The sequence below is a fragment of the Epilithonimonas sp. genome, from assembly GCF_032055105.1.
Lineage (GTDB): Bacteria > Bacteroidota > Bacteroidia > Flavobacteriales > Weeksellaceae > Epilithonimonas.
In genome coordinates, this window is sequence record NZ_DAMBRK010000004.1 from 57,672 (window position 1) to 173,014 (window position 115,343).

The 115,343-nt window shown below is 33.9% G+C and carries 114 protein-coding genes, 3 tRNA genes and 1 pseudogene (2 of these 118 cut by a window edge); 50 read left to right on the forward strand and 68 right to left on the reverse strand.

The window, feature by feature from the left end:
- The 3 genes from RTY06_RS04415 to ctlX form a co-directional block, all read left to right on the forward strand.
- Positions 1-629, forward strand: partial view of a citrate synthase gene (locus RTY06_RS04415; protein WP_312823108.1) — the final stretch only. 658 nt of this gene lie to the left of the window's left edge; 629 of the gene's 1,287 nt are visible here — the last part of the coding sequence; its start codon lies beyond the left edge, outside the window; it ends in the stop codon at positions 627-629.
- 262 nt (positions 630-891) lie between these two features.
- Positions 892-1,806, forward strand: coding sequence for an arginine deiminase family protein (locus RTY06_RS04420; RefSeq protein WP_312823110.1), 915 nt, complete (start codon positions 892-894; stop codon positions 1,804-1,806).
- Between the two features lie 21 nt (positions 1,807-1,827).
- Complete coding sequence (gene ctlX, locus RTY06_RS04425; protein ID WP_312823112.1) at positions 1,828-2,745, forward strand: citrulline utilization hydrolase CtlX; 918 nt, start codon at positions 1,828-1,830, stop codon at positions 2,743-2,745.
- Positions 2,746-2,833: 88 nt separating this feature from the next.
- Here ctlX and RTY06_RS04430 read toward each other — a convergent pair whose 3' ends face one another.
- From RTY06_RS04430 to RTY06_RS04460, 7 genes are all read right to left on the reverse strand, one after another.
- On the reverse strand, positions 2,834-5,092 hold the full coding sequence (locus RTY06_RS04430) for a TonB-dependent receptor domain-containing protein (RefSeq protein ID WP_312823114.1): 2,259 nt from the start codon (positions 5,090-5,092) through the stop codon (positions 2,834-2,836).
- Positions 5,093-5,430: 338 nt separating this feature from the next.
- Positions 5,431-6,429, reverse strand: coding sequence for a 2-hydroxyacid dehydrogenase (locus RTY06_RS04435; RefSeq protein ID WP_312823115.1), 999 nt, complete (start codon positions 6,427-6,429; stop codon positions 5,431-5,433).
- 78 nt (positions 6,430-6,507) lie between these two features.
- Positions 6,508-6,849 carry a DUF3817 domain-containing protein gene (locus tag RTY06_RS04440; RefSeq protein ID WP_312823116.1) on the reverse strand — a complete coding sequence of 114 codons (342 nt, stop codon included), beginning with the start codon at positions 6,847-6,849 and terminating at the stop codon, positions 6,508-6,510.
- A 58-nt stretch (positions 6,850-6,907) separates the two neighbouring features.
- Positions 6,908-7,489 (reverse strand): nicotinate (nicotinamide) nucleotide adenylyltransferase, encoded by a 582-nt coding sequence (gene nadD / locus RTY06_RS04445; protein ID WP_312823117.1) that lies wholly within the window; start codon positions 7,487-7,489, stop codon positions 6,908-6,910.
- Positions 7,490-7,498: 9 nt separating this feature from the next.
- Positions 7,499-9,211 (reverse strand): single-stranded-DNA-specific exonuclease RecJ, encoded by a 1,713-nt coding sequence (gene recJ, locus RTY06_RS04450; RefSeq protein ID WP_312823119.1) that lies wholly within the window; start codon positions 9,209-9,211, stop codon positions 7,499-7,501.
- Positions 9,212-9,303: 92 nt separating this feature from the next.
- Positions 9,304-10,203, reverse strand: coding sequence for a T9SS type A sorting domain-containing protein (locus RTY06_RS04455; RefSeq protein WP_312823121.1), 900 nt, complete (start codon positions 10,201-10,203; stop codon positions 9,304-9,306).
- Positions 10,204-10,339: 136 nt separating this feature from the next.
- Entirely contained in the window at positions 10,340-11,830 is a 1,491-nt protein-coding gene (locus RTY06_RS04460) for a catalase (protein WP_312823394.1), read from the reverse strand.
- Between the two features lie 114 nt (positions 11,831-11,944).
- Here RTY06_RS04460 and RTY06_RS04465 point away from each other — a divergent pair, with 114 nt between their 5' ends.
- The 6 genes from RTY06_RS04465 (at position 11,945) to RTY06_RS04490 (ending at position 16,765) form a co-directional block, all read left to right on the forward strand.
- Entirely contained in the window at positions 11,945-12,898 is a 954-nt protein-coding gene (locus RTY06_RS04465; protein WP_312823123.1) for a hydrogen peroxide-inducible genes activator, read from the forward strand.
- A gap of 204 nt (positions 12,899-13,102) precedes the next feature.
- Entirely contained in the window at positions 13,103-14,383 is a 1,281-nt protein-coding gene (gene metK / locus RTY06_RS04470) for a methionine adenosyltransferase (RefSeq protein WP_312823125.1), read from the forward strand.
- 141 nt (positions 14,384-14,524) lie between these two features.
- The gene (locus RTY06_RS04475) at positions 14,525-14,998 is read left to right on the forward strand and encodes a hypothetical protein (protein WP_312823126.1); all 474 of its coding nucleotides are present in this window, start codon (positions 14,525-14,527) and stop codon (positions 14,996-14,998) included.
- A gap of 217 nt (positions 14,999-15,215) precedes the next feature.
- Complete coding sequence (locus tag RTY06_RS04480; protein ID WP_116034217.1) at positions 15,216-15,806, forward strand: RNA polymerase sigma factor; 591 nt, start codon at positions 15,216-15,218, stop codon at positions 15,804-15,806.
- 44 nt (positions 15,807-15,850) lie between these two features.
- A complete protein-coding gene (locus RTY06_RS04485) occupies positions 15,851-15,988 on the forward strand; it encodes a hypothetical protein (protein ID WP_312823127.1) in 138 nt (45 codons plus the stop codon).
- A 78-nt stretch (positions 15,989-16,066) separates the two neighbouring features.
- Complete coding sequence (locus tag RTY06_RS04490) at positions 16,067-16,765, forward strand: YjjG family noncanonical pyrimidine nucleotidase (protein ID WP_312823128.1); 699 nt, start codon at positions 16,067-16,069, stop codon at positions 16,763-16,765.
- A gap of 51 nt (positions 16,766-16,816) precedes the next feature.
- On the opposite strand, the gene trpS is transcribed toward RTY06_RS04490, so the two are convergent.
- The 7 genes and pseudogenes from trpS to ileS all read right to left on the reverse strand — a co-directional run bounded on the left by trpS (position 16,817) and on the right by ileS (position 24,174).
- Complete coding sequence (trpS, locus tag RTY06_RS04495; protein WP_312823129.1) at positions 16,817-17,785, reverse strand: tryptophan--tRNA ligase; 969 nt, start codon at positions 17,783-17,785, stop codon at positions 16,817-16,819.
- Between the two features lie 495 nt (positions 17,786-18,280).
- A pseudogene (locus tag RTY06_RS04500) lies at positions 18,281-18,923 on the reverse strand (vancomycin high temperature exclusion protein).
- Positions 18,924-18,942: 19 nt separating this feature from the next.
- Positions 18,943-19,596: a lipoprotein signal peptidase gene (locus RTY06_RS04505; RefSeq protein WP_312823131.1), complete on the reverse strand. Its 654-nt coding sequence runs from the start codon at positions 19,594-19,596 to the stop codon at positions 18,943-18,945.
- A complete protein-coding gene (locus RTY06_RS04510) occupies positions 19,596-19,787 on the reverse strand; it encodes a DUF2683 family protein (RefSeq protein ID WP_312823132.1) in 192 nt (63 codons plus the stop codon). The genes RTY06_RS04505 and RTY06_RS04510 overlap by 1 nt, the downstream gene beginning before the upstream one ends.
- A 67-nt stretch (positions 19,788-19,854) precedes the next feature.
- Positions 19,855-20,097 carry a DUF6576 domain-containing protein gene (locus RTY06_RS04515; RefSeq protein ID WP_312823133.1) on the reverse strand — a complete coding sequence of 81 codons (243 nt, stop codon included), beginning with the start codon at positions 20,095-20,097 and terminating at the stop codon, positions 19,855-19,857.
- Between the two features lie 77 nt (positions 20,098-20,174).
- Complete coding sequence (locus RTY06_RS04520) at positions 20,175-20,555, reverse strand: TraR/DksA C4-type zinc finger protein (protein WP_116034322.1); 381 nt, start codon at positions 20,553-20,555, stop codon at positions 20,175-20,177.
- A gap of 163 nt (positions 20,556-20,718) precedes the next feature.
- Positions 20,719-24,174 carry an isoleucine--tRNA ligase gene (gene ileS / locus RTY06_RS04525; RefSeq protein ID WP_312823135.1) on the reverse strand — a complete coding sequence of 1,152 codons (3,456 nt, stop codon included), beginning with the start codon at positions 24,172-24,174 and terminating at the stop codon, positions 20,719-20,721.
- Between the two features lie 164 nt (positions 24,175-24,338).
- Between ileS and RTY06_RS04530 the strand changes: the two genes are divergently transcribed.
- From RTY06_RS04530 to RTY06_RS04540, 3 genes are read left to right on the forward strand one after another with little or no spacing between them, the layout of a single operon-like run.
- Entirely contained in the window at positions 24,339-25,634 is a 1,296-nt protein-coding gene (locus RTY06_RS04530; protein ID WP_312823137.1) for an AMP-binding protein, read from the forward strand.
- Positions 25,635-25,652: 18 nt separating this feature from the next.
- Positions 25,653-26,261: a hypothetical protein gene (locus RTY06_RS04535; RefSeq protein WP_312823139.1), complete on the forward strand. Its 609-nt coding sequence runs from the start codon at positions 25,653-25,655 to the stop codon at positions 26,259-26,261.
- A 36-nt stretch (positions 26,262-26,297) separates the two neighbouring features.
- Positions 26,298-26,900, forward strand: a complete 603-nt coding sequence (locus RTY06_RS04540; RefSeq protein ID WP_312823140.1) for a hypothetical protein — start codon at positions 26,298-26,300, stop codon at positions 26,898-26,900.
- 43 nt (positions 26,901-26,943) lie between these two features.
- Here the strand turns inward: RTY06_RS04540 and RTY06_RS04545 are convergent, their stop codons facing one another.
- Complete coding sequence (locus tag RTY06_RS04545) at positions 26,944-28,194, reverse strand: NAD(P)/FAD-dependent oxidoreductase (protein WP_312823141.1); 1,251 nt, start codon at positions 28,192-28,194, stop codon at positions 26,944-26,946.
- Between the two features lie 85 nt (positions 28,195-28,279).
- Here RTY06_RS04545 and RTY06_RS04550 point away from each other — a divergent pair, with 85 nt between their 5' ends.
- From RTY06_RS04550 to RTY06_RS04580, 7 genes are all read left to right on the forward strand, one after another.
- Complete coding sequence (locus tag RTY06_RS04550) at positions 28,280-29,800, forward strand: aromatic amino acid ammonia-lyase (RefSeq protein WP_312823142.1); 1,521 nt, start codon at positions 28,280-28,282, stop codon at positions 29,798-29,800.
- A gap of 10 nt (positions 29,801-29,810) precedes the next feature.
- Entirely contained in the window at positions 29,811-30,542 is a 732-nt protein-coding gene (fabG, locus tag RTY06_RS04555; RefSeq protein WP_312823143.1) for a 3-oxoacyl-ACP reductase FabG, read from the forward strand.
- An 86-nt stretch (positions 30,543-30,628) separates the two neighbouring features.
- A complete protein-coding gene (locus RTY06_RS04560; RefSeq protein WP_312823144.1) occupies positions 30,629-31,849 on the forward strand; it encodes a beta-ketoacyl-[acyl-carrier-protein] synthase family protein in 1,221 nt (406 codons plus the stop codon).
- Positions 31,850-31,858: 9 nt separating this feature from the next.
- Entirely contained in the window at positions 31,859-32,116 is a 258-nt protein-coding gene (locus RTY06_RS04565) for an acyl carrier protein (RefSeq protein WP_312823145.1), read from the forward strand.
- A gap of 86 nt (positions 32,117-32,202) precedes the next feature.
- On the forward strand, positions 32,203-33,087 hold the full coding sequence (locus tag RTY06_RS04570) for a lipid A biosynthesis acyltransferase (RefSeq protein ID WP_312823147.1): 885 nt from the start codon (positions 32,203-32,205) through the stop codon (positions 33,085-33,087).
- Between the two features lie 191 nt (positions 33,088-33,278).
- A complete protein-coding gene (locus RTY06_RS04575) occupies positions 33,279-34,805 on the forward strand; it encodes an NAD(P)/FAD-dependent oxidoreductase (RefSeq protein ID WP_312823149.1) in 1,527 nt (508 codons plus the stop codon).
- Positions 34,805-36,463 (forward strand): C45 family autoproteolytic acyltransferase/hydolase, encoded by a 1,659-nt coding sequence (locus RTY06_RS04580; protein WP_312823150.1) that lies wholly within the window; start codon positions 34,805-34,807, stop codon positions 36,461-36,463. Before RTY06_RS04575 ends, RTY06_RS04580 begins: the two co-directional genes overlap by 1 nt.
- A 1-nt stretch (position 36,464) precedes the next feature.
- On the opposite strand, the gene RTY06_RS04585 is transcribed toward RTY06_RS04580, so the two are convergent.
- The 23 genes from RTY06_RS04585 to RTY06_RS04695 all read right to left on the reverse strand — a co-directional run bounded on the left by RTY06_RS04585 (position 36,465) and on the right by RTY06_RS04695 (position 55,844).
- On the reverse strand, positions 36,465-37,637 hold the full coding sequence (locus tag RTY06_RS04585) for a DUF2062 domain-containing protein (RefSeq protein WP_312823151.1): 1,173 nt from the start codon (positions 37,635-37,637) through the stop codon (positions 36,465-36,467).
- Complete coding sequence (locus tag RTY06_RS04590; protein ID WP_312823154.1) at positions 37,637-38,107, reverse strand: hypothetical protein; 471 nt, start codon at positions 38,105-38,107, stop codon at positions 37,637-37,639. The genes RTY06_RS04585 and RTY06_RS04590 overlap by 1 nt, the downstream gene beginning before the upstream one ends.
- Positions 38,108-38,206: 99 nt before the next feature.
- Positions 38,207-38,578, reverse strand: a complete 372-nt coding sequence (locus RTY06_RS04595) for a 3-hydroxyacyl-ACP dehydratase (RefSeq protein ID WP_312823156.1) — start codon at positions 38,576-38,578, stop codon at positions 38,207-38,209.
- A 2-nt stretch (positions 38,579-38,580) separates the two neighbouring features.
- On the reverse strand, positions 38,581-39,141 hold the full coding sequence (locus RTY06_RS04600; RefSeq protein ID WP_312823158.1) for a hypothetical protein: 561 nt from the start codon (positions 39,139-39,141) through the stop codon (positions 38,581-38,583).
- A 40-nt stretch (positions 39,142-39,181) separates the two neighbouring features.
- Positions 39,182-39,808, reverse strand: a complete 627-nt coding sequence (locus tag RTY06_RS04605; RefSeq protein WP_312823160.1) for an outer membrane lipoprotein carrier protein LolA — start codon at positions 39,806-39,808, stop codon at positions 39,182-39,184.
- Entirely contained in the window at positions 39,801-40,556 is a 756-nt protein-coding gene (locus RTY06_RS04610; RefSeq protein WP_312823161.1) for a polysaccharide deacetylase family protein, read from the reverse strand. The genes RTY06_RS04605 and RTY06_RS04610 overlap by 8 nt, the downstream gene beginning before the upstream one ends.
- A 52-nt stretch (positions 40,557-40,608) precedes the next feature.
- Positions 40,609-41,670, reverse strand: a complete 1,062-nt coding sequence (locus RTY06_RS04615; RefSeq protein WP_312823162.1) for a beta-ketoacyl synthase N-terminal-like domain-containing protein — start codon at positions 41,668-41,670, stop codon at positions 40,609-40,611.
- Complete coding sequence (locus RTY06_RS04620; protein WP_312823163.1) at positions 41,667-42,866, reverse strand: beta-ketoacyl-[acyl-carrier-protein] synthase family protein; 1,200 nt, start codon at positions 42,864-42,866, stop codon at positions 41,667-41,669. Before RTY06_RS04620 ends, RTY06_RS04615 begins: the two co-directional genes overlap by 4 nt.
- A gap of 3 nt (positions 42,867-42,869) precedes the next feature.
- The gene (locus tag RTY06_RS04625) at positions 42,870-43,127 is read right to left on the reverse strand and encodes a phosphopantetheine-binding protein (RefSeq protein ID WP_312823165.1); all 258 of its coding nucleotides are present in this window, start codon (positions 43,125-43,127) and stop codon (positions 42,870-42,872) included.
- A 59-nt stretch (positions 43,128-43,186) separates the two neighbouring features.
- Complete coding sequence (locus RTY06_RS04630; protein ID WP_312823167.1) at positions 43,187-43,726, reverse strand: 3-oxoacyl-ACP synthase; 540 nt, start codon at positions 43,724-43,726, stop codon at positions 43,187-43,189.
- 9 nt (positions 43,727-43,735) lie between these two features.
- The gene (locus RTY06_RS04635) at positions 43,736-44,023 is read right to left on the reverse strand and encodes a type II toxin-antitoxin system RelE/ParE family toxin (RefSeq protein ID WP_312823169.1); all 288 of its coding nucleotides are present in this window, start codon (positions 44,021-44,023) and stop codon (positions 43,736-43,738) included.
- A complete protein-coding gene (locus RTY06_RS04640) occupies positions 44,013-44,255 on the reverse strand; it encodes an addiction module family protein (protein ID WP_312823170.1) in 243 nt (80 codons plus the stop codon). Before RTY06_RS04640 ends, RTY06_RS04635 begins: the two co-directional genes overlap by 11 nt.
- Positions 44,256-44,295: 40 nt before the next feature.
- On the reverse strand, positions 44,296-45,429 hold the full coding sequence (locus RTY06_RS04645) for a beta-ketoacyl synthase N-terminal-like domain-containing protein (RefSeq protein WP_312823171.1): 1,134 nt from the start codon (positions 45,427-45,429) through the stop codon (positions 44,296-44,298).
- On the reverse strand, positions 45,429-45,848 hold the full coding sequence (locus RTY06_RS04650) for an acyl-CoA thioesterase (protein ID WP_312823173.1): 420 nt from the start codon (positions 45,846-45,848) through the stop codon (positions 45,429-45,431). The genes RTY06_RS04645 and RTY06_RS04650 overlap by 1 nt, the downstream gene beginning before the upstream one ends.
- A complete protein-coding gene (locus tag RTY06_RS04655; RefSeq protein WP_312823174.1) occupies positions 45,838-47,103 on the reverse strand; it encodes an ABC transporter permease in 1,266 nt (421 codons plus the stop codon). Before RTY06_RS04655 ends, RTY06_RS04650 begins: the two co-directional genes overlap by 11 nt.
- A complete protein-coding gene (locus RTY06_RS04660) occupies positions 47,093-47,845 on the reverse strand; it encodes an ABC transporter ATP-binding protein (RefSeq protein ID WP_312823175.1) in 753 nt (250 codons plus the stop codon). The genes RTY06_RS04655 and RTY06_RS04660 overlap by 11 nt, the downstream gene beginning before the upstream one ends.
- 1 nt (position 47,846) lies before the next feature.
- Entirely contained in the window at positions 47,847-48,842 is a 996-nt protein-coding gene (locus RTY06_RS04665; protein ID WP_312823176.1) for a BtrH N-terminal domain-containing protein, read from the reverse strand.
- A 2-nt stretch (positions 48,843-48,844) separates the two neighbouring features.
- Positions 48,845-49,249, reverse strand: coding sequence for a hypothetical protein (locus tag RTY06_RS04670; RefSeq protein ID WP_312823177.1), 405 nt, complete (start codon positions 49,247-49,249; stop codon positions 48,845-48,847).
- 7 nt (positions 49,250-49,256) lie between these two features.
- Positions 49,257-49,700 carry an ABC transporter permease gene (locus RTY06_RS04675; protein ID WP_312823178.1) on the reverse strand — a complete coding sequence of 148 codons (444 nt, stop codon included), beginning with the start codon at positions 49,698-49,700 and terminating at the stop codon, positions 49,257-49,259.
- 6 nt (positions 49,701-49,706) lie between these two features.
- Positions 49,707-50,138 carry a hypothetical protein gene (locus tag RTY06_RS04680; RefSeq protein ID WP_312823179.1) on the reverse strand — a complete coding sequence of 144 codons (432 nt, stop codon included), beginning with the start codon at positions 50,136-50,138 and terminating at the stop codon, positions 49,707-49,709.
- Positions 50,138-51,277: a beta-ketoacyl-ACP synthase III gene (locus RTY06_RS04685; RefSeq protein ID WP_312823181.1), complete on the reverse strand. Its 1,140-nt coding sequence runs from the start codon at positions 51,275-51,277 to the stop codon at positions 50,138-50,140. The genes RTY06_RS04680 and RTY06_RS04685 overlap by 1 nt, the downstream gene beginning before the upstream one ends.
- Before the next feature lie 2 nt (positions 51,278-51,279).
- Complete coding sequence (locus RTY06_RS04690) at positions 51,280-52,194, reverse strand: dialkylrecorsinol condensing enzyme DarA (RefSeq protein WP_312823183.1); 915 nt, start codon at positions 52,192-52,194, stop codon at positions 51,280-51,282.
- Positions 52,195-52,238: 44 nt separating this feature from the next.
- Entirely contained in the window at positions 52,239-55,844 is a 3,606-nt protein-coding gene (locus RTY06_RS04695; protein ID WP_312823184.1) for an MMPL family transporter, read from the reverse strand.
- Positions 55,845-56,145: 301 nt separating this feature from the next.
- Between RTY06_RS04695 and topA the strand changes: the two genes are divergently transcribed.
- A complete protein-coding gene (gene topA / locus RTY06_RS04700; RefSeq protein ID WP_312823185.1) occupies positions 56,146-58,704 on the forward strand; it encodes a type I DNA topoisomerase in 2,559 nt (852 codons plus the stop codon).
- A gap of 131 nt (positions 58,705-58,835) precedes the next feature.
- Here topA and RTY06_RS04705 read toward each other — a convergent pair whose 3' ends face one another.
- The 5 genes from RTY06_RS04705 to RTY06_RS04725 form a co-directional block, all read right to left on the reverse strand.
- Positions 58,836-59,213: a hypothetical protein gene (locus RTY06_RS04705; RefSeq protein ID WP_312823186.1), complete on the reverse strand. Its 378-nt coding sequence runs from the start codon at positions 59,211-59,213 to the stop codon at positions 58,836-58,838.
- Entirely contained in the window at positions 59,214-59,528 is a 315-nt protein-coding gene (locus RTY06_RS04710) for a hypothetical protein (protein ID WP_312823187.1), read from the reverse strand.
- Positions 59,515-60,411, reverse strand: a complete 897-nt coding sequence (locus tag RTY06_RS04715; RefSeq protein ID WP_312823189.1) for an SMEK domain-containing protein — start codon at positions 60,409-60,411, stop codon at positions 59,515-59,517. The genes RTY06_RS04710 and RTY06_RS04715 overlap by 14 nt, the downstream gene beginning before the upstream one ends.
- A gap of 305 nt (positions 60,412-60,716) precedes the next feature.
- Positions 60,717-60,944 carry a hypothetical protein gene (locus RTY06_RS04720; protein WP_312823190.1) on the reverse strand — a complete coding sequence of 76 codons (228 nt, stop codon included), beginning with the start codon at positions 60,942-60,944 and terminating at the stop codon, positions 60,717-60,719.
- 62 nt (positions 60,945-61,006) lie between these two features.
- Complete coding sequence (locus RTY06_RS04725; RefSeq protein ID WP_312823192.1) at positions 61,007-61,195, reverse strand: hypothetical protein; 189 nt, start codon at positions 61,193-61,195, stop codon at positions 61,007-61,009.
- A 328-nt stretch (positions 61,196-61,523) separates the two neighbouring features.
- Between RTY06_RS04725 and RTY06_RS04730 the strand changes: the two genes are divergently transcribed.
- The 17 genes from RTY06_RS04730 to RTY06_RS04810 all read left to right on the forward strand — a co-directional run bounded on the left by RTY06_RS04730 (position 61,524) and on the right by RTY06_RS04810 (position 81,806).
- Positions 61,524-62,873 (forward strand): hypothetical protein, encoded by a 1,350-nt coding sequence (locus tag RTY06_RS04730; RefSeq protein WP_312823194.1) that lies wholly within the window; start codon positions 61,524-61,526, stop codon positions 62,871-62,873.
- A 53-nt stretch (positions 62,874-62,926) separates the two neighbouring features.
- Positions 62,927-64,054 carry an EpsG family protein gene (locus RTY06_RS04735; protein WP_312823195.1) on the forward strand — a complete coding sequence of 376 codons (1,128 nt, stop codon included), beginning with the start codon at positions 62,927-62,929 and terminating at the stop codon, positions 64,052-64,054.
- An 8-nt stretch (positions 64,055-64,062) separates the two neighbouring features.
- Positions 64,063-65,628, forward strand: a complete 1,566-nt coding sequence (locus RTY06_RS04740) for a hypothetical protein (protein WP_312823197.1) — start codon at positions 64,063-64,065, stop codon at positions 65,626-65,628.
- 296 nt (positions 65,629-65,924) lie between these two features.
- On the forward strand, positions 65,925-66,995 hold the full coding sequence (locus RTY06_RS04745) for a formimidoylglutamase (protein WP_312823198.1): 1,071 nt from the start codon (positions 65,925-65,927) through the stop codon (positions 66,993-66,995).
- Positions 66,996-67,119: 124 nt separating this feature from the next.
- Complete coding sequence (locus RTY06_RS04750; RefSeq protein WP_312823199.1) at positions 67,120-68,124, forward strand: glycosyltransferase family 2 protein; 1,005 nt, start codon at positions 67,120-67,122, stop codon at positions 68,122-68,124.
- A 30-nt stretch (positions 68,125-68,154) separates the two neighbouring features.
- Positions 68,155-69,261 (forward strand): MraY family glycosyltransferase, encoded by a 1,107-nt coding sequence (locus RTY06_RS04755; RefSeq protein WP_312823201.1) that lies wholly within the window; start codon positions 68,155-68,157, stop codon positions 69,259-69,261.
- A 28-nt stretch (positions 69,262-69,289) separates the two neighbouring features.
- Positions 69,290-70,168, forward strand: a complete 879-nt coding sequence (locus RTY06_RS04760; RefSeq protein WP_312823203.1) for a polysaccharide biosynthesis/export family protein — start codon at positions 69,290-69,292, stop codon at positions 70,166-70,168.
- Positions 70,168-72,684, forward strand: coding sequence for a polysaccharide biosynthesis tyrosine autokinase (locus tag RTY06_RS04765; RefSeq protein WP_312823205.1), 2,517 nt, complete (start codon positions 70,168-70,170; stop codon positions 72,682-72,684). The genes RTY06_RS04760 and RTY06_RS04765 overlap by 1 nt, the downstream gene beginning before the upstream one ends.
- A 181-nt stretch (positions 72,685-72,865) precedes the next feature.
- The gene (locus RTY06_RS04770) at positions 72,866-73,663 is read left to right on the forward strand and encodes a DUF6089 family protein (protein WP_312823206.1); all 798 of its coding nucleotides are present in this window, start codon (positions 72,866-72,868) and stop codon (positions 73,661-73,663) included.
- Positions 73,664-73,668: 5 nt separating this feature from the next.
- Positions 73,669-74,415 (forward strand): isoprenyl transferase, encoded by a 747-nt coding sequence (locus RTY06_RS04775; RefSeq protein WP_312823207.1) that lies wholly within the window; start codon positions 73,669-73,671, stop codon positions 74,413-74,415.
- A gap of 32 nt (positions 74,416-74,447) precedes the next feature.
- Positions 74,448-76,982: an outer membrane protein assembly factor BamA gene (gene bamA / locus RTY06_RS04780; protein WP_312823208.1), complete on the forward strand. Its 2,535-nt coding sequence runs from the start codon at positions 74,448-74,450 to the stop codon at positions 76,980-76,982.
- Between the two features lie 22 nt (positions 76,983-77,004).
- Positions 77,005-77,649, forward strand: a complete 645-nt coding sequence (locus RTY06_RS04785; RefSeq protein ID WP_312823210.1) for an OmpH family outer membrane protein — start codon at positions 77,005-77,007, stop codon at positions 77,647-77,649.
- Positions 77,650-77,683: 34 nt separating this feature from the next.
- Positions 77,684-78,184, forward strand: a complete 501-nt coding sequence (locus RTY06_RS04790; protein WP_312823212.1) for an OmpH family outer membrane protein — start codon at positions 77,684-77,686, stop codon at positions 78,182-78,184.
- Positions 78,185-78,247: 63 nt separating this feature from the next.
- Complete coding sequence (locus RTY06_RS04795) at positions 78,248-78,727, forward strand: acyl-CoA thioesterase (RefSeq protein WP_312823213.1); 480 nt, start codon at positions 78,248-78,250, stop codon at positions 78,725-78,727.
- Between the two features lie 3 nt (positions 78,728-78,730).
- Complete coding sequence (gene rfbD, locus RTY06_RS04800) at positions 78,731-79,600, forward strand: dTDP-4-dehydrorhamnose reductase (RefSeq protein WP_312823215.1); 870 nt, start codon at positions 78,731-78,733, stop codon at positions 79,598-79,600.
- On the forward strand, positions 79,593-80,273 hold the full coding sequence (locus RTY06_RS04805) for a hypothetical protein (protein ID WP_312823217.1): 681 nt from the start codon (positions 79,593-79,595) through the stop codon (positions 80,271-80,273). Before rfbD ends, RTY06_RS04805 begins: the two co-directional genes overlap by 8 nt.
- 162 nt (positions 80,274-80,435) lie before the next feature.
- A complete protein-coding gene (locus tag RTY06_RS04810; RefSeq protein WP_116034299.1) occupies positions 80,436-81,806 on the forward strand; it encodes a tetratricopeptide repeat protein in 1,371 nt (456 codons plus the stop codon).
- A 202-nt stretch (positions 81,807-82,008) separates the two neighbouring features.
- Here RTY06_RS04810 and RTY06_RS04815 read toward each other — a convergent pair whose 3' ends face one another.
- The 5 genes from RTY06_RS04815 to RTY06_RS04835 form a co-directional block, all read right to left on the reverse strand.
- The gene (locus tag RTY06_RS04815; RefSeq protein ID WP_312823220.1) at positions 82,009-82,881 is read right to left on the reverse strand and encodes a DMT family transporter; all 873 of its coding nucleotides are present in this window, start codon (positions 82,879-82,881) and stop codon (positions 82,009-82,011) included.
- On the reverse strand, positions 82,878-83,525 hold the full coding sequence (gene aat / locus RTY06_RS04820; RefSeq protein ID WP_312823222.1) for a leucyl/phenylalanyl-tRNA--protein transferase: 648 nt from the start codon (positions 83,523-83,525) through the stop codon (positions 82,878-82,880). The genes RTY06_RS04815 and aat overlap by 4 nt, the downstream gene beginning before the upstream one ends.
- Positions 83,526-83,588: 63 nt before the next feature.
- A complete protein-coding gene (gene hutF, locus RTY06_RS04825) occupies positions 83,589-84,953 on the reverse strand; it encodes a formimidoylglutamate deiminase (RefSeq protein ID WP_312823224.1) in 1,365 nt (454 codons plus the stop codon).
- Between the two features lie 191 nt (positions 84,954-85,144).
- Positions 85,145-85,948 (reverse strand): N-formylglutamate amidohydrolase, encoded by an 804-nt coding sequence (locus tag RTY06_RS04830; protein WP_312823226.1) that lies wholly within the window; start codon positions 85,946-85,948, stop codon positions 85,145-85,147.
- Positions 85,949-86,035: 87 nt separating this feature from the next.
- Positions 86,036-86,419 (reverse strand): DUF3127 domain-containing protein, encoded by a 384-nt coding sequence (locus RTY06_RS04835; RefSeq protein ID WP_312823228.1) that lies wholly within the window; start codon positions 86,417-86,419, stop codon positions 86,036-86,038.
- 169 nt (positions 86,420-86,588) lie between these two features.
- Here RTY06_RS04835 and RTY06_RS04840 point away from each other — a divergent pair.
- From RTY06_RS04840 to RTY06_RS04850, 3 genes are all read left to right on the forward strand, one after another.
- Positions 86,589-86,670 (forward strand) — tRNA-Leu (locus tag RTY06_RS04840).
- Positions 86,671-86,709: 39 nt separating this feature from the next.
- Positions 86,710-86,782: transfer RNA gene (locus RTY06_RS04845), tRNA-Gly, on the forward strand.
- Between the two features lie 7 nt (positions 86,783-86,789).
- Positions 86,790-86,873 (forward strand) — tRNA-Leu (locus RTY06_RS04850).
- 182 nt (positions 86,874-87,055) lie between these two features.
- Here the strand turns inward: RTY06_RS04850 and RTY06_RS04855 are convergent.
- The 12 genes from RTY06_RS04855 to RTY06_RS04910 form a co-directional block, all read right to left on the reverse strand.
- Positions 87,056-88,297: a hypothetical protein gene (locus RTY06_RS04855; RefSeq protein WP_312823231.1), complete on the reverse strand. Its 1,242-nt coding sequence runs from the start codon at positions 88,295-88,297 to the stop codon at positions 87,056-87,058.
- 3 nt (positions 88,298-88,300) lie between these two features.
- Positions 88,301-88,474, reverse strand: coding sequence for a hypothetical protein (locus tag RTY06_RS04860; protein ID WP_312823233.1), 174 nt, complete (start codon positions 88,472-88,474; stop codon positions 88,301-88,303).
- Between the two features lie 207 nt (positions 88,475-88,681).
- Positions 88,682-89,095, reverse strand: coding sequence for a hypothetical protein (locus RTY06_RS04865; RefSeq protein ID WP_312823234.1), 414 nt, complete (start codon positions 89,093-89,095; stop codon positions 88,682-88,684).
- Positions 89,095-90,153, reverse strand: coding sequence for an XRE family transcriptional regulator (locus tag RTY06_RS04870; RefSeq protein ID WP_312823235.1), 1,059 nt, complete (start codon positions 90,151-90,153; stop codon positions 89,095-89,097). Before RTY06_RS04870 ends, RTY06_RS04865 begins: the two co-directional genes overlap by 1 nt.
- Positions 90,154-90,296: 143 nt before the next feature.
- Positions 90,297-90,578, reverse strand: a complete 282-nt coding sequence (locus tag RTY06_RS04875; RefSeq protein ID WP_312823236.1) for a hypothetical protein — start codon at positions 90,576-90,578, stop codon at positions 90,297-90,299.
- Positions 90,579-90,615: 37 nt separating this feature from the next.
- Entirely contained in the window at positions 90,616-91,209 is a 594-nt protein-coding gene (locus RTY06_RS04880) for a DUF4468 domain-containing protein (RefSeq protein WP_312823237.1), read from the reverse strand.
- An 820-nt stretch (positions 91,210-92,029) separates the two neighbouring features.
- Complete coding sequence (locus RTY06_RS04885; protein WP_312823239.1) at positions 92,030-93,226, reverse strand: hypothetical protein; 1,197 nt, start codon at positions 93,224-93,226, stop codon at positions 92,030-92,032.
- A gap of 38 nt (positions 93,227-93,264) precedes the next feature.
- Complete coding sequence (locus RTY06_RS04890; protein ID WP_312823240.1) at positions 93,265-93,552, reverse strand: helix-turn-helix domain-containing protein; 288 nt, start codon at positions 93,550-93,552, stop codon at positions 93,265-93,267.
- Positions 93,553-93,651: 99 nt separating this feature from the next.
- Positions 93,652-94,308: a hypothetical protein gene (locus RTY06_RS04895; RefSeq protein WP_312823241.1), complete on the reverse strand. Its 657-nt coding sequence runs from the start codon at positions 94,306-94,308 to the stop codon at positions 93,652-93,654.
- Positions 94,309-94,311: 3 nt separating this feature from the next.
- The gene (locus RTY06_RS04900) at positions 94,312-95,637 is read right to left on the reverse strand and encodes a tyrosine-type recombinase/integrase (RefSeq protein ID WP_312823243.1); all 1,326 of its coding nucleotides are present in this window, start codon (positions 95,635-95,637) and stop codon (positions 94,312-94,314) included.
- Positions 95,638-96,392: 755 nt separating this feature from the next.
- The gene (locus tag RTY06_RS04905; protein WP_312823245.1) at positions 96,393-96,851 is read right to left on the reverse strand and encodes a hypothetical protein; all 459 of its coding nucleotides are present in this window, start codon (positions 96,849-96,851) and stop codon (positions 96,393-96,395) included.
- Positions 96,852-96,864: 13 nt separating this feature from the next.
- Positions 96,865-97,416: an RNA polymerase sigma factor gene (locus tag RTY06_RS04910; RefSeq protein ID WP_245955372.1), complete on the reverse strand. Its 552-nt coding sequence runs from the start codon at positions 97,414-97,416 to the stop codon at positions 96,865-96,867.
- Between the two features lie 139 nt (positions 97,417-97,555).
- Here RTY06_RS04910 and RTY06_RS04915 point away from each other — a divergent pair, with 139 nt between their 5' ends.
- Positions 97,556-99,721, forward strand: a complete 2,166-nt coding sequence (locus RTY06_RS04915) for an outer membrane beta-barrel protein (RefSeq protein WP_312823248.1) — start codon at positions 97,556-97,558, stop codon at positions 99,719-99,721.
- A gap of 54 nt (positions 99,722-99,775) precedes the next feature.
- Here RTY06_RS04915 and RTY06_RS04920 read toward each other — a convergent pair whose 3' ends face one another.
- The 4 genes from RTY06_RS04920 to RTY06_RS04935 form a co-directional block, all read right to left on the reverse strand.
- Complete coding sequence (locus RTY06_RS04920) at positions 99,776-100,492, reverse strand: RNA pseudouridine synthase (RefSeq protein WP_312823249.1); 717 nt, start codon at positions 100,490-100,492, stop codon at positions 99,776-99,778.
- Positions 100,468-101,313, reverse strand: coding sequence for an alpha/beta fold hydrolase (locus tag RTY06_RS04925; protein WP_312823250.1), 846 nt, complete (start codon positions 101,311-101,313; stop codon positions 100,468-100,470). The genes RTY06_RS04920 and RTY06_RS04925 overlap by 25 nt, the downstream gene beginning before the upstream one ends.
- Before the next feature lie 71 nt (positions 101,314-101,384).
- On the reverse strand, positions 101,385-102,200 hold the full coding sequence (gene panB, locus RTY06_RS04930) for a 3-methyl-2-oxobutanoate hydroxymethyltransferase (protein WP_312823251.1): 816 nt from the start codon (positions 102,198-102,200) through the stop codon (positions 101,385-101,387).
- An 86-nt stretch (positions 102,201-102,286) separates the two neighbouring features.
- Positions 102,287-103,000, reverse strand: a complete 714-nt coding sequence (locus RTY06_RS04935) for a Crp/Fnr family transcriptional regulator (protein WP_312823252.1) — start codon at positions 102,998-103,000, stop codon at positions 102,287-102,289.
- 95 nt (positions 103,001-103,095) lie between these two features.
- Here RTY06_RS04935 and RTY06_RS04940 point away from each other — a divergent pair, with 95 nt between their 5' ends.
- From RTY06_RS04940 to RTY06_RS04980, 9 genes are all read left to right on the forward strand, one after another.
- Positions 103,096-105,474 (forward strand): heavy metal translocating P-type ATPase metal-binding domain-containing protein, encoded by a 2,379-nt coding sequence (locus RTY06_RS04940; RefSeq protein WP_312823253.1) that lies wholly within the window; start codon positions 103,096-103,098, stop codon positions 105,472-105,474.
- A 110-nt stretch (positions 105,475-105,584) separates the two neighbouring features.
- Positions 105,585-105,770: a cbb3-type cytochrome oxidase assembly protein CcoS gene (gene ccoS, locus RTY06_RS04945; protein ID WP_312823254.1), complete on the forward strand. Its 186-nt coding sequence runs from the start codon at positions 105,585-105,587 to the stop codon at positions 105,768-105,770.
- Between the two features lie 15 nt (positions 105,771-105,785).
- Complete coding sequence (gene ccoN, locus RTY06_RS04950; protein WP_312823255.1) at positions 105,786-108,071, forward strand: cytochrome-c oxidase, cbb3-type subunit I; 2,286 nt, start codon at positions 105,786-105,788, stop codon at positions 108,069-108,071.
- A gap of 13 nt (positions 108,072-108,084) precedes the next feature.
- Positions 108,085-108,282 (forward strand): CcoQ/FixQ family Cbb3-type cytochrome c oxidase assembly chaperone, encoded by a 198-nt coding sequence (locus RTY06_RS04955; protein WP_116034049.1) that lies wholly within the window; start codon positions 108,085-108,087, stop codon positions 108,280-108,282.
- A 19-nt stretch (positions 108,283-108,301) separates the two neighbouring features.
- Positions 108,302-109,186 carry a cbb3-type cytochrome c oxidase N-terminal domain-containing protein gene (locus RTY06_RS04960; RefSeq protein ID WP_312823258.1) on the forward strand — a complete coding sequence of 295 codons (885 nt, stop codon included), beginning with the start codon at positions 108,302-108,304 and terminating at the stop codon, positions 109,184-109,186.
- A gap of 107 nt (positions 109,187-109,293) precedes the next feature.
- Positions 109,294-110,748, forward strand: a complete 1,455-nt coding sequence (ccoG, locus tag RTY06_RS04965; RefSeq protein ID WP_312823259.1) for a cytochrome c oxidase accessory protein CcoG — start codon at positions 109,294-109,296, stop codon at positions 110,746-110,748.
- A 10-nt stretch (positions 110,749-110,758) separates the two neighbouring features.
- Positions 110,759-111,208, forward strand: a complete 450-nt coding sequence (locus tag RTY06_RS04970; protein WP_312823261.1) for a FixH family protein — start codon at positions 110,759-110,761, stop codon at positions 111,206-111,208.
- Positions 111,199-111,936, forward strand: a complete 738-nt coding sequence (locus RTY06_RS04975) for a sulfite exporter TauE/SafE family protein (protein WP_312823263.1) — start codon at positions 111,199-111,201, stop codon at positions 111,934-111,936. The genes RTY06_RS04970 and RTY06_RS04975 overlap by 10 nt, the downstream gene beginning before the upstream one ends.
- 49 nt (positions 111,937-111,985) lie before the next feature.
- The gene (locus RTY06_RS04980) at positions 111,986-112,993 is read left to right on the forward strand and encodes a DUF6438 domain-containing protein (RefSeq protein ID WP_312823265.1); all 1,008 of its coding nucleotides are present in this window, start codon (positions 111,986-111,988) and stop codon (positions 112,991-112,993) included.
- Positions 112,994-113,030: 37 nt separating this feature from the next.
- Here RTY06_RS04980 and RTY06_RS04985 read toward each other — a convergent pair whose 3' ends face one another.
- From RTY06_RS04985 to RTY06_RS05000, 4 genes are all read right to left on the reverse strand, one after another.
- Positions 113,031-113,504: a DUF6702 family protein gene (locus tag RTY06_RS04985; RefSeq protein ID WP_312823266.1), complete on the reverse strand. Its 474-nt coding sequence runs from the start codon at positions 113,502-113,504 to the stop codon at positions 113,031-113,033.
- A gap of 57 nt (positions 113,505-113,561) precedes the next feature.
- Positions 113,562-114,272: a TIGR00730 family Rossman fold protein gene (locus tag RTY06_RS04990; RefSeq protein ID WP_312823268.1), complete on the reverse strand. Its 711-nt coding sequence runs from the start codon at positions 114,270-114,272 to the stop codon at positions 113,562-113,564.
- On the reverse strand, positions 114,269-114,982 hold the full coding sequence (locus RTY06_RS04995; protein ID WP_312823271.1) for a sugar phosphate nucleotidyltransferase: 714 nt from the start codon (positions 114,980-114,982) through the stop codon (positions 114,269-114,271). Before RTY06_RS04995 ends, RTY06_RS04990 begins: the two co-directional genes overlap by 4 nt.
- Before the next feature lie 80 nt (positions 114,983-115,062).
- On the reverse strand, positions 115,063-115,343 hold the 3' portion of the coding sequence (locus RTY06_RS05000) for an RNase adapter RapZ (protein WP_312823273.1). It continues 151 nt past the right edge of the window; only the last 281 of its 432 coding nucleotides appear in the window; its start codon lies off the right edge, out of view — the gene reads right to left on this strand; the stop codon is at positions 115,063-115,065.

A 115,343-nucleotide genomic window follows, 5' to 3' on the forward strand; every position in this document is an offset into this window, starting at 1 on the left:
TGGATAAATTGTTGATTCTTCACGCAGACCACGAGCAAAACTGTTCTACTTCTACTGTAAGGATGGTTGGTTCTGCTCATACAGGTTTGTTTGCCTCTATTTCTGCAGGTGTTTCTGCACTTTGGGGCCCACTTCACGGAGGTGCAAACCAAGCCGTTATCGAAATGTTAGAATTGATTGAAAAAGACGGCGGCGACGTTAACAAATGGGTGGCAAAAGCAAAAGATAAAAACGACAGCTTCAGATTGATGGGCTTCGGACACAGAGTTTACAAAAACTTTGACCCAAGAGCAAAAATTATCAAAAAAGCAGCAGACGATATCTTAGGAAAATTAGGAATCCAAGATAAAGCGCTTGACATTGCAATGCAGTTGGAAAAAGTAGCTTTGGAAGACGAATACTTCATCGAAAGAAAATTATATCCAAACGTAGATTTCTATTCTGGAATCATCTACAGAGCGTTAGGAATTCCTACAGAAATGTTCACAGTAATGTTTGCATTAGGAAGATTGCCAGGGTGGATTTCTCAATGGAAAGAAATGAGACTGAAAGGCGATCCAATCGGAAGACCAAGACAAATCTATCAAGGTTCTCCAATGCGTGATTATGTAGATATTTCCAAAAGATAAAAAATATTGAAAATCAATATAAAAATCCTCGAAATTAGTTTTTCGGGGATTTTTTTTGCATCAGATTAAAAATCCAGATGAAATTTTCGCCAGCAAAAGCTCTCTCACAGGTATTATTAACTAAAATAAAATATGAGCGATTACAATCCTTTAATTATATTTGCGTGATTCTGAAATTATGAAATCGCTCTAATTTTTTAAGTTCAATTACCTATGGATACAGCGATTGCATATGAACTTGATAAATGACTGGAAGTAACATATGAAACTAAATATTAAAAACGAGACTGGAAGACTGAAATCTGTAGTTCTTGGACAGCCTAAATCTAATGGCCCTGTCCCAACTTTGGAAGAAAGTTACGACGCAAAATCTTATCATACAATCCAAAATAATATCTATCCGAAAGAACAAGATATTATCTCTGAAATGACAGAATTCGAAAAGGTTCTGAAAAAATATGATGTTGAGGTTTTTCGTCCGAAAATCTTAAAAGACTATAACCAGGTTTTTGCAAGAGATGTCGCCTTTGTGATAGAGGACAAAATGATAATTTCGAATATCATTCCGGATAGAGCTGATGAACAGGAAGCTTACAGACATATCATCGATAAAGTGTCTTGGCGAAACATTATCAACCTTCCCGAAACGGCTCATATCGAAGGTGGAGACGTGATTGTCTGGAACGGATTTCTTTTCATCGGAACAAGTTATAGTCCTGATTACAGAAATCTGAAAACAGCCAGAACCAACGAATACGCCATCGAAATTCTAAAAGAATACTTCCCAAAGAAAAGAATTATTGACCTTGATTTGAAAAAGAATGATACAAAACCTTACGAAGGGATTTTGCATTTGGATTGTACTTTTAATATTGTTGGGAATGACAAATGTATTATTTATAAAAATGGATTTGTAGATGAATCGGATTATCAATTATTAGTTGACATTTTCGGAGAAGAAAATTGTTTCGAGGTTAATGATAAAGAGATGTTTGAAATGAATCCAAATATCTTCTCAATTGCTCCAGATGTTGTGGTTTCTGATAAAGCTTTCACAAGATTAAATCATCATCTGAGAGATGAATGGGGATTTACAGTAGAAGAAATTCCTTATCGTGAAATTTCCAAAATGGGTGGATTGTTGAGATGTTCGACTTTGCCGTTGGTAAGAGAATAATTAATTCAAAATTTGATTAAAATGCAAACTACAGATACAGTTTTGATGATAGAACCGGTTGCTTTTGGATTCAACGAACAAACGGCGGTTAATAATTATTTTCAGGTTCAACAAGAAGGAAATGTCCAAGGGGATGCTCTGAAGGAATTCAATGCTTTTGTTGAAAAACTGAGAGCGAAAGGAATCAATGTAATCACGATAAAAGATACGCTTGACCCAAAAACTCCGGATTCCATTTTTCCGAATAACTGGGTGAGTTTTCACAGAGACGGAAAAGTGGTTTTATATCCAATGTTTGCTGAAAACAGACGTTTGGAAAGACGAAGTGAAATTCTTGACCAAATCAAAGAACAATTCAGCATCAACGAAATCATAGATTATTCTGAAACTGAAAAAGACAATAAATTCTTGGAAGGAACAGGAAGTATGATTTTCGACCACGATAACAAGATTGCTTATGGTTCGGTTTCTTTGAGATTGGATGAAGATTTATTTAGAAAATTCTGCAGTGATTTTGGTTTCAAACCCATAGTTTTTCATTCTTATCAAACTGCCGGAGCAGAAAGATTACCGATTTATCATACCAATGTGATGATGTGTGTGGCCGACCAATTTGTTGTGATTTGTTTGGATTGCATCGATGACGAACTGGAAAGAGGAAAAGTTATTGAAACGATTAAAAACTCTGGAAAAGAATTAATAGAAATCTCGGAAGAACAAATGCAGAATTTCGCAGGAAATATGCTTCAAGTTCAAAATAATTCTGGACAAAAATTCTTGGTAATGAGTCAAAGTGCATACAAATCTTTGAAGCCGGAACAAGTTTCAGCGATTGAGAAATATTGCGAAATTATTTACTCGGATTTAGAAGTGATAGAAACCAATGGTGGAGGAAGTGCAAGGTGTATGTTGGCTGAGGTTTTTCTTCCGAAGAAATAAATTCATTTAAATAAAAATAAAAAATCCCGAAGAACTTCTTCGGGATTTCTTTTGAAAATAATGATTTGATAAGAAAATATAATGTATGTTATCTGGTGCGGTTTTTAATGGCGTCGGCAGCGGTTTCTATATCTCGGATTTTTTTTACTTTTTTGTTTCCGAAGTTATAAACGATACTCACTTTAACCTGTTGGTTGAACTCGTTGTTTTTGACGTAGTTGTAGGTTCCATCTGCTTGTTTGGTCTCTATTTCTACAATGTTGGTTTTCAAAAGGTCATCAATTCCTGCACTGAAAGTCCAATCATTCCAAACTTTTTTGATATTCAAATCTAAGCTCATTAGATCTTTTAGAAGACCAAGTTCAATCTGCTGTTTGTTAACAAAGAAATAATTAACCCCTAAAAACCAAGTTTTCTTTTTATCAAGTCTAATGGTATTATTAGCTTGTACGATTAAACTATTTGATTTTGATTTATTGATAAACTCGTTAAACATATCGCCAGAAGTTGGGTCTTTTGCCAAATAGCCATCATTCACATTTCTCTGAATTCCAACATTGAAGTTCGTTGTCAAATAGCTATTGAAAAACGATTTTTGAATCCCCAACATCGCAGACATTTCTTGTTTATCTCCAAAATTGGTACGGATATATCTTAATTCTTGATATTTTATACCATCTTTTACAACTTCTCTTTGTAAAGGAACCTGAGTAATTACATCTTTGAAATAAGAGTGATTCAAGATCAGGAAGTAAGAGTTTTTGAACATATAAGTCAACTCATTCGTATAAACCGAAGACGCTTTTACAAAAGGATTATTCTGGATGTAATTGTTATCCGTGATTATATGTTTTACAGGATTCAGTTCCCAAAAACTTGGTCTTCTCATTCTGCTGGAGAAAGCATAGGAGATATTATTTTTATCATTAATAGCATAATTGAAGCTCAAGTACGGTAAAAGGTTGTTGTATTTTCTTTCGATTCTTGTGTATTCTGGATTTTGAGCATTGTCAGAAGTTCCTAAACTGTTGGTGATCTCATAACGAGTTCCAACTTTTCCAGAGAATTTTTCCGTGAATTTCTTTTCCAAGGTCAGGTAAGCACCGTAGATGTTTTCATCATAAACAAAATGATTAGGGCTTGGAGTAATATTGATATCTTTTATGCTTCCATCAACATTGTAAGTATAATCGAAAGTGTCATTCTTGGTATCGTTATCTGTTTTTGTTTTGTTATAATTTCCTCCAACAGCAACTGTAAAATCATTCTTGAATTTTTTTACATAATCCACCATTCCAGAAAAATTGTTGATAATCTGAGGCTGATTTTGTAAAATCTCTCTGGTTAAATTAATCTCTTTCTGAAAAATATCAGATGCAATAGTTTGATTGACACTATTTTGTTTTCTAGTATAATTAAGGTAAGACGCATTCAGATTAAGTTTGCTACCCAAATCATCAGTCTTCCATTCGTAGTTTAAGTTCAAAGAATTATTCAGTGATTTAGCATCCTCATTCCCTTTAGTTAAAGAATAGTCAGTTTTAATATTATTTTGACTGTCTGTTGACTTCGTGATATTAAATAGATCGATTGTAGAATTGTAACTTTTATTGGACCAAACATTCCAAGTCAAAGCAATGTTTTGATTGTCTGTTAATTGATAATCGGCATTGATATAACCTCCAAGGTTTTTATTAGGATCGTTGATATCTCCCACAGAGCTGGTAGATGCTTTATCATTTCCATTTCTCAAATCATATGTCTGAGGCCTGATATTATCACTTACATTTAGATTGGCAGAGATTCCCAGTTTATCTTTTCTATAATTGATGGAAGCACTTGCAGAGTTACTGAAGAATTTGTTGGCAGAGCTGGACATTCTCATATTACCATTCGTTCCATCGGTCATTTTTTTCTTTAGAATGATATTGATGATTCCGTCAGAGGATTCTACTTGATACTCACTTCCTGGAACTGTGATGACTTCAATTTTTTGGATGTTCTCTGCAGGTGTATTTTTCAAAAATTGATTCAAAGAGTCAGCATCCATATTGGTTTTCCTACCATTAATGAAAATTAAAGCATTGTTTTTACCTGCTATTTTCAAAGTTTTATCATCTGTCGTAGAAAGAAGAGGTGTTTGTTTTAAGATATCAAAAGTGGTACTTCCTTTTGCAACCGGAGAATTGGATACATCATAAACGAAACGGTCGCTTTCTTTTTTGAAAACTTGTTTTGTAAGTACAACAGCTTCAATGTTTTTTGTTTTGGTAGAATCTGTTTTGGTTTCTTGAGCAAATATTAATCCTGAGAAAAATAAAGATGCAATAAGTATTTGAACTTTCATAATTTATTTGGATTTGAGAGTAATTTGTTTTTACTAATATTTAACATTACAAAGATATATATTAAAATTAGTATTATGCAATACAAAGTAGTAAATTAAATTAATTCATTAATTTAATTCATTGATTATCAATTATAAAAATTTCAACCGTATAAATGTAAGACAATCAATAATTAACTTTTGTTACATCGAAAATGAAATAAAAATGAAAAAAGCCACTGTAAAAATTACAATGGCTTCATTATCTGAAAGTTCAGATATTGGAATTTTAAGGTTTTTTATTTTAAATCATAATTTATTTTTGAAGAAAAACTTTTGTGCCTTTTGTGGTTTTAATATTAAATCAAAACAGCATTCGGATTTTCAAATTCTTCATTCTTTTCGAAGTGAGAAAGACTTGTTAGAGTAGAAGTGGCAATTTGCTCAAGCGCTTCTTGAGTGAAAAAAGCCTGATGAGCTGTTACCAAAACATTCGGGAAACTCATCAATCTTTGGATGGTATCATCTTCGATAATCGTATGAGAAAGGTCTCGGAAAAATAATTTTTCTTCCTGCTCATAAACATCAATCCCAAGGTAACCGATATGTTTGGATTTCAGACCGTGGATTACGGCTTTTGTATCAATCAATCCGCCTCGGCTTGTATTAATAATCATTACATTTTGCTTCATTTTTTGGATAGAATCTTCATTAATCAAATGATGTGTAGATTCCATCAGCGGACAATGTAATGAAACAATATCGGATTCGGAAAGTAATTGTTCCTGAGAAACATACTCGATTCCAAGTTGTTTAAGTTCTTGATTTTCTGTAATATCAAAAGCTAAAACTTTTGCTCCAAAACCTTTCGCAATTTTCGCAAATGCAGCACCAATATTTCCAGTTCCAATCACTCCTATTGTTTTCTGATAAAGATTGAATCCCATTAATCCATTCAAAGCAAAATTCTGTTCACGAACTCGGTTATAAGCTTTGTGTGTTTTTCGGTTAAGCGTGAGGATCATTGCCATTGCGTGTTCCGCAACTGCTTCCGGAGAATAAGCTGGAACTCGGGAAACTCTTATTCCAAGACGTTTTGCGGTTTCCAAATCCACATTGTTGAAACCTGCACAACGCATTGCAAGATATTTTACACCTTTGCTTGCGAGCGATTCCAGAACTTCTGCATTCAGTTTGTCGTTCACGAAGGCGCAAACAGCATCAGAATGGTCTATGAGATTGAGAACGTGTGGACCAAGATGCGTTTCAAAATAATCCAATTCAAAATTGAAATCTTGATTGGCTTTGTCAAAAAATTGTTTGTCGTAAGGCTTTGTAGAGAAGAAAGTAATTTTCATATATGGAAATCTATTTTTTTTATACTCTAAAGTTACAAAGTTTGATCTCAAATAGAACATTTTCCTCATTGATAATCATCATTCATTCCGATTTTCTCGGGCTAACTTTTTATCAACCCAAATCGTAGCAAAAGGGAAAAATGCCGCACACAAAGCAAAAATTGAATCCTCATCATCCCAATTAAAAATCTTTTTCACCGGAAGCAAAAGCAAAAGATAAAGCGTGAAAAATAACCCGTGAATGCTTCCCATAGTACTAATGTAAATAATGGCGAAAAGACCTTTTGGCTCAACACGAATCCAAACCATTGCCGTGAAAAGTAAAAACCAAGAAATCGCTTCTGCAAGGCAAACTTGTTTAAACCATTTGATGATTTTTTCTTCAGGATATTTTGAGGAATATTTTTCTATGATGTTCATTATTGCAAAGATAGAGGATTAGATAACAAAGAAAAAAAGACTTGTTGATGATATTTGTCTATTTATAAAATGAAGAACCATCCAAATATTCAAAAACCTCAGGTGGAAGCATCGGTCTTGTGTTTTTGCCTTCTTTAATCATATTTCGGATTTCTGTTGCAGAAAGTTCTATGATCGGTGCATCAATCTGATGGATGTTTTCGTGTTGTAAATAATCTGATTTCTTCTCTTCACCTAAAATTCTAGGATAAACAATAATCTGATGATTTTTAAGAAGAAGCTCATAGTTTTTCCATTTGTGAAGACTTTTCAAATTGTCTTCTCCCATTATTAATGAAAAAGAATAATCAGGATGTTTTTCCTGAAGATAAGTCAATGTGTCAATCGTGTAACTTGGTGTTGGTAAAGAAAACTCAACATTGGAAGCTCGCATTTTTGGATAATTTTTGATAGCCAACTGAACCATATCCAAACGGTTGTGGTCTTTCAGAAGAGATTTTTTGTCTTTGAAAGGGTTTTGAGGACTTACCACAAACCATAATTCATGCATATCAGAATGCTCCAAAATATAATTGGCCAAAATCAAATGACCAATATGAATGGGATTAAATGAACCGAAAAACAATCCGATTTTTTTCATAACAGTTTATTAATTATGAAATTTTACATCTCTAATATTCAAAAAATGAGAAACGTTGCCTTTCCAATGGTTTTCCTCTATTGTAAATGCCAGATCAAAGGTTTTAGTTTTAAAATCTTCTGTAAACTGACCAAAACGGAAACCTACACATTCGATATTTCGGCCTGTATTCGGTTGAGAAATATTGAATTTGAGGTGAGAACTTTCTTTTCCCATCAATCTAACATAGCCGTTTACTTTCACATTTTTGAGAACCAAAATAGGTTTCATATTCTGAGGTCCAAAAGGCGCTAATTTTCTATGAAAATTGATAAACTCTCTGTTCAAATCATCTGGTCTTACCACACTATCAACATAAATAGTTGGTTCTTTCTGATGTTCCTGGATGTTACTTTTTACATAATCCTCAAATCGAATTTTGAATTCTTCAAATTTCTCTTTTTCCATAGAAAGTCCCGCAGCAGCCTGATGTCCTCCAAATTTCATAAACAAATCTGAACAATGTTCCAAAGCTTTATGGATATCAAAATCGGATACAGACCTTGCAGAGGCTACCAATTCACCGTTATTTCCTTCTGTGAAAACAAGAGTTGGTTTGAAATAATTTTCAATCAATCGTGAGGCAACAATTCCAATAACACCTTTGTTCCAACTTGGGTCGTAAACAATTGTGGAGTAGCACTCTGTTTTCTGAAGTTCAAGAGCTTGACTCATTGCAGATTGTGTAATGTTAATGTCCATTTCCCTGCGTTCATCATTTAGATTGATGATTTCATCTACGATTTGCTGAGCTTGTTTCAGGTTGTCCGAAATCATTAGTTCAACCGCTGCTTTTGCGTGGGAAATTCTTCCCGCTGCATTGATTTTCGGAGCGATATCAAAAACGATATTCGAGATTTCAAAATGAGCTAATTTCTCTTCTGGAATCAAAAGCCTTAACCCGAATTTTCGAGTTTTTCTAAGGAATTTCAATCCTTGCTTTGCCAACACTCGGTTTTCTCCTGTCATTGCAACAATGTCAGAAGCAATACTGATTGCCAAAAGGTCGGTTAATTCAAATAGCTCACTTTCAGGAATTTTATAAATGGTATTAAGTCCTTGGCAAAGTTTAAAACCAACGCCACAACCACTCAATTCTTTATATGGATATCGGCAATCTTTTCTTTTCGGGTCCAGAACCGCAACGGCTTTTGGAAGTTCATCTCCGGGTAAATGGTGGTCACAAATAATAAAATCTACACCAACCGAATTGGCAAGGTCGATTTTGTCAATCGATTTGATTCCACAATCGAGTGCAATAATCAAAGAAAATCCATTGTCTTTTGCGAAATAGATTCCTTCGTCTGAGATTCCGTAACCTTCAACATTTCTGTCAGGGATGTAAAAATCAAGATATTTTTTATCGACAATTTTACTCAGATACAGATACATCAACGCAACGGCTGTTGTTCCGTCAACATCATAATCTCCGTAAACTAAGATTTTTTCTCCGTTTTCAATTGCTGTTGCAATGCGCTCTACCGCTTTTTGCATATCAGCCATCAGGAAAGGATTGTGAATGTCTGCGCCGTTTGGCTTGAAGAATTCGCGTGCTTTTTGATAATTGTCAATCTCACGCATCACTAGGATTTTGGATTCTAAAGTTCCAAATCCTATCGAAGAAATCAGTCCGTCAACAATCTCTTCATCAGGCTCGGTTTTATAAATCCATTTTTGACTCATAGTTACAAAAGTAATGAAAAAAAATGGCTTAGAAAATTAAAACGGTTGCCAAATCATCAGCAACCGTTATTAAAATTTAAAGAAAATTGAGTTTATTCTTTAATGATTTTTTTAGTCTCAATTCCGGAATCAGTTTCTATGGAAATCAGATAATTTCCTTTTGGAAGATTTGAAACATTGATTCTTGAAAACTCATTATTTTCTGTTTTTACTAATGAACCGGAAACTTTATATAATTTGACTGACTTGATTTTTTCATCAGATTTGATGTTAATGAAATCAGTAGTTGGATTCGGGAAAATATTGACTTGAGTTTTATTAATATCAGAAACCGAAAGTTGGTCCATATCTTTAACTATGATATTGTCAACGATAAAACCACTGCCGTCATTATCAAATTCGAAATTCAAATCATTGGCTCTTACAACTTTTGGTCCGAGAGCAGAAGTGTGGACTAATTGATTATCAAGATAATATTTTACATTTTTTTCTGTGACGTGGTCTATTTCAATTTTTAAATTGTACCATTTGTCGGCAACCCAGCTTCCGAGGTCTAAGAAATTGACATCACTATCCGCATACAATTTACCGCTGTACATAAAGTTAAATCCACCAGCCCAAGAATAATTTCCATTATTGTTATAATATAATGACAACATATAATAATCTGAGCTATTCAATTTTTCCAATTTAACATCTGCTGAAACCGAAAGTCTATTATATTCGGGGATTTTTTTGAAAAGAAAAGACATATTTTCTGTGTAAGCGTTTGTGCTGGTTACTTCAACAGAATTATTACCGTCAGTTGCTTTTCCTGTAACGACTTTAAAGTTGTTGTTTGGAATATTATCAGTTTTCACAGTCCATTCTTTTTGACCGACAACAGTTCCAAGATTGTAACCTTCCGAAGTTTCAAAAGAAATTTTTTGTTGACCAAAACTCGAAACCGAAAGTAAAGCAGTTGCTAAAAAAGATAATAAAGTTTTCTTCATAGAGTAAATTAAAAAGGAAACGAATTTAGAAAAATATTCTTATTAATTGTCTTAAAATCAATAAAAAAAACCTTCCGAAAAAAATCAAAAGGTTATATAAGAAAGTCTATATTCTAATTGTCTATTATCTTTTAGTCTACTTAGAATGATTCATTGCATTCGCATCTATATTGACTCCAAGTCCTTGCGCAACTCTCATTCCCAGTTCGATATTAGCTCGGAAGAAATGACAAAGCTGACGATTGATAATTTCATCTCGTTTTGGACCATCGATTCCGCTCATATGCCCAACAATGTTATTGACCAAAGCTGTTCTTGCTTCTTGATTTAGAGCTTTTGTGTAGAATAATCCCGGTTGCGTGTAATGATCATCATCGTTTTGATTTCTGTCGAAATGAGCAACGTGAGAATTGTCCAAATCATAGTCCAAAGCTTTGTGAGATTCGCTTGGTTCTACATCACTGAAGCTGTTTGGATAATAATTAGGTTTGTCCCCATAATCTGAGTCATCTGCCATTGCACCGCCTCTTTGGAAATTATTCACGGCAAAAGGACATTTGTTGACTTCTAGTTGATGAGAATTGACGCCAACTCTGTATCTATGTGCGTCAGCATAAGAGAATAGCCTGCCTTGTAACATTTTATCCGGAGAAAAACTGATTCCGTCAATCAAATGGCTTGGCGCAAAAGCCGATTGCTCTACATGAACAAAATAATTTCTCGGAACTTCATTCAGTTCCATAACGCCCACTTCCTGCAAAGGAAACTCATCTTGGAACCAAACTTTCGTTACATCAAACGGATTCCAACGCCATTCTTTGGCTTGTTGTTCCGTCATTGTCTGGATGTAAAGCGTCCATTTTGGAAAATCACCTTTTTCAATAGAATTAACTAAATCTTCTTGTGAAAAATCCGGATTTTCGCCTTTCATTTTTGTAGCTTCATCATCAGAAAAATTCTTGATGCCTTGTTGTGTTTTGAAATGGAATTTTACCCAAGTTCTCTCATTTTTGTCATTAATCATAGAAAAAGTATGAGAACCAAATCCGTGCATATGTCTGTATCCATAAGGTGTTCCTCTGTCAGACATTAAAATTAAAACCTGATGAAGAGATTCCGGATTAAGCGACCAGAAATCCCACATCATTGTTTTACTTTTTAGATTTGTTTTTGGAACTCTTTTTTGGGTATGGATAAAGTCCGGGAATTTTTTTGCATCCTTAATAAAGAAAACGGGTGTGTTGTTGCCTACCAAATCCCAGTTTCCGTCTTCTGTGTAGAATTTCAAAGCAAAACCTCTTGGGTCTCTTTCTGTATCGGCACTTCCCATTTCTCCGCCTACAGTAGAAAATCTGGCAAACATTTTACAAGCATTACCAACTTTGGAAAACAATTTTGCTCTTGTGTATTGACTAATGTCGTGAGTTACGGTAAAAGTTCCATAAGCGCCGGAACCTTTTGCGTGAACAATTCTTTCAGGAATTCTTTCTCTTACAAAATGCGCAAGATTCTCCTGAAGGACAAAATCCTGTAACAAAACCGGACCTCTGGGTCCAACAGTTTGTGAGTCTTGATGTTCGTAATACGGTGAGCCAACGGAGTTTGTGAGTTTTTTCTTGTTTTCCATATTTTCAGATTTTATGATTTTATTCATTTGTTGTGAGACAAAATTCGGTAAAAAAAATTATTTATGAAACAAATTAATAATTATATTTGTAATAGATAAAATTAATTACAAGTCGTGAATATCCAACAACTAGAATATCTAATTGCAGTAGATAAATATAAGCATTTTGGTAAAGCTGCACAAGCCTGTTTTATTACTCAACCTACACTAAGTGCGATGATTCAAAAATTTGAAGACGAACTTGATGTGAAGGTTTTTGATAGAACTACACACCCAATCAGAACTACGGATGCAGGAGCAGAAGTTATAAAGGAAGCTCAAAAAGTCATAGATTCTGTAAATGAGCTGAAGAACAAAGCTAATTTCCTAAACAACATTCTTGCGGGTAAACTGAACCTCGGAATTATTCCCACGGTTTCAAGTTATATTCTTCCAAACGAGATTTTCAAATTTCTTCAGAATAATCCTCAGATTGAATTGAATATCAAAGAAATGACGACTGAAAGTATCATCAAGTCTTTGAAATCCGGTGAATTGGACGCGGGAATTATTTCAACACCTTATTCTGCAGCGGACGAGTTTTATCAGGATTTCCTTTTCAATGAGGAATTGATGTTGTATTCTGCTAATCAAGAAGCTGGTGTAAAGAAAGATTGTTTTGTAGTTCCAGAAGATATTGATATAGACAAAGTTTGGCTTTTGGAAGAAGGAAATTGTCTTAGAACTCAGTTCGAAAATATTTGTCATTTGAAAGAGAATTCTTTGAAACCTAATAACTTAGAGTTCTTAGCTTCCAATATCAATACATTGATTCAAATGGTTGATAAAGTCGGAGGGGTTACCATTCTTCCGGAAATGGGCGTTGAACAATTGTCTTCTGAACAGAAACAAAAAGTTTCCAGATTTATCAAGCCGTTTCCTTTCAGAGAGATTAGTTTAATTTATTATAAACCAACTTATAAGCAAAAAATTATTGATGAATTGATTTCTGAAATCAGAACGTCAATGGAACAGAGACTGAATTATTATAAGGATCAGGAAAATTACGTTAGCATCAAACCTGAATAAATTCATACTGAGTTAATATGAATTGATTTTGATGTTTGAAATTTAGTTTGTAAATTTGCCCTCGATTTTTAAATAAACGGAGGAGAAATTTGAACTGATTGCAACCTCAATAAAAAATGCTAAAACAGATTTTTCTTTTTTAGTTCCTTTTTTTTACAATCAGTAGTTTATCCTTAAACAAATTAATATAAAAGGAATTTATTTATGTCTTATTTATTTACGTCCGAGTCAGTTTCTGAAGGACATCCTGATAAAGTAGCCGATCAGATTTCTGATGCGCTTATCGATCACTTTTTAGCTTATGACAAAAACTCAAAAGTAGCTTGTGAAACTTTGGTTACGACTGGTCAAGTAGTTTTGGCAGGTGAGGTGAAGTCTGATGCTTATCTTGATGTTCAGCATATTGCTAGAGATGTAATCAACAAAATTGGTTATACAAAAAGCGAATATATGTTCAATGGAGATTCTTGTGGTGTGATTTCTGCAATCCACGAGCAATCACCGGATATCAACCAAGGTGTTGACAGAACTTTGGACGAGACAGATTTTGAAGCTAGAGCTAATGCTCAAGGTGCTGGAGATCAAGGAATGATGTTTGGTTATGCAACCAACGAAACTGAAAATTACATGCCTTTGGCTCTAGATCTTGCTCATCAGATTTTGAAAGAATTGGCTGAGCTTAGAAGAGAAGGGAAAGCGATTCCTTATCTTCGTCCGGATGCAAAATCTCAGGTTACAATCGAGTATTCTGATGATCACAAACCAGTGAGAATCGATAGTATTGTGGTTTCTACACAGCACGACGATTTTGGAAGTGAGGAAGCAATGTTAGCGAAAATCAAGAAAGATATCGTTGAAATTTTGATTCCTAAAATTAAAGCTAAACAAAAGCCAGAGATTCAGGATCTTTTCAATGGCGATATCAAATATCATATCAATCCAACTGGAAAGTTTGTAATCGGTGGACCTCACGGAGATACAGGTTTGACAGGAAGAAAGATTATTGTGGATACTTACGGTGGAAAAGGTGCTCACGGAGGTGGTGCTTTCTCTGGAAAAGATCCAAGTAAAGTGGATAGAAGTGCAGCTTACGCAACAAGACATATTGCTAAAAACTTAGTTGCAGCAGGTGTTGCAGATGAGGTTTTGGTACAGGTTTCTTATGCAATTGGTGTTGCAGAGCCTTGTGGACTTTATATCAATACTTATGGAACTTCAAAAGTTGGAATTAATGATGGGGAATTAGCGAAAAAAGTTCAGCAATTGTTTGATCTTAGACCTTATGCTGTTGAGAAAAACCTTAAGTTGAGAAATCCGATTTATATTGAAACTGCAGCTTACGGACATATGGGGAAAGATTATTATGTAGCTGATAAAACCTTCAATAAAGGTCAGAAAAACGAATTAACTTTGAAAGATCTGGAATTCTTCACTTGGGAGAAACTAGATCGAGTAGATGATATCAAGAAGGAATTCGGTTTATAATCTGAATTTTATAAAAAATAAAAAACTGCTTTGTCTTTGGATGAAGCAGTTTTTTTTGTTCCGATTCTACACATTCTTTAGATTAAATCATATTCCATAAATCTCTTTTGTTATTTTTGTCGTAAATAAGATTAAGAAAAAATGAAATCAAAAATATATACAATCATTCTTCTGTTGGCATTTTGTGGTTTAGCAAAATCACAATTGACAATGCACAAGTTCATAAACGTGGGTTATGTCTATCAAAACCAAAGTTTTGGCATAGTAGGTGGTAAATTGCTTTTTCTAAGTAATGACGATGTTCTTTTCCGTGTAGGAGCATCAGCTTTGATGGGTTCTGCAAATAATGAATTTGCTATAATGCCAAAAGTGAATGCTGATTTTTTGTTAAATTTTCAAAAAAATGTTGATTTCTACCACGCTCATTATTTCATCTTAGGAGCAGAAGCAACTAACAAATATGTTGCGCCAAAGGCTGGTTTCAGTCTTTTTGGGATTTTGGATTTGACTGGAGGATATGGATTCTCGGTAGATAAAAAAGGAATCAATGGTAAAGAGTTGAAAGGACTTAATGTCAATTTCACAATAAATATCCCTTTAGTGGTGGTAAAATGATTTGACTTTTTTAAATTATTTGAATCAAATTAAAGAAAAGTAAAGATTTAACAATTCATTAACATTTTGTTTTTGCATTTTTATTATTTTTACACCTCTTAAAATTTAGCATATAGAAAAAATTTACTTCATTAAAAATTAAAACGACCGAGACAGTACAATTAATTATTTGATATAATTGATGATTTGTTTGGTTCTATACTAAAGAAGTAAAATTATGCAAACGCAAACTGATAGCCGATTAATCCTGCAATATCAAAATGGTGACGAAAAAGCACTAGCAATATTGATTAGCAGGTACAAAAAAGATCTTTTCAGCTTTATCTATTACAAGCTGATGGACGAAGATCTAGCTAATGATATTTTCCAAGATACTTTTATTAAAATTATTGTTACTCTTAAAGAAGGACGTTATAAAGAAGAAAACAAATTCATTCTTTGGGCAAAACGCATAGCTCATAATTTAATAATAGATCACTATAGGTTGCAATCCAAGAATATTAAAATATCAGAAACTTCCTATGAAAATGAAGAATTTTCTATTTTTGATATTATCAAAGAACCAGAAAATAATATTGAGGATAAATTAATTGACAATCAAATTAATGAGGATTTGCTAAAAATGTTGGTGATGTTACCAGATAATCAACAGGAGGTTATTAAGCTGAGGTTTTTTGATGGATTGAGCTTCAAAGAGATTGCAGATCATACAGATACGAGTATCAATACAACGCTTGGAAGAGTGAGGTATGCACTTATTAATTTGAGGAAAATAATGGAAGAAAATAAAATTATTTTGACAAAATAATAATAAAGATTTTTTTTTGGCGTTATTGTTGTAAAAGTCAGCCTATGAAAAAAAACGACACTTTAACAACAAAAGCTCTGATGCCTAAAAAAGAAGTAATTGATTTTTTACTGAATTATTCTAAGAATATTCAGACATTGAAAACAAAAAATAGAAAAACTATTTTGGTTTCTAAAAACTAGAATTTTTTTTGATTTTAATAATTGATTTTATGATTTGAACTTTCCTACGTGGATCAAAAATGATTAGATTTGTGCCTTATGAAAAACGTAAGGCACATTTTTTTTGATTTGGACAATACACTTTGGGATCATCGCAAGAACGCGTATTTGACCATCAAAGAATTATTTTCACAGCAGAAAATTTCAGAAAAGTATAATATTGATTTTGAAGAATTCCATACAGCATATCATATCATTAATGAAAGACTTTGGGAACAAATCCGTGATGGCGAAATTGATAAAGAATATCTAAGGAAACATCGTTTTTATGATACATTTCTGAAATTTGGAATTGATGATCAGATTCTTGCAGATTATTTTGAACATCATTTTTTAGACGAAATTCTTAATTATAACGAACTAGTTGATGGTGCATTAGATTTGCTTAATTATTTAAAAGGTAAGAATTACAAAATGCATATTATTTCCAATGGTTTTCAGGAAGTGACAGAAAGAAAATGTATTTTGTCTGGAATTTCAGTTTTTTTTGAAACTATTACAAGCGCAGATTCGGTCAATATCAGAAAACCAAGACCAGAAATATTTCAATATTCTTTAAATCTTGCAAAAGCTGAAAAATCAAAAAGCATAATGATTGGTGACGATTGGATTGCTGATGTGAAAGGCGCTCAGAATTTTGGGATTGATATTATTTTCTTTGATATTTTGGATGAAAATCCTCTAGAAGAAGGTTTGAAATTTGTAAAACATTTATCAGAAATTAAACAATATTTATAAAAGAAAAGCCTCTCAAATTTGAAAGGCTTTGTTATATTTTCAAGTTCAGAATTAAATTCCCAAACTTTCTCTAACTCTTTTGATGGTTTCGGTTGCAATAACTCTGGTTTTCCCAGCGCCTTCTTGTAATTTAGATTCCAATTCAGGTAGATTGTTCATATAATAAGCGAAGGTTTCTCTTTCTTTCGCAAACCTTACCAGAATTACCTCCAAAAGTTCTTTTTTAGCGTGTCCGTAACCGAAATTTCCAGCAAGATATTTTGCTCTCAATTCCTCAGTTTGTTCAGGCGTTGCAATCAGCTCGTAGATGGCGAAAGTTTTATCAGTGGAAGGATCTTTTGGTTCTTCCAAAGATTTAGAATCACTTTCGATGCTCATAACTTGCTTCTTCAGCTCCTTTTCTGGTAAGAAGATATTGATGATGTTGCCTCTGGATTTAGACATTTTATGCCCATCAATTCCAGGAACATATTTTGTGTCTTCTTGCAATTCTGCTTGAGGCAAAACCAAAACTTCTCCCATCTGATTATTAAATCTGGAAGCTACATCACGCGCAATTTCCAAATGTTGTAATTGATCTTTTCCAACAGGAACTACTTCGGCATCATACAACAAGATATCTGCAGCCATCAAAATTGGATAAGTGAAAAGTCCTGCGTTCACATCCTGAAGTCTATCTGCCTTATCTTTGAAAGAATGTGCTAATGTCAACCTTTGATAAGGGAAAAAGCATGACAGATGCCAAGATAACTCGCAAGTTTCTGGGATGTCGCTTTGTCTGTAAAAAAAAGTTTTTTCTGTGTCTAGTCCGCAGGCAAGCCAAGCCGCAGCAATCTCATAAGTATTTTGTTTAAGCTCTTTTGCATCTTTGATCTGAGTCAAAGAGTGTAGATTAGCAATGAAAAGAAAAGATTCGTTTCCTGCTTGTTTTGATAATTCGATTGCGGGGATGATTGCTCCCAAAAGATTTCCCAAATGTGGGGTTCCGGTGGCTTGTATTCCGGTTAAAATTCTAGACATTTTTTAATTTTAATTTGTACAAAAATAGACAAAATTTAGCTTTTATCTCATTTTTAGACGCATTAAGAATATTTAAAATTTCTAATTATATTCCATAGATTTAATATATTAAATATCTTTTTTCAAAGAACAAATAAATATATATCGCTAATCCAAAATTAGTAGAAGTTGTATTTGCCAAATGATATCCGTTTTTCGCATATTCATCCCGTTTTTCTTGGATATCTTCCTTGGATTTTTTTGCAATGTGTTAGGAATCCAAAGTTAATTTTGAATAATAGATCAGAGATTCTACTTTGTAGTCTTTTATAGTTTTAAAATTTAGTGATTTATAAATTAAAATAATCGAGTGAAAAAGTCGATCATTCTAAAAATGATTTGGAGTACAAGTGTTATCATAATTATAGTGTTTGATGTTTTTTACAAAAATAAAAGACAAAAAACAACAAGCCCGTCAAAATATGACGGGCTGTAAATTGTAAACAAAGGTTTTTTCTAAGGGATTATGATTTTCTCTCCACCAAATTTAGGTTCTACACCAAAAAGTAAATCCACATAAACCTTTGCCTTCGCAAGATATTCTCGAAGATTTGTCTTCAGTCCGGCATATTTGTTAACATATTTTTGCGTTATAGCCATAAGCTTCGATTCCATATTTTCTGGCAAGGAATACAGCTCTTTCATTATGGAATTTTTGAGAAATAATAATGTAAGAATTTTGTCCAAAGATCTCTTTTGCTCTTACTACAGAGTCCAAAGTTCTGAATCCAGCAAAGTCTTCAAAGATTTTTCCCGCAGGGATTCCCTCTGCAACAAGGTCGTTTTTCATTTCTTCGGGCTCGTTGTAACCTTCAACAGAATTGTCGCCGCTTACTATGATATATTGGATTTTTCCAGCTTTGTACAATTCTGCAGTCGCTTTTATACGATAAGAAAAATATAAATTAGGATTACCATTGCTCAAAGATTTGCTTGTTCCTAAAACCAAAGCTGTTTTTTCTGTGGGAACTTCTTCTAAATAATTAGAAATATAATCATTGCTGTATTTTTTAATACTGAAATTTGCAAAGGCAATAAAAAGAAATCCTGCCACAAGAAGCAACAGGAATATTTTGATTAAGTTTTTAATAATTTTCATTTGTGTGTTTTGGTTTTAATTAAAAATCCAAACCATTTGGGAAAGCTTTCTTTCTGAAAATATATAGGAATAACGCACCAATCGTAATTGAACTATCAGCAACATTGAAAATATATTTGAAAAACTCAATTCTGTTTCCTCCAAGAACAGGAACCCAATCTGGCCATGTGGTGTCGACCAATGGAAAATGTAACATGTCTACCACGCAGCCTTTCATTAGATTAGAATAACCGTGTCCGAATTGTGTCAATTTAGAAATTCCTTCATAATCAATCCATCTATCAGATTCTGCATCATAAAAAGTTCCACTGTCAAAAATAACGCCGTAGAAAATGCCGTCAAAAACGTTTCCAATTGCACCAGCAAAAATCATAGCCATTGGAATGATAAGGTAGTTAGAAGCGCCTTCTTTGAGCCATTTTTTGAATAAAAATACCATTCCGATGGCTAGAACAATTCTTAAAAGAATCAAAGTGTATTTTCCCCACAATCCTCCAAAATGTAAACCGTAAGCCATACCTGGATTTTCTACAAAAGTCATTCTGAACCAATCTTGCCCAAAAACCTTCTCGCTTTGACCAAGGAAAAAATGAGTTTTAATATAGATTTTTGAAGCCTGATCTATGAGAAGAACCAATAGCGTCACTAGAATTATAATTGTTTTTTTATTCATTACAATCCTTTTGGTTTAGGCGTTCTAGTTATTTTTTTATCCTTTCTGTCATTGATTTTTTGGACAGTTTTCCTGTTGTGAAAATTATTTTTTGTGTGAAATTTTTCAAACTCGATGTTCATATCTTTCAGGACGCTTTTCAGCGCAGTCAACTCCATCGAGTTTTTGGTATGTACAATAATTGATTCCATTTTCTAAATTTAAAATAATAATTAATTTTTTTTAACCGGAAATTTCTGCAAATGTAATTCAAATTGCTTACTTCTTAGACAATTCGTCCAGTCTTTTGCGCTCTTTTTTTGTGAGATCATCCAACCCATTTTTTCCAATTTTGCTTAGTAGTTGGTCAATTTCATTTTCTCTATCTTTCCTTTTGGCGTTGAACTCATCATCGATGGTGTAATATTTTTGTTCTGGAGTGAAGATGCTTTTCACAGATTTGTTTTTCATTAATACAAATCCAATTGCTACAACCAAAAGTAAAATAATAATTAAAGTCATTTTATTATAAGAAAAAAGTCCCAATTTCCAATTTTTGCAATCAGAAACTCGGACTTAATATTTTGATAATTAATTGTCTATCGTTGCATGTTCTTCGCTTCGATGCTCAAAGTTGCGTGTGGAACAGCTTTTAATCTTTCTTTTGGTATCAATTTTCCTGTTACTCTGCAGATGCCGTAAGTTTTGTTTTGGATTCTAATCAATGCGTGTTTTAAGTCACGTACAAATTTTTCCTGTCTTCCTGCCAAAATTGAGTTTTGTTCCTTGCTCAAAGTTTCTGCGCCTTCTTCAAAAGCTTTGAAAGTTGGTGAGGTGTCATCTGTTCCATTGTTTTGATCGTTGATGAAACTTTCTTTAATCAAAAGAAGATCTTTTTCTGCTTTATCTATTTTATCTTGAATTAATTGTCTGAATTCTTGCAAATCTGCATCACTATATCTTAATTTCTCGTCGGCCATTTCCATCGTTTTTTTAATGTTCAAAATTTCTATTTTCGGCTTTTCTAACTTTTTAGCAGCCACGCTTTCTAAATTTATTTTTCAACAAGAATAGAAATAAAAATTTAATTTTTTTAAAGTTAAAGTGTCAATTCACAATTTCTTAACAATTGTAAGAAATTGTTTATTTTTTGTCAACTTTTACTTTGAATTTTTCTTCATCTATCTCTATTTCATCGGAATCTGAAAGTGAATTTACAAATTCTATTTTATCCGACAATACTTCCGCAGAAATATATGCTTCATTGTTAATAAGTTCTCCTTTAAAAGGGCAAGCTTCTTCCAATTGGATTGAGATTCTATCTGTTAATTCAAAATCTTTTTCTTTTCTAAGATTCTGAACTCTATTGATGAATTCTCTTGCGATTCCCTCCGATTTCAATTCGTCCGTAAGTATCAAATCTAATGCCACAGTAACTTTTCCTTCGTTTGCAACCGTCCATCCTGGGATGTCTTTCGTAGAAATTTCTACATCTTCGGTCGTGATTTCGTATCCGGAAACTGTTGTTTTTCCTTCTTTTTCTAATGAAGCAATTTGTTCAGAACTGAAATTCGAAATCTCTCCAGCAACGGCTTTCATATCTTTCCCTAATCTTGCACCCAAAGTTTTGAAATTCGGTTTGATCTGTTTAACAATGAGATGCGATGCTTCCTCAGCATTAATCAATTGTAATTCCTTAACGTTCACTTCTTGTTTGATTAATTCCGAAACGGCTAAGATTAGCTCTTCCGTTTTCTTATCCAAAACAGGAATCATCACTTTCTGAAGTGGCTGACGAACTTTTACATTTTCTTTTTTTCTTAATGAGAAAACCATCGATGTAATTTGTTGCGCCAAATGTGTTTTCTCAACCAAGTCTTGGTCAATCAAGCTTTCATTTGCAATTGGGAAATCAGTCAAGTGAACAGAGTTTACCACTTCTTTGCCTGTCACTTTGTTCAAATCCTGGAACAATTGGTCCATAAAGAATGGCGCAATCGGTGCGGAAAGTTTGGTAATTGTATCAAGACAAGTGTAAAGAGTCTGGTAAGCAGAAATTTTGTCTTCGCTGTAATCGCCTTTCCAGAAACGTCTTCTGCATAATCTTACGTACCAGTTGGACAAGTTATCATTTACAAAAGTATTGATGGCTCTTGATGCTTTTGTCGGTTCGTAATCTTCATAGAAAGACTTAACTTCTTTGATTAGAAGATTTAATTCAGATAAAATCCATCGGTCGATTTCTGGTCGATTTTCAACGTTGCTTTCAAGGTATTTGAAACCGTCAACATTCGCATATAAAGAGAAGAAAGAATAAGTATTGTAAAGTGTTCCGAAGAATTTTCTTCTCACTTCATCAATTCCTTCAATGTCGAATTTCAAATTTTCCCAAGGATTCGCATTGGAAATCATATACCAACGCGTTGCATCTGGACCATAAACCGCCAAAGTTTCAAATGGATCAACTGCATTTCCTAGTCGTTTGGACATTTTTTGTCCGTTTTTATCCAAAACCAGACCGTTAGAAACCACATTTTTATAAGCTACAGAATCGAAAACTGCCGTTCCAATAGCATGTAAAGTATAGAACCACCCACGAGTCTGGTCAACACCTTCCGCAATAAAATCTGCTGGGAAAGCATTGTTGTTATCAACCAATTCTTTGTTCTCGAATGGATAATGCAATTGCGCATAAGGCATTGAACCTGAATCGAACCAAACGTCGATAAGGTCGCTCTCACGTTTCATTTCTCTTCCTGAATCGGAAACCAAAATGATTTTGTCAACCACATTTTTGTGAAGGTCAATCAAATCATAATTTTCCTCAGACATATTTCCGATTTCGAATCCTTTGAACGGATTTTCTTTTAGGAAACCTGCTTTTATAGATTTCTCGATTTCGTTGTATAATTCCTCAACAGAACCGATTATTTTTTCTTCTTTTTTGTCATCCGTTCTCCAGATTGGCAACGGAATTCCCCAATATCTCGAACGTGAAAGGTTCCAGTCATTCGCATTTTTCAACCAGTTTCCGAAACGTCCTTCACCAGTAGATTTTGGTTTCCAGTTGATGGTTTCGTTAAGGTCAAACATTCTGTCCTTTAAATCTGTCATTTTGATGAACCAAGAATCCAATGGATAATACAACAAAGGTTCATCGGTTCTCCAGCTGTGTGGATAACTGTGGACATATTTCTCAACTTTGAAAGCTTTGTTTTCTTTTCTAAGTTTAAGGGCAATTCTCTCATCAACAGATAAATAAACTTTTAAATCTGAGATGATTGATTTTAATTTATCTTTTTGAATATTGAATTCTGTGTTCTTTTCGTCATCATTCAGATATTCAGATTTTACATATTCGTTAGCAAAGCCGTAGATTTCATCACTGACAATTGATAAAAATTTACCTTGCAAATCTACCAACGGAACTGGATTTTCGTTTTCATCCAAGACTAGCATTGGTGGAACTTCTGGCGAAGCTTCTTTAGCAACTTTCGCATCATCAGCACCAAAAGTCGGAGCGGTGTGCACGATTCCGGTTCCGTCTTCTGTTGTTACAAAATCTCCAGAAATCACTCGGAAAGCATTTTCCGGATTTTGGTAAGGTTTCGCGTAGTCTAAAAGTTGCTCATATTTAATTCCCACCAAATCAGCACCTTTGAATTCGGCTAAAATCTGATAAGGAATGGTTTTGCTTTCAGATGTGTAATTAGTGAAATCTTCGTCAGTTCCTTCAACATATTTCTTTCCGAATTGTTTTCCTGTTAAAGCTTTCGCCAAAACAATGTTAATCGGTTCAAAAGTATATTGGTTGAAAGTCTTAACCAAAACATAATCGATTTTTGGACCAACAGTCAAAGCCGTGTTTGAAGGTAAAGTCCAAGGTGTCGTCGTCCAAGCCAAGAAATGTACATCACCAAATCCTTGTAAAAACGAAGGCAAAGTTTCCGGCAACGATTTGAACTGAGCAACAACAGTTGTATCAGAAACATCACGATAAGCACCCGGCTGATTAACCTCGTGAGAAGATAATCCTGTTCCTGCTTTTGGTGAATAAGGCTGGATGGTGTAACCTTTATAAATCAAACCTTTATCATAGATTTGTTTCAAAAGCCACCAAACCGTTTCCATATATTTTGGTTTGTAAGTGATGTAAGGATTGTCAAGGTCCACCCAATATCCGATTTTCTCGGTCATATCATTCCAAACATCGGTGTAACGCATTACGGCGTTTTTACAAGCTTCGTTGTATTCTTCAATCGTGATTTTTTTGCCGATATCTTCTTTGGTGATTCCGAGTTCTTTTTCAACGCCCAATTCTACAGGAAGTCCGTGCGTGTCCCAACCTGCTTTACGGAAAACTTGTTTCCCATTCTGAGTCTGGAAACGACAAAAAATATCCTTAATTGCTCTTGCCATCACGTGGTGGATTCCCGGCATTCCATTTGCGGAAGGCGGTCCTTCATAAAAAACATATTCCGGTTGTCCTTCGCGGAGTTCTACGGATTTTCTGAAAGTGTCATTGTTTTTCCAGAATTCTGCAACGTTTTTGGCAGTTTCGGTAAGATTAAGGTTTTTATATTCGGTAAACTTGCTCATTGTAAATGTGTCAAATCTGTTTCTGATGGATTAAGTTTGCGAATTTAGTGATTTTTGTCGATTTTTAAAGCATATTTTAAAGCGTTTCTGAATGATAAAAACTTCAAATTCAGAATTATAAAATTGTATTATGTTTTATAAATTTGTGACTAAAATTAGAATCCTTGGAACTATACCCAAAAATCGAAACATCCAGCCGAGATACAATCCAACAATTTCAAGAATCAAAACTGAAAGAGCTTTTGGTTTACTTGGAAAAATATTCTCCTTTTTATCAGAAATTATTCAAAGAAAATCTTATTGATATTAATGATATCAAGACTCTAGAAGATTTGCGGAAAATCCCGACAACGTCCAAAAATGATTTGCAACAACATAATCACGATTTTTTCTGTGTTCCATTGGATAAGATTGTAGATTACAGCACAACTTCCGGAACTTTGGGTGACCCGGTAACTTTTGGATTGTCTGATAACGACCTCGAAAGATTGGCTTATAACGAGGCGATTTCTTTCGCTTGTACAGGCGTTCAAAAAGGTGATGTTGTGCAGATGATTACAACGATTGACAAAAGATTTATGGCGGGTTTGGCCTATTTTCTTGGACTCAGAAAAATGGGAGCAAGTGTTGTGAGAATGGGACCTGGGATTCCTGAATTGCAATGGGATTCAATTTTCAGATATAAGCCTAAATATTTAATTACAGTTCCTTCGTTTCTTTTGAAAATGATAGATTATGCTGAGAAACACGGATTAGATTACAAAAATTCTAGTGTTTATGGAGCGATTTGTATTGGAGAAGGACTGAAAAATCAAGATTTCACAGATAATATTCTTTCAAAAAAAATCAAAGAGAAATGGGATATTAAACTTTTCTCGACTTACGCTTCTACGGAAATGAGCACGGCTTTTACAGAATGTGAATTTCAAGTTGGAGGACATCATCATCCTGAATTGATTATTACAGAAATCCTTGATGATAATGAAAATCCTGTACAAGAAGGCGAAAGTGGAGAATTGACCATCACAACTTTGGGCGTTGAAGCGATTCCTTTGTTAAGATTTAAAACGGGTGATTTGGTAAAAGCACATTACGAACCTTGCCAATGTGGCAGAAACACAATGCGATTAGGACCTGTTGTCGGAAGAAAACAACAAATGATAAAGTATAAAGGGACAACGCTTTATCCACCGGCAATGAATGATATTTTGAATGATTTTAATAATATTCTGTGTTATCAAATCGTTATTCAGTCGGATGAAATTGGTCTGGATGAAATTATCATTAAACTAAGTACGGATAATGAAGATGAGAATTTTGTAAATGAAGTTCGAGATCATTTCCGCGCAAAACTGAGAGTCGGACCAAAAATTGAAGTTTTAGATTTCGATGTTTTATCAAAAATTGTCTTTAATCCAATCAGTCGAAAACCGATTAACTTTATAGATTTACGAGCTTAAAATTTTATTTAATAACCTATGAAAAAACTATTATTCTCATTATTCATTTCTTTATCAGTAATGAGTTTTGCTCAGAAAATGAAATTCATTACAGGAGATTTGAATTTCTTAAAAGGGCAATCACAAGTATCGGTTGTTTTTGATTACTCTGAATTGAAACTGACAAAAGATAATTTACCAGAAAAAACATTTATAGAAAACAAAGTCAAAGCGTTGAATGCTAAAGTAGAAGGCAACGGAGAAGCTTGGGAAAAAGAATGGAATGTGGCAAAAGAAGGGATTTGGAATCCAAGTTTTATCACAAAAGCAAATCTTCTGTTGGAGAAATTGGACACGCCATTGAAATTCAAGGAAAATGTTGAGACAGATTATACGCTTATTGTAAAAGTTGTTTGGATATATTCTGGTTGGGATGCTGCTGTGATGAAACAACCTTCAAAGGTTTCTACAAAACTGATATTCATTGATTCTAAAACCAAAGCTGTATTAACGGAAATCGATAGTAAAGAAGCGCTTGGCGGCAATGGGAATTGGAGTAATCTTTTCAATGACGAAGCGCGTATTGGAGAAGGTTTTGGAAGTACAGGTAAAACTTTGGCAAAAATTATTTATAACAAACTTAGATAACAGAATTAGAAAATAAAATATAACAAACCAAGAACTATGAAAAAATTATTGTTAGCAGGATTAATAACGATTTCATCTTTTGCAATAGCTCAGAAAATGAAAACTGAAAAAGGAGACTTATCTTTCCTAAAAGGTCAAAATGTAGTGAATGTCGTTTTTGACTACTCTGATGTAAAATTGATGAAGGAAAATATGACAGAGTCTCAATATGTTGAAAAACATTCTGCTGAGCTCAATGCTAAAGTGGACGGAAATGGAGAATCTTGGAAAAAACAATGGGCGACAAGCAAAGAAAATATTTGGAATCCTAAGTTTTTGTCTATTGCCAATACAGTCCTTACCAAAGAAAAAAATCCATTGAGATTCAAAGAAGGAGTTGACTCACCTTATACGTTAGAAGTGAAGGTTAAATGGATATATCCAGGTTGGGATGCTGGTATTATGAAGCAGCCTGCAAAAGTAAGTACACAACTTATTTTTATAGATTCTCAAACTAAAAATGTGGTTTGCGAAATCAACAGTCAAGAAGCTCCTGGAGACCAATGGGGAAATAATTTCAGTAACGAATATAGAGTAGGAGAAGGTTTTGCTAAAACTGGAAAATCCCTAGCTCAGAAAATTGATAAAGAAGTTAAGTAATGACTTTCATTAAATAAAAAAGACCGCTTTTGTGCGGTCTTTTTTATTGTTGCTGTTCCAATTTTTCTACTTTGATGTAATTCGCAAGATTCACAACGGCTGAGTCGTGCAGTCTCACAAACGGATTTTTCTTATTCCAAACATAACCAGCTAAAACTGCACAAATTTTTCTTTTAACATCAGGATTTTCCGGTTGATGGAAGAATAATTCCTGAAGATTTCCCGTGTACCATTCTTTCACATAAGTTGTGAAAACGTTGACGCCATATGAAATATAATCCGAATATTCTTTTTGCCAATCGATGGTTTCTCCGTTGAGTTGTCTTAAAGCTAATTTTGCAGCCAACATTCCAGATTCTGTGGCAAAAGCCATTCCTGATGAGAAAACAGGGTCTAGGAATTCCGAAGCGTTTCCTGTCAAAGCAAATCCGTCACCGAATAAACTTTTTACAGAGCAAGAATAATCTTTCAAATGTCTCGGTTCAAAAAGAAAATCAACGTCGCCAAAACGTTTTACATAATAATCAGAAAGAGAAATGGCTTTTCTCAAAGCTTCTGCAGTGTCGCCATTTTCAGCAAGTTTGTCAATATATTCAGTTGGTCCAACGATTCCTAAACTTGTATTGCCGTCAGAAAAAGGAATTACCCAAAGCCAAACTTCGGTTTCTATAATATCAAATGAGATTAAAGTTCCTTCCACGCCTTCTTCACGATTAATATCTTCAACGTGTGAAAAAATCGCTGAATGAGGTGATAATTTTGAAGGTTTTTCTAAGTCTAAAAGTCTTGGTAAAACTCTTCCGTAACCACTGGAATCAATGACGAATTTTGCGTGAATTTCTTTTGTCTCGCCATCTTTAGTTTTAACAGTTGTGATAGAATCAGTTCCATTGAATTCAACCCCGACAACTTCGGTTTCAAATTCCAAATCGATGCCTTTATTAATCACTTCTTGAGCTAAGGTGTTGTCAAAATCTGCTCTCGGAACTTGCCAAGTCCAGTCCCAACCTTCTCCAAATTTGTTACTGAAATCGAAAATACAAACTTCATCGCCTCGCATAAAACGTGCGCCCAATTTCTTTTCAAATCCCATTTTATCGAGTGCAGGAAAAAGTCCAGCCTCATTAAAATGATCCATTACTCTTGGAATTAAGCTCTCGCCAACAACAATTCTTGGGAATTTTGTTTTTTCGACAACTTTGACATTGATGTTGTTATTTTTTAGGAAAGCAGAGGACACACAACCCGAAGGTCCAGCGCCAATGACTAGAACATCAACAAATTCTTTACTCATTTGTTTAATAAAACTTTTATCTTTGCGCAAAATTAATGACAAATATTCAAATAGATAAGAAATTTGTATTTTATTACTTCAATTAATGAAAATTAGCAAGCACTTAAATATTCAAGATTTCCAAAAGATAATAATCGAAAACCAAACAATAGAATTGGATGAGGAACTCCTACAGAGAGTTGATAGAAGTTTCCATTTCTTGAAAGAGTTTTCAAAAAATAAAGTGATCTATGGTGTGAACACAGGTTTTGGTCCAATGGCACAATTCAAAATCAATGATCAGGATACACATCAGCTTCAATATAATTTAATCAGAAGTCATTCTTCCGGCATCGGAAATCCATTGCCAGCAGATGAGGTTAAAGCTTGTATGCTTGCAAGATTGAATACTTTGTCGTTAGGAAGATCTGGCGTTCACGATTCTGTAATTAATTTGCTTAAAGAATTAATTAACAGAGATATTACGCCACTGATTTTCGAACACGGCGGCGTTGGTGCGAGCGGAGATTTGGTTCAGTTGGCACATTTGGCGTTGGTTTTAATTGGCGAAGGCGAAGTCTTCTATAAAGGCGAAAGAAAATCAACTAAAGAAGTTTTTGAGATTGAAGGTTTGCAACCAATCAATGTTGAAATTCGTGAAGGATTAGCATTGATGAACGGAACTTCTGTGATGTCAGGAATTGGGATTGTAAATGCATACAAAGCCAATCAATTAACCGAAATCTCACTTAAGCTTTCTTGCGCCATTAATGAGATTGTTCAGGCGTATGATGACCATTTGTCAGAAGCTCTTAATGGGACAAAACTTCACGCAGGTCAGCAGAAAATTGCTGAAAAAATGCGAGCACATTTGGCTGACAGCAAATTGGTAAGAAAAAGGGCTGACCATTTGTACACCCATTTTGAAGAGCAGGATAAAGTCTTCAAAGAAAAAGTTCAGGAATATTATTCTATAAGATGTGTTCCGCAGATTTTAGGGCCTGTTTTGGATACGTTGGAATACACAGAAAAAGTGTTGGAAAATGAGATTAATTCAGCGAATGATAATCCAATCATCAATGTTGAAGACCAGCACGTTTATCACGGCGGAAACTTCCACGGAGATTATATTTCTCTCGAAATGGACAAGCTGAAAATTGTTGTGACAAAACTAACAATGCTAGCAGAAAGACAATTAAATTACCTTCTGAATTCTAAAATTAATGAAATGCTGCCTCCATTTGTGAATTTGGGGAAATTAGGTTTCAATTTTGGAATGCAAGGCGTTCAGTTCACAGCTACTTCTACGACTGCAGAAAGTCAAATGTTGTCCAATCCGATGTATGTTCACAGTATTCCTAATAATAATGACAATCAGGATATTGTGAGTATGGGAACCAACGCTGCAGTAATTTGTAGGAAGGTCATAGAAAATGCTTTTGAGGTTTTAGCGATTGAATTGATTACAATTGTTCAAGCGATTGAATATCTTGGTTTTCAGGATAAGATTTCATCTTCAACTAAAGAATTGTATAATGAAGTGAGAAAAATAATTCCTGCTTTTTCCGATGATATGGTAATGTATCCGTATTTGGAGAAAGTGAAAACATATTTAAAGACAACCTAAAGATTACCAGATGAAGTGTGCAATTATAACCGGCGGTTCCAGAGGAATTGGTAGAGCTATTTGTCTAAAATTGGCAGAAGAAAAAAACTATCATATTTTGATTAATTATACATCTAATCAATCTGCTGCAGAAGAAACCTTGGCTAGAGTTCAAGAATTGGGTTCTAATGGTGAAATTCTTAAATTTGATGTAGGAAACGCCGAGGAAACTCAGAAAGTTCTTGGCGATTGGCAGGAAAAAAATCCCGATTCTGTAGTGGAAGTTATCGTGAATAACGCTGGAATCACAAGAGACGGATTGTTTATGTGGATGAAACACGAGGATTGGAACAATGTTGTCAATACAAGTCTGAACGGATTTTTCAATGTGACTAATTTCTTTATTCAGAAGTTGTTGCGTAACAAATATGGTAGAATCATCAATATGGTTTCGGTTTCTGGAGTAAAAGGAACAGCTGGGCAAACTAATTATTCTGCGGCAAAAGCAGCGGTGATTGGAGCGACTAAAGCTTTGGCTCAGGAAATTGCTAAAAGAAATATTACAGTGAATGCTGTTGCACCAGGATTTATCAAAACCGATATGACTCAGGATTTTAATGAAGATGAATTGAAAGCAATGATTCCAGCCAACCGCTTTGGCGAAGCGGAGGAAGTAGCAGATTTGGTAGCATTTTTAGCATCAAAAAAATCATCTTACATTACAGGTGAAGTGATTAATATTAATGGAGGAATTTATTCTTAAATAATGGAACAATGTAGCAATTTACCAGTTTACCAATGTTTTTAAATTGTTATATTGTTAGACTGATACATTGTTAAATTTCAAAAATGGAAAATAGAGTTGTAATTACCGGAATGGGAATTTATTCCTGCATTGGGATTTCTTTGGATGAGGTCAAAGAATCTCTTTACGAGGGAAAATCAGGAATCGTTCTGGACCAAGATAGAAAGGAATTTGGTTACAGGTCTGGTTTAACAGGTCAAGTTCCAAAGCCTGAACTCAAAAGTCTTCTCAACAGGAGACAGCGCATCAGTATGGGCGAAGAAAGCGAATATGCATACTTGGCTACAATCGATGCTTTAAAACAAGCTGGAATAGAGCAAGATTTCTTGGATCAAAATGAAGTCGGAATTTTATATGGCAATGATAGTGTTTCTCAGGCGGTTATCGAGGCTACGGATATTGTAAGAGAAAAGAAAGATACCCAATTAATGGGTTCCGGTGCGATTTTCAAATCAATGAACTCCACTGTCACAATGAATCTTTCTACGATTTTTAAATTGAGAGGAATTAATTTGACAATCAGCGCGGCTTGTGCAAGTGGTTCACATTCTTTTGGGTTAGCTTATTTGTTGATTAAGAATGGATTGCAAGATATGGTTGTGTGTGGAGGAGCTCAGGAAACCAACAAGTTTTCAATGGCAAGTTTTGACGGATTAGGTGTTTTTTCTGCAAGAGAAGATGACCCTACAAAAGCTTCAAGACCATTTGATTCCGAAAGAGATGGACTCATTCCAAGTGGAGGCGCCGCAACTTTGATTGTTGAAAGTCTGGAATCTGCGCAAAGAAGAGGAGCCAATATCATTGCAGAAATCGCTGGTTATGGATTTTCTTCCAACGGCGGACATATTTCTACACCTAATGTTGACGGACCGGCTTTGGCAATGGAAAGGTCTCTGAATCAAGCTGGATTGACAGCAAAAGACATCGATTATATAAATGCTCACGCCACTTCTACACCTTTAGGGGATGCCAACGAAGCAAAAGCGATTTACGAAATTTTCGGAAACGAAGTCCCTGTAAGTTCCACCAAGTCTATGACAGGTCACGAGTGTTGGATGGCTGGTGCAAGCGAAATCATCTATTCTATATTGATGATGCAGAATGATTTTGTCGCACCCAATATCAATTTGGAAAATCCAGATGACGATGCAAAAAAGATAAATCTCATAACAAAAACAAAAAATCAAAAAATTGACGTATTTTTGTCGAATTCTTTTGGTTTCGGAGGAACCAATTCAGCACTAATTGTTAAAAAATTTGTTTAGATAAAAGTTATGGAAAAAGATAAAATTATTACGATTGTTAATGATTTTCTTGTCAACGAATTTGAGGTAGACAGAGATGATATTGCAGACGATGCAAACCTCAAAGAAACTCTAGGTCTTGATAGCTTAGATTATATCGATATGGTTGTGATTATCGAGTCCAATTTTGGTGTGAAGTTAGGAGAAGCTGACTTCAAGCAGATTGTGACTTTCACTGATTTTTACGATACAATAGAACAAAAAATTTCCGAAAAAACAGCTCTTTAATGTAACAATATAGCAATCTAAAAAATGTAACAATATATTCCTAAAGTTGCTACAATGCTAGATTGATAAATTGTTAAATTGACAAAATGAACAAATGGAAAGGCAAATCCAAAGGAACGATATTAGGTTACCAGATTTTCGTTTGGTGTATTAAGAATCTGGGCGTTCGCAGTTCCTATTTTGTTCTTTATTTTGTTGCGACTTATTACTTCATTTTCGAGAAGAAGAGCAATCAATACATTTCATATTATTTCAAAAAAAGATTAGGTTACAGTTCTTGGAAATCGAAGTTATCGGTTTTTAAAAGTTATTTTGTCTTTGGTAAGGTTTTGATTGATAAAACGGCTATTTCAGTTGGTTTGCGCAATCGATTCACTTACGAATTTGACGGAATAGAAAATCTCCAAAATCTTTTAGCTCAAAAAAAAGGAGGTGTTTTAATTAGCGCACACATCGGAAATTTCGAAATTGCAGAACATTTTTTTGCTGACATCGATTTTGATGCCCAGATTAATTTAGTAACTACAGACCAGGAAGTTACGGTTATTCGGGAGTATATGGAAAGTATTGCCGTTAAGAAAAGCAATATCAAGTTCATCTACGTCAAAGATGATATGTCGCATATTTTTGAGATTAATGAAGCGCTGTCCAAAAACGAACTCATTTGTTTCACTGGCGACCGATACTTCGAAGGTTCCAAATTCCTTGAAACAGAATTGCTTGGCAAGTCGGCAAAATTCCCCGCTGGACCTTTTTTGATTGCCTCAAGATTGGGCGTTCCGGTGGTTTATGTTTATGTGATGAAGGAAAAAAATCTCCATTATCATCTCTACGCAAGAGTCGCTCAGAACATCAAAAACCGTGATTCACAAGGCTTGCTCAATTCTTATGTTCACAATCTGGAATCGATGATAAAAAGATATCCGCTCCAATGGTTCAATTACTTCGACTTTTGGGACGATATTGATTAATTTTCAATATTTTTATGGCAACTTAATCCGTCTTCCGCTCCCAATCTTTTTTGCAGACGATTTCAGTTTAAATAGAACTTGAGGTTCACGCAAAAAAGGATTTCCGCTCAAGCCGGGTTGCGAGTGATTCAACGTTTAAAGCATACTTTTTAATCTAACATCTAAAGTCTAAAATCTCACTTCTGAAAAAATTGGAAAAAGAATACGACATATTGGTTATCGGAAGCGGTTTGGGAGGACTTGTTTCGGCGCTTATTTTGGCGAAAGAAGGTCTCAAAGTCTGCGTTCTGGAAAAGAATAATCAATATGGCGGAAATCTTCAGACCTTTTCCAGAGACAAACTGATTTTCGATACAGGTGTTCATTATTTAGGCGGACTTTCCGAAGGTCAAAATCTCAATCAATATTTCACCTATCTCGGAATAATGCACGATTTGAATCTGAAAAAACTGGATGAAAACGGTTTCGACAGAATCACATTCGATAATGATGAAATCGAATATCCACATTCTCAAGGTTATGAAAATTTCGTGGAGCAACTTTTCAAATTTTTCCCTGAAGAAAAAGAAAATATTATCAAGTATTGTGATGGAATTCAGGAGGTTTGCGCTCAGTTTCCACGTTACAGCCTTTACAGAAAAGAAAAGTATAGTGACGAGATTCTCTATACCAATGCCAAAGATTTTATAGATTCTGTCACTTCAAACGAAAAGTTGAGAGCTGTTTTGGCAGGTTCTAATTTTCTATATGCAGGAGTTGGCGAGAAAACGCCTTTGTATGTTCACGCTCTTACTGTCAATTCTTATATCGAAAGTGCTTTCAAATGCATTAATGGCGGAAGTCAGATCACAAAATTATTAATCAGAGAACTCAGAAAACATGGTGCTGAAGTTTATAAACATTCTGAAGTTTGCCAATTTATTTATAACGAAGAAAATCATCTGAAAGCTGTTGAAACCAAATGTGGGAAACAATTCTTCGCAAAACGGTTTATTTCTAATATCGATATCCGAAGAACAGTTGAACTAATAGGAGAAGATAAGCTGAAAAAATCTTACCTCAATCGTGTCAATGATTTAGAACCGGTTGTTTCTTGTTTTTCGGTTTATATCAAATTGAAAGAAAACTCATTACCTTATTTCAATTGCAACTTTTATAATTATTCTTCCATAGAAAAAGTCTGGAATGCCAGTTCTCCATCAGCTGAAAATTGGCCGGAATGGTATATGCTTTCCGCCACACAATCCAAGCATAATCCAGATTTTGCCGAAAGTCTTACTGCTCTTGCTTATATGAATTTTGATGAGGTTAAAGAATGGGAAAAAACACAAAATACCGTTGCTGAAAGCGAAGATAGAGGTAAAGCATACGAAGAATTTAAAAGTGAAAAAGCTAAAATTCTGATTCAGAAAATGGCTGAAAAGTATCCTTATATTTTAGATTCGATAGAAGAGATTTATACTTCAAGTCCATTATCATATCGTGATTATATCGGCTGTTACGAAGGCGGAATCTACGGTTATGTAAAAGATTCTCACAATCCGTTGAAAACCGTTTTCTCTGCCAAAACAAAAATTCCGAATCTTCTATTGACAGGTCAAACCGTTAATATGCACGGTATTTTGGGAGTAACGATTGGCGCATTTGTCACTTGTTCGGAGATTTTGGGAAAAGAATTGATTGACGAAAGATTAATGACAGTTATAAATAAGGATTAATGAAAAGAGTTTTACTTTATCTTTTATTAATTCTATGTCTTGCTTCTTGTGGGATTTCCAAATCGATTCATCACGTTCCTGAAGTCGGTCAATATTCGCTTGAAATTCCGAAGGTTAACAAAATCAATGATTCAACTTTTAGCTTCAGTCAAAATTATTTAACAAAAAATAAACAACAGCTTTGGGAACTTTACATCAAAGGAAATCCTTTGCAGTTGGGTTATAATAACGGCGCTTTGACCCACAATCTGATGCAGAAACAAGAAGAGATTTTCTTTTCTAAGGTTGAAGGTTTTGTTCCATCAAAATTCAAACAAAAACTGATGCGCAACTTTCTGAAATGGTACAACCGGAAAATGTATCTGAATGTTCGAGAAGATTTTCAAGCTGAATTGTACGGATTATCTCAATATTCATCGGATAAATATGATTTTATTGCTCCAAAATATCTTCGAAGTTTGTACTTGCACGGTGCTCACGACATTGGTCACGCAATGCAGGATTTGATGATGGTTGGCTGTTCGTCTTTGGCGGTTTGGAATGAAAATACGGAAGATGGCGATTTGTTGATTGGGCGAAATTTTGATTTTTATGTCGGCGATGATTTTGCTAAAAATAAACTCATCGAATTTGTAGAACCGGAAAACGGAATTCCATATATGTCAGTAAGCTGGCCGGGAATGATTGGCGTAGTTTCCGGAATGAATAAAGAAGGCATTACAGTGACAATCAACGCAGGAAAATCTAAAATTCCTTTGACCGCAAAAACACCAATTTCTTTTGTAACCAGAGAAATTCTTCAGTTTGCAAAAAATATTGACGAAGCCATTGCAATTGCAAAAAAGAGAAAAGTCTTTATCTCAGAATCGATTTTGGTTGGAAGTGCGAATGATAAAAATGCGGTAATTATAGAAGTTTCTCCGGATAATTTTGGCGTTTATAAAGTTGAAAATTCGAGTAAATTGATTTGTACCAATCATTTTCAATCCGAAGCTTACAAAGATGATAAACGGAATCAAAAACACATTGTAGAAAGCCATTCGGAATATCGATATGAGAAACTGAATGAACTTTTGCAGGAAAATCCAAAACTCAATCCAGAAAAAATGGCTTCGATTCTTCGAGATAAATCTGGCTTGAAAGGGGAGAAGATTGGTTATGGAAATGAGAAAGCGCTCAATCAACTTTTGGCGCATCACGCTGTGATTTTTTCGCCAGAGAAAAGATTGGTTTGGGTATCTTCCAATCCTTATCAGCTTGGCGAATTTGTTTGTTATGATTTGAATGAAATTTTCTCCGATAAACGATTGCAAAATGGGAAATTTGCCAAGTCAGAATTGAATATTGCAAAAGACCCTTTTGTAGATTCTCAGGAATTTGAAAATTATGAAGTCTATAAGATGATTAATGCAGAAGTCAATGATGCAATTGAAAATGAAAATGTTTTGCTAAGCGAAGATTCGATTGCTTATTATCAATCTCTGAATCCAGATTTTTGGTGGGCTTATTATCAAGCCGGAAAATATTATTTTAAACAAAAAGAATATTCTAAAGCCAAATCTGAATTCGAAAAAGCTTTAACTAAAGAAATTACAACCGTTCCAGATAAAGAAAATGTTGAAAAATATCTGAAGAAAACATTAAAGAAATTAAAATGATTTAACCGTTTTTCGGGTGTATCTTTTTCAGTAGAATATAAGAACAAATTCCGACAATTAAAGAAGCTGTTGTCGCTAAAATAAAACTTCCAATGATGTATTGAAGAAAATTGTTTTTGACCAATTCGAAATTCAAATCTTGATTTAAGAAATTACTTTCGCCACTTACAAACGGCGCTCCAATAAACAATGAACCAGCGATAATAAACGGAATAAACGGCGGTAAACTAATGTTAGAAGCGACAAATGCCAAAACCTTATTCAGTTTAAAAAGAACAGACAAAGAAATCACCAGTGCAGTCTGAAATCCCCAAAACGGAGAAAGCCCGAAAAAAATTCCTAATGCAATGGAAAATGCTTTGTTACGATTGCTTCCATCGCTTTCCAAAACATCTTCTTTTATGAATTTTCTAAGACTTTTTTTTTTGAAATTCCTGATGAAGTTTCTAGGAATGATGTAAACCAAAGTGATGAAAACCAGTATAGTATTCAGAATACTGATTCTCGTAAAATCCCGAAATGGTCGGAAATGAGAAACGCGTTCAGCAGGGTCATACAAAACTTTCACAGGAACATTCTTCACAGGAATATGTCTCCAGGCTGTTCTTACGATGATTTCAATTTCGAATTCAAACTTAGGCGTGAAATATTTTTTCGGAATCTTGTTTAATGGATAAAGTCTGTAACCGGATTGTGTATCTTCCAATTTGATTCCGGTCTCGAACCAAAACCAGAAGTTAGAAAAATTGTTCCCGAAACTACTTTTTCTTGGGATTCCATCTTGTAACATATTTCGATTTCCAATCAGAAGAACATCTTCTTTTTCCTCAAGTAAAGCTTTTACAAAAACCGGAATGTCATCTGGATAATGTTGCCCATCAGAATCAATGGTGATGGCAAAATCAAAACCTAATTCTTTTGCTTTCCTGAAACCTATTTTAAGTGCATTTCCTTTTCCTTTGTTCTCAGATAAACTAAAGATTGAAATTTGAGAATAACTGCTAAGAATCTGATTGGTAGAATCAGTTGAACCATCGTTGACCACAATAATACTTTCGGTATAATCTAATACGCCGTCAATCACTCTTTTTAGAGTTTTTTCGTTGTTGTAAGTAGGAATTAAAACGCAGATTTTCTTTTCAGAAATGGCATTTTGAACTTCTTGGATGGTCATTATTTTAAAGTCGCTTTTTCTGCAGTGGTCATTGTTTTGGATTGTGCAACAAATTTCTTGATGTAACTTTTCAATGCAGAATTTTGCTTACGGTAATTGCTGAGGATGAATTCTTTATCTTCTTTAAGATTCTTATTGTAACCTACAATTTTTGGAATATTTTCCTGAACACTTAATCTTATTAATCTAAGTTCTGTATTGTTGGGATTACTTTTTATAAGACTTTCAAGACTGGCTGCGCCAGATTTTACGAGCGCTTTTCTTTTACCGTCTGTTGTTACTTTTGCTTCCAAAACTTTTGCTGCTGCTTTGTAGCCGGAGATTACAGGGTCAGAAGATGTTTTTTTATCAGCAATTTCGATGAAGTTTTTAGCATTTTCTTTGGATTGATTTGCTATTGCATAACTGTCTCTCAAAGCTTCCAAATCTGATTGAAAGAACGAAAATATGGATAAGAGAAAAACGAACATCAGTTTCATATGTAGATATTTATTGTTTTTTTAAGGTCATATGTTATCGCTGTATATTTATTGGTGTTTTTGTTTACAAATCACGGCGATTTCATAACGTTATAATTTTTTATAAGTAACTGAAAGTTTCAATGCAATTGTTTCGCCAAAAGAAGTGGTATTCTTTACTTTTATCTCTTCATCAGTTTCATTGATGTCTAAATCCATAACCAAATCCGGCGTTTCAAAAGGATTAATAATTGCCATAAACTTAACGTTTGAAGCTGTTTTCAAAAACAGTTTAGAATTAGTAAATTCTTCTGCCAAATCTTTCACAATCTGCATCATACAAACGCCAGGCGTTACAGGATTTCCGGGAAAGTGACCTTTGAAAATTTGGTGGTCTTTGTTCAAAGTTATATTTGCTTTAAAACCTTTTTCTGTTTTTTCGTGAGAGGCAACAGCGTAGAAATCATTAAGAATGCTCTGCATAATTATTCGTTATCCGTGATTTGAAATAGTTTGATGTTGATATTGAAATCTTTGTGTTGTAAATCAATACTATCTGCGAAGATATGTTTTTTCGCATCAAAAGTAAAATCGATTTTTTCTCTGTTGCTCTTCGTGTAAACCACTTTTTTCAGTAGAGAATTGTCTTTGTTGTAAAACAAATAATAAGATTGATTATTGATTTTGGAAAGATAAATTTTAGAATTGTCGTCTTCAAAACTTTCTGTGACAGGATATTCTCTTTTCAGAAGTCTTTGAAAATCATTCTTTAAGAAATTAATGACTATTTTTTTATCCAAATCAGGAAGAACATAATTGAGTTTGAAATCATTATCAGAAAGCTCAAAATCAATCAGTTTGTTTCCAAAATCGGAAGTCATTGCGACACGATGAGTGGTTTGATTAATTTTTTTTATGATTAAAATCCCGCTAACGTGATTGTTATAAATATCCAATTGACATTTATAAATATAATCTTCGTTCGACGAAAAATAGAGATTTTCAACCGTTGTTTTAGAATTAGAAATCGATTTTACGCCTGTCAATTCGTATGTTTTGCACGAAACAAATAGCAAAAAAATCAGACTATAAGGAAAACTCTGAAACAGAAATCGGCGCATTGATTTTTGTGTTTTTGAAAACAATATTGGTTGTATCTCCTGAAGCTTCCGTCATATTAACTTGAGAAACTGTTGATTCGTTTTTTGGGAATTGCAATTCGATTTGCTTAATGTATTTCAACAATTGAGCAGATTTCGGAGTGAATTTAGCGATGTTGAAATTCGCATTTTTGAAATAACTAACAGAAAATTCTGGGTCATTGAACATTTGTCCGTTGGAACTTCCCACAATCAGTTTATTGATTTTTTCAAAGGTTTTGCTTTTTGCATCAACAGAGGATTTTTTTCCTTGGTCGTTGATGTAGATTTTGTTGTCCTTGAAAACAATGCTGTATTGATAAGGCTTTGTATATTTCCAACTCAGTGAATTTGGAGATTTTAAAGACATTTTTCCGTAAGTCACAATGCTTTTGTCCAGAAAATCCAATTTTTTGGTTTGAGTAAAATCTGCCTGCAAAGTTTTGATTTCTTTGGTTTCAGAAGAAACTTTCGTCACAAATGCTTTGGCTTCTGCAGAAGACATTGCAGTATTTTGTGAAAAAACGAAACTTGAAATTAATAAAAATGTGCCTAAAGCAATATTCTTAATCATTATTTGTAGAATTAATCATTGAATCCATCGTGAAAGTCGAATACTTTTCACGCTCCAAAAATAACAATAATTCGACCAAAACGTTGTACGTTTTCTCCGAAGTGTCGTGGAGTAGAATAATACTTCCTTTATTAAGATTTTTCGTGATTCTGTTATAGATTTTCTTTTCGTTATCAATTACTGTATCAAGCGAACGTACATTCCAGCCGATACTTTTTTTCTGAGTTTTTTTGATGGCTTTTGCAATATTCGGATTGGTGACTCCGAAAGGCGGGCGATAAAAATTAGTTTTAATATTTCCGATTTTCGAAATTACTTCATCACATTTTTCAATTTCCTCAATCATTTTTGAACTTGATAAAAATCCAGTGTTATTAGAATGAGAATAAGTATGATTTCCAATCGAATGACCTTCAGCAATGATTCTTTGAAAAATTTTTGGATATTTTTCAATCCGTTTTCCGATACAGAAAAATGTGGCTTTGATGTTTTTTTCTTTCAATAAATCTAAAAATTTCGGAGTAAATTCAGTTGGACCATCGTCAAAGGTCAAAGCAATTTCTTTGATTTTTGTTCTTTTCTGAGTGATGGAATTAATGAAATATTTTAATTGAATATCAAAAGAACCCCAAATTACCGTTGCTGAAAATAGACCGAAACAGAAGATATACATCCAAATACTTCCATTGAAAACATAAATGAAGCTGTTCCAAAAAAGATAAAGTAGGATGAATAAATAGTATTTCATTTATAATTTATATAAACCTTCAAGGTTTCAAAAACCTTGAAGGTTTGAATTATTAAGCTTTCTCCAGCAAAACCAAACTATGGTCTTTTCCTCCAAGATGATTATACAAAAGAATGTTTTTAATTTCTGATTTCTTTACAGAATTAATTTTCATCACCTCAGGGATCACTTGTTTTTTCAAAATATGACAAGCCATAAATGCTGAAAAACCACTTGCCGTATTGAATTCTCCACTCAAATGTTTGTAGTATAACAATGCAGAATTGGGAAATAATTCCGAAACGTTTTTATAATAAACATCAGATTCTGAATCTCCACTGAAACCCACAATCACAGTATCAATATCTTCACTTTTTAAATTATTTTTAGCTAAAAAGTCTTCAACAAATTGTTGGGTTTCTACTAATTCTAATTTGTTAATGATTTGAATATCTTTCAGTTGGGCATAAGAAGTTTCAGTTTTTTCTTTTCCGATAACAAAAAAGCTAGAACCTTCACCCCAAATCACACCTTCCGAATTGGAATTTAAAAAATCAGCAGGAAGATTTTCTTCTTTTTTAATGGTATTGTTGAGTTTGTACAATTCCATTGTTCTGTCAGTTTTCTCGTCTGTAGAACCAACCAAAACATTTTCCGCTTCATCATCATTGATTTGAAGTTTCGCATCCAACAGCGAAAATTCCAAAGATGAAGACGTATTCACATAAGTGAAGTTGTAAGCGTGGCATTGCAAACCTAAAGCAATCTGTCCAGAAACCGTATTGTGAGTGGATTGAATAAAAAACGTTGGAGTCAAAAACTCTTCATTATTTTCAATCACGTTTTTCAAAAATTTTTCAGAGTCTTGAGAACAACCCATTCCTGTTCCGACAATAATCGCATCTGGATTTTCGATTCCGGCTTCTTTCAAAGCATATTGTGAAGCTACGGAACTCATTTTCACTGTTTTAGACATTCTTCTGCTTGCTGCAGGTGGAATGAATTCTTTGTAATTGGGTTCAATAGCTTTTAAAACCTGAGATGAATTTTCAGGCTTTAAATTTTGGATGAAATTTTCATTTAAAGTGTCCTGAACCGAGATGCAGGCTGCACTGTTGATATAAACTGCACTCACGATTTTGAGAAAATTAAGGTTGAACAATTGCCTCCAAAACCAAACGAATTAGAAAGAACGTGATTGATGTTTTTTTCTTTGAGTTCAGTCACAGGTGTCAAATCAAATTCTTCCATTTTTGTTTTAAAGTTCAGATTCGGAAAAATCAAATTATTTTGAATAGCTAATAATGAATATACAGCTTCAATTCCTGCCGCCGCCGCCAAAGTATGACCTGTAAAAGCTTTAGTAGAACTGAATTCCGGAACTTGATTTTCACCAAAAATCCGAATCATTGCAATTCCTTCCGATAAATCATTATTCGGAGTAGCCGTTCCGTGAACGTTGATATAATCGATATTTTCTTTTTCTAAACCAGAAACTTTCAGTGCTTTTTCCATGGCTAAATAAGCACCCTGTCCGTTTTCCGAAGAAGCAGTTTGGTGATGAGCGTCGTTCGCATTTCCGTATCCAGAAAGATAACCCAGAACTTTTTTGTTTTCCTTTTTCACGATTTCGTCAGATTCAAGAACCAGAAAAGCAGCAGCTTCTCCTAAGTTCAAACCTTTTCTGTCGTTGTCGAAAGGCGTGTTGTAAGAATCAGTTAAAATCATCAATGTATTGAAACCGTTCAACGTAAATTTTGAAAGAGAATCTGTTCCGCCGACAATTACTCTGTCGAGAACGCCACTTTTAATCAGTTTTGCGCCCATCATAATCGCATTCGCTGCAGATGAACAGGCTGTACTGATTGTCGAAACCATTCCTTTTAAGCCAAGATAATCTGCAAGCAATAAAGATGAATTGCCAGCGTCGTGAGAGTCAATATATTTTTGCTTTTCAGGAAAGTCTTCGTAGGAATAGAAATATTTTTCAGTAATATCCATTCCTGCAACGCTTGTGGAAGAAATGAGCCCCGTTTTATATTCATTAATGTCAGAAATTCCAGCACTTTCTACGGCTTCTTTTGCAGCAATCATTCCTAACAAAGAAGTTCTTGTAGCATTATTATCTTCATTTAACTGAAGTTTTTTTACCAATTCTTCATTAGATAATTTGATTTCGCCAGTTTTAATCTTTCCAGCGTGACGAGTTTCAAATAAACTTATATCCGAAATGCCGTGTTTGCCGGATTTTAATGAGCTCAAATTTTCCTCCACATTGTTTCCAATTGCGGAAATGATGCCCATTCCTGTTATGGCAATTTTTTGACTCATCAATTATTTTGTGCGATTTTCTTCAATGAACTTCGCCATTACTTCGATAGATTGGAAGATTTCTTTCCCTTTTTTCGGGTCAGATAATTTGATTCCGTATTCTTTTTCAAGAAGAACGATTAATTCCAAAGCATCGATAGAATCCAATCCAAGACCTCCTCCGAATAATGGATCTGTATCTTTGATTTCTTCTACAGAAACATCTTCTAGGTTAAGAACTTCTACGATTTTGTTTTTTAATTCTAATTTTAAATCTCCCATAAAAATAATTTTAATTCAATAATTCTAATTATTGAACATCGTTGTGTTGTTTAATTTTTCTAGTTATTTAGCAAATATACAAAAGCTTTGTAATTTTCTTTATAAAGTTCTACCCAGCCGCATAATACTTTTTCTGCTTTTCCAGAATTTAAAATCTGTTGTGCGTAATTGTTTAAAAATTCTTCATCAAATTCATCCAAGACGAAAAAAGCATTTTCGGTCTGCATTTTATGTTTAATACTGATTTCACCAACGCAAATGTTAGGCAAAGTATACACGAAAACCGCAGGACTCGGAAAATAATTTTCCTGAGAATTGATGCTTTCTTGATATTTAAAATCGGTGTCTAAACTTGATGATTTGTTTGCAAAAACCAAAGCAGTTCTGCTGTGATCTTCATTCTTTAAAATCATTTCAGAAGCTAGAAAAGCAAGTTTACTCAAGTTATCCATTTTATGAAATTTAGGATAATTTAATTCTAAACTTTTGTAAGCCTCTTTCGCAAAGTCTTGAAAATTTTCGGTTTGAGTTTCAAAAATAATTTCGTTGTTGAGAACGATTTTTGAATTTTCTATGGTGCAAATGTCTGTTTTCTTCATTAATCAATTTTAAGGCCTTTTTGTTGGATTTTGGTGAGTGTTGAAAACAGAAAACACCACAATTTCATTCTCTATAACTTCATAGATAATGATGTAAGGAAATTTTTGAATATATGCTTCTCGAAAATTATTACTCTTTAAAGGATAATGTAGCGGATTTTTTGTAATTCTGTCAAAAAAATTTTGAACACATTTTAAAAATTGAAGACCTAAGCCTTTTCTTTTGCTTTGGTAATATTCAATTGCCACGGATAATTCTTTATGAGCATTTGACTTTAAAATTAATTTATAAGTCATAATCTTTCATCAATCTTTGCTTTACTTCTTCCCAAGTATATGAAGGTGTTTCTCCTTTCAAATGTTTTTCTCTTTCAATTTCCAGTTTTTCATAATACCAATATGGGACAGCAGGATAGTTATCTTCTTGTTCCTCAACGTCTATAATTCCGTTAATGATTCGAAGAATTCTCTCATCGGCAATATCAATGAACTCGTGAATTCTTTTTCTAATGTCTACAGTAGATTCCATTTCCTAAAACTTTAATCCTATCAAAATTACAAAATTATTTTCAGCATTTTTCCAAAACAATTGCTGCATTACATCCACCAAAACCTGAAGCTGTTTTCAAAATATATTTGATTTCTGCAGGTTGATTTTCTTTAATGATATTCAAAGATTGAGAAGTTCCCGTTTCTTCGAAGTTTTTTGATGGAATTAATATATTATTCAAAGCAGATTCCATAGAAATAATACTTTCCAATAATCCAGAAGCTCCCAAACAGTGGCCATAATAAGCTTTCAAACTGTTCAAAGGAACATTTTGTAATTCAATCCTATTGAAAGCGATGGCTTCCATTTCGTCGTTGTAAATTGTTGCTGTTCCGTGTGCAGAAATAAAATCAATTTTTTCTGATGAAATCTTGGCTTCCGTCATCGCATTTTTGATGCTTGAAAACAATCCTTCACCAGTTCTTGATGGTCCGGAAATATGGTTTGCATCATTAATTGCTGAATCTCCTAAAATTTTAAAACTAAATTTTTCGTTTTGATTTAACTCTGAAGTGATGTAAACCGCTGCGGTTGCTTCACCAATGTTGATTCCGTCACGGTTTTTGTCGTAAGGTTTGCAGATTTCTGTTCCGATTGCCTGAAAAGAATTGAAACCTGAAATTACAAATTCTGAAATTTCGTCTCCGGCAATCACAAAAGCATCTTTATATTTTCCAGCTTGAATCATATTTTTCGCAACAGCAATCGCCATTACTCCGGAAACACAAGCGTTTGAAACAACAATCGGTTTTGTTTTGAATCCGAAAAAATCAGCAATTTTTTGAGCTAAATTAGAAAGGAAAGCACCTTCCGGTAAAGTTTCCTGATTCTTTAATAAACTGATATTTCCTTTTGTTGTCGATAAAATAAAAGCTGTTTCTTCTGAAATCTGATGTTTTTCAACTAAAGGTTTTAGACTCAACAAAAACATTTTTTCCAGCCTTGTGAAATTCTGATTGTCGAAGTTGTTTTGAAATTCTTCATTCAATTTTTCAGAATCAATCATCGAAGCGTAAAAAGACTCCTGATTTTCTATGATTTTATGTAAAGTTACGCCCGATTTTCCTTCCAAAAGAGCATGCCAATTTGACGAAACATCAAAACCTAAAGGTGTGATGCAGTTATAATCTGTGATATAAATTTCCTTCTTCATTATAATCCCATTTTATCTTTCCAAGTTTGAAAAAACTCAGGATTGTATAAACATAAATTATTGTCAGAATCCAAAAAAACCTGAATCGTTTCTCCTAAACAAACTAATTTATTTTCTTCGTTAAAAAGCTCGTATTTATAAATCAGTTTTGCCGAAACAGAATTCACGAAAGTTGTCACAATTTTGAATGTTTCTCCATATTTCAAGGGAAGAAAATGTTCACAGGTACTTTTCACAATCGGTGTTACAAATCCCGCTTTCTGAATGTCAAGATAGGTCAAACCGTGCTGTCTTCCGAAAGCTTCTCTTCCGTCTTCAAAATAGACGATGTAATGACCGTGCCACACAATTCCGAGTGGGTCTGTTTCGTTGAATCTTACACGTACTTCCTCGGTACAAGTTAAATCTTTAGACTGCATTTTGTTTTCTTTCGTAAAATAATGAAATAGCAATCATCGCTATATAAAATAGAAATAGAAAAACGAGTTCTTTAGCAATATTTCCAATTCCACTGTTTCTTAAGATGATATCATAATAGGCATTCAGTCCCCAATTCATCGGAGAAAACTGAGCGATTTTCTGCATAAATTCCGGCATTAGAAATACTGGAACCCAAATTCCTCCGACCGCCGCTAAAACTACAACCGAAGTTGCGCCAAAAGGAGCTGATTGTTCCTGTGTTTTAGCTACAGTTCCTAATAAAATTCCAAATCCAATCGCTGCTAATCCTGCAAATAAAGTCACAATAATTAAATGAAACATCTTTCCTGTCACGTCAAACTGTGGCAGACTCATATAAGGGAAAAGCCAAACGCCAACTGCAACCATCAGCAAAAACTGAATGACACAGATAATTAAATAAGTAAATGTTTTTCCTAAAATATGAATGAAATAAGGTGTTGGACTAATGCGAATTCTTACACTCGTTCCTTGACTTTTTTCTTTAACCAAGTTAATAGACAAAGGCACAACAATAAAGAAAATTGCAAACAAAGCCCAAGCCGGAACGTTGTGCTGAACCGAATTTGGAATGACATCTAGCTTTCCATTTTTCGGAATGATTTCTTTGAAGCTGATTAAATTTTTATTCTCTTCCAGATTTTCTGTTGTTCCCAGTTGGTCTTGGAAAGCTTTATAGATTTTTTTGTTCTCAATTTCAAAAACCATTTTATTAATGGCATTCATAACTGAGTTTTTAAAACCTAGATTGGTTGCCGGGTCAAAATACAAATGAATGTCTTTTGTTTTCACGGCAGAGATTTTTGCCGAAGCTGAGTCTGCATCTAATCCAAAAGAACTCACAATGGTTTGAACTTTGGAATCAATATTTGAATTTAAATCTTTGGTTAAATTTTCAGGAATGACAATCGCCATCTGATAATCTCCGCCGAAAACTGCTTCTTGAGCAGACTTTACATTATAATCTGTAACCAATTCAAATGTTTTGCTGTCTTTAAGTTCCTGCGTGATGACTTTTGAAACTTCAGATTTATCATTATCAATAAAAATAATCGGAATTTTTGAACCTTCCAGATTTTTGAATGTCGAATCCTGAATCAAAGTAATCGTGATAATCAAAAGCAAAGGCATCAGAAAAATAATGACAATTCCTCCCGAATCTCTTTTCAGTAACTGAATTTCCTTGACAAAACTTCTCCACAATTTATACAACATCTCTCAATTCTTTTCCGGTTAATGAAATGAAAACATCCTCAAGATTTTCCGCATTAACAACTCTTTTTACTAATTCTTCCGGCGTTCCTGTTGCGTGGATTTTTCCGTGGTCGATAATGGCGATTTTTGTACAGAATTCCTCAGCTTCTGACAAGTGATGCGAAGTATAAATAATGCAAGTCCCTTTTTTATTCAAATCTAAAAGATAATCAATAATAGCTTTTTTTGATTGCACATCAACGCCAACAGTTGGCTCGTCTAAAAACAAAACTTTTGGATTGTGAAGCGTTCCTGCAATGAGATTACAACGGCGTTTCATTCCACCGGAAAACTGTTCGATTTTTTTATCTGCAAATTTTGATAAACCCATTATTTCCAAGGCTTCATCAATTTTTTTATGAATTTTTTTAGGCTTTAATCCATATAAACTTCCAAAAAACAAAAGGTTTTCTTTAGCTGTTAAAGTTGGATAAAGTGCATATTCCTGCGGAACTACTCCAATAATTTGTTTGATTTTCGAACTATCTTTTTTAGGCGACAATCCGTTGATGGTAAAACTTCCCGAAGTTGGTTTAATTAATCCGGAAAGCATCGAAATTAATGTGGTTTTTCCGGCTCCGTTGGGTCCGAGAATTCCGTAGATTTCGTTTTTATCGATATTCAACGAAATATCATTTACAGAAAACTCATCGGAGCTTTTGTATTTTTTATAAAGATTTTTTATTTCGATAATATGTTCCAAACTAAATCGCTTTTCTAAGTTTTTTATAAAAAGCTTCTTCCAAATCTGCAATATGAAGCATCGATTTTGAAAGCTGATTGTAAATATCACTTTTCGAATTTCTATTCTTATAAACTCGCGCAATATCCACGGCAAAATCTCTCCAAAGATCACCAATTCTGGTGATTTCTTTGGATAATTCTTTCAGTTCGTCATTTTTTAGAATCACAGATGCTTCTTGTAAAAAAGCACCATAAATAAACCTGAAACCGCCACCTCCAGTTCCGATTTCTTCCTGCATTCTGATGAGCTGACCAAGATAATGATTGGTCACTTTTGTGCCTTTTTTCTCTGCCCATTTCGGAATGCTTTTCGCAACCCAGCGCATTGCTTTTACACCAATTAAAGGAACAGGAGCGAGCATATTTTTGCAGGTGTCTTTAATTCCTTTTTTGATAGCTTCTTCAAGGTTTATATTTTCCGGAATATGCGTTGGAAAATACATATGACCTTTCGGTGGAAGTGCACCTTTTGCGTAACGTACTTTTTCCAATTCAGCTTCTGTAAGTGATGTTGCAAAATCCATTACAGGATCACTGATTAAAAATCGCCCGTTTTCTTTGCCATAAACCACAAGATTATGAGCGTTGAAATGGAATTTATATTCTTCCGGAAAATAGGTTAAGTTGAAAACTCCAACTTGTAAACCAGTTGGAATATTATTTTCTAAATTTTTTTCTAAAGCCGTCTGCGCCTCTTTTGGATTGGAGAATTTTTGTCTTTTTATTTTAATTCCCAGTCTTTTTGCTGCTTTGCTGAAAATTGCTCCAGGCATTGGACGATAACTGAATCCGGGAGCGAAATTTACTTTTAAGAAAGGTAAATACACGAAAAATAATCCCGAACCGATTCCAAAAATCATTGGTTCGCTGAGTTTTAAACCTCTGTTGAGTAACAAATTGGAGGCGACACCGTTTTCGCAATGTGCGGTCTGATGGTGTTCAAAGTTGATTTGCATATTTATTTACCGTCGAAATTTTTTAGTTCTTCTACCGAAATTCCGAATGCATCAGCATATTTTTTCAAAGTAGAGTCGCTTAGTTTTTTGAATATATGTGGTTTTGAATGTCGTTTTACGGTCCATTGCCATTTGCCAACATAAGCTGCAAGAACCTGTAAATCCATTTTATTGAACTCCATAAAATATACGATTGGACTTACCAGATTTTTTGCCACATTTTGTTTAGCTTCTTCGATTCTTTCATAAATGAGTTCCATCGATTCGTCCAACGCTGCTTTTTTGGCTTCCCAGCCAATACTTTGAGCGGTGGTGTAATTATTATTTTCATCAATCACATATAACATTTCGGTCATATTGGCGGACTGAAGATTGCTTTCGTCTTGTGGAATATCTTGCTTTTTCATTGGTTTTTTAGTTTTTCAATTCTTGAATAAACAAATTGATTTCTGCTCTGATTAATAATTCATCATTAAGAAAAGTCTCGCAAAAGATATTACAGATTTTGTCAAACTGAGAAATCAATGAAGCTTTCGAAATGATAATGTCGTCAACTTTTGGTAAGGCAAAAATTTCTATTTTCTTGATATTAGTTATAAAACCAATGACTTTAGTTTCTACATCAGGATTCTGAAAAAAACTTTGTCCAAGGATGGATGAACAAGTTTGCGCCAAGTTTTCTATTAATCCAGCTTCAACAAATTCATTATCAGAAACAAAAATATTGTCTCGAGTAATCTTAAATGACGTGATGACTTTATCTTCGGTCAATTCCAAAATATAATCCGTCATCAGCATTGGTTGGCGATGAGGCAGAAAATTGTGGATGTTGATTAAGCTTTGGTCTTTCAGTTCCATTTAAAATTATTTCACAACTGTTTTCATCTGCGATTTTGCAATCACTTTATCATTGATTTTTGTAATGATTTCAACTAAGGTTACGCCCATCATTTCATTAATAATAGTCGCTTCAGATTTTAATTGATCTCCAACTTTTGGTAAACTTTCAGCTTCAAAAGATTTAATAGCGCCAATGTAACCTGTCGGAGATTCTTTTCCTAAAAGAAAATATTTGTAACCCGTATGAAGAGCCACACTTTGCGCCTGATGCTCAATTAAACCAGAGGCTTGAAACGTATTTTCATTAACAAAAATATTATCTTCTTTAATGACAAATTCGGAAATCAAATGATTTTCCGAATATTCCAAAAGTCCGCTTACCATCACAAAAGGAAACTTTTGCGGAATCAGACTTTCTACAAAATCTTTGGCAGAGTTTGGTAACTTGATTTCCATTAGCAAACCGTCAATAATGCACAAGAATAAGCGAATCTTCCACTTTCCGGAACACAAAGAAGGATTTTTTCTCCTTTTTTCAGTTTCCCAGAGTTCATTAACTGTTCCACAGCGATGAAGATTGATCCAGCGCCGATGTTTCCAACTTCGGAAAGATTATAGAACCATTTTTCCCAAGGGAAATCCAAGCCCACGTTTGCGAATTCTTGCTTCAAACCGTCTTTGAAATAACCGGAAGAAATGTGCGCCAAAACGTGGTCAACAGATTCTGGATCCAACTCGTGTTTGTCAAAAGATGTTCTCAAACTTTCTGCTCCTTTCACAAGGATATATTTGTCTAGGATTTTGGTGTCTTGTTTCAAAGCGAAAATCGACTGTTTTAACCATTCATCAGAAGGATAATCTGCCCATGATTTCAGACTTCCGTCTTCCTGTTTTTCACAACCAGAATACATACAAGCTTCGATCTCGTGTGCGTAAGAATAGAAATCAATCCATTCGATTCTAAGTGAAGTTTCGTTTTCTCTCGGTTTGTTTTCCAATAAGAATGCGCCAGCGCCATCAGAGAGCATCCATCTTAGGAAATCTCTTTTGAAAGCGATGATGGGTTTTTCTTCCAAAAGCTTCAGGTTTTCTGCTTCGTGATCAAATTTATCCGCTGTCATCCAAGAAGAAAATCTTTCGGACCCTACACAAACTGCATTGTCCTTCACACCAGCTTTTACGGAAAGAAAACCATAGTTCAAAGCGTTCATCCCAGAGTTACAAAGTCCCATAGAAGTGTTGATTTCTACAGATTTGTTAATTCCTAATTCGCCGTGAACCATTGAGGCATGAGAAGGTTGGATTTGGTCTGCGGAAGTTGTTCCACAAGACAGCAGTTCCATATCTTCTTTTTTGAAATTCTCATCAAATAGCCCATTAATTGCATTAGCTGTTATCTGAGCATTGGTGTGAGTTGGTTGTCCGTTTTTGTCAAGAGCGTAATATCTGGTTTTGATTTGATTATTTCTCAAAATCAATGCTCTTGCTTTGGAAGGTGTGTTGTTTACCAAACCAAGATAGGTTTCCATATCATCATTGGAGATCGGTTCGTTTGGTAAATATGTAGAAGATTTGGTGATATAAACGTTACTCATTTTTATTTTAAATTAATTCCTTGTAAATATTCTCTTTGTTTTTTTCTTTTAAACCACAATATTGGCGTCATAAGGATATGCGGAACCAAAACTATAGGCGATATAATCCAGATCGCTGCCATCAAATATACCTTAAAGAATTTTATCAGCAAAGGACGTTTTTCTTTTTTCTTGATAATCAGATTGGACCATACGGTGAAAATTTTGTTCCCGACTTTCTCTACTCTTACCAAAAAGGGTCTTATTTCTACCGCTCCGTTTTTTACCAGATCGGGCTGAAGATCTTTAAAGTTATTTTCGCGGAAATGCCCTTCAATAATCTTACCATACTTGACGGAACCAGCAATTTCTTCATCAGAAATTCCTGCTGCGGGTAAAATTCCAGATTTTTCTTTTTGTCCAGTGGTTAGCCAACGCAGAATGGTGAGAACACTTGTGTAGTTGTCGTGCCTGTCAACCAAGGCGATATTTCCAACCAATTGAGCTTTCAAATCACGTAAATAGACTTTCAGTTTTTCCTGAGAAAGCATCCACATATTTCTGGTTCCAGAAATGGTAACGATTGGTGTATCTTTCAAAATGTTTTCCGCATAACCGCTTTTCAGAAACGAAATAATCGGAATAGAAGGTGTCAAATACCAAACCTGATATCCGAAAAGAATGAGATCAAATTTTTGATTCAGAACTTCTGCTGGAGGTGGTAGTATTTCATTTGGGATTTGAAGGTAAGATTCTGGAAATGTGTTAAAAAAAACATCACTTGACCACGGAAAAGGAAAATCCTGTTTTAGCTGGATGTTGTAATAAGTGACGCTGTATTCGTCTTTTTTATCTTCGTAAGGTTGGGCTATATTTTTCACAATATCTTTCAGTTGCCCGGTTTGTGAATAATATATGACAAGAATTTTTTTAGGCATTAAAAAAATGGTTTTATACAAAACTATGATTTTTAGCCCTTATTCTAATTCTTTTTGTAAACTTTTATACTACTTGAGTCAAATATTAAAGAATAATTATCATTCATAAACAACAATTCTTTTGTTTTTAATAATATAACAGTTTCTGGAGTAACAGTAATTTCTGAAAGATTAAAGTTGTCATCAGAAATCAATAAAACGTCTAGGTTTTTTTTAATTTCAGAAAATTCGTTGATATAATGGATTTTTCTTCTTTTGACAAGATAATTTTGTTTAGCAATTTGTCTTTTTTCTTCGTTTTCAATCAGGCAGAAAATTTTTCTGCCAGCTTGTTGAAGTGTCAACAAAACATCTTTTTGCCCAAAATCATCTGCTATATGCATGATTGTTGCATCTTTTGCGATGTGATTGTTTAGTTCGAAATAAATTGAATTGTTTTCATTAAAATCTTTCTTGATTTCTTTTACCACTTCATTCTCTTTGTAAAGGAAACTTAAGAGTAATTTTTTTCTGAAATAATTTTCGTCCTCAATTTCAGTTCTCAGTTTTGCAAATTCAGTTCGGAAATAAGCATTAATGTTTTTTGCTCTTTCTTTATAAGTGGTTCCAAATTTCAAATCATCTTTGCTGATTCTATCGCCAACTTTCACAATGATAGTACCATCATAAATAATAAAATCACCTTTGGGCAAAACCTCAGAATTCCCGTGAATATAAAGCGGTAATATATCCAAACCAAATTCCTCAGCCAAATAAAATGCTCCTTTGTGAAAACGTTTGATATTATTGTCGTAAGATCTTTCGGCTTCCGGAAAAACAACCAATGAGTAGCCTTGGTCGATTTTTTCTTTCAATTTTTCCATCCCGTTTTCGATGCCTTGAGAAACTGGGAAGAATCCCAGAGCTCTTACCAGTTTTCCAAAAACAGGAGAATTCCAAACCCAATCGTTCACCAAATAAACAATCTTGTGTGTTGCCATTGCAATTGCCAAAGTGTCGAGAAAAGATGTGTGATTGGCAATGATAATGGCTGGTTTGCTAAAATCTTCCTTCGGATTTGAAATGATTCTTTTCTTAACAAATGGATTTCCGTAAAGTACAGATTTCATAAACTTGGCCAGAACCAATTTGATGAAGTCCAAAGTTTTTCCTTTTGCATTTTTTACAAAAACGCTTCCAAATGCGGAGAATATCAACCCGCCCAAACCATAATAAATAAACAGAATTACAGAATGTAAAAAAAGTCTCAAAGTAATTGGAGAAAGTCCTTTTTTTTGTCGATTGATAATTAAAAATCTAAACCAGAACGGATATAAAGTAGAAGTAATCACAATCACGGAAAACATCCCAATTAATGCGACCAAAGCCAAAGAGTGTAAAGCCGGATGTTTGGCGAAAATCAAAGAACCAATGGAAAGAATAGTTGTGAAAACTGCCAAGATGATGGAGGTTCTGTAAGTCGGAAGTTCATTTTTACCCGTCGTATGTTCTTTTTGCATCGCTTGCGTGAGGAAAATACTAAAATCATCTCCAACTCCGAAAACCAAAGTACAGACAACGGTGGAGAAAATATTTAATTCTAAACCTAAAAAGTAGAGAATTCCCGCCGTTACAACTCCCGTTAAAACAATCGGAAACATTGTGAGCAGAGACAATTCAAAATTTCTGAAGAAAACGATAATTGTTAAGACAATTGCTAAAAGAGAATAATTAATCAACGTGTTGAAATCGTTTTTCAACAAGCCTAAAAAATTCTCATTCATCTGTTGACGGTCGATTGCCAAAGCTTCGTGATTTTTTTCAACGTCTTTGATGAATGCGTCTCGCTTCTTTTCATCCACTTTCACGACATTCGAAACGGTGTAAAAACCATTATCGTTGCTTAGGAATTCTGAAATTTGAAGCGCTTTTACTTTTTCGTAATCTTTTAAGCTTAATGTAGAATAAGGTTTATTTAAATTTTCATTGAATTGGTCAAAAGCAGAAGCATTAAAGCCAAATTTATTTCCATTTTGAACCAACTCAGAAATGGTCTGGTTTTTCTTGTTTTGATTCCAGAATTGATTCCATTTTTCAACCTTTTTTTGTTGGTCTTCTTTTGATAAAACAACATTTCCGAGTGAATTGTAGCTCAGGATTTTTCCTTCCTGTTTTTCTTTTTCTAAAAACTGATTGAGTTTAGAATTTCTCGCCAAAGCTTCACTTTCCGAGTTTCCGTAAGAAATAGTGTAAATCGATTTGGAAGTAATGTCAGACAATTTCTCAAGTTTAGCCTCACTGATTTTCAAATCTTTCGGAATGTAATTCAAATCACCAATATCTTCATTAAAACCAACTTTATTAAAACCAAAAAGACAAGCGAAGATAATCACCGAACAAATGATAATCAAAGGTTTGCTCTTTTCGTAAGGATATGACCCAATTTTATCGATGAAATTGTTGTTGACTTCTTTCTGTTTTTTCTTCGGATTGTATAATTGAGGAACAATAATCAACGCAGAAATAGAGGATAAAATAACTGTGATTGCCGCAAAAAGACCCAAGTCTTTCAAAGCTTCCGAGCGTACAAAAACCAAACATAAAAACGAAACTGCCGTTGTCACGCTACTCAAGATAATCGGTTGAGTGATTTCTTTGTAAAGCTCTTCAATATTGTTGTTGTGTTTGTAATGCGTCAAAATATGAAGCGCATAATCAATCGTAATTCCAATGAGAATTGCTCCAACGCTGAGGGAAATTGCCGAGATTTTGTCCTTAATAAAATACAAAGCCAACAACGCCAGAAATACTGAAAAAACGGTCGGCAGAAAAACAATCAGCGGTGTGAAAATATTTCTGAAATAATAAATCAAAATCAGCAAAAGAAGCGACATCGAAATAATCACGGTATTCTGAATGTCTTTTTTGATTTGCTGGGCATTGGCAACGGCAATCACCGGCGAACCGAAATAGCTGATTTCCGTTTTTCCTTTGAATTGCGTGTTGAGATTATCTTTTATTTCATTGAGCTGATTGACGAAAATTTCGTTGTTTTTGGTATCGTTGCTTTTATTTTTTGGTTCGATGAAAAGCAGGAGATTTTTCCCGTCTTTGGTAATAATGTAGCTGTCTTCCAGCTTGAAATCTTTGCTGATATTAAGAGCATTCAGTTTTTTGATTCCGAGGAAAGTAATTCCAAGCGGATCTTTTTTAATGAATTCTTTTGTGACCAAACTTGTAGGCGAAACCAAAGAAACATAATTGCTTTCCACTTGTTTTGCAATACTGTCTTTATTGAGTTTTCTCTCGATTTCTTTGTAATCATTTTCATCCAGAAACAAAGGCAGATTCTGATTCACAAAATCAAAAGTCTCGGAAATTTCGTTGTCATTTACTTTTCCCTGAACCGAACCGATGTATTGTTTTAACGGTTTGATTTTATTTAAAAAAGTATCTGCGGTTTCTGAGAGCTGGAAGTTGTCGTCTTTCGATTTATTTTCAATGATGACGATAATTTTGTCTGAAAAGTTTAATTGTTTCAGAACTTTCGCGGTCAAATCCGATTTGTCGTTTTTCGGAATAATCTGGTTGATGTCTTCCTCAAAATTAATTTTCGAAGCAAAAAAACCGCAAATGACAAGTATTCCCAAACCTGTAGCAATGGAAATCAATCGGTTTTTTGAAATTAAATAATATAAATAAATGAAAAAGCGATGCATTTTGAAAATTATCCTGCACTATTTCGCAGTCTTTTGGAGTTTTATAGTTTTTGGTTTGTTTAACTTGTTCATTTTCAGTGTTTAAAAACTGATGTTTTTTCAAAGTTGAGTCTGCGAATTTAATAAAAAAAGTTAATATTTTGTTAAAGGAATAATTAAGAAATCAATAATATATATAAGGTATTGACAATAGAAATTATTTCTAAAATGGTTAGTAATAAAAAAACTCCTACTTTTGCAAAAATTTTTCTAAATGCCAAAAAATTTAGTCATCGTCGAGTCTCCGGCAAAAGCAAAAACAATTCAGAAATATTTAGGGTCAGATTTCGAGGTTAAGTCCAGCTTCGGACACATCCGTGATCTGCCTAAAAAAGGGATGGGAATCGATCTTTCGAATTTCACACCTGAGTATGAAGTTTCTGCTGATAAAAAGAAGTTGGTTGCAGAACTGAAAGCTTCTGTTAAGAAAGCCGATTTGGTTTGGCTGGCTTCCGATGAGGACCGCGAGGGAGAAGCGATTGCTTGGCATTTGGCTGAAGAGCTTAAACTTAAACCTGAAAATAGAAAAAGAATCGTTTTCCACGAGATTACGAAAAATGCTATTCTAAAAGCGATTGAAAATCCTAGAGATATCGATCAGAACTTAGTTAACGCTCAACAGGCAAGACGAGTTTTGGATAGAATCGTAGGTTTCGAGATGTCGCCGGTTCTTTGGAAAAAAGTGAAAACAGGTCTTTCTGCAGGACGTGTTCAGTCTGTGGCAGTAAGATTAGTTGTTGAAAGAGAAAAAGAAATTCGTGAGTTTGTTCCGAAACCAAGTTTCAAACTAGAAGGAATCTTTTTGAACAATTCTCAACAAGAGATTTTAGCAAAACTGAAAAAAGATTTTGATAAAGAATCTGATGCAGAGAATTTCCTTAATCTAGCAAAAACAACAGACTTCAAAGTTCTGAATGTTGAAACCAAACCGGGATCTCGTACAGCTTCTGCTCCGTTCACCACTTCAACTTTGCAACAGGAAGCTTCTTCCAGATTGGGTTATGGTGTGACGACAACGATGCGTTTGGCGCAAAGACTTTATGAAGAAGGATTCATCACGTATATGAGAACCGATTCCGTGAATCTTTCTCAGGAAGCAATCAATGGTGCAAAAGCGCAGATTATTTCAGAATATGGTGAAAATTATTCTAAGCCAAGAAATTATACTACCAAATCATCTTCCGCTCAGGAAGCGCACGAAGCAATCCGTCCGACAGATTTTTCTGTGAAGTCCATCGGTGATGTTCAGTTGAATAAATTATATCAATTGATTTACAGAAGAACCTTGGCTTCTCAAATGGAAAATGCGAAAATCGAAAAAACGGTTATCGAGATTGGGAATGCAAAATTGCCACAACATTTTGAAGCGCAAGGAGAAGTTATTGTTTTCGATGGTTTCCTAAAAGCTTACGGAATCGTGAAAACTGAAGATGACGATGATGAAAACAACGAAAAATTGTTACCAAAAGTTTCAGTTGGTGAAGCTCTTGACTATAAAAAAATTACAGCTACAGAGAAATTCACGAGACCATCTGCAAGATTTACAGAAGCTGGCTTGGTTAAAAAATTGGAAGAGTTAGGAATTGGTCGTCCATCCACTTATGCGCCGACGATCCAAACGATTCAGAATCGTGAATATGTAGATAAAAGAGAAATCGAACCTCAAAAAAGAGAGGTTGTAAAAATGACACTCGGAAAAACGGGTGTAAAAAAAGAAATTCTTGAAGAGAAATTCGGTGGAGATAAAAATAAGTTTGTTCCGACCGATATCGGTGAAGTTGTTAACGATTTCTTGATTAATAACTTTGCTGAGATTCTTGATTATGGTTTCACTGCAAGAGTAGAGGAAGGTTTTGACCACATTGCCAACGGTGACCAGAAGTGGAAGGAAATGATGACGGATTTCTACTCCAAATTCCATCCAAGAATTGAAGATGTTGAGGAGAATGCAGACCGTGCGAATGGCGAAAGAATCCTGGGCGTAGATCCGAAAACAGGTAAAAATGTTCACGCCAGAATCGGAAGGTTTGGACCGATGATTCAGATTGGAGAGCAGGATGATGAGGAGAAACCGACATTTGCATCATTGATGGCGAATCAGAATATTGCAACCATTACTTTGGAAGAAGCTTTGGAGTTGTTCAAACTGCCTTTTGATCTTAAAGAAGTAGATGGCCAGCCTGTTTCTGTAGGTGTAGGTAGATTTGGACCTTATGTAAAATGGGGCGAGACTTACATCAGTATTCCGAAAGGGGAAGATCCATTGTCTGTAGATCAAAACCGTGCAGAGGAAATCATCAATGAAAAGAAATTAGCCGACGCACCAATCGCTAATTATAAAGGAGAACCTGTAACTAAAGGAACAGGAAGATTTGGACCTTTTATCAAGTACAAAAGTATCTTCATCAACGTTCCGAAACGTTACAATTTTGATAACCTTTCCCAGAACGATATTAACGAGTTGGTAGAAGCCAAACTGGAGAAAGAAGCCAACCGATACATCCAGCAATGGGAAGCAGAAAAAATCTCTATCGAGAATGCAAGATGGGGACCTATTGTAAAACACGGCAAGAGCATCTACAAAATCCCGAAAAAGAAAGATGATTCTAAATACGAGGCAGACGAGCTGAAAGATGTTTCTCTGGATGAGGTGAAACAATGGATCACCGCACAAGACCCGAAAGCCTTTGCTGAGAAAAAGAAACCAGCCGCTAAGAAAGCAACTACTGCTAAAAAGCCTGTTGCGAAAAAAGCACCGGCAAAGAAAAAGTAATTAGACTTTTATAAAATAAAAAGCACAGATTTTTGGTCTGTGCTTTTTTTGTTTGTTGTCAAATTGGATAGTGCGGATTTGTAATCCGTGCTTTGAATGTTAGTCACGGATTGCAAATCCGCGACATCGGGTTATTTTTTCTTTTTAGGTCTTTTATATTTCCAAAATTCATCATGTCTTAAAGCTCCCATTAATATTCCTATTTTACCAATTAGTATTCCCTCTTCCTCATAATCGATTTGATCATCATTTGCAAATTGTGATTCAGGTCTCGCAACAAGTATAAAACCACCATTTGTCAGTTCCGAAGGTCTAGAATAGAAATCAATATGTCCATAATAGTAAGCATCAGATAATAAAACTGTAACGTCTCTTTTTCCATTTTTACGTTTTAATTTAAAAATATAATGCTCAGAATTAGAAATATCTTCTATGCTTTCAACATCTTGATGATTTTCTATGGCTGTATGAAAAAAATCCAGAATTGAATAATGTAAATCTTTACTCATTTATATTAATTTTAAAAAATTGTTAATAGACATGAATTTTTTAAATTCTATTATTTCATTATCAGTAAAAGAAGTAATATGTAACTTAAGATTAAATTTATTTAAGAAATCTTTTTTGATATCAATCTGAGAAATTGCAAATGTTTTGATTTCTTGTTTATCGATTTTTATAAGAATAACAATATCAACATCGTTGATTTGTTCAGAAATAAGTATTGACCCAATAAGATATAAGTGTAAATGGTAATTTAATTGCAAATATTTTTCCTGTAACCATTCTTGCATTGTATCAATTAGTAATTTATTTACTTTCATTAAAAATTATTTTTTCAATTTCAGTAGGGAATTGATATTGAGTATAATCAAAATCAGCATCCTCACAATGTTTTTCAAATGCATAAATATGCGCCTTTAATTTTTCAAAAATATTTTCAAATTCAGAAGGTATATAATGAAGATTTGATTCTATTAATTTATAAATAACTGAATTATTTGGTACTAATTTTTCTCGCCTAATTTTGTACCAAAGAGTTAAATCTGTTCTTAATGGTTCTGTTACAGTAGCTCCGGAGTTTGGACCAAATTTCTTAAATAATTCTTTGTTTTCAAGAAATAGAGGTGTTAGTTCATTTAGTAAATTATCAAAAGATTGAATGTCTGGATTTTTTGGTACATCTAGTTTATCTCTAAACTGCGATTCTAAAAGTTCGTTTATTGCTAACATTTTAGTTAGTTCATTTAATGCATTAATTTTCACATATAGGCTTGTCAAATCTATTATATCGTCATTCTGACTAAATACAAATTTACTTTCAAGAATTTTATCGAACGATTCTTGAGAATATTTTTCTTGTCTATCAGTTAAAATAAGTATTAATATCTTATCAAAATTTTCGTAATGATTATATTTTACAAAACTTTGCAATGTTTCTTTAACTTTTTTAATATTTGAAGTAGCTGTTACTTGGATTGCAATACGTTGTTTTTTATCACGTAAATCCATTGTATTATATGTCTTCCCTTCGCTATAATTTGTATTTTCAAAATTTGCATCAAAAACAATATTTAGAATTTTTATTAGCACATTTTCAGCATGTATGTTAATACTGAACTCACCATTGGCATTAAGTATTTTTAATTGTTCTTTGAAGCGTGAGAGATATTTGCTAATAGATTGTAGAACCTCGAATTGTTTCATTTCTGATTAGTTTTTCAATGTTAGAATTTAATATTTAAAAGGCAATTGCAATGTTTTTGTGTTTATATTCATAATTAATCAAATATACCCACAATTCCCAATCCACCAAAAAACCTTTCACCAATCATTTTATATCCAAAAAAATGTCTTTTTTAAGGATAATCCTCTGATTTCTCTCGTTATCGTCTGATTTTACACAAAAAACGTCTGTTTTCAGATGACAATCGTCTGAATTCAAACGAAAACGACTCTTTTCAGACAATGAACGTCCAAAAAGAGTCGTTGATGAGGTTTTTTAGAAGTGATTACTCTGTTTTAGGAGGAAATCTTCTTGATTTTTGTACAAATCGCTGTTTCAGATCATCATAGATAGGACCTGCTGTTGCAATTCCTCTGTCTGCGGCTTCTTTGGTAGTGCCGTAATAGAATAAGGCAGCCGCAAGTGCCTCGCTTCCTGCTAACATCATAGTATCCGAGATGTCGGATGCCAGTTGTGTAGCCATATTACCAATAGGGCTAAGTCCTGTTACCAATGCTTCGCCTTTTAAAAATTCTTCCTTGTCCATATAAGAAGGTGCGAATTCTGGATTAGTTTCTACATAATCCTTGATTTTTGTACAGTAGCTACAGTCTTATCACCCATTTTAAAAAGAGATTTTCTTTCATCGACAGTTAATCCCTGCAAATAGGGGGCAAGCAGAGTGCTGCATTCTTGTAATTTTTCTTGGACACTGGCGGTTACTGTAGCGGGAATCGCTACACTGATTTGATTTTTTGTACTCATCGTTTGTATTTTTTTTGTTAAACAATCAAATGTAATAAACTAAAATGTGTTATTGGTTTACAAAGGTTAATTTTGTTTTGAAAGTGGTGATATTTATTTAAAAATACATTGATGAATTGGGGCGGTTATGTTTTTATTTAATCCTAAGTCAATAACAGACACTTCGACTCGGCTCAGTGTGACAACTGTAATACTAAACGATTAAGGAATGTCAGGCTGAGCGGAGTCGAAGCCTTTTGTAAAAACTTGGATAATCACAAAAAATTAATGAGCAGTCTGAAGTTTTATTAATATTTTTGCCCTTAAAACCAAGAAAACACATTTCCTGATGGGAGAAAAATTACAATGGACAGATCTTAAAAACTTTCCTTGGATGGTCTTTTTTGTAGCGATCGTCATTTGGATAGCTATTGCAGGCGCTAATTTTTATTATCAAAACAATGGCGGTTACACAGGAACAGGCGTTCTGTTTCCGATTTCTGTCATCTATCCCAATCAGTTTTTGTGGAGCGGATTTGTTTTCGCATTTCTATTTTTGATTTCGGGGATTTTAGCTTTCAGATATGCTGCAAAACTGAATATTTATCTCTTGTTTTTAATCGCAATAATTCTTGTTATTTTAGGGAATTTAAGTCAGGGTGACTTTGATATTGCTTTTCTGCAACCCTTTTATCTGAAAGGAAGGCAGTATTATGCCGATGCCATCAATATTACCGACGGACAAGTTTGGTTAAGGGATTTTTCTAAGAATCTGGAACAGTTTCAGATGCACACCAAGACGCATCCGCCGTTTGTAACGCTTCTGCATTTTTGGATTCTGAATATTTCAAATATCGAGACCTTGGCAATTGTCTTTTTCGCAATTGGATGTTTATCCTTTCCATTATTTTATCAGATTTTGGTTTATCTCGGCTTCGAAGAGACAAGAAGAAAATGGCTATTGGTTTTATTTGCTGTGATTCCATCCGTTAATATTTATCTTTTGGTCTCCATTGATGCCTTGGTTCTGACATCAACTTTGATTTTTCTGTTAGGATTGGCGAGGATATTTCATCAAAACAAAATTGATATTGTTTCATTTCTGTTGATTTGTTTTGGATTAATTTTAACCAACTTGATTACATTCTCAGGATTATTTCTATTTGCATTTTTAGCTTGTTTCAGTTTCTATTTTTTAATCCGTGGGAAATGGAATTTTGTTTGGTTAACTCTGATGAGCACTGTTGTGTTTGCTTTGGCTTTTCTGGTAATTTATGCAACGACAGGTTATAATCAATTAGAAACATTTCTACTAGCCTCACAATCAGAAAATCCAGATGGTTTTAGACTTGTTCATCAGCCATTTGTTTATCTAATGACAAGGTTAGAAGACGTTGGAGAAATTTTTCTGTTCTTGTCTTTTGGATTTTTAGCCCTCTTATTTTCTAAGAAACCAGGAACCGAAGTTTTTGAAAACCGAAATGTCAATATTCTGTTTTTCTCCGCAATTTCTGCAATTTCCGCAATGCTTTTGACTGGTGCTTACGGAACTGGGGAAACGGCTAGGGCATGTTTGTTTTTGGTTCCTTACTTCATGATTTTATTGAAAGATATTAATTCTAATCAGTTCAAAATTTTATTTTATCTCTGCCTTATTCAGACATTTGGGATGCAGATGATTGGGAATTTTTATTGGTGATTTTATAAATAAACAATTATTTTTGTAGTGAAAGTGCCAATGCACCACAATCTATGAATTTTCTACACCCGGTTTTTACAATACTTTTTGTATTTCTCATTATTTATAGCTTTATAGAAGTTAACGGGAATGATGAGCGCGGTCCTAAAGCAATACTTTTTGCAGTAGGCGCTTATATGATTATCATTGTTGGGCTTCGTAATTTTGTAGGAGCAGATTATCCTATTTATCGGGGGATGTATGCGGAGTTTTTTCCAACGATAGATTACTCGCAACTTCTAGATAAAATGCTTTTCCGGAAAACCGATCTGGATATAGAATGGATGTACGTCTTTCTGAATAAAATGGTTTATTCCACAGGTTTGCCTTTCCAGATTTTTACTTTGGTGAGTGCAATTATCACCATCTCTCTCAAGCTATTTAGTTATTACAAGAACTCTGCTTTTCCTGTCTTTTCGATTTTACTCTTTATGATTCCGGCGTATTTTATTGCCGATAGCGGACATATGAGACAAGCTCTGGGGATGGTTTTTTGTCTGATATCTTTCAAATTTATCAAAGAAAGAAAAGTCTGGTGGTACTTGCTTTGTCTGTATATAGCCTTCGGGTTTCATAAATCTAGTGTGGTTTTCTTGCCAGCTTATTGGTTGGCGGTGATTCCTATGAACTCTACCAAGATATTCTACGCCATCATAGCTTGTGTTATTTTATCGCCATTCCAAGTATATAACTTGTTTTCTGGTTTTTTGAATAGTCTGAATGTCCAAGACGTATCTAATGGTTTCAACGGATATATCAACTTCGAAGCCAAGTCGTCTAGCTTTATGGATGGTCTAATGCTGGTTTATGCCTATATGCTGATAGCCTTCGATAAATCTGCTTGCGAAAAAGTCTATTACTATGAGTATATGCGCAATATCATGGTTTTTGGAGTATGCTTATACTTTATTATGAGAGATAATCCGGTGTTTTCTACAAGACTAGTAGGTGGTTATATGAGCTTTGCACCTTTGGTTATTCCAAATATTATTTATTCTATGAACAGCAATGCTACCAAAAGAATGTTGCATTTGTTTTTTGTGGTTTTTATGATATTTTATTACTTTGTCTTTGTAAGATATCAAGGTGTGGCAGGGAGATTTACACCAGAAACTTATCAAAATTTCCTTTGGAATAATTAATTCTATTGATGAAAAAAAACGTAACACTTTTAATAGTATTTCTAATTCTTGGATTGTTGATTTTCTACAATATCCAAGTGGTTGTAGATTTCGCGGGACAATATATTTATCCTTTGGATGATGCTTACATTCACCTTTCTATGGCGAAGAATTTTGCGGAATTTCAAACTTGGGGAATCACACAGTATGAATTTTCTTCCACCACATCTTCTCCGCTATTCACATTTTTGTTAGCGATTTTGATTAAGGTTTTTGGAAACTGGGAATACATTCCTTTGATTGCTAATAGTGTTGCAGGAATTGGATTAATATTAATTTTTCATCGCTATCTCAAACAATTTTCCCAATCAACTTATATCATCATACTATCATCTGTCGTTTTATTAATGCCTTTGCATCTGATGATTATGACAGGAATGGAGCACGTTTTCCATACATTGGCGATGATTTTGGTTTTGCTCGCATTTCAAAAATATCTTGAAGATAAAGCCCCAAGAAATTTCTCGAATCTCGCTTTGTTTTCAATTATCGCAGTAGGTTTTCGATATGAAAGTTTGTTTTTTATCTTCTTTATTTGTGTTTATCTTTTCTTTGCTAAGAAAGATTATGTTATCAGCATTGCTTTAGGACTTTTTGCAATCACTCCTGTTTTAGTTTATGGATGGATTTCTATTGAACACGGCTCATTTTTCCTTCCAAATTCTTTAATTCTAAAAGGAAATACCAATGACGGAATTGTCGGATTCTTGACAAGAGTGGCGGGAAATGCTTATCGTGGGATTTCTGTTTTGATATTGATTTTAATTTTATTGATTCAGATTTTCAAAAATTCTCGAACGCTCAAGCCCTCAAACTCTCAAACACTCCAACTTCCCAAAAACGCTGTTCCGTTTGTAGTGTTCTGTGGATTTGTGGTTCATCTGTTGTTTGCCAATTTTGGTTGGTTGATTAGATATGAATCTTATTTGGTTGTCGTGATTTTGTTTGCGATTATTCCTTTCGTTGATGAGGTTTTTCAGAAAGATGCTACTAACAAAATTCTAAAATTCGGAACCGTTTTCCTTTTATTGATTACACTTTATATGAGATTTGGAACAACATTGAAACAACAGAAAATTGCTTCCAAAAATATCTTTGACCAGCAGATTCAGTTGGCGGATTTTCTTCATCAATATTACAGAAACGCGAGAGTTGTTGCCAATGATATCGGTGCAATTACCTATTTTAATAACATTCATCTTTTGGATACTTACGGTTTGGGAAGTATCGAAGTGGCAAAATTGAGGAAGGACGATCACGGGAAGTTTCTGGACAATAAAAAACTTCAGGATTATGTTGCTGAAACTGCAAAAAATGAAATGTTTGATGTGGCTTTGGTTTTTGATGAATGGGTAAAAATGCCAGATTATTTTACCAAAGTTGGAACGCTGACGATTCAGAATAATTACATATGTGGAGGAACTACGGTTTCTTTTTATGCTGTGCAGAAAGAAAATACGCTTAGACTTAAGAATCAACTGATTCAATTTTCTAAGGAAACGCCAAAAGATGTTATTGTAAAAATTGTAAAATAAATTGATACGCAGAGTCGCAAGATTTTAATAATATTATAGAAATAAAGTCGCAAAGTTTAATAAAAACGGAAGTTGATTTTTGCGATTTAGAGCTTGGTTAAAAATCAGTTAAAACCACATAGTCACATAGAAAACCTCACTTTCAAGAGGAAAAATAGGAGTACAATATTTACTATTTTTTTTTATTTTCAATAAAACTATGTGTCTATGTGGTTGTGAAAGATATAACTTTGAAAAGGCTCTTAGAAAAATTAAGAATAGTAAGACTTTCCGCCTTTGCGATAAAAAAATAGATTATGGAATTCGAAGACTTTATCATTGCACCCAAAAAAATCCGAACCGAGAAATGGCAAATCGGAGATAAAATCATTAATGAAATCAAAGAAGACAGCATTGTTCTGCTTTTTGTTTCAGATTACAGAGGCGCCGACGGAGATGCAGAAAGTCAAGATTTTACAAGAATCAGAAAAGAGTTTTATAAATTGTCTCAACTCGATTTTGAGATTCCTATTGTGGATTTAGGAGATTTGGTTTCTGGAAGAACACCACAAGATTCGCATTATATTTTGCAGGAAGTTCTCTCAGCTTGTCATTATAAAGGAGCGATTCCCGTGATTGTTGGCGGAAGCAATGATTTTGCTTTTTCATTGTTTTCTGCGCTTAATTTTCATCAGCAGGACATCAATTATACTCAAATCAGCAATGTTGTTTCGTTGAAACAGGAAGAAGAAATCCACGAATCGAATTTCCTGAGCAAAATATTAGGTTCCAAAAATTTCTCCATCAAAAATTACCATCATCTTGGCTATCAGAAACATTTGAACGAAATGGATTCTGTGAAACTCATCAAAGAAGTTCAGTTTGATATTATCAGATTGGCAGAAATGATGAATTCTACCGAAAAAACCGAACCGTATTTCCGAAAAGCAGATTTGGTAACCATTAATTGTGATGCAGTTGAAAGTTTTGCCGAAGCTTTTTCTATGAATCCACAAGTGAATGGATTGAATAGAAGAGAAATTTGCGCTTATATGAAAGAAATCGGTTTGAGTGAAAAACTGAAATCTGTTGGGATTTTCAATTACAATATCTATTCTGATTCTCAGCTCAATCATCAGCTTTTGGCGCAGATGATTTGGTATTTGATAGAAGGAATTAATATTCAAAAATCGCATCCGAAAGAGAAATCTTACGAGACTTTTTATGTTTTGATTAATGATTCTCAATATGCTTTTAAGAGAGAAGTTTTCAGCAATCTTTGGTATTTTGGAGAGGATGAGAATATTGATAATTGTATCCCTTGTTCTCGCTCTGATTTTGATGAAGCGAAGCGAGGTTTTCTAAGTCCTAGATTTACAAGAAATTAATAAAAACCACATAGACACATAACAAATAATATTTTAAAAAGTAAAAATAGGCTTATCAAAATCTATTTGTCCTTAAGTTTTTCAAAAAACTATGTGCCTATGTTGTTAAAAATTCAAAATAGAAATGACTCCAATTTCTGACATTAAAGTTTCAATCATTGTTCCTGTTTATAATGTTGAGTTATATCTGGAAAAATGCTTGTTGTCATTAGTCAATCAAACGCTACAAGACATCGAAATCCTTGTTGTGAATGACGGAAGTAAAGACCAATCTCAACAGATTATTGAAAAGTTTCAACAGGAATATCCAAACAAAATTTTTGGTTTCATCAAAGAAAATGGAGGTCTGAGCGATGCCAGAAATTTCGGAATTGATAGAGCAAAAGGTCAATATCTCGGTTTCGTTGACAGCGACGACTATGTTTCCGCAACGATGTTTGAAGAGATGTACAATCTGGCTGAAAAACACAATGCTCAAATGGCGATTTGTAATCTTCAAAAAGTTGATGAAAATGGAAAAGTGACTCAGAAACTGACTCAGCTTCCCAATTTTCCCGAGAAAATTATACTCGAAAACAATCTTTCGGTTTTTTCTGATATTTCTTATTTCGCTTGTAATAAATTATTTAAGAAAGAATTATTTCAAAATAAAAGATTCAAAAAAGGAATTCATTTTGAAGATATTGAACTGATTCCGCAGTTGTTGCTTGAGTGCGAAACCTTAGCATTTACAGCTAATTATCATTATCAATATCTGGAAAGGCAGGATTCTATTAGTAAAACTCATACAACAAAAGGTCTTGATATTTTGAACGCTGTGAAAACTGTAAGTGAAAAATTTAACCAAAGCAGATTTTCAAATCAAAAAAAAGCTTTGAAGGATTTTCAAATTTTGGAAGGTGTTTATACCTTTTTGGCCTATCTGGCATTTGTAAAAGAAGAGACTGATTTTTACAATATGTCGAAAAAAATGGATAACTTTATTGAAACTAACGGTCTAAAGACTAAAGATATATTCCAATATAAGCGGTTTGGTAAGAATTATCTATTATCTTTGTCTACAAGAAAAAAAATTTATTACATCCTAAGTTTGTTAAGATTTAGGAAGATTGTCAGGATATTGACATGAAAAAATAACAATATAAGCTAAAAACACAGAATGAATAATTTCGAAACTTTTATAGAAAGTACCGGAATCTCTTTTTTTTATTTTAAGCTGTTGCTAGGTTTTTTCTTTTCTTTTTTGATAACGTACTTAGCAATACCTACAATTATAAAAATATCCAGAAGAAAAAATCTGATGGATGAGCCTGGAGCTAGAAGTTCACATCTTAGGAAAATTCCAAATCTTGGAGGTATTGCGATATTCTTTTCTTTAGGCGTCTGTGCTCCCATATTTGCATACGAATTATTCGACCGCTATAAGTTTCTGTTTGCCTCATTCATAATCTTGTTTTTTGTTGGCGTAATGGATGATATTATGGTTCTAAGAGCTTATAAAAAGCTTTTGGCTCAGATTCTAGTTTCTTCATTGTTGGTTATAGGTTCTGATGTTCGTATTAGAAATCTTTTTGGATTGTTTGGTGTTTATGAAATTAATTATTATGTGAGTATTTTGTTCAGTATTCTTACATTTATAATTCTTATTAATGCTTTTAATTTAATTGATGGGATTGATGGGCTTGCAGGTAGTTACTCTGTAGTTACAAGTGCATTATTTGGGGTTAGTTTTTTTAGATTGGGTAATCATAATGATCCCCTTGTTATTCTGTGTGCTATTATTATAGCGGCATCTTTAGGTTTTCTAATTTATAACTTGTCTAATAAAAGAAGCTCAAAAATCTTTATGGGAGATACTGGGTCTATGATTTTAGGATTTTTACTAGCTTTTACAGGGATTTCATTTATAGAAATTTTTATTGCAAAAAGAGATGACGTTTTTTATCATTTGCAATCTGCTCCTGTTATAGCAGTTGCAATCTTGATTTTACCAATTATTGATACACTTACTGTTATTATAACAAGGATTTATCATAAAAAGTCGATTTTATCTCCAGATAAAAATCATATCCATCATAAATTACTTAACCTTGGGCTAACCCATAAACGTTCAACGGCTTATATCATAGCTTACTTTTTATTAATTGTCACTGTGGCTTATTTTCTAAGGCATTTTGATATTAATCAATTATTAGTTTTTATTATGATTTTAGGTTTTTTAGGGGCTTATTTGCCAATATTGTTACGGAAATTCAAAAAAGATTAAAATTGTTATATTGTTGAAAAAAACATTCATGAAGAATCGATATTTATTTAATATATTTTTATTACTCATTCTATTGGGTTTGTCATCTTGTGTTACAAAGAAAGATATTCGTTATCTACAACCTAGTGAGAGTCTTACTATTAATGAAGAGGGATTGGTTCCTTATAATGTTCCAGAATATAGAGTTACAAAAGGTGATATCCTAACCCTTAATGTTGTTACAACTCCTAAAGGGGATGCCGCTCAATTTTATTCTTCTCTTAATACTTCGTCATTAGGTGGTGGAGCAACTACTCAACAAAACGTAATGGGTGGAGCTCAAGCAGGGGGAGCTCAGGGAGGAAATGGAACAGGAGGTAATGCTACATTTTATTTTAATGGTTTGAAGGTGGATTCTAATGGAGATGTTAATATTTTTGGAATTGGATATGTCAAGGCAGAGGGACGTACCGTGGAGGATATGACCAAAGAGATACAAATGCGTGTTAACGAGAATTTTTTACAAGGAAAGTCCGAAGTTAGACTTAACTTGGACGGAATTAGATATTATATATTAGGAGATATGGAAACGATTGGTGTGACAGGTGAAAAAACAGCTTATGTTACCCAGCTCAACATTATGCAAGCTCTTGCGATGAACGGTGGATTAAACCGTACAGTAGATAGAAAAAGTGTTACCATTCATAGAAAATATCCGGAAGGTATCAAGACTGCAAAATTGGATCTTACACGAGAAGATGCTATGAACTCACCTTACTATTGGTTACAAAATGGAGATATTATCTATCTGAATACTAATGGTAAGAGCATCAATGGATTTGGAAAAGAGCCGGTTCAGACTTTAACAACAGGTGTATCTCTTATTACAACAGCTTTGTCTATTTATTTATTAATTAATAATTTATAATGATTCCTGATAAAAACGGAAAAAGTACGCAAGACACGGCTCAAGTTGCTGAAAAAATGGGTTCATTCAATTTGTTTGATCCGCTTCATTTTGTGCAAAGAGTTCTTCGTAACTGGTATTGGTTTGTGATTTTGGGCTTTTTAGGGTATTGCATTTCATATGTCTATAGCAAGTACTATGCCCAAAGGATATATTCTTCTAGTCTTTCATTAAGTATATCCAATAACACAGCGAGCTATTTTACGCCCAATCAATCCATTAATTTTATTTGGGGTCAAGGCGGAAACCAAGATGGTATCTATCTGAAAAAAATATTACTATCTAGAAGTCATAATGAATATCTAGTAAAAAAGCTAAATCTTAATACGAATTATACTACCAAAGGTCTTATAAAAACAACCTATCTTGACGAGGAAGATAGTCCAGTTTTTCTTGAAATAGATGAGGACCATTTACAGCAAGTTAATTTCCCAATCAATATTATTCCTAAGGGAAAAGATCGTTATGAAATTACCTTGCCGGAAGAAGGTTTATCGAGAAATCTTTACAATTATAAGACAGAGTCAATAGAAACAGTTGCTTCTTATTCCAGACCAAATCCAAAAGTTATAAAAGTTAATGAATGGTATGAAACGCCTAATCTGAAATTTAAATTAGTACCTAATCCAACACCTAGTAATTTGGGGTTGGAAAACATAATGGTGACTTTGATACCTGTGAATCAGGCTGTGAATAGTATTATAGGAACTCTTTCTGTAGATTTTGACAAGGAATTGACCTCTATTATGGTTATTAGTAAATCTGGATATAATCTTAATGGAACAGTTAATTTTCTAAATAGCTCTGTACAAGAATTGATAAAAAAAAGATTGCTAGATCAAAATACGGTTGATCAAAATACCGTAGAATATCTTAGTGAGAATCTTACCACCATCAGAAAAAAACTAGACTCTAGTGGTGTTGTACTCAATAACCTGAAAATCAATAATCGCCTATTCGATATGGCTAATATCGATTCTAAAACCTTACAAAAGCTCACAGATTTAGAAACTCAGAAGGCAGAATTGACAATAAAAATTAATTCGTTAAATGAAATTAGAAATTCTGTTGGAACCAATAATATTGAGAAAATTATTAGTTTAAATTTAGCGGGAATAGAGGATGGAACTTTTAATGCTTCTGTATCAGAATTAAAACAATTGTACGCAAAACGTAGAGAATTGGCACAAGTATATACGCCTAATTCCGAACCAATGCGCGAAATAAACCGATTGATAAACGAGGCTAAATATACTTCGCAAGACGGATTGAAAAAATATTTTCAGGGTTATTACGATAGATTAACTGATTTGAATACTAACATTGCCAAAATTGATGAAGAGCTGATTACCCTTCCAGAGAAGCAACGTTTGTTCTTGGATGCCCAGAGAGGATATGACATTATAGAAAGTACCTACAATACACTCTTGTCTGAACAAGCAAAATCCCAGATGAGAGTAGCAACCAATCAAAGTAATCTGAATGTTATAGACAAAGCAAAAAATCTTGGTCAGGGACCAATTGCTCCAGACGTTAATGCGACTAAAATTCAAATTATAGGAGGTCTCTTGTTTATTCCACTTTTGTTTTTAGTATTAGGGGAGTTATTAGATAACAAAATAAGGAATCTTAAAGAGTTGCTGTCCGCAACTAGGATACCTCTCCTTGGTGTTATTGGACATAATAATAACGACAATAACCTGACGGTGTTGGAAGAGCCAAAGTCTTCGATATCAGAAGCTTTTAGGGCGGTTAGGGCTAACTTACGGTTTTTATTTGATGAGGAGCAAAAAAGTAAAGTTATCCTTATAACATCATCCATTAGTGGAGAAGGAAAAACTTATGTTTCCATTAATATAGCTTCAGTTTTAGGTCTTAGTGGGAAAAAAGCCGTTCTGCTAGGGATGGATCTTAGAAAACCGAAAATTTTTGGAGATTTTAAAATTAATAATAAAAATGGAATTTCTAATTATCTTACAGGACAAGTAGAATTAGAGGATATCATTAATCATACTAGTATCCCGGGGTTGGATGTTATTACTTCCGGGCCAATTCCTCCTAATCCATCAGAGTTATTGATGAGTGATCATAATATGAAATTCATAGATAGGTTAAAAGACATCTATGAGTATGTTATTATTGATTCGCCTCCGGTGGGATTGGTAGCGGATTCATTTGAACTAATTAAAAAAGCTGATACAACAATTTATGTCGTTCGTCACGAATATACGGAGAAGCATATGCTGAGAATGATTAGTGAGAAATATTTTAATAAGGAAATTTCAAACTTAGGTTTGGTTTATAATGATTTTTTTGTGAAGCAAGGTTATGGCTACGGCTATGGTTTTGGATACGGCTACGGTTATGGTTACGGCTATGGCTATGGTTACGGCTATTTTGACGAGGACAAAAACTATAAAGAACCCACAATTATTAAAATTAGAAACAAGTTGAAAATGTTTTTTAACAGAAATTAAAAGCGGTTACAAAGGTGTTTTATTGGTTTTTTGTAGAATATTTTGCGGATATGTTCGTTTTTATAACAAGAAATTATATTTTTTTGACCTTATTTAACTTATCATTAAGAAGTTTCTTAAACTAAAAATGTTTTATATTTGCACCAAATTTTTTAATAAAAGACGCCCCAGTATCTTGAAAATGAAGAAAAAACTAACTTATACCCTTGTCGCAATATTTTTTATTCTCAGTTTTGCTAATGCGCAAAGGCATGAGATTGGGGTACAATTAGGTGTTAGTAATTTGGTGGGCGATATTGGAAAACCCAATTATATTTTGCAAAAACCCTCACGAAATATTTCAGAAAATGGCTTGCCGTTTTACGGGGGATTGCTTTATAGGATGAATTTCAATCCGTATCAAACCGTTAGGCTTAATCTAGGATATAACCATATCCAGTTTGACGATCGTGTTGCAAAAGAAAACTACAGAAGAATGAGGAAATTGCATGGTACAAACTCTATATTTTCCGCAGATTTACTTTTCGAGTACAACTTTCTACCAGTCAATGATGAGCAGGTAAGTATGCTAAGCCCTTACATTTTTGGAGGTGTTTCGGGAATGTACATGAACGCTTCAAAGCCAGAACTTACGATCAATTCTGCGACAGATGTAGAAGTGAGTTACAAACAAAACAAAAGTTTTACGATGGCAATACCATTTGGGGTAGGATTAAAATATAAATTTAATTACAACTGGGCACTTTCCGGTGAGTTTACATTTAGACCTACTTTCTCGGATCAAGTAGATTATAGTTTCTTAGAAGAAAAAGATGTTACAGTAATTAGTACTAACCTAGATGAGAGTCAAACAGCAGCTATTGTTCAAGGTTTTATCCAGCAAAGAAATATAGGGAATCCAAATTCAAAAGATTGGGTTAACTCTGCTACACTTATTTTGTCTTATTCATTTGGAAGACCGCCTTGCTATTGTAAATAATACTTATGGACGATTTGAAGAAACTTATAAATAAAGACAACTTACCCCAACATGTTGCTGTTATCATGGATGGTAATGGACGGTGGGCAAAATCTAGAGGAGAAGAGCGAACTTATGGACATAAGAATGCCATTAATGCTGTTCGTAATGTTATCAATGCGTGTAACGAGATCCATATCCCTTACCTCACACTTTACACTTTTTCATCAGAAAACTGGAACAGACCAAAAGAAGAAGTAGATACGCTGATGAATCTTCTTTCAGAAACATTATTGCTGGAAGCGGAAGAGATATTTTCAAAAGGATTGAGGATGCATGTTGTAGGTGATGTTAATCAATTGCCAGAATTGGTAAGAGACCAATTACTAAATGTAATAGAACTTACAAAAGATAATAAAAATGGTAACTTGATTCTTGCACTTAATTATGGATCACAAAAAGAAATTTTGAAAGCCGTAAAAGAAATCAGCCAAGAAGTAAAAGAAGGAAAAATAGATACAGATGATATTGATGAAAAATGCTTTGAAAATCATCTTTATACCAAAGATTTTCCAACAGTCGATCTAATGATTAGAACCAGTGGAGAAGTCAGAATTAGTAATTTTCTGCTTTGGCAGATTGCTTATGCAGAACTTCAGTTTTTAGACGTACTTTGGCCAGATTTTACAAAGGATACGTTTTTTCAATGCATTTTAGATTATCAAAACAAAGAAAGAAGATACGGAAAGACAAGCGAACAGCTTCTTTCATAATATATTTAGAAAAGAGAACAACTTCAATAAGAATGAGATTAAGAATTATACCCATTATTATGTTAACAGCTTCCGCATATTTCCACGCTCAAGTTGTTCCACAGGGTAACGATGCAGAAAACACAGAACTTGCTGCAAACCAAAATCAAGAATATGTTCTGAAAGATATCGTCGTAGACGGTGTCAAAAGATACACGCCAGCTCAGATTTTGCGTTTCACAGGTCTAGTGAAAGGAGAGAAGTTAGAAATTCCCGGGCAACGAGTTAGCAACGCTATCAAAAAACTTTGGGAAACCCAATCTTTTTCTAAGGTTGAGGTCTATATCCAGGATGTGGAAGGGCAAAACGTTGTTCTTCAATTCTCGTTACAAGATCTTAAAGAATTAGGAGAAGTTAAATTTACAGGTAAAGGAATTGGAAAATCCAAAAATGAAAAACTCATCAAGGAGAACAATTTGAAGCCTGGTACAAAGATTAATAATAATCTAGTTTCTAATTTGCAAAACAAAATTCCACAGGAATATATTGCAAAAGGATTTGCTGATGCCAAAATTTCTATACAGGAAAAAGCTAACGGAGGTGATGCCAACTTGGTAGACTGGACAATAGAAGTTTCAAAAGGTAAGAAAGTTAAAATCGATAAAATCGAGTTTGATGGAAATACGAGTATCTCCGATGCAAAACTTAGAAAAAAAGGTTTCAAAGATACAAAGCAGAAAAGATTCATTCTTGGAATCTTGAAGTCTTCTAAGTTTGTTCAAGACAAGTATGATGAAGACAAGAAAAACTTGATTAGTTACTACAACTCTTTGGGCTTCCGTGATGCGACTATTGTTTCTGATTCTGTTACAAGAAATGAGAAAGGATATAACATTAATGTAAAACTTAACGAAGGTAAAAAGTATTATATCGGAGACATCAACTTCATTGGTAATACAACATTTACAACAGAGTTTTTACAAAGAGTTTTAGGATATAAAACGGGTGATATCTATGATGCTGTAGGATTCAACAAAAAAGTTGGAGAAGATGGAGGTAAAGAAGATGATTCTGATATCAAGTCCATCTATATGAATAATGGATTCCTTTTTTCTAATGTAACACCGATAGAAAAATCTATCAAAGGTGATTCTATTAATTTAGAGATTAGAATCAATGAAGGGGAAAAAGCAACTTGGAACCGTGTAAGTTGGTCTGGTAACGTTACCACTCATGATCACGTAATCTTAAGAGCACTTAGAACAAAACCAGGAGCATTATTTGCAAAATCAGATATCAAAAGAACTTATTTTGAATTGGCTGGGATGCAGTTCTTTGATCCACAGCAGATTGGTACAGATGTGAAGCCAAATCCACAAGACAATACAGTTAATATGCACTGGACGCTTGTAGAAAAAGGATCTTCACAAGTACAGTTACAAGCTGGTTACGGTGGTGGATCTTTTATTGGAACACTTGGGTTGACGTTTAATAACTTCTCTTTGAAGAATTTTTTGAAATTTAAAGATTTCAAACCTGTTCCTCAAGGTGATGGGCAAACATTGTCACTTCAGGCACAAGCTGGACAATACTTTACGAATTATGGTGTCTCATTTACAGAACCTTGGGTTTTCGGAACTAGACCGACATCTCTAAGTGTTGGACTGAATTACTCTAAAGTGAATTATTCACTTTCAACAGGTGATCAAAAGATGAATATCTTCTCTGCGAGTGTAGGGTTGACAAGATCATTGAGATGGCCAGATGATTATTTCTCTCTTTACACAGGTATTCAGTATCAGAGTTATGACTTTAGCAATTATCCATTCTACTTTGGTGATGCGCTAGAATATAATGGTAGTACAAAATCATTCAGTTTCAATATTGGTTTGAGTAGAAGTTCTGCAGGATTGGATCCAGTTTTTCCAACCTATGGTTCCAATATAGAAGCCTCTTTGAAATTTACACCACCATATTCTTGGTTTAGCAACAAAGACTATTCTACAATGAGTACTCTAGATAAATACAAATGGATGGAGTTCTACAAAGTGAAATTAAAAGCTGATTTCTATAATGAGGTTATAGGTAAATTAGTTCTTAGAACAACAGGTGAAATGGGCTTCCTGAATGGCTATAGCAAAGAACTAGGGCCACCGCCATTTGAGAGATATTATGTTGGAGGTGTTGGGTTATTCAACGGTCGTTTTGATGGTAGAGAATTAGTTCCATTAAGAGGTTATGAGAATGCTTCATCTACAGGTTTCAGTTCATCATCTACTTATGATATTACGCCGTATGGAGGTGCGACAATTTATAACAGATTCTCGGCAGAGCTTAGATATCCAATTTCGATGAATCAAACAGCAAAAATATTTGTTTTGTCATTTGTGGAAGCTGGTAACGCTTGGAATAGTTATGGAACATATAATCCATTTAAATTGAAAAGATCTGCTGGTCTTGGTATTAGAGTATCGATGTCAGCATTCGGGTTAATCGGATTTGATTTTGCTTATGGATTTGATAAAACTCTAGGAAGTTCAGAACCTTCAGGATGGCAACAGCACTTCTTGATGAATCAACCATTATAAAATAATTTTTTATTTTTATACGATGAAAAAAATAGCTTTAATTGTTACAATTCTTTTTACCGCGACACAACTTTCTGCACAAAAAATTGGCGTTGTAGACACCAACTATGTTTTGAGCAAGTTACCTCAATACAAAGAGGCCGAAGCTAGGCTTAATACACAGGTTTCTCAATGGCAATCAGATCTCCAAAGATTGCAGGCGGAATATGAAAGAAAAAGAGAAGCTTTTGAAAACGAAAAAGTACTACTTTTAGGCGATCAATTAAAGTTAAGAGAAAAAGAAGTAACTGATATGGAAGCCAATATCCGAAACACAATTGGTGGAAGATTTGGGACAAACGGTGAGATTAACCAATTGAGGTCAAATCTTACAAAACCATATCAAGATCAGATTTGGAATGCCATCAAGACTGTTTCTACCAAAAATAATCTGGGCATAGTTCTTGATAAAAGCAACAACATCAGTGTAATCTTTTTAGATAAAAAATATGACTACACAGAAGCTGTTCTTAATCTCTTGGGGAAAACGCTTCCAAAAGTAGAAGAAACAGAAAATAATGCGCGACCTGGTGTTAATAGCAGAGGATCATCATCCGATGCGAAAAAAGGAGGGTCATTGCAAAGAAAAGCAAAGTCTGCTACTGTAACTCAAATGAAAGCAGAATAAAATTAAATATAAATTATAAACATAACTTTTTAAAATGAACAAACTAAATGTATTATTAGTAGCCGTTGTAATGGTTTTTGCAACTGGATTTGCACAAGCTCAAAAAATAGCTTCTGTTGATATCAATTCTATCTTTACATCAATGCCAGAGATGAAGGCTCTTGATGCTCAATTACAAGCTTTGCAAACTTCAAAACAAGGAGAATTAGAAAAACAAGGGAAATCTCTTCAAGATTTGATGGCGAAATATCAAAAAGAAGCAGCTACACAAACTCAAGCTATAAACGAGACAAGAAGTCAAGAAGTTCAAAAACTACAGGACAATCTTCAGCAACTTTATGCTGCTGCTCAAAAAGATATTGCTGAAAAAAGAGATGCAGGTCTAGCACCAATTGAGAAAAAAATCAATGATGCTATTTCTAAAGTTTCAAAAGCTGCAGGTTACGAATTCGTATTCGATGCTTCTAGTACAGCTTTAGTGTACAAAGCAGGAACTGATGCAACACCAGCTGTTAAGAAAGAATTAGGTCTTTAATTTTAAGACAATAAAATAATGAAAACCGCTCTTTTTACGGAGCGGTTTTTCTATTTTTGTATTATGGAAAAAGAATTTTCATCTACTGTAAAAATCCGTTTTGCAGATTGCGACCCAATCGGACATCTCAACAATGTAAAATATCTGGAGTATATGCTCAATGCGAGAGAAGATCACGTGGAGCAGAATTACGGATTTACCTATGAGCAATATACAAGAGAAACTGGTTGCACCTGGGTTACCATCCAAAATGAAATTGCTTATCTGAAAGAAGTGAGATATAATTCTACAGTTGAAATTACCAGTAAAACGATTGCTGTAAATAATATGACATCCGTTGTAGAATTAGTAATGAAAGATGAAAATGGGATCGTTCATGCCGTTTTCTGGTTAACTGTGATTTACTTCAACATGAAAACCAGAAGAGCTGAGATGATGTCTGATGAAAGCTTAGAAAAATTCTCAAAGTTTTTGGTTGATATCGATCATAAAACATTCAAAGAAAGAGTCGCTTTTTTAAGAAGCCAAAATAAAATCAAATAAATCATGCAAAGAATTTTAGTTGTTGGCGGAAACGGCCAATTAGGACATTGCCTTCAAAAATTAGCACCAAAATATCACAATCAATACGATTTCAATTTTACAGGATCAGATGTTCTTAATATTACAAATAAAGCTCAGATCGAGAAAGAATTTGATGAATATCAGCCAGATTTTGTCATCAATGCATCAGCTTATACGGCTGTAGATTTGGCGGAAAAAGAAGAAGAAAAAGCTTTTGCAATCAATGCTTATGGTGTTGCAGATTTGGCAGAAGTTTGCAAAGAAAACAATGCTATTCTAATTCACGTTTCAACAGATTATGTTTTCGATGGAGAAACCAATCTTAGCTATTCCGAAGACGACTTTACAGATCCAATTGGTGTTTATGGAGCTTCAAAACGGAAAGGTGAAGAACTAGCTTTGGAACATAATCCAGAAACGGTAATTCTTAGGACGTCTTGGTTGTATTCAGAATTTAATAAGAACTTTGTAAAAACAATGCTTCATTTGTTCAGTATTAAGGACGAATTAGGAATTGTAGGTGATCAATTCGGTCAGCCAACCAATGCTAATGATTTGGCAGAAGCTATTATGGATATTATCGAAGCTAAAAATAAGACTTTCGGAATCTACCATTTCTCTAACTATCCAGAAACAACTTGGTTTGATTTTGCGAGTAAAATAAAAGAATTTTCAGATTCTTCCGTTTTATTAAAGTCTATCACAACTGCAGAATTTCCTACACCAGCAAAACGTCCGAAGAGAAGTACAATGGCTCTTGACAAAATTGAAAAAGATTATCATATTGAATTGAAACATTGGGAAAACAGTCTGCAGGATTGTGTAGAAATTTTAAAATTAACGAATGCGTAAATTATTATTTTTAATCAGTGTTTTTTGTTTTCAATTCTTTTACCTTCAGGTTGTTACTCTTAATAAGGTAGAGAAAACCAATGAAAACAAAGACAAGTTTTTTTACAAGATTAATGAACCTTCGAAATCAGAATTCTTAGGTGAAATTCTTGTGAATGCTTATTCTAATGATGATGTAACCATTTTTGGAGATGTTTATAAAAAAGCAAAACAAGTTGGTGCTAATTCATTTAATCTAAAACCGATTGAAAATATAGACGGAACGATTCAGAATTTCAATCCGTCTTATTACATTCTCAATTTATATTATACTAATATTGATGATATTCCGACTGAAGAAAATGTTGCTTATTTGATTTCATCTTCAGAAAAAAAACAGAAAATCAATATCAATAATAAAACTACAGAATTACAACCCAGAAGTTTCATTAAACTGAACTTAAGCGAAAGTGAAGTTATGTCAGTCTCAACTAGAAAATTTTTAGGCTCAACGGTAAAATTGTCAGCAAAATCTGGACAACCATCTTTGTACCTTTCTTTGACAGATTTCAAAATTCGTAGTAATGATAGTATCTACGGAGGAGTGAATGTGAAATCTGGCGATATTACTGGTCTGGAAAAATCGTTTGGTATGTTTTTGACTACAATCTATTCAGAACAAAAAAAGGATTAATGTTAATAAGTTGTCATACCTAAGATGCTTATTTTCATAATTAAATTGATTAACTTTATACAAGAAGATTTAAGAACCCGGCTAATTGTAATTGATTTACAGACCTCACATAAGGAAAAACCTAACTGAGCGGAGCTAAATCTCAAATCTAAATCACATATATTGGAAGAATTTTTTGAAAACGAACTTGCAAAAAAGTTCGAAGAAATGATAGAGAACAATGAGGAATTCTACTTCGATACCGAAGAATATATAGAAATCATTATTTACTACCTAGAGTTGGGAGATTACAGCTATGCAGAAATGGCAGTCAATCACGCTCTTAAAATACATCCTAATTCCCTCGAAATCAAAACTAAGCAATTGGAAGTTTTCTTGGAATTAGAACGCTATACAAAAGCTAAAGAATTGATTGATGATTTGCATCAATCTTCTTTGGAAGATACAGACTTTTTGGTTTGTTGTGCGAAATATTATTCCAATCTTGGAAACCCCAAAAAATCCATTGAGTACTGCCAAAAAGCATTGTTGTTAGAAGAGGAAGAAAATTTTCTTCATAATTTCATTGCTGATGAGTACGTGAATCTGGATGATCCATTCAATGCGTTGAAACATTATACTTCGGCGTTGGAGCACGATCCTTATGATGAGTATTCTTTGGAAAACGTAATGGTTTGCTACAGCAAACTGAATCGTTCTCAGGAAGCTTTGGATTTCCTTAATCAATATCTCGACAAGTTTTCTTTTTCAGAAACTGCTTGGTATGAGTACGGGCAATTCCACTTCAATAAGAAGAATTATGAAGAAGCCATCAAAGGTTTCGATTATCTTTTAGCAATTAATTCTAGCGCTGTTGGAGTTTATGCTAATAAAGCGGCTTGTTACGAAGCAATGGGAGAATGGGACAAAGCAATCGCAGTTTATGAAGAAATGTTGGATTTGGAATACACCAAAGCTTTCACTTATTATAAAATAGGATTGTGTTATAAAGAAGCTAAAAAATTGGTTCCTGCACTCACGTCATTCCAAAAATCACTAAGAGAAGATCCTCAGTTTTATTTGGCAATGATGGAGCAGTCTTATCTCTATGAAGAACTGGGAAACCCCAAAGAAGCACTTTATTTCGCACAAGAAGCAACAGCTCTTAACGAAGGGAATATAGAATATCATAAAAGATTGGCATTTCTTTACATTACTTGTGGAGAGTATGAGGAAAGCTTGACTTGTCTGAAAAAATTGATAGAATCCGAACCTACAAGATTTTACAATTGGTACGCTTATTCCGAAGTTTTGATGCTAATTGGCGAATATGAAGAGGCTATTACTATTTTGGAAAAAGCGCTGAAAGTTCATCCACGTGCAGAGTTATATTACCAATTGAGCAATTGTTATTTCCATTTGAAAAACGAAGCAGAAGGTATTTCAAAATTAGAGAAAGCTCTAGAACTGGATCCTTCGCTAAGTAAAGATATGCAGCTCAAATATCCGTTCATCAAAGAACAGGTCAAAAAAATAAAGACCAAAAAGAAATAATTACAAAAGCTCAGATTCGTCTGAGCTTTTTCATTTTTAGGAGCCGGGAACCTGCTGTCCGCTATTACTCCTCGCTCCCAAGCTTTATCCATCGCCTGCTGTGGGGTAGCCGCTACCATCAGGGCTATAGGTTTCAGCATTCAAAAAAGTTTTTTCTACATCAGCTTGTACCCTAATTTGTTAGATCATTTGATTGTCAGACCTAAATTACTTTCGGCTTGCTTCTCAAAAATATCAGACCAGCCAAAATAATTAGTGCGCCAACAGATTGCTGAGTTGTCAGTTTTTCTCCATCCAAAATTCCCCAAATGATGGCTACGATTGGCATCAATAAAGTAACTGTAGAAGCGAACAGTGGAGTAGAGATACTCAATAACTTATAATTCATCATCATTGCCAATCCGGTTCCGAAAATGGATAATATTGCCACAAAACCCAATCCTTCCAGCGTACTTTGACTCAAACTAAAGTCTTTGAAAAATCCTGAGAAAACTAAAGCAATCAATGAAGGTAAAAACAAGACGAATGAAAACACGTAAGCCGACATTAGAATGGCCGGGACTTCGTGTAATTTGGATTTGATAGTTGTTGTACAGATTGCATAGAGTAGAACAGCCAAAATTAATAATAGAATCGGATAGATTTTAATTTCACCACTTTCGAGAGCCAATATACAAGCACCAACAAAACTTATCAGAACACCAATCAGTTGTCTTTTTGTTGTGGAGAATTTCCAAACCAACGAACCGACGATAATCACAAAAATCGGCATCATAGAATTGATAATTCCTGCAATACTACTGCTGATTTCAGTCTCTGCCATTGGAAAAAGAAACATCGGGATGAAACTTCCTGTCAATGCCGCGATGATTAGCCAAATTGTATGTTTCTTTGGAAATTTTTTTATTTTAGAAATGGCATAAGGCATCAAGACAATTCCCGAAATTAGGACACGCAATGCACCGACTTCATAAGGATTGAAGTGTTCCAGAGATTTTTTTATCAGTATAAATGATGAACCCCAAATGATAGATAATGCTATCAGAAGAACCCATTTTTGTTTTTCAGTATTCAAGATTTTTGTTGTTTTAATAATTTTAAATAATCGATTTTCGGAATCATCTTTGCTCCAAGACTTTCCAGATGCTCAGAATGGATTTGGCAGTCAATCAACTCCCATTCATTTTGATATTTTGTTGTAAAATGGATAAATCCCGCTTTAGAAGCATTGGAAACTTTGGAAAACATACTTTCACCACAGAAAATATTTCCGACTTGGATTCCATAAAATCCGCCAACCAATTCTCCATTTTGCCAGACTTCAAAACTTTTTGCTTTCCCAAATTGATGAAGTTTTACAAAAGAATCGATGAGTTCTTCATTAATCCAAGTTCCGTCTTGTCCTTTTCGTTCAGCCATTTTGCAGTTTCTCATCACTTCTTCAAAAGATTGATTTTCCGTGAATTCAAAGATATTATCTCTCAAAATTTTCTTCATCGATTTTGAGATTTTAATTTCATTCGGAAATATCACAAATCTCGGATCGGGACACCACCAAAGAATTTCTTCACCTTCATTATACCAAGGAAATAATCCCAATTGATAGGCAAACCAAAGTCTTTCCGGCTTCAAATCACCACCAATCGCCATCAACCCATCTTCCGGGTCATAAAGTTCTGGGTCGGGAAAAGAAATATCATCAGGGTCTAACCAAATCATTTTTAGGAATAAAGTTTAATGGAAATACATCTGCCAAATCAGCACAATCTGTGAGAAAATTATTTATCTGATTTTAATATCATTAATAGACTTAACAAAACCTCGTCGAACATCCTCATAATTCTCGTGTTTCCCATTTTTCACAATCCATTTTCCGGAAACCAATATTCCCAAAAGATGCGACGAATCCGATGAATAAATAATCGTATTGCAAAGATTTTTGAGAGAAGAAGTCTCAATCAAAGGTGCTTTTGCATCTATCACAACCGCATCAAAACTTTGTCCGATTTTAAAAAAATTGTCGTTCTCAAATCCCATTGATTTTTGTCCGGATTTCCAAGCTGTTTTCAACGCATTGAATCCACTGTCACCAAGATTTGGCTTGAAAAAAGTATCACGTCTGTGTGTATTGATTCTTTGACCATAATCTAGCAAACGCAAATCTTCCAAAGGATTCACACAGATTTGGCTGTCTGTTCCAATCGACCATTTTCCACCAAAATTCTGATAATCTTTGAATCGAAATCTTCCATCGCCCAAATTCCCTTCTGTTGATGGACAAAGAACAATGTTTGCACCCGATTTTGCAATGCCTTCCACTTCATTATCTTCAAGATGAGTACAATGGATTAGATTAAATTTTTCATTCACATCACAATTTTCCAAAAGCCATTCTGCAGGTCTTTTTCCGTAGAAATCCACACAATCTTTGATTTCCTTCAACTGTTCAGCGATATGAATATGAAACGGATAATCCTTAGAAAGCAAAGAAGATTCTATCAAATCCTCTTTCTGAACTGCTCTCAAAGAATGCGAACCAACAGCAAGATTAGCTTTGTCATAATACTGAATCGACTTTTTAGAAGCTTCCAACAATTGGTAATAATCTTCAATCGATTTCGAAATAAAACGTCTCTGCAAATCATAAGGTTCCATCCCGAAATTCCCTTTCTGATAAAACATTGGAATCAATGTAATCCTGATTCCGGCTCTTTTCGCCGCAGAAACCAATCTTTCTCCCAATTCTGAAAGATTTTGGTAAGGTTTCCCATTTTTATCGTGATGTACATAATGAAACTCCGCAACCGATGTATAACCGTTTCTCAGCATTTCTGCGTACAACATCGCTGCAACATCTTCCATTTGTTCAGGCGAAAGAGACAATGCAATTCTGTACATCGCATCGCGCCAGCTCCAGAAATCATCAGGAAGTTCCGAGCCTTCAAAATATTCTGCCAATCCGCACATCGCATATTGGAAAGCGTGCGAATGCGCATTCTGAAATCCCGGCAAAACATAACCGTCCACATATTCGCCTTCGGGTTTTTCCACGGTTTTCAGTTCAGAGATATTTCCGGATTCGTCCAGCTTTACAAAAGCATTTTCCAACCATCCGTTTTCGGTCAATAATCCTTTGAATGTGTACATCAGATATTTGTAAATTTTTATATAATATTTATTTGGGCAGCTATTTCCGCCTTCCGCTCTCAATCTTTTTTGCTGACGATTTCAATTTAAATAGAACTTTAGTTTAAGCAAAAAAGGATTTCCGCTCAAGTCGGGCTGCGAGTGATTCAACGTTTCAAAGAATCTGCAAAATCAGCTTAATCAGCGAGAATTTATATTTTATTTATAGTTTCAATAAGATTCACCAGCGTTTTCTTCAAAACCTTTTGAATTCGTTCTGCATTGCCTTCATCATAAACTGTTTCCGAAGAATCCATATAATTGGTCTTACACATTTCCAATTGCAAAGCGTGAATGTTTTCATTCGGTTTTCCAAAATTCCTAGTTATAAAACCACCTTTGAAAGGGTAGTTATGAGAAAATTCGTAACCATTGTTTTGTAGAGAATCGGCTGCGGTTTTAATCAATTCAGGATGAGCAGAAGTTTCATCATTATCACCAAGAATCAAATCCGGAAAATCCTCCGGACGAATTCCTTGAACAGATTTCCTTATCGAATGTGCGTCAAATAACAACACTTTCCCGAATTCACGTTTAGTTTCATTTAAAAGTTCGGCTAGTTTTTCTTGATATGGTTTGTGATACAGTTCAACTCGTCTGGAAACTTCTTCTTGATTTGGGATGTAATCATCATTATAGATTTTATTTCCATTGAAATCCGTAATCGTCACAACATCCGTAATTACTCTTCCGTCATTATAGAGCGGTTGGTTTTCAGGATTTCTATTGAGGTCCACAACCCATCTGCTGTAATTCGCAACAATAATTGTAATTCCAAGTTCTGTTGCAAAACCATAAAGCTTATCGATGAACCAGTCTGTGTCGTCCAATTGATTTGAAACATTAGGATTCATCTTAGATTTTATATCATTAGGAATGAAAGTTCCAGCGTGTGGAACACTTATGATAACAGGGACTTTCGGAACTGTTGGCTCAATGATTTTAAAGATTTCCATAATCATTTATAATGACCTCGAATTTATAAAAAAAATCCCTGCACAAATGAATGTACAGGGAAGTTTATTTTCAATTAAATTTTTTAATTAGAAAGGCAAATCATCATCTTCGTCCTCAGCAAAAACATTTTTGTTTTCAGTTGCAGGAGTTCCACTTTGACTTGGAGATGCTTGAGTTGGCTCGTTGAAATCTGTAGAAGCATCTTTTTCCATTCTCCATCCTACAATAGAGTTGAAATATTTCACTTCACCTTGAGGACTTGTCCATTCTCTACCTCTGATATTGATATGGACTTTCACTTTATCACCAACTTTGTGAGCGTTTAATAAATCCACTTTATCTTGAGTGAATTCAATATTTATTGGTTGTGGATACTGTTCTTCAGTCAAAAGAACTAGTTCTTTTTTTTGAAATCCACTTGCAAATGTTTGTAAATCAGAAATTTTCTTTATCGTTCCTGTTAATTCCATATCTCGAAAATGTTTTAAGTTTGTAAAGGTAATAAAAGTATTGATTTTATTCAAAAAATCAGACAATGAAAAAACTTTTAAAAAATATTGTTTTTAGTTTGGAGGATATCAAAAAGAGTTCTATATTTGCACTCACCAAAACGGAAGAAAAGAAGTTCTTAAAAATAATGCGGATGTGGTGTAATTGGTAGCCACGCCAGACTTAGGATCTGGTGCTTCACGGCGTGGGGGTTCGAGTCCCTTCATCCGCACAATTTAAAAATTTCTAAGAAATTAGGAATTTTTTTTATGCGAAAATAGCTCAGCTGGTAGAGCACAACCTTGCCAAGGTTGGGGTCGCGGGTTCGAATCCCGTTTTTCGCTCACCTCTGCCCTGGTGGTGGAATTGGTAGACACGCAGGACTTAAAATCCTGTATCCGCAAGGATGTACGGGTTCAAGTCCCGTCTGGGGTACTTAAAAGCATTGTTAATCATTTGATTTTCAATGCTTTTTGCTTTTTTAACGGTTTGTTTTGCCGACATTGTGCCGAAATATCATATTTTTTTCATACTCTATACTTTATTAGGTGTAGAACAAAAAAACCATTGTTTATCTAATTACAATGGTTTCTTGCTAAACATATTTCCACACATTTTTATCCTCCGTACAAAATTATATCAGATATGATATATCTTAATTTATCCTTTAGGTCATATTCAATTTCTAATTCTTCGGCTTTTTCACACATATTAAGCAACTTTGCAAAACTTGATATTTCATTATCTATTTTACGTTTAAAAATGTCTGAAAGCTTTGATATATCCTTCAAAGAACTTTTAGGGCTTTTAATTTTCGCTAAAATTTTCACTCTTAATTCATCAGGTGTTTTAATTGCTTTTATCTCGTTCAGCTCATCAATAAAAGCTTGACTTGTATTTAAGACACCCTCTAAATTATTGAAAATCGGGAATACCGTTTCTGGTTTACTCGTATGGGATATTCTTTCGATATTATTTTCAATATCTGAATATTTTCGTCTGTAAATGAAAAATCCTTTTTCGACTTTTCCAACATTCAAAATATTTGAAAAACTAAGAGAGCCTTGCCCTAAATCATTCGTAGATATTTTTATTGCTGTGGATACTTTGCCGAACGCACCTGCGTCCTTTAAAAGCTTTTCTGAGACAATTAAATCTAATTTTGATTCATTTAATACAGCGCTTTTAATAACATATTCCAATCCTACTTCCTTTTTCATATTTTGATGTAAGACTAACATACTTACAACAAAACTAAAATCCACACCATATTCAAAATATCTGTTGATGGACGTAATACCTCTTAAATAAACTGTGTTTTCGTACTCAACAAGACGGTAACTTTTATGTTTATTTACTTTTGAATTTGTTTTTGCTTTTTCTTTAAAATGCTGAATATTAATACGTGCAAGCCCTGATTCTCTGATTTTGAATAACTTATTTGCGTATTTGGTCATTTCATAACCATCCAAAAAAGTATTCTTAGAATCATAAATGGCGATTGTTTTAAGATTATTTTTTACCTCATCAATATCGACATATTCTTCAAAATTGAAAATATAGTCTCTTTGGATGTCCCCATCTATCAATTTTTCTTCTTCAAAAAAATCAATGTCTTTGATTTGTGAAAAAATTGAATATCGCTTATAATTTTCATTATAATACTTGACCTTATTAAAAATTAAATCAATAAAATCAATACAAATGATTTCGTCTTTGATTTCCTCAATTTTAAAGGTTTTGTAAATCTCATCTTTATAAGGATGAGAATTTATTAATTCGCATAACTTGCTTACTTTGAGCTTTCCCGTACTTTGTTCAGGGTCTAATGCTACTGTTTTCTGATAAAAATCTTTCATAATTTACTTCTCTTTTCTTACTCCTTTAAAAGGTTTAGGACTCGATGTTTTAACATCCATAAATCTACCTGTATCGGTATCTCTTTTAACCCATAAACCTGTTTTAGGGTTTTGAACTTGTGAGCGGTCTCGTACCGCTCCTTTTCGACTTCCGTCTTTTGGTGCATTTGTCGCCATGATTGACTGTTTTAAAATTATATATTAAACTATAAAACAGTAATTTAAAAAGTAAGCCCAATAGATTTAAGAGAAAAATCTTGGTAGAGAAGTATAATTGTTCTAATTTTGAGGTCTCAAGTTCAAAAAGAAGATAATTATTCTTCAATATAAAAGTCTAAATTCTCAAACGATTTTAGGCTTTTCTTTTTTATTACTGTGCTTTTTCTATGCTATTTTCATTATGTTATTCAAAAAATCAATTCTCTCTTGTCCAACATTGATTAAGCCCAAAGCCTTATTGGGCTTATAAACTTCAATATTATTCTGAATCGCAAAATTTGCTATTTTTTCACACTCTGTAACTAATGGTAAATTCATCTTTTTTGCATAATAAATTGACGAAAGTTCCGTGATTGCAAAATTATGGCTTGTGTTCTGATTATAAAATTCATAAAAATCATTTCCCAGTTCAAAAATTTCCACACATCCAGATTGTTCTAAATTTCTTAAATTAATCTTTTCATTCATATTAAGATAATATCCTGTTAAGTAAAAATAAGAAACGTGAAATTCTTTATTCTTTAATAAACTCAAAGTTCGCATTGGGTTTAAGAATAGTATGTCGCCTAAAACCATCATTAGAAAGAGAATTTTTTTGTTATTAAATCCTCGCTAAACTCTGAAATATACATTCCTGATAATTCGCTCGCCATATCTTTAGTGAAAATATTTTCTCTTAGACCTTTCGCTAACAAATAGTTGAATCTGCTTACCGACTCAACACCATTAAAGTCACATTCTTTATCCTTCCAAGAATTATATTGTTCTTTCCACTCGTGATATTTTTCCCAATTGATAAAATCTAAATTTACCATTCTTACAAGAATTGCAAAAATTGAAATACCGTATTTGCTTTTAATTCTCTTTAACTCTTCGAGAGTAATACTGTTTCCTCCAATATATGTTTGGAGGATTTCGCTTGGTAAAAGCATTGCGCCAGCGAAATGATTACAATAATGTTCAATATTTACCTCATCATCATTAAATGTCAAAAGTAGATGGGCTAACTCGTGAAGCACGGTAAAACGCCTTCTCGGAATATCAGTGTTTGTAATATTAATAACGATTATTGGTGTGTTTTTTTCCCAGCAAGAAAACCCTACAAAATTTTCATCTTCTGATACTTCGAAAATTTTAATACCTAAATCTTCTAAAAAACTAACCAAATCATATATGGGAGTATTGTCAAATTTCCATTTCTTTCTCAAGATTTTTGCCGATTCTTCAACCTGTTCTTTTGATGTGATAGTTCCTATGTTTTTTAAAGGATTTTGAAAAGTCAAAACATTATTTAGTAACTTTTCTAATTTACAATATGCAGGATATTTGTTGTGTAAAATATTACCCAAAATTATTTTTTTCTCAAATGATTTTGTATCTAATATTTTAAATCCTTCTCTAAACTCGATATTCCGAAAAACGAATTCATCTGAATTATAGTTTGTATCTTGTATTATATCAGTTATACTAACTTCTAATGCAGTCGATAACTGAACCAGCTGTGAAGATTTAACTTCCCTTTGCCCTTCTTCAAATTTTTGAATATAGGACTTAGAAAAGTTAGCACGTATGGCAAGGTCTTCTTGTGAAAAACCTTTTTGTACCCTTAACTCTTTAATTCTATCTCCAATGTTCATGTGAATTATTTTTACAAAGATAAAAAAAACACACAAAAAAACCAAAAACATAATAAAAAATATTATTTTGTGTGTTTTTTTATTTTTTGATAATATTAAAAAATGCTGTTTTTGAGGGCTTTATGAATAGAATTGTTTAAAAGCTACAGTGCTGTCTCACTACAAATCTTTACAAAGACATCATTATTATCAAATTGCAAGGTCATAATATAGCCAGCTTCCATCCATACGCAAATACTTCCGCCCTGTATATTTTGGATAGATTTAAAATTCCCACATTTGGCAATAATTTCCTGTCTAGTTTTGCCTGTCATATTTCCTAATGAAATAAATTTTCTTTGTAATTTCTTCCCTTTTGATTTTACTGCGCTCTTTATTAAAGCATATAATAAAATTGCGGAAATGAATGTTATAACGAATATCATAGTTGAATGTTTTTATTTACTTATTTAATTTTAGTAATTACCAATTGTTGCTTTTTGCTGTTTCATTTTGATTGTAAATGTAATCGTGAAGACTTTTGTTTAATGAATTAATGTATCGGGCGATTTTCGGCATCGTATCTTTGTATTGGTCTCGAACTTCGCCGTTGCTTTTAAAGTGCATCCACCCTTTTTTAATTTCAATTGCGCCCCAACCGATAACTCGACCGTATTTATTGGTTTCAGCACTTTCCAATTTCACGACATCGAATTTATATTTCCCGTCTTTTACGGAAACTTCGACTTCATACTGCATATCTTCACAAATCATAACCATCGGATTTCTACAATAGCCTTTCGTTTCAATTCCTTGAAAACGGACATAATCATTTTCGACTTGCGCCCGAATTACTTCGCTTGGTTTATTGTAAGTTTTGCTAATCCATTCAAGCGTTTTTTTGTAGAGTTCTTCTTTTGTTTTGCCTTCACAGGGAACAACAATAAAATCGGTTAATTGTTGTTCTTTACTAACACTAAATTCCGTTGGTGGAGCTTCTTGTTGAGGTGTTGCATCTTGTCCGAAAAGAACTGTTGAGGTTAGAGTTGCTGAAAGCAAAAAGATATACTTTTTCATAATTATATTTTTTTTCTACAAGTCCCTTTGTAGATTTTTAATATAAAAAAGCGTGGGACTAAACTCAATTTGCAAACAGAGGTTCTGACAAAACCATACAGCACAAACAAGAATAGCCCACGCCATAAGCGAGGGCATCAAACTGTTTATTCTGTGCTGTAATGAAACTGTCAGATTTCTGTTTACAGAATAAAAGCGACGCTTTTTTCGTTAAAATTTTCTTGTCAAATTTAGTGAAATTTGTGAATTTCTTTTAAGGCTTTTCACTATAGTCAATCTTTTCGGGCGTTAAATGTATTGCAATTACAGCTAATCCCTTTACCTATAATGCTTACAACGTTTTATTTTCGCCTGTAACAGATTGAAAAATAATTTGATTTTGTAAAGGTTAACGACTATAGTAACTTTTTCAAACCGACAAAACACAAGCGATTTCAATTAAAGCCTTTGTTTATAGCGCTTTCGACGCTTTTTTTTCACCTTTACACAGTTAGAATCAATTCACTTTTAATTAGCGGTTAAGTTTCGCTATTTCCCTTATTAGTTTTTTCGCCCTAATTGTAGTAAATTCTATCGGTGGTTCGCTTTTATTACCTGTTATTAATACCTTTTCTATTTGTCTTATCCATTCATTCGATACGCTTATTTCCCTTTGACGTAATTGGTCGGCGTATTGAAGTCCGTTCGCCCTATACACTACCAAAAGCGATAAGTTTGTTTTCGGCAAATCCTTTAGAACCCCTTCAAGACTTTCTCGTTCTCCTAATCGCTTTTTTTGATTGGTTTTGGTTCGCTCCAGTCCGTTAAATTCGTTTTTGCATTATGGTGTGCAAAATTTTGTGTTTGCTTTTTTTTCTTTGAGTGCTTTTTTACAGTTCATACACTTACATTTTTTGGCTGTTTTTTCTTTGCTTTCAATAGTGAAATTTTTGGGTGTATTTTCGGGGTGGTTTTCTATTAAAAAAGTAAATGTGTTTGGTAACTCTTTTAACCCTTTATCTAAATGGTTAATTCCTTCCTTTTTTTGATTTTCCAAACGTTGCAAATTTTCGAGATTTTCAAATGCGTTTTTATAGGGTTGCATTTCGGTTAATTCCTTCCCATTTTCGGCTGTGGTTTCCGTTGCTAATAATGCTAAGCATTTGTCAGTAATGAGTTCAGAAATTAGTTGTTGTTTATTTTCTCCTACACTCCAGCGAGTTTGTAAATCGTTGAGATATTTTCTCTCATTGTGATATTGCTTATCACTAAGGTTTGCCCAATAGTTAGAATCAAGATAGTAGAGGTGTTTTTTTTGGTCGTGATTAGTCATAAATACTCTACACAAAGACTTGTCTACAAATATAATTTTGTCCCAAGCGTCCAATAACTCTCTCAAAAGTTCCGCCCACACTTCTTTTTTTTGTAGGTCTGCAAGTTTTTTAATATCTAATAGTAAACGATTATCATCTTTTTTCTTTCGATTTATCCAAGCCTTTTTATGTATTGTAATTTCAAACCTCATCAAATGTGATTTTTTGCCCGTTTCCTGTAAACCCTTATCGTAAATTTTTATGCTATACTGTTGAAGTTTAAAAACAACACCTAATATTTGCTTATTTTCAACATAGTGGCTATAAGGATATTGTTTATAAGACTTAATGCACTCAAAAACTATTGAGCAATGAAACGGGAGCGTAATATTTACACCAAACTCAAAACACAGCAAAATAGCGGTTTCGGGATTAATACATAAGTCCTTTTGCAATTGTTCGCACGTTTTTATAAAGTCGCTAAAACCGTAATCAATTGCGTTTGTTTCGCCTTTGGTATAGTATTTTGGAAGCGACCCCCTAACGTTATAATAAATATGTTTTCCTTCTTTGATAGAAAAGTGCAAACCGTTTATATCGGCGTGCCTATTATTTCTGCGTATTTCTCCAGTTGTAGTATTAATCCACGAATAAAAGGACAAATTTTTGTTATTTGTCCAATCGGTCGGGTTGAGGTTACACAATAATTTAAAGCCGTCAATCATCAATAATACTATCCAAAATCTATAAAAAGGCTTTTCGCTTATTGCACTTTGGTGCTGGTTAGTGTTTCCATTACCTCGCTTTGTTTATATCTTACACGGTTCCCGATTCGATAACATTTTAAAATTCCCTTTTTGCCCCAGTCAATAATTGTAGGTTTTGTAACACCTAACATTTGAGCCGTTTCTGTTCGTGTTAAAAGTTTTTCTTCGGGAGCGGTTGCGGTCGTTTCCGTTACTCTACCTGTTAATGCGTTTGTAAGATTGTCAATTTTTTCTGCGAGGACAGTAATATCCAATCCGTTTACCTCAATTTTCACTATATTCATTTTTATTGTTTTGCTTTGTTGAGGGCGAAATTAGCGCACAAAAAAACGGGCAAACCCGATATTGTAAGGTTTGCCCGTAAAGTTTTATAAAATTAGATTCTATAAAAGGGAAAGAATCTCGTCTATTTGAGGTTTTAATTTTGGAAGCGTTGTATTTTCGACTTTTCTTATTTGCTCCGCTTTCAATAAATTCCCGTTCCACAAAAAAGCTTTATTTCCTTCTAAATCTCCGTAGATACGCCCTTTAAGTATTTTATAATCTTCCTGTATTGTAGAAATGAAATATTTAAAATCTTTTATTGCAATGCCGTTCTTTATAATTATTGAGTTGTCCAGATTTTCCCCTTTTAATAATTGTTCCCATTGTATAATATCTGAATTATCAAAAAGCAATTGATTAATTTCGGTTATAATTATTTGAAAACTGCCTAAGCTGTCGTTAACTTGATTATTAAAAGCCAAAGCTTTTCTTTTCATAATATTGTTGGCTTGTAGTTTATTTGGATTCAAACGTCTTAATTCGTCATCAATCATTCCTAATTTAATTTCGCTTTCGATTATACTATTTGTAAGTATTCCAATTTCGGGATTACGATTGGGGTCTGTATTTCTTTCTCTATGCCATTTTCGTACACTTTCCAATTGCGCCTTTAAAAATTCACGTCGCTCAATCAAATCCTTTTTTAGATATTCTAATCTATGAGGGTTTAGGTTTGTCTTTTCGTAGATTTCATTAAATAAATCAATTCTATCCATTTCTTAAATTGCTTTCAAATTAAACTCTAAACCGTTTTCTTTCGCACTTTGTTTGTAGAAATTTCGTAATACTTCGGCATTTTCTGCGGTTGTTTTCTTTATGTAGGTCAAAAATTGAGTTTCGGTTGCGTGTCCTGTAATGGACATAATTACGGGCGTTGGAATGTGTCCGTATAGGTTTGTAGCAAACGACCGTCTGCAAATATGTGAGGTCATTAATTCATATTTCGGGAATGTTCCCGATACTTTTCGGAATAATCTTTTAACTCCATTTGCTTTGGCTTCTTCTACATTGATGCAATCCATTTTCGCACCCTTTACGATTTCCGTAAATCCTACCTTTTTGCCGATTTCCTTTAAGTACTCATTAAACTTTTGTTCACTTATCGAACGTGGCAGTTTTCCGCCGTTTTTTATCAAAGTACGTTCGATTTGTTCATTAATTGGTATTTCGGCAATTTTGCCTGTTTTTTGCGCTTTTATGCGTATCGTATCGGCTTTGATGTGCGATAAGTCCAAACGCATAAAGTCGGAAATCCGAAGCCCTGTATTAATCCCTATTATTAGCAAATCCCTTGCATTATCTAAATAGGGAGTATCTGAAAAATCATAATTAAAAATTTTTCCTATTTCTCCAGTAGTTAAATAAATATCTTCGCTTTGCTCTGTAATACTCATAAATTCACTGTTTTTGTAGTGGTTTGATATTGGTAAGCCCTCCAAATCTATTTGACCACAAAAGAATTTTATTTTTTTGATATATGTTCCGATTGTGTTGGTGCTATGTTTTAGGGTATTCCTACAAAAGTCCACAAAGTCGAAATAAAAAGACATTGTAATATCCTCAAATCTTAAACGCTTGCTTTTTTCGGCTTCGTATTGAGTTAAGGTGTTTAGGGTGGTGGTGTATTTCTTTAGTGTGCTTTGGCTTACTGGCTTGCCTTTGTATAGTCTTTTGGGTGCGGTTTCAATAAATAGCTTTATCCAATCTACAAAGTACGTTAGTTCGGGCTTGCTTTCGTCCACACGATTAAAGAATTGACCGACTTTTGTTTTTAACCAATCTTTACCTATCGACATACCGCTATTGTATTCTACATTGTAGGAATCGATTAAATGTTTGCGCAAGTCCATTAATTTGCCGTTCACAAAATCTTTGGTTGGCGAAGTTGTTTTTAATTTAACGGCTTCGCTTTTTGAACTCCAATCGTTATAAAGTACTTTTAAGCCTGTTGAGGTTTTACTATCGTAAATCCTACCATTCCAAAAACGGACGTAAATTTGAGAATACGGGTTTTTCTGTTTTAGAATAAAATAGCGAACTTTCATAATGAGTTGTTTATTTCGCTAAATTATAATTTTGCCGACAATTTGCCGACATATTTTTTATTTATTTTTATTTCGCTTTATTTTACTTAATTCTTTAACCTTTATAAATAGGGGGTTAAAGCCGATTAACAGTAAAGATGATTATGTTTTAAGGGTATTGGGTTTGCCTACCGTCTGGGGTACTTAAAAACCTTGATAATCGACTGATTGTCAAGGTTTTTTATTTTTAGTGCAATATGTATACAATGTTAATTCATGAAAAAAGAAAAAAGTATTCGTATTGTCATTTTCCAATTCTTCCTTTATTAAAATTCAATCATTATTGAATTGATTTAAACAGTTTGTATCATTTAATTTCAAATTAAAAAAAGAAACTCAAAGGGATTTTTAGCTTTATAGAGACGATTAATAAAGCCAACTATACAAAAATTTAGCATTTATCCTTATATCACTCTTAACTTAATTAGAAATAATATTTTACCTCCTATAATATGCACTCTTAGAGCAGTTAGGTTCATATGTTCATTGTGGATATTCTAATTTAGTGTCTAGTAAAAGTGAAGCATAAAAACTAACTTTTAACTTATGAAACGTGAGCGAAAAATCTAAAATCCAACTTTTAGTAAAAGAAAGTATTTGTATTTACAATAACAAAAGACCACATCTTAGTCTGAAGATGAAAACTCCGGAAACAACACAAAAAAATCCGGAAAATCAAAATCTTCCGGATTAGTACTTTTAATTGAAAAAACTTGTCAATCTATTTTAGGACTAGTCAAATTTTCCTTTATTTCAGGTTCTGGCTTACAGAATTTCGATTCGAATTTCTGTTTCCACATTTCTTTGAACTTTTCTTTGTCTTCTTCAGTTCCGCAAAATTTGGATTCTAGTTTTTGTTTCCACATTGCTTTGAATTCTTCACGCTCCTGCTCTGTTCCACAAAATCTGGATTCAAATTTTTGTTTCCAATTATTTCTCATATCATCTCTTCCTTCGAAATGATTTCGTCTTCCTAATTTCTTTCCATTAAATCCTCCAAATAAGATTTTGGATAATAACAAAATCCCAAATGCCTGCCAATAATTAATAGCTTTAACGCCTAAAATGTCTGGCAAAAGCGTATTCCAAAGCCATTGGAAAAACCAAATAAATAATCCCATTGCGCCAATCATACAAGGAATTACTAACCAAAATTTCTTTTTATTACGTTTCATTTTATTCTAAATATTAATCGTTCAAATCGTTGTAAAGAGTCTGCAGTTTTTTTCGCAAATGCTTTACAGCATAAGATTTTCTACTGATTATTGTTTTTATATTTTCACCTTCTTCGTCTGCAATTTCCTGCAGAGTTTTATCCTCAAGTTCGTTTTGTATGTAAACACGTCTTTGTTTTTCAGGCAATTCATCCAAAGCTTTCATCAGCTCATTCCAGAACATTTCTTTGAATACACCAATTTCCGGATTATTAGTATCATCTGCCAATAGAATATCTTTGACATTCAGTTCGCCGTCTTCGTCCTGATAAACAAAATCTTCCAGAGATTCGCTTTTCTTTTTTCGATAACTGTCGATGATTTTGTTTCTAGTAACCGAATATAACCAAGCTCCAACATTTTCCAGTTCATCCAGATTGGTCAATCTGCTGGTTTGAAACCAAACTTCCTGAAGAATATCTTCCGCATCTTCTGTCTTTGCCACTTTAGAATTGATAAAGCGCAAAAGCTGGGAGCCGTAATTTTTCACGACTTCCGTAATCGATGCAGATTTTTTTTCGGCCATTTGCTGTAAAGATAGCGACTCCATATGAATATGACGCCACAGATTTTTTTTTACCTTAAAAGTGTTCAAAATTTTTATAATGGATTCAATTTGTAACAAAAGAATGATTTGAAAGTCTAATTAATTGATAATACAATCTATGAAACTAAAATCCATCTTCCCCATTTCTGCTCTATTTCTAGGTCAAATCTACTTTGCGCAGGAAACTCCAAAAAAAGAAACAGACAACAAGGAAAAACAAATTGAGACAGTAACCATTACCAAAACGAAGAAAGCCGTTGAACAAAAGGCAGACAGAACGATTTTCGACTTTTCTGAACAACCCAATCTCAACTCCGGAACATTGATGGAAGGTTTGAAGAAACTTCCTGGTTTGGTTTCAACAGATATTGCCGGAATGATGTATCAGGGAAAATTCCTAGAAGTCTATATGGACGGAAGACCTCTGAATATCTCTAGTAATGAGCTGACTGCTTTCCTAGAAGGAATGCCCGCAAATTCTGTAGAAAGAATAGAGATTGTGACGCAACCAGGCGCAGAATTTCCTGCTACTTCTGGCGGTGCAATTCTTAATATCATTACAAGTAAAAATGCGAAAAGCTATCTTTCTGCGACTTACAGCGGAAGTTATGCTTTTACAAATTACGAAAAAGCGAGACACAAAACTGTCAACAGTCTTAATCTAAATGCCCGAAACAAATATTTTGGCTGGCAAATTAATTTTGGCCAAAACTATCGTGAAAGTGCACAATGGAGCGAAATTGCCGGTCTTTCTAAAACTTATACTGATAGAACAGGACGTGGTTATTTTGCCAATGCAGCAATGACTTTTGATTTGGGGAAAGACCGATTGCTTTTGAATTATGAATTCAATAAAAATAATAATGATAATGTAGTTCAAAGTAATGGATTAGGGTTTGACGAGATTACAAATACTATTTTCCCCATCAATTCTGAAGATTTTGGTAAGACATTGATTAACAGAAATGATGCGACGATTACTTATCAAAAACGATTTGATGATAAAAACAAAAAGCTTGATTTTCAGTTAAATTATAACAATTATAATACAGATTACGCTCAAAATAGTTTTGTCAATCCATCTAATAATACCGCGAATGCTTCCAACCAAAATGTTTACAGTTTCAAGGTTGATTTTTCTCAACCTTTGAAAATCTTGGACGAAGGGAAAATCAGCGTTGGCGGATTATACGAAAAACTGAATTTTGATACGGACAATAGAATCATTACGAATCTTGATTACCAAAGACAAACCTCATCGATGTATGCAGAATTGCAGACAAAGCTGAAGAAATTTGATTTTATTTTGGGCGCAAGAGCCGAGAATTATGACATTAATGGAATGACCAGAGTTCTGAAAGATGATATTGTAAGTGAAGAAAAACTGACGCCTTTCAATCAATTCAGGATTTTCCCGAATGCAAGTGTCCAATACAATTTTATGCAAAGCGTATTTTTTAGCTTCAACTATAATAAGAAAATTAGCCTTCCAAACATCTCTTTCCTGAATCCAAACAACACGGTTTTCAATAATCAGAACATCAATTACGGAGGAAATCCATATTTACAGCCTACGATTTTTGATAATTTTGAGGTTAAGATTTCTGCTTTTGATTATGCTTTTATTAGTTACAGCATTAGCTATTCTGACAACAATATTGCACAACAAGTTGGGAGAAAAGATCTGCTTGTAACTAACACGAATGTGAATATCCCAACAATGAGAATCCACAGTTTCAATGCAGGATTGCCGGTTCCGTTTATGATTTTCACGAAGAGTTTTAGCGAGATGATGAAATTTGATTTTAATCCCGATAAAATCAATTTCTTGTACTTATATACAAGTTATCAAAAACACGAGATTCCTGATTTGAACAACAAAGGTTTTTGGGTTTTTGGAAGTTCCGCACAGATTATTTTGCCTAAGGAAATTAAACTAACTGCTAATTATCGTCATATTACGAAAGGAAATTATTTCTACTTTGATGCGATAAAACCATTTAATCAATCTTTTGACCTTAATCTTACTAAGAAACTAATGAATAATCGTCTTACAGTTACTCTTTACGCAGATGATATTTTCAATCAAAATAAGAATACTTTCAATTCTGTTCCGCCAAACGATTTGAATCCTGTACTTTTATCAAGCAAAAACGACACCCGAAAATTCGGAATTGCTTTCAATTACAAAATCCCAACAAAAAACAAACTAGCAAAAGTGGACCCGAATCTTATCAAGAACAATAACACGTCTGATTCTAGTGGAGGAATTGTAACTCCTTAAGAAATATTTAAATAACAAAAAGCCGAAAGAAATTGAATCTTTCGGCTTTTTATTTTAATCTTCACAAGCTCTCCAAACCGCATCATTCTGTGGTACTGGCGCGATGATTTGTATATTATCCTTTGTAACTGGATGAGTGAATTCTAATTTCCTAGCGTGAAGCGAAATGCCTCCATCTTGATTGGAACGTGGCGAACCATATTTCAAGTCACCTTTGATTGGAACTCCGATTTTAGAAAGTTGCGCTCTGATTTGATGATGTCTTCCTGTTTCTAAATCAACTTCCAGCAAAAGATAATTATCTAAGGATTTAATCAAATTATAAGTCAAAATCGATTCTTTCGCGCCTTCTGTTGCTTTTGGATAGACAATCGCTTTGTTGTTTTTCTCATTCTTCTTGAGATAATGAACTAATCTTTGAGAATTCGGAATCATCTCTTTACCTACAACTGCCCAATACGTTTTCTTGATTTCACGATTCTTCACCATTTGAGTCAATCGGGAAAGCGCTTTGGAAGTTTTTGCGTAAATAACTAAACCAGAAGTTGGCCTGTCAATTCTATGAACCAAACCAAGAAAAACATTGCCCGGTTTATCATCTCTTTTTTTGATAAAGTCTTTAATCAATTCCAGCAAAGATAAGTCACCGGTTTTATCGCCTTGAACCAATTGCCCGGCTTTTTTGTTGATGACCATCATATGATTGTCTTCGTAAACGATTTGGGATTCAGAAAAACTTTGAGACATTATTGATGTTGTTTTAGTAGCCATTTCGGAATCTCGTCCACGAGCTCTGCCGAAAGGATATTGTTATGATATTTGTCTTTGTATTCCCAAAGAAAAACTTTGCCTTTAGATTTCATTTCATCAAAAAATTTAAAATTACTTTGAGGTAAATTATCCGTATCCAAACTTCCGTGAACAATCCAAATTGGTATATCAAGAAGTTCATCCATTTTATCAAACTGAGAAATTCCGGAAACATTAATCGCTGAAGCAAACAAATCCGGTCTTTTGGAAATCGCATTGGAGGTTGTTGCACCTCCCATAGAAAATCCCATTACGTAGATTCTGTCTCTATCAATATTTTCATTAATAATTAAAGAATCAATTGATTTTAAAACTAAATCCAAATGTTCGTTAGATTCAGAAGCTTTTACATTTCTGGTTTCATCGAGATGATAATTCGATGAACGAATCGGAAATTGCGGAGACAAAACATAAACAGGGTACTTTTCTCTATTTTCCGGAAGAAGCCACATTTTGGATAAAACTCCCATTTGAGAAGTGTTGTTTGTACCAATTGCACCAGAGCCGTGAAATACCAAAACTAATGGATATTTTTTATTCTGTTCAATTGTTTTTGGTTTCAAAAAACGGTAATTTACAGCTGCTTTTCCATTATCAAATTTCCCAGCTTTGAAATCAGAATAATCCAAACTCTTGATGTATTTGATTCTTGCTAAAGATTGTAACGAATCTGCTTTGTCGTGAAATTCGGTCTTCGTTCCATATTTCATTTTCTGCGAAGTGCAGGAAAACACAAACAGGATTCCGAACAGAAATAATGAAACTTTAAGAAACTTAAACATTGACGATATTTTAAATTAAACCCTTTCAGAATTAAAAACTCTAAAAGGGCAAATTTTATTTTGAATTAATTTTAATAACTTTCCTTATCATTCGGAAAATCAGAACTTTTCACGTCTTTTACGTACTGAGAAACTGCTCCTGTGATTTCAGAATAAAGGTCAAGATATCTTCTCAAAAATTTCGGAGAAAAACCTTGATTCATCCCCACCATATCGTGATAAACCAGAACTTGTCCGTCACAATCCGGTCCTGCTCCAATTCCAATTGTAGGAATAGAAATACTTTCCGAGGCTTTTTTCGCAAGCGCTGCAGGAATTTTTTCCAACACAACTGCAAAACATCCTAATTCTTCCAATAGTTTACAGTCTGTAATCAATTTTTCAGCTTCTGCATCTTCTTTCGCTCTCACTTTATAAGTTCCGAATTGATAGATACTTTGAGGCGTCAATCCAAGATGTCCGCAAACAGGAATTCCCGCATTTACGATTTTTCTGATAGATTCTTCAATTTCTTTTCCACCTTCGATTTTAATGGCGTGAGCGCCACCTTCTTTCATCATTCTCACGGCAGATTCCAAAGCTTTTTCAGGATTACTCTGATAAGTTCCGAAAGGTAAATCCGCCACAACCAAAGCTCTTTCCACACCACGAACAACACATTGTGTATGATAAATCATCTGGTCCAATGTAATTGGCAAAGTAGTTTCGTGACCAGCCATTACGTTCGCCGCAGAATCACCAATTAGAATTGAATCAACACCACCGGCATCAACTATTTTTGCAGTTGTAAAATCGTAAGCCGTCAGCATTGTAATCTTTTCCTTATCGAATTTCATTTTTCGTAAGGTTTCAGTCGTAATTTTTTTAATTTCAGAATGTACAGACATAAGAATTATTAATGATAAATTATAAGTTATAAATGATCAAAAATGAAAATGATGATTGAAATCAATCATCACTTATCTTTTATCGTTTATATAACCACGTGACCCAATTTGATTAATTTTTCTCTGTTAAGGATTTTGATATTTCTACCTTCTACAGAAATCAAATCATCTTGTTTGAATTCGGAGATTAATCGAATGGCGCTTTCTGTTGCAGTTCCAATCAGGTTGGCGATTTCTTCTCTTGTTAAAGATATTTTGATGAAACCTTCCGGGTCTGTTCCCAATTTTTGCTCTAGTAAAACTAAAATTTCAGCCAATCTTTCTCTCACTGTTTTTTGAGCAAGGAAAGTTACTGTATTTGCAGATTCACCCAATTCGTAAGCAATTTTTTGAAGCATTGCATAGGACAATTTTGGATCAACTTCCAATAATTTTAAGAAAACATCAGAAGGCAAGAACTGAACTTTCATTGGCGTCATAGCTTCTGCTTTTGCTTGAAAATTTTCCCCACAAAGCAATGAACGATAACCTATTAAATCATTTTCTTTGCAGAATCTCAAAATCTGATCTTTACCATAAACCCCCGATTTCGATAATTTCGCTGTTCCTTTTTCGATAAAATAAACACCTTTGGGCGAATCACCATCGTCGAAAACGACATCACCTTTTGAGAATTCTAGAACTTTGAGTGCATTACTGTAGATTTCAAAATCTTCCGGATTCAAACTTTCACGTAAAGATTCTTGATTAAATGCTTTTGAGAAATTTTGTTCTATAACCAATTGTTGTTCAAGAGACATACCTATGACATTTGTCAGCAAAAATAAGACTTTTTAACACTACATACCAAGATTTTTGACGTAATTTTGCAATCCAAATATCTGAGAACTTTTTAATGGCAGAACAATGCTTTCATTGCGGTCAGAAAATCGACAAAGAACGCCTTCTTTTTGACGACAAAATCTTTTGTTGCAACGGTTGTCAATCCGTTTACGAAATTCTGAATTTTCACAATCTTGATAATTTTTACAATATTAATCAACGTTCGGGAGTACGTCCTAGCAACGAGAACAATTCGCAATTCGATTATCTTGACACGCCGGAAATCTTTACCAAAGTTGTAGATTTTTCTGAAGGCGGAACGACGTTGGTGACTTTCAAAATCCCTGTAATTCATTGCTCATCTTGCATTTGGTTATTGGAAAGTCTTCACACGATTAATAATAAAATCAAATATTCTCAGGTTAATTTCACAAGAAAAACGCTTCAAGTCTCTTTCAAAGAAGAGGAATTGAAACTAAGTGAATTGGCAAAATTCTTAACAAATCTTGGCTACAAACCAATCATCAACTTAGAAACTGCTGAGAAAAAACACGACAAATTAGACAAAGGTCTTCTGATAAAATTGGCAGTTGCAGGATTTGCTTTCGGAAACGGAATGTTTTTCAGTTTTCCGGAATACGTTTCGGGCGATGACGTTTGGTTTCATTCGTATAAACATTTATTCAGAGTTATTTTATTCCTATTAGCAACAGCGGTTGTATTTTATTCTGCTTCAGATTATTACAAGTCCGCTTGGTATGGCTTGAAGAATAAAATCATCAACATTGATGTTCCGATTGTTTTAGGAATTTTCGTACTTTATGGAAGAAGTATTTATGAAGTTGTGACAGATTATGGTCCGGGTTATTTCGATACACTTTGCGGATTATTGTTCTTTATGTTGCTCGGAAAAACCTTTCAAAAAAGAACTTACAACACACTTTCTTACGACAGAGATTACAAATCGTTCTATCCGATTGCCGTAACAAAAGTTGATTTCGACGGAAAACAGGATAATATTCTTCTTTCGGATTTGGCAGTTGGTGATAGAATTATGGTTAGAAACCAGGAAATTATTCCTGTAGATTCGATTTTGATTAAAGGCGAAGGAAACATTGATAATAGTTTTATAACAGGAGAATCTGCTCATATTTCCAAAAAACCAGGCGATAAAATCTTTGCCGGAGGAAAACAAACAGGTTCAATTCTGGAACTTGAAGTGATTAAAAGCGTTGACCAAAGCTACTTAACTCAACTTTGGAACAAGGAAGCTTTCAAGAAAATGGATACTGGTCTTGATACTTTGACGAATACTATCAGTAAATATTTTACATTCATTATTTTAGGAATTACATTATTTGCCGGAATTTATTGGTCGACAATCGATATGGAGAAAATGTTCCAAGTGGTTTCAGCGATTCTGATCGTCGCTTGCCCGTGTGCTTTGGCGTTGTCAGCTCCGTTTACTTTCGGACATATTATGAGAATTCTTGGTCGTAATAATTTTTATGTAAAAGACACTTTAACCATTGAAAGATTGGCAAAAGTTGACACATTGGTATTTGATAAAACAGGAACAATTACGGAAAGTAAAAAATCGAATATCAATTACATAGGAAGCGAGATTGAAGATTTTGATTTGAGAAATATCAAATCTTTACTTAAAAACTCCAATCATCCACTTTCCAAGTCACTTTATAATTTCATCGAAGTGAATGATGATTACTTTGAAGTGGAAGATTTTGAGGAGATTTCAGGAAAAGGTTATCAAGCGAAAGTAAGAGGAATTAATTATAAAATTGGTTCTGCAAGTTTTGTTGGAGAGAAATCTCAGGATTTGGAAACAGCAGTCTACATTAAGAAAGATGAGACTTTTATTGGAAAATTCACATTCAAAAATGAATACCGAAATAATCTTTCTCAACTTTTCAAGAACCTGAAAAATTATGCTATTAATATTTTAAGTGGCGACAATTCTTCAGAAAAACCAATTCTTGAAAAATTGATTCCGAATGTTTCTGAGATGAAATTCAATCAAAATCCGGAAAACAAACTGGATTTTATCAAAGAATTACAAGACAAAGGACAAAAAGTTGCAATGCTTGGTGATGGATTAAATGATGCTGGAGCTTTAAAACAGAGTAATGTCGGTATTGCAATTTCGGATGACAGCAACTCTTTCACGCCTTCATCAGACGTGATTATGAACGGCGAAAAAATTCCGGAATTGGACAAATTTTTAGCACTTTCAAAAGATGCGATTATGATTGTAAAAATCACATTCATAATCAGTTTGTGTTATAATGTTATCGGAGTCAGCTTTGCAGTTTCAGGACATATGCATCCACTTTTTGCTGCTATTTTTATGCCTTTAAGTTCTGTAACTGTTGTAACATTCACAACGCTTTCGACTTGGCTTAGAAGTTCAAAATATTTCAAGATAAAGATTTAGAACACTTTTATTTAGAGTGATTATAAATTATCCATATTTCTATCATTCTGACCAAAGTCAGTAATTTTCACTAAATTTGACGACTGTTTTATCTTAAATTTGTGGCTGGTATGGAGATTCTCTATTTGATGATTATCTGCAGCGTTTCTTTAGCTGTAATTTTTCTAGTAATTTTTATTATTGGAGCAAGAAAAGGACAGTTTGAAGACGATGAATCGCCTGCAGTCAGAATTCTTTTCGATGACGAGGTGAAGACAGGAAAGGAGACGAAAACTCCTGAAAATAAAAAAGAATAATTGCTATTTGTAGATATGGAGACACAAAAATTTAGTTATGACAACGGGATTGTTCGCGCTTTTCTTATTGCGACAGTTGTTTTCGGTTTGACCGGTTTTTTACTGGGTCTTACTGCCGCGTTGTTATTATTTTATCCTGAGTTACCGGAATTTTTCTTGGGAACAGATGACACAACAATCAACACGCTTAGAAGTGGAGGATTGCAAGGTTTAATTAATTCTCAAGGTGCATTTGGATTCGGACGTATTAGAATGTTGCATACAAGTGCCGTGATTTTCGCATTTGTTGGTAACAGTTTCTTCTCTGGATTCTATTACTCAATCCAAAGATTATTGAAAACAAGAATGTGGAGTGACACCTTATCTTGGATTCACTTCTGGGGATGGCAGTTGATGCTTGTTTCTGTGGTAATTACATTCTTTATGGGTATCAACACTTCAAAAGAATATGCAGAACACGAGTGGCCGATCGACATCTTGATTACTTTGGTTTGGCTAGTGTTTGGTTTCAATATGTTTGCTACAATCGCTGTTAGAAGAGTAAGGCACTTATATGTTGCAATTTGGTTCTACATCGGAACTTGGGTTGCGGTTGCAATGCTTCACATTTTCAATAACTTAGAAGTTCCATTATCTTTCACAGGATGGAAATCATACTCGGCTTATGCAGGTGTTAAAGATGCGTTGGTGCAGTGGTGGTATGGTCACAATGCGGTTGCATTCTTCTTGACAACTCCAGTTCTTGGTATGATGTATTATTTCGTGCCAAAAGCTGCTGACAGACCTGTTTTCTCATACAAACTATCGATCATTCACTTTTGGTCATTAATCTTCGTATATATCTGGGCAGGTCCTCACCACTTACAATATACTGCGTTGCCAGCTTGGGCTCAGGCAGTAGGAACAGGTTTCTCTATCATGCTTATTGCTCCGTCTTGGGGAGGTATGTTGAATGGTCTATTGACATTGAGAGGTGCTTGGGATAAAGTAAGAGAAAATCCAGTTCTTAAATTCTTTGTAGTCGCTGTAACGTGTTATGGAATGGCAACTTTCGAAGGTCCACTTTTGGCAACTAAAACGGTTAATAAAGTAGGTCACTTTACAGACTGGGTAATTGGTCACGTTCACTTAGGAGCACTTGGATGGAACGGATTTATGGCATTTGGTGTTATTTATTATTTAGTTCCGATTATGTGGAGAACCAAGCTTTGGTCTGTTAAATTAGCTAACTGGCATTTCTGGTTAGGGACATTCGGGATTATTTTCTATGCGGTTCCTTTGTATATTTCAGGATTTACACAAGGTTTGATGTGGAAACAATTCAATCCAGATGGAACTTTGGTTTACAAAAACTGGTTGGATACTGTAACAGCAATTCTTCCTTACTTCAAAATGAGATTTGTTGGAGGTTTATTATACTTCTCTGGAGCAGTTCTAATGGTAGTTAACTTGGTTGCAACAGCTAGAAAAGGTTCTTTCCAAAAAGAAGTTTCTGCAGAAGCACCAGCTTTGGCAAACGTGAAAAAAGGAAGAAAAGAAGGAGAAACTTTCCACCTTTGGTTAGAAAGAACACCTCTTTATCTATCAATACTTTCTTTCATCGTATTGGCAATTGGAGGTTCGTTAGAAATTCTACCTACAATATTTGTTAAAGAAAACGTTCCTACCATTTCTGCGGTTAAACCTTATTCTCCGTTAGAATTAGAAGGTAGAGATATCTATATCAGAGAAGGTTGTAATGCATGTCACTCACAGATGATTCGTCCTTTCCGTGACGAGGTTGTAAGATTCAACGGTAAGAATGGACAATATTCAAAAGCTGGAGAATTTATCTATGACAGACCATTCCTTTGGGGTTCTAAAAGAACAGGTCCGGATTTGCAGAGAGAAGGTGGTGTAAGACCAGATTCTTGGCACTTTAAGCATATGTACAATCCAAGGTCAACTTCTGCAGGTTCTATTATGCCTAGATATCCTTGGTTGATTGAAAATGAACTTGATAGAAGTAAATCAAAAGCTAAATTGGAATTGATGAAAAACTCTTTTGATGTTCCTTATACAAAAGCTCAGATTGATTCTATGGATACTTGGATGAACAATCAAGCAAGTGCTATCGTGAAGAATGTATTCTCTGAAGCTGATGACGTTAAGAAATCTTTCGCAGAGTCTAAAGCTAACAAAGAAAAATCAGGAGAGAAATTCGTTCCTCTAGAGAAGAGAGAAATCGTAGCATTGATTTCTTATCTACAAAGATTAGGTACGGATATCAAGACTACAGAAGTAAAAACAGCTAGTAATTAATATTTAAAATAAAATGATTCCGCAAAGTTTTAAAGACATCATCTCCAATGTGGAAAATGCAGGTTTCTTCCAAACTTTGGCAATGATTATCTTCATTCTATTTTTTGTGGTGGTAGTTTACATCGTAATCAACAGACCAAAGAAATATTATAGCGAAGAAGAAAATGCGCCTTTGGAAAAAGACCACGACGATGACAAATTTACTTTGTAATTAAAAAAAATATTTAATAATGAAAAGAAGAACACCTGTTTATATTAATATTCTAATCGTTTTAGGATTATTACTTGTAGTTTTCTATATGTTCTCGCAGACATCGGATTTCTTGTCTACTAGATTTTTCTTGGGAACAGCTTTGATTAGTATCATTGTTGTTTTCATTCAAAATGCTATTGGAGATTTGATTGAAAATGAGAAATTCAAAAAATTAACTGATGCTGAAAAAGCAACTTATATATCGGAAAAGCAAGTTCCTTATTTCAAATACCTTTGGAATGGTGCTTTCAAAAGCCAAGGCGAAAAAGAAGAAAAAGATATCCTTATTGACCATGGTTTCGATGGAATTATGGAGCTTGACAATCAGCTTCCAAAGTGGTGGTTAGGTCTTTTCTACTTTGGTTGCGCATATTGTGTACTTTATATTTCGTCTTACTTTATGACAGATTTTGCTAATCCTTACAAAGAATACGAGCAAGAATACAGAGAGCAAACTGCTGCTATCAATGATTATATGGCGACAGTAACACAACCAACTTTGGAAACTGCAGTTTTCTCAGAAGATAATGTTGAGGCAGGTAAAGCTGTTTTCGAAACTAACTGTGTTTCTTGTCACGGTGAAGGTGGAAAAGGAGGTATTGGTCCTAACTTGACAGATAATTTCTGGATTAACCAACCTGAGAAAACATTATTCAAAAATGTATTCTATATGGTTGATAACGGTAGTAAAAATAACCCAACGATGCAGGCTTGGGGTAAAAACGGTGTGGTTTCTGGTTTTGAGATGGAACAAGTTGCGGCTTATGTCTATCATATCAACCAAGAACAAGCTCCTATCACACCTGCACAAGGTGGCGCTGCTCCTCAGGGAACAGAAGCAAACTGGGAAAAATCTAAATAATAACATACTAAAGAGATTGTCAAGAATATCGTTCTTTCGGAATGATATTTGAGAATAAATAATTGCTATTTATTCTTGTGGCAATCTCTTTTTTTATCTCAAATATTATGGGTACAACAGAAAAAAAATACAACGAATCAGAAAGCTGGGTAGTAGAAGCTGAAACATTTCGAGACTCTGTTGGTACAATGGATAATACCGGGAAAAGAAAATGGGTATTTCCAAGAAAACCAAAAGGGAAATATACCAATTACAGAATTATTGTAAGCATTCTTTTACTAACCATATACTTTACAATTCCTTTTCTAAAATTCAACGACAATCCGCTTCTTTTATTCAATATTATAGAGCGCCAATTCTTCATTTTTGGTCAACCTTTTTATCCTCAGGATTTTTTTATTCTAGCATTAGGAGCAATAGCTTCATTAATATTCATTATTATTTTCACGGTTGTTTTCGGGAGAATATTTTGCGGATGGATTTGTCCTCAAACTATTTTCTTAGAAATGATATTCCGTAAGATAGAATATGCTATTGAAGGAGACCGAAACAAACAAATAAGACTTGACAATCAAGCTTGGGATACAGAAAAGATATGGAAACGTTCCTTGAAATGGTCTATATTTTTATTGATTTCCATTATCATAACCCACATTATGTTTATGTACATTGTAGGTTATGAAGAGGTTTTCCGCATTATGCAAGAAGGTCCATTTGCAAAGCCAACCAATTTCTTGGTAATGATATTGTTTACAGCGGCATTTTACTTTGTATTTGCTTGGTTCAGAGAACAGGTTTGTACAATGGTTTGTCCGTATGGAAGATTGCAAGGCGTTTTAATTGACAAAGAAACTATCAACGTTTTCTACGATTATAAAAGAGGAGAAAACCGCGCTAAATGGAAAAAAGGAGAAGATAGAAAAGCGGCAGGAAAAGGCGATTGTATCGATTGTAAACAGTGCGTTGTCGTTTGTCCAACAGGAATCGATATCCGTGATGGTTTACAAATGGAATGCGTGAATTGCACCGCTTGTATGGATGCTTGTGATGAAGTAATGGTGAAAGTGGGTCTTCCGACTGGATTGGTTCGTTACGCATCAGAAAAAGAGATTGAAGAGCAACAGAAATTCAAGTTCTCTGGAAAGATGAAAGCTTATTCTGTTGTGTTATTAGCGCTTGTTGTTTTCTTAGGTGGATTGTTATACAACAGAGGAGAAATGGAAGCTAAATTTCTAAAACCTCCAGGTTCTACTTTCTTCGTAAGAGATGGGAAAATTAATAATACTTACAATTATACTTTCCTTAATAAGTCTAATGAGACTAAGACTGTTATCATTAAAATTATTGAGCCTGCTAACGGAGAAATATCTTCCAGCGTGGCTTCTAACAAAATTGTACTGAAAAGAGATGCTATGGTGAAAGGAACGATTACAGTAAGTTTCCCAGAAAGCCAAATCAAACTATCAAAACAAAATCTGGAATTGGGTGTTTACGATATGAACGGAGAATTATTAGATTCTTACAAGACTTATTTTGAAGGACCATTCAAATTTCAATTTTAAATATTAAAGAATGAAAAATCTAAATTGGGGACACGGATTGATGATTGCACTAGGTTGTTTCATCCTTTTTATATTATTTCTGATATTCGTCTTTCCGATGGGGAAACAGAATGCAGAAATGATTTCTAATAATTATTACGAGGAAGAACTTCATTATCAGGACATTATTGATGCTAAAGAAAATGCAGCTAAACTTGAAAAAATCCCTGAATATAAAGCAACTTCCGAAGGTATGATGATATCTTTTCCCGAAACTATAAAAGTGGATGAGAACAAAGTGAATTTCGTTTTATTTCGTACAGATGATTCTAACTTGGATGTCAGAAAAGAAGTTGGTTTGCAACACAATGTTTTCTTGATTCCTAAAAAAGTGATTTCTAAAGGTTCCTATACTCTGAAATTAAAATGGACAGAGAATAAGAAACCTTATCAGGTAGATTATGATATACTATGGAACTAGCACTCATCATATCAGCCATTGGATTGGGATTCGCATCCGGATTCCATTGTATTGGTATGTGCGGGCCTATTGCGATTTCTATGGGATTGACCAAAAATCAGAAAGCTAATTTCTATCTTCAGAATCTAACTTATCAGTTGGGAAGAATTCTCACCTATTCTTTTCTAGGAGCAGTCCTAGGAATTATCGGACAAAGTTTTGAATTGGCTGGATTCCAAAAATATTTAACAGTTTTTGTTGGGATTTTATTAATTTTAATGGCAATTTCATCTTTTGGAGGAAAAGACTTTGCAGCAAAAATCCCTTTCGTTTCAAGAGCGTTATTGAAGGTCAAAATGCAATTGGGAAAAATCCTTCAACGTCCTGATTACAAATCTCGTTTTGCAACAGGAATTCTTAACGGATTTTTACCTTGCGGAATGGTTTATATGGCTTTGACAGCTTCATTAGCAGCTGGCGGAATCTGGCAAAGTTCTCTATTTATGTTTCTTTTTGGATTGGGAACTTTCCCATTTATGTTTGCCGTTGTTTTCTTGGGGAATTTCATCACAACCGCTTTCCGAGTAAAGATATTAAGAGTCATTCCAGTAATGATGATTATTCTTGGTGGATTGTTCGTTCTGAGAGGTTTGGAATTAGGTATTCCTTATGTTTCTCCACACTCAGAGTCTTTACACATTAACCATTCTTCTGATGGTTTTCATATTGACCATACGAATTGTCATTAATGATTTTATTTAAGCAGATTTCAAGTTAGTCAACTACAAAATAATCAATATGTTTAAAAATCAAATCAATAAACTATTTACTTTTTTGATTTTTATAATTGCATTTAGTTGTAAAGAAAATCGAAATATCAAAGTTTCTGAAATTGATGATATTACAACTCAGCAAGAAGTTCAAAGTTTGATAAGGAAAAACTTTAAAAACTTATCCCAATATGAAGTTAAGAGCATCCAAAGTTTTAAACGTCACGATTTTGGATGTCAAACTAATGTAAAACTTGCTGATGAACTCGGTGTTAAAGAAAGTTTCTATAAAGCAGATTTTGATAATAATGGTTATTCTGACCTATTAGTAATAGGCGATAATCATACTTGTTTCGAAAGTCAAAACCAATCTTGTAGTTATACGCCTTTAGTTATTCTTAATCTTGGAAATAAAAAGTATAGGATTGCAAATATTTCTCAAAATTTTGATGATTATTTTGTCCCAAAAATCTCAGAAAAAAATGGACAAATCTTGTTAGAAATCAATAAAGCAAAGATTGAAAATTGGAAAGAAAAAATAGTTTCAAAAGATATTAAAAAACAAGTATTGGCCTTAAAATACGGTGCTTTCATAGAATATAATACAAATGCTCAAAATTATATTCCAATTCAAAAAATCGAATTTTCTACTAAGGGTTGTTTTGGTACTTGTCCAATATTTGATTTGGAAATTAATAACAATGCTGAGGCAAAATTCGTCGCCAAAAATTTTAATTTTAGTGATGATATGGAAATATGGTCAGGCAAAAACGAAGGTATTTTCAAGACGAAGATTAAAAAAGAAGATTTTGACTCTTTAATAAAAACCTTAGAATATATTGATTTCCCAGAACTAGAAGATTACTATTCTGTAGATTGGACGGATGACCAAACTGTCGATTTGAAAATCATATACTCCAATGGAAAAATTAAAAACATCAGTGACTATGGAGCTTCTGGCACTTATGGACTAATAAGGGTTTATGAAATATTATTTGATTTGAGGAAAAACCAAAATTGGATAAAAATAGATTAATAAACAAAAAAATCGGCCATTTGACCGATTTAATATTTTAGAAAGAAACTTCTGCTGTTTCCTTACCTTTTTGGAAATTGACCGTTTTCAAATTTCCTTTGTAAGTGACATTCATAATATTAACCTGCTTTGGAAATTGACCAATCAATATGCTGTTTTTGATTTTCAAACTAGAAATATCAGAAACATTTCCTACTTCATAATAGACCCAAACAGATTCTCCATTCACTTGGCTCCCTGTAAAAGTCAAAGTCTTAGCAACTCCATTTACAGCTACATCTACATTATTATTAACATATTTTTTTACTTCTGCTTCAAAACCTGCGGTGGTAGGGTCAATTTTTGTAGCTTGAGAAATATGCGAAGTATTAAGTTTTGTCGTGAATTTCAAGGTTTTGCTTCCGTCAATATAATCGACTTTGGTCATTGATGAAAAGAAATCTAGGTCTTTGAAACTAAAGAAACTGATGAGCAAAATTCCGAGAGATAATATAAATATAGATTTTTTCATTTTTATACAATTAAATAACTTTTATTAGAGATATAAGGTCAAATTATATGCCACATATCAGAAATTAACACTTACCGAATATTTATCATAAAAACATTTGATGTGCTCAACTGCATCTTCCGCTGTATCTACAACTCGGAAAAGCGACAGATCTTGTTCAGCAATCAAACCTTCTTTCAATAAAGTTCCTTTGAACCAATCCAACAATCCACTCCAAAACTCGCTTCCGACCAAAACGATGGGGAACTTCCCAATTTTATTAGTTTGAATCAAAGTCAAAGCTTCAGAAAGCTCGTCCAAAGTTCCAAATCCTCCAGGCATAACAACAAATCCTTGCGAATATTTCACAAACATTACCTTTCTAACGAAAAAATAATCAAAATTGATATTATATCCCTTATCAACATAAGGATTAAAATGTTGTTCAAAAGGCAATTCTATGTTAAGACCAATTGATTTCCCCTGTCCGCTAGCTCCTCTGTTACCGGCTTCCATTATTCCAGGACCTCCACCAGTAATCACACCAAAACCAATTTCTGTAATTTTTTGTGCAATTTCAGAAGCCATTTTGTAATAATAGCTATCTTCTTTTAGTCTTGCAGAACCAAATATGGAAACACAAGGTCCAATACGAACCATTTTTTCATAACCATCTACAAACTCAGACATGATCCTGAAAACCATCCAGCTATCTTTTGTAATAGTCTCGTCCCAAGTTTTCTGTCTCAGACTGTCGTGTAATCTTTTTTCTTCGTCTTGTTGTGTCATCTGAATAATTTTTCTGCTTCTAAAATAGATTCTGGCCTACCAACATCAATCAAATTAGCGGTGTGTTGATAACCAATAATAATATCTTCTTTCATAAGGTCCATATATTCGTCCATAATGGAAAACTTACCTGTTCTCGTTAATTTTCCGAATATCTCAGAATTAACACAATGGATTCCACTGAAAGCCAATTCTCTTAATTTGAAAATCCCACCGACAACAGTTTTTTTGTTGGTTTGAAGGTTTCTCCAACCTTTTAAGAACATCTTGTCATTGAACATCAATTTTCTGGAACTATCTCTGTCGGAAACGGCCAAAGTAATCATTCCACCTTTGAGTTCGTGGATTTTTATAAAGTTGGTGATATTAAGGTCTGTCAGGATATCAACATTCATAATTAAGAATGTTTTCTCATTTTCAAGAAATCTTTTAGCGAACAACAATCCGCCACCAGTTTCCAGAAGTTCATCCGATTCATTTGAAATTTCGATATTAGCTCCGAAGTTGTCATTCTCTGCCAAGAAAGCAAGAATCTGTCCTCCAAAATGATGAATATTAATGACAAAATCATTGATTCCGTAACTCTGTAGATATTTGATGTTTCTTTCCAGAAGAGTAACATCATTTACCTTAGCCAAAGCTTTTGGATGATTGTCTGTAAAAGGTTTTAATCGGGTTCCCATTCCCGCAGCAAATAGTAATGCTTTCATATTTATAAATGATAAATAATTATTGATGAATGAATTCACTCATCAATTTAATATAATTATTTTAAGCTAGCAGCAAAAATCTAATTGCTAGAAGCGGATGATAAATTAAGATGCAACTGTTCGTCGTGATGGATTTTTACTTGTGCATCCGGAAAATTTTGTCTGATAAATTCAGCAGTTTTGATTGCCGAATAAACCGAACGATGTTGTCCACCCGTACACCCAAAGTTGATTTGAAGATTTTCAAAACCTCTTTCAAGATAATTTTTGATGCTGATAGAAATAAGACTGTGAATTGATTTTAAGAAATTAGGCATTTCTGTTTTATTCTCAAGAAACTCTTGAACTCCAATATCATTCC

Bases quoted from the DNA above. Each gene is read 5' to 3' on its own strand.
- RTY06_RS04420 (WP_312823110.1), top strand. From the start codon at position 892: ATGAAACTAAATATTAAAAACGAGACTGGAAGACTGAAATCTGTAGTT.
- ctlX (WP_312823112.1), top strand. From the start codon at position 1,828: ATGCAAACTACAGATACAGTTTTGATGATAGAACCGGTTGCTTTTGGA.
- RTY06_RS04430 (WP_312823114.1), bottom strand. From the start codon at position 5,092: ATGAAAGTTCAAATACTTATTGCATCTTTATTTTTCTCAGGATTAATA.
- RTY06_RS04435 (WP_312823115.1), bottom strand. From the start codon at position 6,429: ATGAAAATTACTTTCTTCTCTACAAAGCCTTACGACAAACAATTTTTT.
- RTY06_RS04440 (WP_312823116.1), bottom strand. From the start codon at position 6,849: ATGAACATCATAGAAAAATATTCCTCAAAATATCCTGAAGAAAAAATC.
- nadD (WP_312823117.1), bottom strand. From the start codon at position 7,489: ATGAAAAAAATCGGATTGTTTTTCGGTTCATTTAATCCCATTCATATT.
- recJ (WP_312823119.1), bottom strand. From the start codon at position 9,211: ATGAGTCAAAAATGGATTTATAAAACCGAGCCTGATGAAGAGATTGTT.
- RTY06_RS04455 (WP_312823121.1), bottom strand. From the start codon at position 10,203: ATGAAGAAAACTTTATTATCTTTTTTAGCAACTGCTTTACTTTCGGTT.
- RTY06_RS04460 (WP_312823394.1), bottom strand. From the start codon at position 11,830: ATGGAAAACAAGAAAAAACTCACAAACTCCGTTGGCTCACCGTATTAC.
- metK (WP_312823125.1), top strand. From the start codon at position 13,103: ATGTCTTATTTATTTACGTCCGAGTCAGTTTCTGAAGGACATCCTGAT.
- RTY06_RS04475 (WP_312823126.1), top strand. From the start codon at position 14,525: ATGAAATCAAAAATATATACAATCATTCTTCTGTTGGCATTTTGTGGT.
- RTY06_RS04480 (WP_116034217.1), top strand. From the start codon at position 15,216: ATGCAAACGCAAACTGATAGCCGATTAATCCTGCAATATCAAAATGGT.
- RTY06_RS04485 (WP_312823127.1), top strand. From the start codon at position 15,851: ATGAAAAAAAACGACACTTTAACAACAAAAGCTCTGATGCCTAAAAAA.
- RTY06_RS04490 (WP_312823128.1), top strand. From the start codon at position 16,067: ATGAAAAACGTAAGGCACATTTTTTTTGATTTGGACAATACACTTTGG.
- trpS (WP_312823129.1), bottom strand. From the start codon at position 17,785: ATGTCTAGAATTTTAACCGGAATACAAGCCACCGGAACCCCACATTTG.
- RTY06_RS04505 (WP_312823131.1), bottom strand. From the start codon at position 19,596: ATGAATAAAAAAACAATTATAATTCTAGTGACGCTATTGGTTCTTCTC.
- RTY06_RS04510 (WP_312823132.1), bottom strand. From the start codon at position 19,787: ATGGAATCAATTATTGTACATACCAAAAACTCGATGGAGTTGACTGCG.
- RTY06_RS04515 (WP_312823133.1), bottom strand. From the start codon at position 20,097: ATGACTTTAATTATTATTTTACTTTTGGTTGTAGCAATTGGATTTGTA.
- RTY06_RS04520 (WP_116034322.1), bottom strand. From the start codon at position 20,555: ATGGCCGACGAGAAATTAAGATATAGTGATGCAGATTTGCAAGAATTC.
- ileS (WP_312823135.1), bottom strand. From the start codon at position 24,174: ATGAGCAAGTTTACCGAATATAAAAACCTTAATCTTACCGAAACTGCC.
- RTY06_RS04535 (WP_312823139.1), top strand. From the start codon at position 25,653: ATGAAAAAACTATTATTCTCATTATTCATTTCTTTATCAGTAATGAGT.
- RTY06_RS04540 (WP_312823140.1), top strand. From the start codon at position 26,298: ATGAAAAAATTATTGTTAGCAGGATTAATAACGATTTCATCTTTTGCA.
- RTY06_RS04545 (WP_312823141.1), bottom strand. From the start codon at position 28,194: ATGAGTAAAGAATTTGTTGATGTTCTAGTCATTGGCGCTGGACCTTCG.
- RTY06_RS04550 (WP_312823142.1), top strand. From the start codon at position 28,280: ATGAAAATTAGCAAGCACTTAAATATTCAAGATTTCCAAAAGATAATA.
- fabG (WP_312823143.1), top strand. From the start codon at position 29,811: ATGAAGTGTGCAATTATAACCGGCGGTTCCAGAGGAATTGGTAGAGCT.
- RTY06_RS04560 (WP_312823144.1), top strand. From the start codon at position 30,629: ATGGAAAATAGAGTTGTAATTACCGGAATGGGAATTTATTCCTGCATT.
- RTY06_RS04565 (WP_312823145.1), top strand. From the start codon at position 31,859: ATGGAAAAAGATAAAATTATTACGATTGTTAATGATTTTCTTGTCAAC.
- RTY06_RS04570 (WP_312823147.1), top strand. From the start codon at position 32,203: ATGAACAAATGGAAAGGCAAATCCAAAGGAACGATATTAGGTTACCAG.
- RTY06_RS04580 (WP_312823150.1), top strand. From the start codon at position 34,805: ATGAAAAGAGTTTTACTTTATCTTTTATTAATTCTATGTCTTGCTTCT.
- RTY06_RS04585 (WP_312823151.1), bottom strand. From the start codon at position 37,637: ATGACCATCCAAGAAGTTCAAAATGCCATTTCTGAAAAGAAAATCTGC.
- RTY06_RS04590 (WP_312823154.1), bottom strand. From the start codon at position 38,107: ATGTTCGTTTTTCTCTTATCCATATTTTCGTTCTTTCAATCAGATTTG.
- RTY06_RS04595 (WP_312823156.1), bottom strand. From the start codon at position 38,578: ATGCAGAGCATTCTTAATGATTTCTACGCTGTTGCCTCTCACGAAAAA.
- RTY06_RS04605 (WP_312823160.1), bottom strand. From the start codon at position 39,808: ATGATTAAGAATATTGCTTTAGGCACATTTTTATTAATTTCAAGTTTC.
- RTY06_RS04610 (WP_312823161.1), bottom strand. From the start codon at position 40,556: ATGAAATACTATTTATTCATCCTACTTTATCTTTTTTGGAACAGCTTC.
- RTY06_RS04620 (WP_312823163.1), bottom strand. From the start codon at position 42,866: ATGAGTCAAAAAATTGCCATAACAGGAATGGGCATCATTTCCGCAATT.
- RTY06_RS04625 (WP_312823165.1), bottom strand. From the start codon at position 43,127: ATGGGAGATTTAAAATTAGAATTAAAAAACAAAATCGTAGAAGTTCTT.
- RTY06_RS04630 (WP_312823167.1), bottom strand. From the start codon at position 43,726: ATGAAGAAAACAGACATTTGCACCATAGAAAATTCAAAAATCGTTCTC.
- RTY06_RS04635 (WP_312823169.1), bottom strand. From the start codon at position 44,023: ATGACTTATAAATTAATTTTAAAGTCAAATGCTCATAAAGAATTATCC.
- RTY06_RS04640 (WP_312823170.1), bottom strand. From the start codon at position 44,255: ATGGAATCTACTGTAGACATTAGAAAAAGAATTCACGAGTTCATTGAT.
- RTY06_RS04645 (WP_312823171.1), bottom strand. From the start codon at position 45,429: ATGAAGAAGGAAATTTATATCACAGATTATAACTGCATCACACCTTTA.
- RTY06_RS04650 (WP_312823173.1), bottom strand. From the start codon at position 45,848: ATGCAGTCTAAAGATTTAACTTGTACCGAGGAAGTACGTGTAAGATTC.
- RTY06_RS04655 (WP_312823174.1), bottom strand. From the start codon at position 47,103: ATGTTGTATAAATTGTGGAGAAGTTTTGTCAAGGAAATTCAGTTACTG.
- RTY06_RS04665 (WP_312823176.1), bottom strand. From the start codon at position 48,842: ATGCAAATCAACTTTGAACACCATCAGACCGCACATTGCGAAAACGGT.
- RTY06_RS04670 (WP_312823177.1), bottom strand. From the start codon at position 49,249: ATGAAAAAGCAAGATATTCCACAAGACGAAAGCAATCTTCAGTCCGCC.
- RTY06_RS04675 (WP_312823178.1), bottom strand. From the start codon at position 49,700: ATGGAACTGAAAGACCAAAGCTTAATCAACATCCACAATTTTCTGCCT.
- RTY06_RS04680 (WP_312823179.1), bottom strand. From the start codon at position 50,138: ATGGAAATCAAGTTACCAAACTCTGCCAAAGATTTTGTAGAAAGTCTG.
- RTY06_RS04685 (WP_312823181.1), bottom strand. From the start codon at position 51,277: ATGAGTAACGTTTATATCACCAAATCTTCTACATATTTACCAAACGAA.
- RTY06_RS04690 (WP_312823183.1), bottom strand. From the start codon at position 52,194: ATGCCTAAAAAAATTCTTGTCATATATTATTCACAAACCGGGCAACTG.
- topA (WP_312823185.1), top strand. From the start codon at position 56,146: ATGCCAAAAAATTTAGTCATCGTCGAGTCTCCGGCAAAAGCAAAAACA.
- RTY06_RS04705 (WP_312823186.1), bottom strand. From the start codon at position 59,213: ATGAGTAAAGATTTACATTATTCAATTCTGGATTTTTTTCATACAGCC.
- RTY06_RS04710 (WP_312823187.1), bottom strand. From the start codon at position 59,528: ATGAAAGTAAATAAATTACTAATTGATACAATGCAAGAATGGTTACAG.
- RTY06_RS04715 (WP_312823189.1), bottom strand. From the start codon at position 60,411: ATGAAACAATTCGAGGTTCTACAATCTATTAGCAAATATCTCTCACGC.
- RTY06_RS04725 (WP_312823192.1), bottom strand. From the start codon at position 61,195: ATGAGTACAAAAAATCAAATCAGTGTAGCGATTCCCGCTACAGTAACC.
- RTY06_RS04730 (WP_312823194.1), top strand. From the start codon at position 61,524: ATGGGAGAAAAATTACAATGGACAGATCTTAAAAACTTTCCTTGGATG.
- RTY06_RS04735 (WP_312823195.1), top strand. From the start codon at position 62,927: ATGAATTTTCTACACCCGGTTTTTACAATACTTTTTGTATTTCTCATT.
- RTY06_RS04740 (WP_312823197.1), top strand. From the start codon at position 64,063: ATGAAAAAAAACGTAACACTTTTAATAGTATTTCTAATTCTTGGATTG.
- RTY06_RS04745 (WP_312823198.1), top strand. From the start codon at position 65,925: ATGGAATTCGAAGACTTTATCATTGCACCCAAAAAAATCCGAACCGAG.
- RTY06_RS04750 (WP_312823199.1), top strand. From the start codon at position 67,120: ATGACTCCAATTTCTGACATTAAAGTTTCAATCATTGTTCCTGTTTAT.
- RTY06_RS04755 (WP_312823201.1), top strand. From the start codon at position 68,155: ATGAATAATTTCGAAACTTTTATAGAAAGTACCGGAATCTCTTTTTTT.
- RTY06_RS04760 (WP_312823203.1), top strand. From the start codon at position 69,290: ATGAAGAATCGATATTTATTTAATATATTTTTATTACTCATTCTATTG.
- RTY06_RS04765 (WP_312823205.1), top strand. From the start codon at position 70,168: ATGATTCCTGATAAAAACGGAAAAAGTACGCAAGACACGGCTCAAGTT.
- RTY06_RS04770 (WP_312823206.1), top strand. From the start codon at position 72,866: ATGAAGAAAAAACTAACTTATACCCTTGTCGCAATATTTTTTATTCTC.
- RTY06_RS04775 (WP_312823207.1), top strand. From the start codon at position 73,669: ATGGACGATTTGAAGAAACTTATAAATAAAGACAACTTACCCCAACAT.
- bamA (WP_312823208.1), top strand. From the start codon at position 74,448: ATGAGATTAAGAATTATACCCATTATTATGTTAACAGCTTCCGCATAT.
- RTY06_RS04785 (WP_312823210.1), top strand. From the start codon at position 77,005: ATGAAAAAAATAGCTTTAATTGTTACAATTCTTTTTACCGCGACACAA.
- RTY06_RS04790 (WP_312823212.1), top strand. From the start codon at position 77,684: ATGAACAAACTAAATGTATTATTAGTAGCCGTTGTAATGGTTTTTGCA.
- RTY06_RS04795 (WP_312823213.1), top strand. From the start codon at position 78,248: ATGGAAAAAGAATTTTCATCTACTGTAAAAATCCGTTTTGCAGATTGC.
- rfbD (WP_312823215.1), top strand. From the start codon at position 78,731: ATGCAAAGAATTTTAGTTGTTGGCGGAAACGGCCAATTAGGACATTGC.
- RTY06_RS04805 (WP_312823217.1), top strand. From the start codon at position 79,593: ATGCGTAAATTATTATTTTTAATCAGTGTTTTTTGTTTTCAATTCTTT.
- aat (WP_312823222.1), bottom strand. From the start codon at position 83,525: ATGATTTGGTTAGACCCTGATGATATTTCTTTTCCCGACCCAGAACTT.
- hutF (WP_312823224.1), bottom strand. From the start codon at position 84,953: ATGTACACATTCAAAGGATTATTGACCGAAAACGGATGGTTGGAAAAT.
- RTY06_RS04830 (WP_312823226.1), bottom strand. From the start codon at position 85,948: ATGGAAATCTTTAAAATCATTGAGCCAACAGTTCCGAAAGTCCCTGTT.
- RTY06_RS04835 (WP_312823228.1), bottom strand. From the start codon at position 86,419: ATGGAATTAACAGGAACGATAAAGAAAATTTCTGATTTACAAACATTT.
- RTY06_RS04855 (WP_312823231.1), bottom strand. From the start codon at position 88,297: ATGAAAGATTTTTATCAGAAAACAGTAGCATTAGACCCTGAACAAAGT.
- RTY06_RS04860 (WP_312823233.1), bottom strand. From the start codon at position 88,474: ATGGCGACAAATGCACCAAAAGACGGAAGTCGAAAAGGAGCGGTACGA.
- RTY06_RS04865 (WP_312823234.1), bottom strand. From the start codon at position 89,095: ATGATGGTTTTAGGCGACATACTATTCTTAAACCCAATGCGAACTTTG.
- RTY06_RS04870 (WP_312823235.1), bottom strand. From the start codon at position 90,153: ATGAACATTGGAGATAGAATTAAAGAGTTAAGGGTACAAAAAGGTTTT.
- RTY06_RS04875 (WP_312823236.1), bottom strand. From the start codon at position 90,578: ATGATATTCGTTATAACATTCATTTCCGCAATTTTATTATATGCTTTA.
- RTY06_RS04880 (WP_312823237.1), bottom strand. From the start codon at position 91,209: ATGAAAAAGTATATCTTTTTGCTTTCAGCAACTCTAACCTCAACAGTT.
- RTY06_RS04885 (WP_312823239.1), bottom strand. From the start codon at position 93,226: ATGATTGACGGCTTTAAATTATTGTGTAACCTCAACCCGACCGATTGG.
- RTY06_RS04890 (WP_312823240.1), bottom strand. From the start codon at position 93,552: ATGAATATAGTGAAAATTGAGGTAAACGGATTGGATATTACTGTCCTC.
- RTY06_RS04895 (WP_312823241.1), bottom strand. From the start codon at position 94,308: ATGGATAGAATTGATTTATTTAATGAAATCTACGAAAAGACAAACCTA.
- RTY06_RS04900 (WP_312823243.1), bottom strand. From the start codon at position 95,637: ATGAAAGTTCGCTATTTTATTCTAAAACAGAAAAACCCGTATTCTCAA.
- RTY06_RS04905 (WP_312823245.1), bottom strand. From the start codon at position 96,851: ATGAAACGTAATAAAAAGAAATTTTGGTTAGTAATTCCTTGTATGATT.
- RTY06_RS04910 (WP_245955372.1), bottom strand. From the start codon at position 97,416: ATGGCCGAAAAAAAATCTGCATCGATTACGGAAGTCGTGAAAAATTAC.
- RTY06_RS04915 (WP_312823248.1), top strand. From the start codon at position 97,556: ATGAAACTAAAATCCATCTTCCCCATTTCTGCTCTATTTCTAGGTCAA.
- RTY06_RS04920 (WP_312823249.1), bottom strand. From the start codon at position 100,492: ATGGCTACTAAAACAACATCAATAATGTCTCAAAGTTTTTCTGAATCC.
- RTY06_RS04925 (WP_312823250.1), bottom strand. From the start codon at position 101,313: ATGTTTAAGTTTCTTAAAGTTTCATTATTTCTGTTCGGAATCCTGTTT.
- panB (WP_312823251.1), bottom strand. From the start codon at position 102,200: ATGTCTGTACATTCTGAAATTAAAAAAATTACGACTGAAACCTTACGA.
- RTY06_RS04935 (WP_312823252.1), bottom strand. From the start codon at position 103,000: ATGTCTCTTGAACAACAATTGGTTATAGAACAAAATTTCTCAAAAGCA.
- RTY06_RS04940 (WP_312823253.1), top strand. From the start codon at position 103,096: ATGGCAGAACAATGCTTTCATTGCGGTCAGAAAATCGACAAAGAACGC.
- ccoS (WP_312823254.1), top strand. From the start codon at position 105,585: ATGGAGATTCTCTATTTGATGATTATCTGCAGCGTTTCTTTAGCTGTA.
- ccoN (WP_312823255.1), top strand. From the start codon at position 105,786: ATGGAGACACAAAAATTTAGTTATGACAACGGGATTGTTCGCGCTTTT.
- RTY06_RS04955 (WP_116034049.1), top strand. From the start codon at position 108,085: ATGATTCCGCAAAGTTTTAAAGACATCATCTCCAATGTGGAAAATGCA.
- RTY06_RS04960 (WP_312823258.1), top strand. From the start codon at position 108,302: ATGAAAAGAAGAACACCTGTTTATATTAATATTCTAATCGTTTTAGGA.
- ccoG (WP_312823259.1), top strand. From the start codon at position 109,294: ATGGGTACAACAGAAAAAAAATACAACGAATCAGAAAGCTGGGTAGTA.
- RTY06_RS04970 (WP_312823261.1), top strand. From the start codon at position 110,759: ATGAAAAATCTAAATTGGGGACACGGATTGATGATTGCACTAGGTTGT.
- RTY06_RS04975 (WP_312823263.1), top strand. From the start codon at position 111,199: ATGGAACTAGCACTCATCATATCAGCCATTGGATTGGGATTCGCATCC.
- RTY06_RS04980 (WP_312823265.1), top strand. From the start codon at position 111,986: ATGTTTAAAAATCAAATCAATAAACTATTTACTTTTTTGATTTTTATA.
- RTY06_RS04985 (WP_312823266.1), bottom strand. From the start codon at position 113,504: ATGAAAAAATCTATATTTATATTATCTCTCGGAATTTTGCTCATCAGT.
- RTY06_RS04990 (WP_312823268.1), bottom strand. From the start codon at position 114,272: ATGACACAACAAGACGAAGAAAAAAGATTACACGACAGTCTGAGACAG.
- RTY06_RS04995 (WP_312823271.1), bottom strand. From the start codon at position 114,982: ATGAAAGCATTACTATTTGCTGCGGGAATGGGAACCCGATTAAAACCT.